Source organism: Enteroscipio rubneri (assembly GCF_963929405.1).
Lineage (GTDB): Bacteria > Actinomycetota > Coriobacteriia > Coriobacteriales > Eggerthellaceae > Enteroscipio > Enteroscipio rubneri.
Map to the genome: position 1 here is coordinate 673,876 of NZ_CAWVIN010000003.1, position 115,343 is coordinate 789,218.

General features: G+C 60.7%; 98 protein-coding genes and 3 tRNA genes (2 of these 101 only partly in view). 29 read left to right on the forward strand and 72 right to left on the reverse strand.

Annotated elements, in window-relative coordinates; all coding sequences use genetic code 11:
* The 12 genes from ABGT83_RS09935 to ABGT83_RS09990 all read right to left on the reverse strand — a co-directional run.
* Positions 1-655: the 5' portion of a TM2 domain-containing protein gene (locus tag ABGT83_RS09935; RefSeq protein ID WP_103265211.1), read on the reverse strand. Its footprint begins 338 nt before the window's first position; only the first 655 of its 993 coding nucleotides appear in the window; its start codon is at positions 653-655; its stop codon lies off the left edge, out of view.
* A gap of 254 nt (positions 656-909) precedes the next feature.
* Positions 910-1,851 carry a TVP38/TMEM64 family protein gene (locus ABGT83_RS09940; protein WP_346687352.1) on the reverse strand — a complete coding sequence of 314 codons (942 nt, stop codon included), beginning with the start codon at positions 1,849-1,851 and terminating at the stop codon, positions 910-912.
* Positions 1,844-2,806, reverse strand: coding sequence for a PRC-barrel domain-containing protein (locus ABGT83_RS09945; RefSeq protein ID WP_346687353.1), 963 nt, complete (start codon positions 2,804-2,806; stop codon positions 1,844-1,846). Before ABGT83_RS09945 ends, ABGT83_RS09940 begins: the two co-directional genes overlap by 8 nt.
* 159 nt (positions 2,807-2,965) lie before the next feature.
* Positions 2,966-3,511, reverse strand: a complete 546-nt coding sequence (locus tag ABGT83_RS09950) for a YtxH domain-containing protein (RefSeq protein WP_103265212.1) — start codon at positions 3,509-3,511, stop codon at positions 2,966-2,968.
* 185 nt (positions 3,512-3,696) lie between these two features.
* The gene (locus ABGT83_RS09955) at positions 3,697-4,377 is read right to left on the reverse strand and encodes a PspA/IM30 family protein (protein WP_346687354.1); all 681 of its coding nucleotides are present in this window, start codon (positions 4,375-4,377) and stop codon (positions 3,697-3,699) included.
* A gap of 33 nt (positions 4,378-4,410) precedes the next feature.
* On the reverse strand, positions 4,411-5,715 hold the full coding sequence (locus ABGT83_RS09960) for a hypothetical protein (protein ID WP_346687356.1): 1,305 nt from the start codon (positions 5,713-5,715) through the stop codon (positions 4,411-4,413).
* Positions 5,716-6,011: 296 nt separating this feature from the next.
* Entirely contained in the window at positions 6,012-7,001 is a 990-nt protein-coding gene (locus tag ABGT83_RS09965) for a D-alanine--D-alanine ligase family protein (RefSeq protein ID WP_103265215.1), read from the reverse strand.
* A 109-nt stretch (positions 7,002-7,110) separates the two neighbouring features.
* On the reverse strand, positions 7,111-8,376 hold the full coding sequence (locus ABGT83_RS09970; RefSeq protein ID WP_346687358.1) for a PLP-dependent aminotransferase family protein: 1,266 nt from the start codon (positions 8,374-8,376) through the stop codon (positions 7,111-7,113).
* The gene (locus ABGT83_RS09975) at positions 8,373-8,810 is read right to left on the reverse strand and encodes a cyanophycin synthetase family protein (protein ID WP_346687359.1); all 438 of its coding nucleotides are present in this window, start codon (positions 8,808-8,810) and stop codon (positions 8,373-8,375) included. The genes ABGT83_RS09970 and ABGT83_RS09975 overlap by 4 nt, the downstream gene beginning before the upstream one ends.
* Positions 8,797-9,531, reverse strand: a complete 735-nt coding sequence (locus tag ABGT83_RS09980; protein ID WP_103265217.1) for a hypothetical protein — start codon at positions 9,529-9,531, stop codon at positions 8,797-8,799. Before ABGT83_RS09980 ends, ABGT83_RS09975 begins: the two co-directional genes overlap by 14 nt.
* Before the next feature lie 30 nt (positions 9,532-9,561).
* Entirely contained in the window at positions 9,562-10,851 is a 1,290-nt protein-coding gene (gene serS / locus ABGT83_RS09985) for a serine--tRNA ligase (protein ID WP_346687361.1), read from the reverse strand.
* A gap of 202 nt (positions 10,852-11,053) precedes the next feature.
* The gene (locus ABGT83_RS09990) at positions 11,054-13,948 is read right to left on the reverse strand and encodes a hybrid sensor histidine kinase/response regulator (RefSeq protein WP_346687362.1); all 2,895 of its coding nucleotides are present in this window, start codon (positions 13,946-13,948) and stop codon (positions 11,054-11,056) included.
* 140 nt (positions 13,949-14,088) lie between these two features.
* Between ABGT83_RS09990 and ABGT83_RS09995 the strand changes: the two genes are divergently transcribed.
* A complete protein-coding gene (locus ABGT83_RS09995; protein WP_103265219.1) occupies positions 14,089-14,283 on the forward strand; it encodes a DUF6724 family protein in 195 nt (64 codons plus the stop codon).
* Between the two features lie 308 nt (positions 14,284-14,591).
* A complete protein-coding gene (locus tag ABGT83_RS10000) occupies positions 14,592-15,473 on the forward strand; it encodes a PfkB family carbohydrate kinase (RefSeq protein WP_103265220.1) in 882 nt (293 codons plus the stop codon).
* A gap of 166 nt (positions 15,474-15,639) precedes the next feature.
* On the opposite strand, the gene ABGT83_RS10005 is transcribed toward ABGT83_RS10000, so the two are convergent.
* Complete coding sequence (locus ABGT83_RS10005) at positions 15,640-17,172, reverse strand: helix-turn-helix domain-containing protein (protein ID WP_103265221.1); 1,533 nt, start codon at positions 17,170-17,172, stop codon at positions 15,640-15,642.
* A 330-nt stretch (positions 17,173-17,502) separates the two neighbouring features.
* On the opposite strand from ABGT83_RS10005, the gene ABGT83_RS10010 reads away from it, so the two are divergent.
* Positions 17,503-19,356 carry an FAD-binding protein gene (locus ABGT83_RS10010; RefSeq protein ID WP_346687364.1) on the forward strand — a complete coding sequence of 618 codons (1,854 nt, stop codon included), beginning with the start codon at positions 17,503-17,505 and terminating at the stop codon, positions 19,354-19,356.
* Positions 19,357-19,405: 49 nt separating this feature from the next.
* On the opposite strand, the gene ABGT83_RS10015 is transcribed toward ABGT83_RS10010, so the two are convergent.
* The 3 genes from ABGT83_RS10015 to ABGT83_RS10025 all read right to left on the reverse strand — a co-directional run bounded on the left by ABGT83_RS10015 (position 19,406) and on the right by ABGT83_RS10025 (position 22,453).
* A complete protein-coding gene (locus ABGT83_RS10015; protein WP_103265223.1) occupies positions 19,406-21,331 on the reverse strand; it encodes a serine/threonine-protein kinase in 1,926 nt (641 codons plus the stop codon).
* A 171-nt stretch (positions 21,332-21,502) separates the two neighbouring features.
* Positions 21,503-21,589 (reverse strand) — tRNA-Leu (locus ABGT83_RS10020).
* A gap of 111 nt (positions 21,590-21,700) precedes the next feature.
* On the reverse strand, positions 21,701-22,453 hold the full coding sequence (locus ABGT83_RS10025) for an HXXEE domain-containing protein (RefSeq protein WP_346687367.1): 753 nt from the start codon (positions 22,451-22,453) through the stop codon (positions 21,701-21,703).
* A gap of 108 nt (positions 22,454-22,561) precedes the next feature.
* Here ABGT83_RS10025 and ABGT83_RS10030 point away from each other — a divergent pair, with 108 nt between their 5' ends.
* The gene (locus tag ABGT83_RS10030; RefSeq protein ID WP_346687368.1) at positions 22,562-23,143 is read left to right on the forward strand and encodes a TetR/AcrR family transcriptional regulator; all 582 of its coding nucleotides are present in this window, start codon (positions 22,562-22,564) and stop codon (positions 23,141-23,143) included.
* 36 nt (positions 23,144-23,179) lie between these two features.
* On the opposite strand, the gene ABGT83_RS10035 is transcribed toward ABGT83_RS10030, so the two are convergent.
* Together ABGT83_RS10035 and ABGT83_RS10040 are read right to left on the reverse strand one after the other, a co-directional pair.
* Entirely contained in the window at positions 23,180-23,536 is a 357-nt protein-coding gene (locus ABGT83_RS10035) for a hypothetical protein (protein WP_346687370.1), read from the reverse strand.
* 233 nt (positions 23,537-23,769) lie between these two features.
* Positions 23,770-25,044 carry an ABC transporter permease gene (locus ABGT83_RS10040; RefSeq protein ID WP_346687372.1) on the reverse strand — a complete coding sequence of 425 codons (1,275 nt, stop codon included), beginning with the start codon at positions 25,042-25,044 and terminating at the stop codon, positions 23,770-23,772.
* Between the two features lie 214 nt (positions 25,045-25,258).
* On the opposite strand from ABGT83_RS10040, the gene ABGT83_RS10045 reads away from it, so the two are divergent.
* Positions 25,259-25,972 carry a TetR/AcrR family transcriptional regulator gene (locus ABGT83_RS10045; protein WP_346687373.1) on the forward strand — a complete coding sequence of 238 codons (714 nt, stop codon included), beginning with the start codon at positions 25,259-25,261 and terminating at the stop codon, positions 25,970-25,972.
* A gap of 164 nt (positions 25,973-26,136) precedes the next feature.
* Here the strand turns inward: ABGT83_RS10045 and ABGT83_RS10050 are convergent, their stop codons facing one another.
* Positions 26,137-27,204 carry a CPBP family intramembrane glutamic endopeptidase gene (locus ABGT83_RS10050; protein ID WP_346687374.1) on the reverse strand — a complete coding sequence of 356 codons (1,068 nt, stop codon included), beginning with the start codon at positions 27,202-27,204 and terminating at the stop codon, positions 26,137-26,139.
* A 129-nt stretch (positions 27,205-27,333) separates the two neighbouring features.
* Here ABGT83_RS10050 and ABGT83_RS10055 point away from each other — a divergent pair, with 129 nt between their 5' ends.
* Positions 27,334-28,110 (forward strand): TraX family protein, encoded by a 777-nt coding sequence (locus ABGT83_RS10055; protein WP_346687375.1) that lies wholly within the window; start codon positions 27,334-27,336, stop codon positions 28,108-28,110.
* A gap of 81 nt (positions 28,111-28,191) precedes the next feature.
* Here ABGT83_RS10055 and ABGT83_RS10060 read toward each other — a convergent pair whose 3' ends face one another.
* Together ABGT83_RS10060 and ABGT83_RS10065 are read right to left on the reverse strand one after the other, a co-directional pair.
* Positions 28,192-29,742 (reverse strand): LCP family protein, encoded by a 1,551-nt coding sequence (locus ABGT83_RS10060; protein ID WP_346687377.1) that lies wholly within the window; start codon positions 29,740-29,742, stop codon positions 28,192-28,194.
* Between the two features lie 175 nt (positions 29,743-29,917).
* A complete protein-coding gene (locus ABGT83_RS10065) occupies positions 29,918-32,251 on the reverse strand; it encodes a MurT ligase domain-containing protein (RefSeq protein ID WP_346687378.1) in 2,334 nt (777 codons plus the stop codon).
* Between the two features lie 228 nt (positions 32,252-32,479).
* On the opposite strand from ABGT83_RS10065, the gene ABGT83_RS10070 reads away from it, so the two are divergent.
* The 4 genes from ABGT83_RS10070 (at position 32,480) to ABGT83_RS10085 (ending at position 37,195) form a co-directional block, all read left to right on the forward strand.
* The gene (locus ABGT83_RS10070) at positions 32,480-33,988 is read left to right on the forward strand and encodes a polysaccharide deacetylase family protein (RefSeq protein ID WP_103265765.1); all 1,509 of its coding nucleotides are present in this window, start codon (positions 32,480-32,482) and stop codon (positions 33,986-33,988) included.
* A gap of 246 nt (positions 33,989-34,234) precedes the next feature.
* Positions 34,235-35,509: an SLC13 family permease gene (locus ABGT83_RS10075; RefSeq protein ID WP_103265766.1), complete on the forward strand. Its 1,275-nt coding sequence runs from the start codon at positions 34,235-34,237 to the stop codon at positions 35,507-35,509.
* A 187-nt stretch (positions 35,510-35,696) separates the two neighbouring features.
* Positions 35,697-35,772: transfer RNA gene (locus tag ABGT83_RS10080), tRNA-Thr, on the forward strand.
* Positions 35,773-36,610: 838 nt separating this feature from the next.
* Entirely contained in the window at positions 36,611-37,195 is a 585-nt protein-coding gene (locus ABGT83_RS10085) for a hypothetical protein (RefSeq protein WP_346687381.1), read from the forward strand.
* Between the two features lie 452 nt (positions 37,196-37,647).
* Here the strand turns inward: ABGT83_RS10085 and ABGT83_RS10090 are convergent, their stop codons facing one another.
* The 18 genes from ABGT83_RS10090 to ABGT83_RS10175 form a co-directional block, all read right to left on the reverse strand.
* Positions 37,648-38,973, reverse strand: coding sequence for a histidine kinase (locus ABGT83_RS10090; protein WP_346687383.1), 1,326 nt, complete (start codon positions 38,971-38,973; stop codon positions 37,648-37,650).
* A gap of 113 nt (positions 38,974-39,086) precedes the next feature.
* Positions 39,087-39,992, reverse strand: coding sequence for a sulfite exporter TauE/SafE family protein (locus tag ABGT83_RS10095; protein WP_346687385.1), 906 nt, complete (start codon positions 39,990-39,992; stop codon positions 39,087-39,089).
* 177 nt (positions 39,993-40,169) lie between these two features.
* Positions 40,170-41,468, reverse strand: coding sequence for a glycosyltransferase family 2 protein (locus ABGT83_RS10100; protein ID WP_103265770.1), 1,299 nt, complete (start codon positions 41,466-41,468; stop codon positions 40,170-40,172).
* A 219-nt stretch (positions 41,469-41,687) separates the two neighbouring features.
* Positions 41,688-42,266: a QueT transporter family protein gene (locus ABGT83_RS10105; RefSeq protein WP_103265771.1), complete on the reverse strand. Its 579-nt coding sequence runs from the start codon at positions 42,264-42,266 to the stop codon at positions 41,688-41,690.
* A gap of 271 nt (positions 42,267-42,537) precedes the next feature.
* Positions 42,538-43,542: a ribosome small subunit-dependent GTPase A gene (gene rsgA / locus ABGT83_RS10110; RefSeq protein ID WP_346687387.1), complete on the reverse strand. Its 1,005-nt coding sequence runs from the start codon at positions 43,540-43,542 to the stop codon at positions 42,538-42,540.
* A gap of 79 nt (positions 43,543-43,621) precedes the next feature.
* A complete protein-coding gene (locus ABGT83_RS10115; protein WP_103265773.1) occupies positions 43,622-44,242 on the reverse strand; it encodes a hydrolase in 621 nt (206 codons plus the stop codon).
* Positions 44,239-45,756: a TrkH family potassium uptake protein gene (locus ABGT83_RS10120; RefSeq protein ID WP_346687389.1), complete on the reverse strand. Its 1,518-nt coding sequence runs from the start codon at positions 45,754-45,756 to the stop codon at positions 44,239-44,241. The genes ABGT83_RS10115 and ABGT83_RS10120 overlap by 4 nt, the downstream gene beginning before the upstream one ends.
* Positions 45,757-45,809: 53 nt before the next feature.
* The gene (locus ABGT83_RS10125) at positions 45,810-45,947 is read right to left on the reverse strand and encodes a hypothetical protein (protein ID WP_170042496.1); all 138 of its coding nucleotides are present in this window, start codon (positions 45,945-45,947) and stop codon (positions 45,810-45,812) included.
* A gap of 186 nt (positions 45,948-46,133) precedes the next feature.
* On the reverse strand, positions 46,134-47,072 hold the full coding sequence (locus ABGT83_RS10130) for a nitronate monooxygenase (protein WP_103265775.1): 939 nt from the start codon (positions 47,070-47,072) through the stop codon (positions 46,134-46,136).
* 265 nt (positions 47,073-47,337) lie between these two features.
* A complete protein-coding gene (gene clpB, locus ABGT83_RS10135; RefSeq protein ID WP_103265776.1) occupies positions 47,338-49,998 on the reverse strand; it encodes an ATP-dependent chaperone ClpB in 2,661 nt (886 codons plus the stop codon).
* Positions 49,999-50,189: 191 nt separating this feature from the next.
* Positions 50,190-50,582 carry a heat shock protein transcriptional repressor HspR gene (locus ABGT83_RS10140; RefSeq protein ID WP_103265777.1) on the reverse strand — a complete coding sequence of 131 codons (393 nt, stop codon included), beginning with the start codon at positions 50,580-50,582 and terminating at the stop codon, positions 50,190-50,192.
* Positions 50,582-51,541, reverse strand: coding sequence for a DnaJ C-terminal domain-containing protein (locus tag ABGT83_RS10145; RefSeq protein WP_103265778.1), 960 nt, complete (start codon positions 51,539-51,541; stop codon positions 50,582-50,584). Before ABGT83_RS10145 ends, ABGT83_RS10140 begins: the two co-directional genes overlap by 1 nt.
* 70 nt (positions 51,542-51,611) lie before the next feature.
* Complete coding sequence (locus ABGT83_RS10150; protein WP_346687393.1) at positions 51,612-52,382, reverse strand: nucleotide exchange factor GrpE; 771 nt, start codon at positions 52,380-52,382, stop codon at positions 51,612-51,614.
* Positions 52,383-52,387: 5 nt separating this feature from the next.
* On the reverse strand, positions 52,388-54,304 hold the full coding sequence (gene dnaK, locus ABGT83_RS10155) for a molecular chaperone DnaK (protein ID WP_103265780.1): 1,917 nt from the start codon (positions 54,302-54,304) through the stop codon (positions 52,388-52,390).
* A 419-nt stretch (positions 54,305-54,723) separates the two neighbouring features.
* Positions 54,724-54,912, reverse strand: a complete 189-nt coding sequence (locus tag ABGT83_RS10160) for a 4Fe-4S binding protein (protein WP_103265781.1) — start codon at positions 54,910-54,912, stop codon at positions 54,724-54,726.
* 157 nt (positions 54,913-55,069) lie between these two features.
* Complete coding sequence (hypE, locus tag ABGT83_RS10165) at positions 55,070-56,092, reverse strand: hydrogenase expression/formation protein HypE (protein ID WP_346687395.1); 1,023 nt, start codon at positions 56,090-56,092, stop codon at positions 55,070-55,072.
* A 114-nt stretch (positions 56,093-56,206) separates the two neighbouring features.
* Positions 56,207-56,629 carry a nickel-responsive transcriptional regulator NikR gene (gene nikR / locus ABGT83_RS10170; protein ID WP_103265783.1) on the reverse strand — a complete coding sequence of 141 codons (423 nt, stop codon included), beginning with the start codon at positions 56,627-56,629 and terminating at the stop codon, positions 56,207-56,209.
* Positions 56,630-56,641: 12 nt separating this feature from the next.
* On the reverse strand, positions 56,642-56,896 hold the full coding sequence (locus ABGT83_RS10175) for a dynein gamma chain protein (RefSeq protein WP_103265784.1): 255 nt from the start codon (positions 56,894-56,896) through the stop codon (positions 56,642-56,644).
* Positions 56,897-57,015: 119 nt separating this feature from the next.
* On the opposite strand from ABGT83_RS10175, the gene ABGT83_RS10180 reads away from it, so the two are divergent.
* Complete coding sequence (locus ABGT83_RS10180; RefSeq protein WP_239926646.1) at positions 57,016-57,480, forward strand: hypothetical protein; 465 nt, start codon at positions 57,016-57,018, stop codon at positions 57,478-57,480.
* A 350-nt stretch (positions 57,481-57,830) separates the two neighbouring features.
* Here ABGT83_RS10180 and ABGT83_RS10185 read toward each other — a convergent pair whose 3' ends face one another.
* A complete protein-coding gene (locus tag ABGT83_RS10185; protein WP_103265786.1) occupies positions 57,831-59,246 on the reverse strand; it encodes a phosphoglucosamine mutase in 1,416 nt (471 codons plus the stop codon).
* Between the two features lie 254 nt (positions 59,247-59,500).
* Between ABGT83_RS10185 and ABGT83_RS10190 the strand changes: the two genes are divergently transcribed.
* Positions 59,501-60,958: a response regulator transcription factor gene (locus tag ABGT83_RS10190; RefSeq protein ID WP_346687398.1), complete on the forward strand. Its 1,458-nt coding sequence runs from the start codon at positions 59,501-59,503 to the stop codon at positions 60,956-60,958.
* A gap of 237 nt (positions 60,959-61,195) precedes the next feature.
* Here the strand turns inward: ABGT83_RS10190 and ABGT83_RS10195 are convergent, their stop codons facing one another.
* A complete protein-coding gene (locus ABGT83_RS10195; RefSeq protein ID WP_103265788.1) occupies positions 61,196-62,938 on the reverse strand; it encodes an FAD-dependent oxidoreductase in 1,743 nt (580 codons plus the stop codon).
* Positions 62,939-63,431: 493 nt separating this feature from the next.
* Between ABGT83_RS10195 and galE the strand changes: the two genes are divergently transcribed.
* Positions 63,432-64,568 (forward strand): UDP-glucose 4-epimerase GalE, encoded by a 1,137-nt coding sequence (galE, locus tag ABGT83_RS10200; protein WP_346687400.1) that lies wholly within the window; start codon positions 63,432-63,434, stop codon positions 64,566-64,568.
* A gap of 84 nt (positions 64,569-64,652) precedes the next feature.
* Here galE and ABGT83_RS10205 read toward each other — a convergent pair whose 3' ends face one another.
* On the reverse strand, positions 64,653-66,149 hold the full coding sequence (locus ABGT83_RS10205; RefSeq protein ID WP_346687402.1) for an LCP family protein: 1,497 nt from the start codon (positions 66,147-66,149) through the stop codon (positions 64,653-64,655).
* A gap of 312 nt (positions 66,150-66,461) precedes the next feature.
* Here ABGT83_RS10205 and ABGT83_RS10210 point away from each other — a divergent pair, with 312 nt between their 5' ends.
* Positions 66,462-66,782: a helix-turn-helix domain-containing protein gene (locus ABGT83_RS10210; RefSeq protein ID WP_275664971.1), complete on the forward strand. Its 321-nt coding sequence runs from the start codon at positions 66,462-66,464 to the stop codon at positions 66,780-66,782.
* 338 nt (positions 66,783-67,120) lie between these two features.
* On the opposite strand, the gene ABGT83_RS10215 is transcribed toward ABGT83_RS10210, so the two are convergent.
* The 30 genes from ABGT83_RS10215 to ABGT83_RS10360 form a co-directional block, all read right to left on the reverse strand.
* Entirely contained in the window at positions 67,121-68,404 is a 1,284-nt protein-coding gene (locus ABGT83_RS10215; protein WP_346687404.1) for an oligosaccharide flippase family protein, read from the reverse strand.
* A 12-nt stretch (positions 68,405-68,416) separates the two neighbouring features.
* Positions 68,417-69,544 carry a DegT/DnrJ/EryC1/StrS family aminotransferase gene (locus tag ABGT83_RS10220; protein WP_346687406.1) on the reverse strand — a complete coding sequence of 376 codons (1,128 nt, stop codon included), beginning with the start codon at positions 69,542-69,544 and terminating at the stop codon, positions 68,417-68,419.
* Complete coding sequence (locus tag ABGT83_RS10225; protein ID WP_346687408.1) at positions 69,526-70,215, reverse strand: formyltransferase family protein; 690 nt, start codon at positions 70,213-70,215, stop codon at positions 69,526-69,528. Before ABGT83_RS10225 ends, ABGT83_RS10220 begins: the two co-directional genes overlap by 19 nt.
* A complete protein-coding gene (locus ABGT83_RS10230; protein ID WP_346687410.1) occupies positions 70,212-70,778 on the reverse strand; it encodes an acyltransferase in 567 nt (188 codons plus the stop codon). Before ABGT83_RS10230 ends, ABGT83_RS10225 begins: the two co-directional genes overlap by 4 nt.
* Positions 70,775-71,497 carry a WbqC family protein gene (locus ABGT83_RS10235; protein WP_103265421.1) on the reverse strand — a complete coding sequence of 241 codons (723 nt, stop codon included), beginning with the start codon at positions 71,495-71,497 and terminating at the stop codon, positions 70,775-70,777. The genes ABGT83_RS10230 and ABGT83_RS10235 overlap by 4 nt, the downstream gene beginning before the upstream one ends.
* Entirely contained in the window at positions 71,494-72,783 is a 1,290-nt protein-coding gene (locus ABGT83_RS10240) for a GNAT family N-acetyltransferase (protein WP_346687412.1), read from the reverse strand. Before ABGT83_RS10240 ends, ABGT83_RS10235 begins: the two co-directional genes overlap by 4 nt.
* 1 nt (position 72,784) lies before the next feature.
* Complete coding sequence (locus ABGT83_RS10245; RefSeq protein WP_103265423.1) at positions 72,785-73,858, reverse strand: Gfo/Idh/MocA family protein; 1,074 nt, start codon at positions 73,856-73,858, stop codon at positions 72,785-72,787.
* A gap of 1 nt (position 73,859) precedes the next feature.
* Entirely contained in the window at positions 73,860-74,957 is a 1,098-nt protein-coding gene (gene wecB / locus ABGT83_RS10250) for a non-hydrolyzing UDP-N-acetylglucosamine 2-epimerase (protein WP_346687414.1), read from the reverse strand.
* A 1-nt stretch (position 74,958) separates the two neighbouring features.
* Positions 74,959-76,275 (reverse strand): nucleotide sugar dehydrogenase, encoded by a 1,317-nt coding sequence (locus ABGT83_RS10255; RefSeq protein ID WP_103265425.1) that lies wholly within the window; start codon positions 76,273-76,275, stop codon positions 74,959-74,961.
* A 55-nt stretch (positions 76,276-76,330) separates the two neighbouring features.
* Complete coding sequence (locus ABGT83_RS10260; protein ID WP_346687416.1) at positions 76,331-77,578, reverse strand: glycosyltransferase family 4 protein; 1,248 nt, start codon at positions 77,576-77,578, stop codon at positions 76,331-76,333.
* Between the two features lie 9 nt (positions 77,579-77,587).
* The gene (locus ABGT83_RS10265) at positions 77,588-78,127 is read right to left on the reverse strand and encodes a serine acetyltransferase (RefSeq protein WP_346687418.1); all 540 of its coding nucleotides are present in this window, start codon (positions 78,125-78,127) and stop codon (positions 77,588-77,590) included.
* A gap of 22 nt (positions 78,128-78,149) precedes the next feature.
* The gene (locus tag ABGT83_RS10270) at positions 78,150-79,661 is read right to left on the reverse strand and encodes a hypothetical protein (protein WP_129588495.1); all 1,512 of its coding nucleotides are present in this window, start codon (positions 79,659-79,661) and stop codon (positions 78,150-78,152) included.
* The gene (locus tag ABGT83_RS10275) at positions 79,658-80,794 is read right to left on the reverse strand and encodes a glycosyltransferase (protein ID WP_103265429.1); all 1,137 of its coding nucleotides are present in this window, start codon (positions 80,792-80,794) and stop codon (positions 79,658-79,660) included. The genes ABGT83_RS10270 and ABGT83_RS10275 overlap by 4 nt, the downstream gene beginning before the upstream one ends.
* Positions 80,791-82,158: a DUF362 domain-containing protein gene (locus ABGT83_RS10280; protein WP_103265430.1), complete on the reverse strand. Its 1,368-nt coding sequence runs from the start codon at positions 82,156-82,158 to the stop codon at positions 80,791-80,793. The genes ABGT83_RS10275 and ABGT83_RS10280 overlap by 4 nt, the downstream gene beginning before the upstream one ends.
* Positions 82,158-83,498 (reverse strand): phenylacetate--CoA ligase family protein, encoded by a 1,341-nt coding sequence (locus tag ABGT83_RS10285; protein ID WP_346687420.1) that lies wholly within the window; start codon positions 83,496-83,498, stop codon positions 82,158-82,160. The genes ABGT83_RS10280 and ABGT83_RS10285 overlap by 1 nt, the downstream gene beginning before the upstream one ends.
* Positions 83,491-85,602, reverse strand: a complete 2,112-nt coding sequence (locus ABGT83_RS10290; protein ID WP_157938958.1) for a bi-domain-containing oxidoreductase — start codon at positions 85,600-85,602, stop codon at positions 83,491-83,493. The genes ABGT83_RS10285 and ABGT83_RS10290 overlap by 8 nt, the downstream gene beginning before the upstream one ends.
* Positions 85,599-87,251, reverse strand: coding sequence for a heparinase II/III family protein (locus ABGT83_RS10295; protein ID WP_103265433.1), 1,653 nt, complete (start codon positions 87,249-87,251; stop codon positions 85,599-85,601). Before ABGT83_RS10295 ends, ABGT83_RS10290 begins: the two co-directional genes overlap by 4 nt.
* Positions 87,239-88,375, reverse strand: a complete 1,137-nt coding sequence (gene wecB, locus ABGT83_RS10300; protein ID WP_187143318.1) for a non-hydrolyzing UDP-N-acetylglucosamine 2-epimerase — start codon at positions 88,373-88,375, stop codon at positions 87,239-87,241. Before wecB (ABGT83_RS10300) ends, ABGT83_RS10295 begins: the two co-directional genes overlap by 13 nt.
* 1 nt (position 88,376) lies before the next feature.
* Positions 88,377-89,603 carry a nucleotide sugar dehydrogenase gene (locus ABGT83_RS10305; protein ID WP_239926558.1) on the reverse strand — a complete coding sequence of 409 codons (1,227 nt, stop codon included), beginning with the start codon at positions 89,601-89,603 and terminating at the stop codon, positions 88,377-88,379.
* Positions 89,593-90,831, reverse strand: coding sequence for a glycosyltransferase family 4 protein (locus tag ABGT83_RS10310; RefSeq protein ID WP_346687423.1), 1,239 nt, complete (start codon positions 90,829-90,831; stop codon positions 89,593-89,595). The genes ABGT83_RS10305 and ABGT83_RS10310 overlap by 11 nt, the downstream gene beginning before the upstream one ends.
* A gap of 36 nt (positions 90,832-90,867) precedes the next feature.
* Entirely contained in the window at positions 90,868-91,728 is an 861-nt protein-coding gene (locus ABGT83_RS10315; RefSeq protein ID WP_346687424.1) for a sugar transferase, read from the reverse strand.
* A gap of 13 nt (positions 91,729-91,741) precedes the next feature.
* Positions 91,742-92,254 carry an antiterminator LoaP gene (loaP, locus tag ABGT83_RS10320; protein WP_103265435.1) on the reverse strand — a complete coding sequence of 171 codons (513 nt, stop codon included), beginning with the start codon at positions 92,252-92,254 and terminating at the stop codon, positions 91,742-91,744.
* A gap of 290 nt (positions 92,255-92,544) precedes the next feature.
* Positions 92,545-93,198 (reverse strand): tyrosine-protein phosphatase, encoded by a 654-nt coding sequence (locus tag ABGT83_RS10325; RefSeq protein ID WP_346687425.1) that lies wholly within the window; start codon positions 93,196-93,198, stop codon positions 92,545-92,547.
* 3 nt (positions 93,199-93,201) lie between these two features.
* Positions 93,202-94,014: a CpsD/CapB family tyrosine-protein kinase gene (locus ABGT83_RS10330; protein ID WP_103265437.1), complete on the reverse strand. Its 813-nt coding sequence runs from the start codon at positions 94,012-94,014 to the stop codon at positions 93,202-93,204.
* Between the two features lie 9 nt (positions 94,015-94,023).
* Complete coding sequence (locus tag ABGT83_RS10335) at positions 94,024-94,677, reverse strand: YveK family protein (protein WP_346687426.1); 654 nt, start codon at positions 94,675-94,677, stop codon at positions 94,024-94,026.
* 49 nt (positions 94,678-94,726) lie between these two features.
* Positions 94,727-95,824 carry an LCP family protein gene (locus tag ABGT83_RS10340; protein ID WP_346687428.1) on the reverse strand — a complete coding sequence of 366 codons (1,098 nt, stop codon included), beginning with the start codon at positions 95,822-95,824 and terminating at the stop codon, positions 94,727-94,729.
* Positions 95,825-96,351: 527 nt separating this feature from the next.
* Positions 96,352-97,035, reverse strand: a complete 684-nt coding sequence (locus ABGT83_RS10345; RefSeq protein ID WP_239926562.1) for an HAD family hydrolase — start codon at positions 97,033-97,035, stop codon at positions 96,352-96,354.
* A 546-nt stretch (positions 97,036-97,581) separates the two neighbouring features.
* A tRNA-Gly gene (locus ABGT83_RS10350) sits at positions 97,582-97,655 on the reverse strand.
* A gap of 61 nt (positions 97,656-97,716) precedes the next feature.
* Positions 97,717-99,105 (reverse strand): tyrosine-type recombinase/integrase, encoded by a 1,389-nt coding sequence (locus tag ABGT83_RS10355; protein ID WP_346687430.1) that lies wholly within the window; start codon positions 99,103-99,105, stop codon positions 97,717-97,719.
* Positions 99,106-99,116: 11 nt separating this feature from the next.
* Complete coding sequence (locus ABGT83_RS10360; RefSeq protein WP_346687431.1) at positions 99,117-99,386, reverse strand: helix-turn-helix domain-containing protein; 270 nt, start codon at positions 99,384-99,386, stop codon at positions 99,117-99,119.
* Between the two features lie 472 nt (positions 99,387-99,858).
* On the opposite strand from ABGT83_RS10360, the gene ABGT83_RS10365 reads away from it, so the two are divergent.
* From ABGT83_RS10365 to ABGT83_RS10435, 15 genes are all read left to right on the forward strand, one after another.
* Positions 99,859-100,557, forward strand: coding sequence for a response regulator transcription factor (locus ABGT83_RS10365; RefSeq protein WP_346687433.1), 699 nt, complete (start codon positions 99,859-99,861; stop codon positions 100,555-100,557).
* Positions 100,558-100,654: 97 nt separating this feature from the next.
* Positions 100,655-101,749, forward strand: coding sequence for a sensor histidine kinase (locus ABGT83_RS10370; protein WP_346687435.1), 1,095 nt, complete (start codon positions 100,655-100,657; stop codon positions 101,747-101,749).
* Between the two features lie 123 nt (positions 101,750-101,872).
* Positions 101,873-102,934: a D-alanine--D-alanine ligase family protein gene (locus ABGT83_RS10375; RefSeq protein WP_346687437.1), complete on the forward strand. Its 1,062-nt coding sequence runs from the start codon at positions 101,873-101,875 to the stop codon at positions 102,932-102,934.
* Positions 102,931-103,659, forward strand: coding sequence for a D-alanyl-D-alanine carboxypeptidase family protein (locus ABGT83_RS10380; RefSeq protein WP_346687438.1), 729 nt, complete (start codon positions 102,931-102,933; stop codon positions 103,657-103,659). The genes ABGT83_RS10375 and ABGT83_RS10380 overlap by 4 nt, the downstream gene beginning before the upstream one ends.
* Positions 103,649-104,713, forward strand: coding sequence for an acyltransferase family protein (locus ABGT83_RS10385; RefSeq protein ID WP_346687440.1), 1,065 nt, complete (start codon positions 103,649-103,651; stop codon positions 104,711-104,713). Before ABGT83_RS10380 ends, ABGT83_RS10385 begins: the two co-directional genes overlap by 11 nt.
* Positions 104,700-105,890: an alanine racemase gene (alr, locus tag ABGT83_RS10390; protein WP_346687442.1), complete on the forward strand. Its 1,191-nt coding sequence runs from the start codon at positions 104,700-104,702 to the stop codon at positions 105,888-105,890. Before ABGT83_RS10385 ends, alr begins: the two co-directional genes overlap by 14 nt.
* Before the next feature lie 314 nt (positions 105,891-106,204).
* A complete protein-coding gene (locus ABGT83_RS10395; protein ID WP_346687443.1) occupies positions 106,205-106,498 on the forward strand; it encodes a helix-turn-helix transcriptional regulator in 294 nt (97 codons plus the stop codon).
* A 221-nt stretch (positions 106,499-106,719) separates the two neighbouring features.
* The gene (locus tag ABGT83_RS10400; RefSeq protein WP_346687445.1) at positions 106,720-107,334 is read left to right on the forward strand and encodes a hypothetical protein; all 615 of its coding nucleotides are present in this window, start codon (positions 106,720-106,722) and stop codon (positions 107,332-107,334) included.
* Positions 107,331-109,178 (forward strand): VirD4-like conjugal transfer protein, CD1115 family, encoded by a 1,848-nt coding sequence (locus ABGT83_RS10405; RefSeq protein WP_346687447.1) that lies wholly within the window; start codon positions 107,331-107,333, stop codon positions 109,176-109,178. The genes ABGT83_RS10400 and ABGT83_RS10405 overlap by 4 nt, the downstream gene beginning before the upstream one ends.
* Positions 109,172-109,387 (forward strand): hypothetical protein, encoded by a 216-nt coding sequence (locus ABGT83_RS10410; RefSeq protein WP_015539328.1) that lies wholly within the window; start codon positions 109,172-109,174, stop codon positions 109,385-109,387. The genes ABGT83_RS10405 and ABGT83_RS10410 overlap by 7 nt, the downstream gene beginning before the upstream one ends.
* Before the next feature lie 9 nt (positions 109,388-109,396).
* Complete coding sequence (locus ABGT83_RS10415) at positions 109,397-109,804, forward strand: PrgI family protein (RefSeq protein ID WP_346687448.1); 408 nt, start codon at positions 109,397-109,399, stop codon at positions 109,802-109,804.
* On the forward strand, positions 109,788-112,283 hold the full coding sequence (locus tag ABGT83_RS10420; RefSeq protein ID WP_346687450.1) for a VirB4-like conjugal transfer ATPase, CD1110 family: 2,496 nt from the start codon (positions 109,788-109,790) through the stop codon (positions 112,281-112,283). Before ABGT83_RS10415 ends, ABGT83_RS10420 begins: the two co-directional genes overlap by 17 nt.
* Positions 112,284-113,023: 740 nt before the next feature.
* Entirely contained in the window at positions 113,024-113,950 is a 927-nt protein-coding gene (locus ABGT83_RS10425; protein WP_346687452.1) for an NlpC/P60 family protein, read from the forward strand.
* Positions 113,951-113,968: 18 nt separating this feature from the next.
* Entirely contained in the window at positions 113,969-114,730 is a 762-nt protein-coding gene (locus tag ABGT83_RS10430; RefSeq protein WP_346687454.1) for a hypothetical protein, read from the forward strand.
* Positions 114,731-114,739: 9 nt separating this feature from the next.
* Positions 114,740-115,343 carry the 5' portion of a conjugal transfer protein TrbL gene (locus ABGT83_RS10435; RefSeq protein WP_346687456.1) on the forward strand. The gene runs 398 nt beyond the window's last position, so 604 of the gene's 1,002 nt are visible here — the first part of the coding sequence; it begins with the start codon at positions 114,740-114,742; its stop codon lies beyond the right edge, outside the window.

The following is a 115,343-nucleotide window of genomic DNA, read 5'->3' on the forward strand; positions in this document are numbered from 1 at the left end:
CCACATGGGGCGGTTGCCCATATCCGGGTGCCACATACCCAACTGGAGGCTGGTACGGCGAGCCGGAAGCCGCACCGAAAGGCGTTGCTGGAGGCTGCTGGGGCATGGAGCGGGTTGCAGGATCGTAACCCGGTTGCTGGGCATCTCCGTACACCGGCGAAGAAGTCGGAGTCTGGGGCGTCGAATAGGGAATCCAGTCGGGCGCACGGTTCGCGCCAGATTCCGAAGCGGGTTTGTCGGCCCTGTCGGGAGCGGCGTCGGCGACGCCTATCCCCGAGGTATCTGCATCGGGAACGTTTCCGTCGGAAGCATCTGCATCAGAGGCTTCATGCGCCTCGGCCCCGTCGCAGGCGCCTGCCCCTTCGACCGCCTCAACCACTTCCACGATCTCGACGACTTCGAAAGCCTCTGCGGCCTCAGCCGCAACGGAAGGCTCGGCATCGCATGTATCTTCGGCTTCGGAAAGCCCGCGTGCGCCTGCATTGCCAGCCTCGGCATCGACGAGCGCGTTCTCGGGTGCATCGGCTTCGGAAACCGAGGCTTCTACGGCAGCAAGCTTGGCTTTCGCAGCATCCAACCGCTCCTGCGCCGCCTTCAATTCAGCTTCGGCTGCAGCAACTTCGTCCGTTGCGTTCAAAGGTTTGTTGGTGTCCATACGCGCCTCTCTCTACTGCATCTATGGCGTTTGTACCGTCATAGTACGTGCACGCCGACCACCGGGGCGGATTCGTCACAATACCGTTAACGTGTCGATGGATTCTTAAGAAGCCCGACGCACCGGCAACACGCATGCTCACGCGCCCCGCCCGCACGAGGCGCGCATGCCGCGAACCTCTGCCCGTCGCCTTCCGTCGACTCCCCGTCATCCGCGAGATACGAGTCGATCCTACCGACCGGCCAAACGCAGTCTTATTTGTCCTTGTTGTGCGATTTGCCGAGCAATCCCATGATACGCTCGCGGAATATGACCCCCAAAAGCGCAATGACGGCCGCTACGGCGAAGATGGCAACGCTCTCGATGATGCGGCCTTCCACCAAACCGTCGGCGGCATACGTCGAAACAACGATGCCCGGAATGCGTCCGATATTCGACAGCACCAGAAACGTCCGCATCCGCATATCCGTGAGCGGCACGAGGTAGGTGAACACATCCTTCGGCAGACCGGGAATGAGGAACAGGACGAACACGATGACGTTGAGCTTACCCGATTGCTCGAAGCGCCGGAACTTCTCCAGATGCTGCGTTGGCACCATGCTCTGAACAAACGGCGCACCCAGCTTGTGCACAAGCGCGAAAATGAACGCACTCGAGAAAACGCAGCCGATAAAGATGATGAGCGCGCCGAGCCACGGGCCGTACAGCATGCCGGCCGCCACCTGCACCACCTCGCCCGGGATGAACGCTACGACGATCTGCAGGAACTGCAACCCCAACAAGATGAGGAAGCCGACCGGACCCGCACCGCGCACGTCGTCGATGATGCGGTCAATGCCGCCAGGCTCAAACAGATCGTGGAAATACGGCCACAAGAGCACACAGATAAGAACCATCAATCCGAAAAAGGCGATGAGGCCAACGAATTTGAAGATATCGGCCTTCTCGATCTTGCGACCGCGAACGACTACGTGCTCTCCATCCCCTTCATGCAGGACCCCGTCGCGATTATCGCGCGGGGTTTTCTCGCGCGGTTCCTGATCGCATTCGCGCGAAGCTTCTTTGCGCTGGGCCTCGTGGCGCCCGAGCGGCATCCCATCGCACTCGCCGGCAGCTTTCTCGCCGGCGGTTTTTTCGTCGATGGCTTGCTCGTCGGCAGCCTGCTTCTTCTTTCCCGCGTGGAACGTATCAGTCATCTTTGCGAGCCTTATCGAATTCGTCTTTGAACGCCGAGAACATATTCTTCTTTCGAGCAGGTTTTTCGGCCGGTTTCTTCTTGGCGGCCGGCTTGGGCGCATCTGGCGTCGCCGCATCCTCCGCCTTCTCGATCGCCTGCTCGTCTTTGGAGGGCTTAGGACCACGAGCCTTGTCGTACTCCTCCTTGAAGTCCGAGAACATGGTCTTGGACTTCGCGATCTGTCGACCGGTCGCGTAGGCCCCCTTGTTCACTGCTTCGCCGGTCTTCTTGGCGGCCTCGCTTACGACGGGCTTCGCCTTGTCGACCGTGGTCTTGGCCTTGTCGACGACAACCGCCGTGGCCGCGCCTGCCTTTTCCGCCACGCCGCCTTCAGCCGCGAGCTGCTTCACCTCATTGTCCACGAGGATGGCGCCGAGCACGGGCTCGTCGTCCTGCTGGGCCTCGTCGCCCGTCTGCGCGAGGGCTGCCCCCATTCCGCGCCGGAAACCCCGTATCATATCGGATGAGATGATACGCTTGCCCAAAAGCGCGTTAGCGGTCATGCCCCCGTCGGTTTCAATAGTGTCGACCGCACCCGTGGCGCGGTTGAACGTGACATTGCCCACGATGCCGAACGCCTCGCCGTCTTCGGTCATCACAGGCAGGCCCACCCACAGCACGCAGCGATCCCAATCAACGCCAAGTTCCTTGCATGCCGCTCGACCGGTCGCCTCGGGCACGGGACGTACGATAATGCGCCCGTCCACGATGTCGTAGCCATTGATGGAAACGAACTGGTCCTTGCGACGGAACATCCACAGAAGGTCGGGGCGCTTCACGATGAAGCCGATGCAGCGCTTTTCCTGAGGATGGAAGACGAAGCGGCGCACTTTGCCGATGCGCTTCCTGCCATTTTTGCCGCCGAGGACGCGCACCCCCGTGAGCTCCTGCGTGGTAATGAGTTTGCTAGCCATATCCTTCTTCTCCACGGCTACGCGGCGCGTTGTCCGACGGCTTTGCCGCGGCAACCCCCCAACGCTGCACTGCCGTCGCATACTCGAGAAGCGGCACGCGGCGCGGCTGAGAACATGCCGCCCGCGTTGCCGCTTCGATTCGTCGCCTGCTTGCTCGCTCTAGGCTTGGGGCTTGTCGTCACCCGCCACCGCGTCGGCGACGTCGTCGGCCTTGTCCTTCGCCTTGTCGGCAGCATGCTGCACCGCGTCAGCCGCAACCGGAATGGTGTCGCTCACGGAATCATGGGCAGCTTCGGCGTTCTGCGCAACTTGCGAGGCGATGCGCTGTCGCGCGGCCTCGATCTTGTCGCGCAGCTCGTCGTTTTTCTGCGAGAACGCCGGCTTGATGGTGTCGGCAGCCTCCTGGACGCGCGAAGCGGCCTGTCCGTACAGCTCCTGGCCCTTGGCCTGGGCCTCCTGAGCCACCTGCTGGCCCTTGGAAGCCACATCGTGCATGACTTCCTGGCCCTTGCTCGTGGCCTCCTGGTAGGCCTGCTGCACGTTAGCGGACGCCTGGGAACCCAGCTCCTGCGCCTCGCCCCATGCGTCGCTCATCTTTTCGGTAACCATGGCCCGCGTCTCGTTGCCCGAGCGGGGAGCGTACAGCAGCGCGACGGCGGCGCCAACCAAACCGCCGATGAGGAAAGATCCGAGTTTGTTGCCCATGTCTGCCTCCTAATTGGAATCCTGGACGTTTGTGGTGACCTCATTATAGGGGCACCTATCTAACGCCGGCATGGAAAACACGAGCGTTCTATGATTAAGTTGCTATTTCGTTGCTGAACAAAGAACGCGGCACCGCGAACGCCGGAGCATTCTCGCTCTGACCGCGACCGACCAAAGCTGCCGAGCTAAAGGCCCATTTCCTTCTTCAGTTTAGCCAGCTCGTCATCTACGGCGGCGTCAGTACCGGCGGCGGCGTACTTCGCTTCGAGCGCAGCGGCCTCGTCGACCGGCTGCTGGCTGAGCTCGTGCATGGCGTTCGCTCGGTCGAGCATCTGGTCGGCTTTCGCCTCCATGCGGTCGAAGGCGCTCACGGCGCCGGCAGCCTTGTTGGCGCCGGCCGAGAACTCGTTGACTTTATCCTGCGTCTGAGCGACGGCGACTTTCGCCTTGATGGCTTCGCGGCGACCGTTCAGCAGTTCGATGTCGCCCACCAGCTTGTCGTGCATCTGGCGCATTTTCGCGGCGTTCTCGTGCGCGGCGTCGAACGTGGTCTTGAGGCTGGCCGCTTTCGCCTCCAGCTCCTGCTTCTTGGACAAGAACGTGCGAGCATCGTCCTCATTGCCGGCAGACAGCGCTTTGCGCGCCAGGCCATCGTATTTCGCGATGTCGGAAGCGTTCTCGTCGACCAGACGCTTTGTGCGCGCCTCCTCGGCCATGACGCCCGCAGTTTCGCGCTTGACCTCTGCCAGGTTCTCGGTAAGATCGCGCAGGTACTGGTCGATCATCTTGCTTGGATCTTCTGCCTTATCGAGCAGATCGTTGATGTTTGCCTTGATGATGTCAGCGAAGCGGTCAAGCATTCCCATGTCGTTCACTCCTGTCGTTCGGTCCGGTACTGTCTATTCGTGCGCGTCGGGGGAGGTATCCCCGCGTGCGGGCATGGCTGGGCTGGTCGCGGCCCCTTGGTCGAATTCGTCGGCAACGGATGCCGCGGCGGGTGCGGCCGCCGAAACGGGCACGGGCGCAACCGGAACGGCGGCAGGAGTCGCGGCGGGCGTGGCGGCTTGCGGGGCGTCGGAGGCATACTTTTTCGCAAGCTCCTCGACTTCCTCATCGCCGAACTTCTCAAGCGGGGTCCTGAGAATCTCCTCCTGGAGCTTGCGGTCGCGCTCTTCTTGTTCGCGCCGAGCGCGGAAGACGCGCACACCCACGTACACGAGCGCCGGCACGAGCACGATGGCAATGCACATAAGCGAGCCTGCGAAGTAGGTATCCTTCGCCATGATGGTCTCGCCGGTATCCGCAAACGCCTTCGAGAATATCTCCTCTTCCGAAATGGAAGGGTTCCGATAATATTTGTCGAGGTTTCCGGCTAGCACATCGATCGCCGCGTCGTCCATGATGGGCGTCACCTTATCGCCCATGGCGAAACCGCAATCGAAACCGCCCTCGCCATCGTCGCAGAACACGAGTAGGAAATGCCCTTCGTCTGAAAACAGCTTGTCGTAGTTGCTTTCGGCGAACGCCACAAGATCGGCCGATGAGCCATTCGGCAGGATGTACACGTAGGGTTGTACGCCCGTTTTCTGATAAAACGTGCGCAGGCCGCTCTCCATTTTCGATGCGTCGTGGATCCAGTCGCCATCCTCATCGGTGTAGTAGCCGGTCTCGGAAACGGAACCGGCCGACAGTGCCGTGCGCTCGATGATAGGAGTGCCGTCGATATGGAAGCCCGCACATGAGCTGACCAGCCCGGAGAACCCGGACAGCAGCAGCAGGGCGGCGATGGCGATGAGTATCCAGCGTCGTTTGCGCCGCCGCGCGGCCGGATCAATCGGCTCCGGGGCTTCAGCGGGACCCGTTGCATACGCGCCCTGGTCGTACCGTCTGCCAGATGTTTCGATAACTACGGGAACGATCTGGGGGTCGCGCCGCCGGCGATGATGGAAGCCGCCTCGAGGAGGACGTCTTTCGGGCGGCGGACCGCTCGGAGCGCTGTTCGGGCGGCGCGACGGTTGCGCTTGCGAACCGCTGGGCTGGCTCGGCGACGAGCTGCCGGTTGCGCTGCCGTACGACCGTCCGCCAGAGGATCGGCCACCGGAGAAGCCGCCTGACGATCGACCGCCTCCCGAAAAGCCGCCTGACGATCGACCGCCGGACGAGCGTCCGCCGTCGTTGCTGCCCCCGTCGCCCGACCTGCCCATGATTAAGCCCCTCTCGCCCTTCACGATCCACGCTCGGCGCAGATAGATTCTCCACTTTCATTGTAGCATGGGCGTCGCGCGCGCCGCATGAGCGCGCAGCTTGGAAGCCGAAGATAATGAAGTGCGGGTCCGGCGAGGTCGAACCACATGGGGAAACCTTGGCGGTGCGCGCCACGCTGGCTCGCGCTTCGGGCACCGCGTGGCGGGAAGCGCACAGGCCCCATGGCGTATCGGGACGCTCGCACGGCAATGCTGCGCTGCCGCGCTTCAATCAAAGAGCAAGCTACTTCGCCACGTTATGCGTATTGGCTGACCAGCTCGTTAAGAACGTTGGGGAGCGACAAACCTGCGGCGGCGCAGGCGGCGGGGAACAGCGAGCGCTCGGCCATGCCGGGCGACACGTTTACCTCGAAAACGCGCGCTTGGGCGCCATCCCATATAAGGTCGATGCGAGCGAGGTCGCGCACGTTATAGGCACGATACACTTCCAGCGCAGCGCGCTCGATCTCGGCGCGGATAGCCTGCGCGTCGGCTTCGTCGGGCGCGAGCGAGGCGTTGCGCACAGGCGCGAAATACTCCACGGCGCCGGGCGTCATCCGGGCCTCGGTATCGTACATGCCGCCCTTCGGCACGATCTCCACCGGCGGCAGCGCATGCGCGTCCCACCCGGTGCCGAGCACCGACACGGCCATCTCCACGCCATCGATCCACTGCTCGATTACCACGGCCTCGTCGAACGAGAGCGCATCGAGGATGGCTTCGCCCAGATCGTCGACCGAGTCCACCTTGTGCACGCCCATGGCGCTTCCGCCGTGAGCGGGCTTCACAGCAACGGGGTAACCGCCGATCACGCGCTCTTCGACCAGATCGAGCGCCGTAGCCGCACCCATGTCCTTGAACGCGTCGCGTGCCAGGTAGAGGCCCTGCGGCCACGAAGCGACCGGCGCGTCACCGGTGATGGCGCGGTAGGCGGCCATCTCGGAGTGCATGGAGTCCTTGTTCCATGCCCGTTGGCACACGCTGGATGGCGAGCCGACAAACGGTATGTCCAGGAACTCGAGCAGGCTCTGGATGGTACCGTCCTCACCGTGCTTGCCGTGCAGGGCGCTGTAGCACACGTCGGGCCGCTCGCTGCGCAGCGTGGGCACCAGGTCGCTTGTGGTGTCGAGCGGCACCACCTTGTGGCCAGCTTCTTCGAGCGCCGCGCACACGTTCCTGCCGCTGGCCAGAGAGAACTCGCGCTCGAACGACGCACCGCCCATCAACACTGCAACTTTGAGGCCCATTGTGGCTTCCTTTCGGTCCGTTCTCCCTGCTCAATCGGCAAGCCCTGAGACTGGCGCCGCGGGGATTCTTCGGCTTCGACGACTTCGTCGCTTCCGCTGAGGATGACATTCATTCGGCTTCGATGGCGCCGGCTTCCAGGAATGCGCGATACAGCTCCAACCGGTCGTTGATGACGCCGGCAAGGCGGCGAACGGCTTCGGTTATGTTCTCGGGGCTCTCATAGCAGAACGCTATGCGCATGCAGTTCTTCCCGGTCTTCCCATCGGGGAAGAAGCCGTCACCCGGCGTGTATGTCACGCCGTTCTCCAGCGCCACCGACAGCATGGAGCCCGTGTCCACGTACGATGGCAGCGCGACCCATACGAAGAAGCCGCCTTCGGGACGCGTCCACGAGGCCTCTGCCGGGAAGTGCTCGTCGAGCGCGGCCAACATGGCATCGCGCCGGACGCGGTAGGTGTCCACGAACTTCTGCAGCGTCTTCTGCCACGGCGTATCGGTGAAGTAGTGCTCCACTACCACCTGGTTGAACGCGCTACCGCAGAGGTCGGTTCCCTGCTTGACCAGATTGATCTTGGCCAGCACGCTCTTCGGAGCGGCTATCCAGCCGGTGCGCAGACCCGGTGCGAACACCTTCGACACGGTGCCCAGGTACACGACGTCATCCGAGAGCGCCTTCAGCGGCAGCACGTGTCCACCGTCGTAGCGCAGGCGGCCGTAGGGGTCGTCCTCCACCACCATGAAGCCGTACTCCTCCGACAGCTCCAGCAGGCGCTTGCGGCGGGCGGGCACCATGGTCACGCCGCCGGGGTTCTGGAAGTTCGGGATGGTGTAGAGGAACTTCAGGCGCGGGTTGCCCTTGCCGATGCGTGCGAGCTCTTCCTCCAGCAGGTCCATGCGCATGCCCTCGTCGTCGAAGGGGATGCAGCGGATGTCGGGCTCGTAGGCGGAAAACGCCTGCAGCGCGCCCAGGTAGGTGGGGCCCTCGGCCAGCACGATGTCGCCCGGGTTCAGGAACGTCTTGGCAATAAGGTCAAGCGCCTCTTGAGCGCCCGTGGTTATCATGACGTTCTCGGGCTTGGCGCGCACGCCGATGTCGCGCATGAGATCGCAGAACACCTGCTTCGTCTCCACGCGGCCGTCGGTGGAGCCGTATTGCAGCGCCACGGCGCGCTCGTCGTCGCACGCGGCGCGCGCGGCCGTGCGGATGGCGGCGTGCGGCAGCAGCGACACGTCGGGCATGCCGCCGGAGAGCGAGATGATGTTGGGGTTCGACGCAGCGGCGAACAGGTCGCGCACGGCGGAAGAGCGCATCTTCACGACGCGTTCGGCAATCTTGTCGCCCGTCTGGTCAAATGTGAGGTGAGCCGTAGTCATGGCGAACAGGTTAGCACCGCGTCGTTCAAAAAATGCGTCGCGTCGCGAAAAGCCCGCAAAGCAACCAAATCGTCGGTGAAGCTCACTTCCACGCGTGCTCGGCCAGCGAACTCGTCCGTCCACTCGGTGGTACCGACGAACACCACCCCATCACCCGCACCGGGCGCAGAGGCCGCTTCCGCACGCGCTTGAAGGCTGATAACGAGGTGCTCCAGCACGTGGGGCAGCGATGTGCGCTCCAGAACCGCGCCGAACGTATCGCCATCGTCGTTGACGCACGCGTGGCTGGGAACGTCGGGGAAGGCTGCGCGAATATGATCGGCCAGCAGCAGAGACGAGCATCGCGGTGCGCCGGGCGCGACAACCACGTCGCACACCACGCGATCGGGACGCACCGTCAGCCGCTCGACCTCGATGACGCTACGCGTCTGCACCGTCGCCCGCCTCGCGCGGCACAGCCGCAGCATCATGGGACACGCGATCGAGCACCGTCACGCCTTCTCCGGATGGCGGCTCAGCGGTCGCACGTCCTTGCACGGCATCCGCCGCCTGCCCCGCCATCCAGCCGATGTCGTCGAGCAAGGTCGACCACCAGGAGTAGCCCGTGCCGTCCATGATGACAAGCTGGGAGCGGTCGAGCGAGAAGCGATAACGGCCCGACCCTGCTGCGTTTCCGAACGCGTATTCGATGGTCTTCGCTCCTGTGTCGAGCGCGTAGGGGTAGGCGACGTCCTCGGTCAGGTGGATGGACTCGCCGTCGATGACCATGGTGGCGTCCGATCCGTGCACCTGCCACTCCCCTTGCAACTCGGCCACGTCATCGTAGCGCAGCCACCGATCCCACGAAAACACGGCGCCAGCAACAAGCAGCACGCTCACGAGCGCGCCTGCAACAACAAAGGGCCAGCGACGTCGACGAGCGTTCTTCACCTTCCGAGCCGAACGTACCCGATCAGCTGTTTCTTCACGAGAGTAACCAGCGACGTCGCGCCCGGCAACGCGCGCATTCGCCGTTGAGCCGCCCGCCGGCACGCGACCGCCCTTCGCTGTCCGCTTCGCCGGCTGCGGACTCGGGCGCTTCGAAGCCGTGCCGCCCGCCACTACGGACGCAGGCCCCGAATTCGACTTCCCCGTACGCTTTCGCTTCTGTACCACCCGCGTTTCGACTCCTCGACCGCGACGCGCCTATTCGGGCGCGATAACGTCGACGCCGCCCATGTAGGGCACCAGCACGTTGGGCACCTTGATGGAGCCGTCGGGCTGCTGGTAGTTCTCGATGACGGCGGCCATCGTGCGGCCCACCGCCAGGCCGGAGCCGTTCAGCGTATGGACGTAGCGCGAGCCCTTGAAGTTCTCAGGGTCGCGATACTTGATGTTCGCGCGGCGCGCCTGGAAGTCCGTGCAGTTCGAGCACGACGAGATCTCCTTGTAGCCGTTGTACGACGGCAGCCACACCTCGAGGTCGTACGTTTTTGCGGCCGAGAACCCGATGTCGCCCGTGCACAGGCTGATCACGCGGTACGGCAGTCCCAGCAGCTGCAGGATGTTCTCGGCGTCGGCCACCATGGCCTCCAGATCGTCGAAGCTCTCCTCGGGCTTGGCGTACTTCACCATCTCCACCTTGTCGAACTGGTGCACGCGGATGAGTCCGCGCGTGTCGCGGCCGGCGCTGCCCGCCTCCTCGCGGAAGCACGGCGTGAACGCGCAGTACTTGAGCGGCAGCTGGCTGGCGTCCAGCATCTCGCCCGCATGGATGTTCGTGAGCTGCACCTCGGCCGTGGGGATGAGGTACAGGCCCTCGGTGGTATGGAACAGGTCTTCCTCGAACTTCGGCAGCTGGCCCGTGCCGGTGAGCGTCTCGGCGTTGGCCATGGCCGGGCACCACCATTCCTTGTAGCCGCGCGACGCGTGCGTGTCGGCCATGAAGTTGATGAGGGCGCGCTCCAGGCGGGCGCCCAGACCGCCCAGCAGGATGAAGCGGCTCGCGGCCAGCTTCACCGCGCGCTCGAAGTCGATGATGCCCAGCTCGGGGCCCAGGTCCCAGTGCGGCTTCATCTCGAATCCCTCGGCGGCGAAATCGCGCGGCGTGCCCCAGCGGCGCACCTCGGGGTTGTCGTCCTCGTCGTCGCCCACGGGCGTGGAGTCGGCGGGCATGTTCGGCGTGCCCAGCAAGAGCTCGCGCAGGGCCTCGTCGGCCGCTTCGCGATCCTTGCCGATAACGACCAGCTCGTCGTTGATGGCGCGCACGCGCTCCTTGGCGGATTCGGCCTCGTCCTTCCGGCCGGCGGCCATCATCTGGCCGATCGACTTCGACGTGGCGTTGCGCTCGGCCTGCAGCGCCTCCTCCTTCGCGATGGCGGCGCGACGGGTCTCATCGAGCTCGGAGAAGCGCGACGCGTCCCACGAAGCATGGCGGTTCTTCATCGCCTCGGCGACGGCTTCTTGGTTGTCGCGGACAAATTTAATGTCGAGCATGGTGGCGCTCCCTCTCGGTCGGATTCACTGTTCGGCCCAGTATACCGCACGCCCGACAAGCTCCGAGACACCTTCACGCCGACGGCATGTTCGCGCACGCTTTTCATAAGCACGAATAGCACCGCTCGGCATGAACGATCTGCCGGCTTTTTATCTTGCCGGGTCGGCACAGCCCCCGTATCGGTTCAAAATCCATCGGCGCTCATGCCCTGCCCTCGTCCGCGCGGCGCTTGCGGACGAGACGCACAATAGCGGACAGAACCTGCCTCATATCGATGGGCTTTGACAAGTGCATGTTCATGCCGCTCGCCAATGAGGCCCGCACGTCATCGGAAAACGCGTTCGCCGACATGGCTATGATAGGAACGCTTGCCGCGTCGGGACGATCAAGTGCGCGGATGCACCGCGTAGCCTCGTAGCCATCGCGGCGTGGCATCTGCACATCCATAAGCACGGCATCGTAGGTCCCTACGGGAGACGCTTCGAACAGGCCGCATGCCTTCTCGCCATCAACCGCGCGGTCCACCACCAACCCCGACTCCGAAAGCAACTCGCACGCTATTTCTGCATTGAGGTCGTTATCCTCGGCTAGGAGAACGCGCAGGCCTCTGAGCTCTCCACGGTCGATCGCCGGCGGCGGACCGACACGTTCCGAAGTAAGCGATACGTCAGAGGGCGCGCCGCCGCTCTTCGGCAGCACGCCAAAGTCGGGTCCTGCGCCTCTCGAGCTGCCGGGCGCATCGCCGCCAGCGAAAGCGCCGCATGCGCCGCCGCTTCCGCACTTCGCTCCATGCGTTCCGCGCGCGGAGCCGTCAGGCCCATCGGGCGACACCGCACTGGAGACGTCCCGGCGCTTCTCGCCTGAGTCGCCCTGGCTCCTCGCATTCCCCTCGCCCTGCATCGTCCCACCTGCGTCGAAGAATCCTTCGGCCTCTTCAAACGCTTTGCGCTCCGCCTCCAATGCGATGCGCAGATTGAGCGTGACAGTGAACGTGGAACCATGGTCGAGCTCGGATTCCACGTTCAGACTGCCGCCCATCATCGTAACGATGTTGCGCACAATGGACATGCCCAGGCCCGTTCCCTGCTCGCGCGAGCGGCCTTCCATGGTGAACGGTTCGAACACGTGCTCCAGGAATTCTTTCGACATGCCGATCCCATTGTCGGATACGACGAACGTGAGCTGCCGGTACCCCATAACGGCACCGGGCGCGATATTCGTGTCGAACTCGATGCGCCCGCCTTCGGGCGTATACTTCACGGCATTCGTGAGCAGGTTGATAAGCAGTTGCTTCATGCGCACCGGATCGCCCACGAACACGCAAGACGCGTGATCGGGCACGGACACGGTAAGCTTCTGGCCCTTCTGCTCGCTCTGGACGCGCGCCACTGTGATCGCATGGGCAAGGACGCTGGCAAGCCGAAAGGGTTCGCTGGAGAAGGTCATCTTCCCGTTCTCGATTTTCGAAATGTCCAGCACATCGTTGATGAGGCCGAGCAAGTGGTCGGATGCCGCACCAATCTTGACAAGGCACGCCCTCATCTTCTCAACGTCGTCGAGCGATCCGTGCGCAATCTGCAGCATGCCGATGATAACGTTCATGGGCGTGCGAATTTCGTGGCTCATGCGAGAAAGAAATTCGGATTTCGCTTCGTTCGCAGCTTCGGCTGCATGCATGGCGTCTTTCATAGAAAGCTGAATCGCCTTCTCGGCGGTCTTGTCCTGCAGCACGACAAGCAGCTGGTGTTTACCGTCGAATATAAGCGGGCTGACCGAATACCCCACCCATTGCTCGCGGCCGTTCCGAGCACAGAAGAAGGGGATCTCGCCGCGCTCGGCCGACTCGATCCGCCCTGTGCGGATGCGATCGAACAAGGCCGCGTCGGCATCCGAAAGTCCGATGGCGGCAGACAGTCGCTCGTCGTGCAGAAAGTCGGTCAGCCGGTAGCCGATGATATCGGCCGCCTTTTCCACAATGGGCGTCACTTTCCCGTCCGCTGGAGAGTACAGGTTGACGGCCAAGTCGATGCTCTCCGAAAGCGCATCGTAGAGTTGGGACATCATGGCTACGTGGCGCTCGCGCAAGCGCTTGCGATACGCCGAGATAACCAGGAGACCCACCGCCGCCAAACAGGCGAGCATGATCAATATCACGACCAGAAACGATGTCGTCACGAAGGACGCTTCGGCTCGCACGTTCTCCATGGGCACGATTCCGCATGCATACCACCATCCCGTGCCCACCGGCGCAACGCATACATAGCTGGCCTTGCCATCGACCGCGGCTGTGGTCAGACCCGAATGCTTTTGCGCCACAGCATCTTCCAGTCCGCGCAGGTCGCTTCCCATGTTCGCCGTCATGACGAGCAGCGCTTCGCTCGCTTCTTCCGACGAGTCGAACATTTCCGGCGCTTCATAGCGCGCTGCCTCGTCCAGAAAATCGAACAGCGACATGCGCTCACCGATGGGCGTTTTGGTAGGCTCGTCCGGCGAAACGAGAATCTCTCCCGTCCGAGCCTCGAACAACATAAAGTACCCGCGTCCGTCGAACATATTCAGTTTCGCCGGCATCGTGAACAGATCGAGCGGGATCTCCACATACAGCGCGCCCGATTGCTGCCCGTCCAAGAACAACGGTCGCTGGGCCAAACGCACGCGCACGCCTTCGTTGTTCACGAACGTGTCCGAATAAGCTTGCGTGCCCTGCGAAAGCGCAGTCTCTTCTTGCCCGAGCACCTCGGAGGAGAACGGCGTGCCGTCTTCGAGAAAGCCCTGACCGGTCAAGTCGACGGCAGCAACGTGAGCGAACCCGTTGCGCTGCTTCAGCGCGTTGAGTGCTGGGACGAGCTCGGCCGGATCAGACGACTGCACAGCAAACGCACCAAGGGCGTTTTGCTTCATCGCCATGCGGTCGGCCACGTTCGACGCCGCTTGCTCCGTGAAGGCGAGCACCTGGTTCTCGGCGCTTTGGTTGAGCTTATGGTCGATGAACTGCATAAGGGCCAGCACAACGCTGGCCCCCAGTATGATGCACACGATAGCGGCGACCGCATTCGATGTCCTCCGACCTCGACCGCCCCTGCTCACAGCGCACATGAGCGACTCCTCCGATACGTAGAATAAGGGAATTGCCGAACCGCCCTGGCGGATTCGGCCGGGCATAGTATACTCTAGCGCAGCAAGAAGACCGCCCGCGCTCGTTACGTCGGGCCGGAGCATGAGATAACGAGGTAGCTATGGATTTCGGCGCACTGTACCATTTCTTGTTTGAGACATACGCAGGGCTCGGATGCCTCGTGGGTATCGGAATCGTGGCGAGCCTGATAGCATGCGTCATCATGGAACGAAGAACGCGTAAAACCTTCATCGATCGCGAAGCCGATGAAGACGATTGGTCGTTCTTCGACGATGACGACGAAGAAGGCAAGTAAGCCCGTCGTTCGATCGAAGATCAAGGCTCTCTGGCAGACGAAAGCGGCTTAAATCGTCGTTTTGCCCGGCAATCCGTTTTCAATTCGTCAACCGAACTCGCATGTCTCCCATTCCTGCACGATCATACAATGCAGCGCTCACAGGAAGGTTCCGCGGATCCGCCGGCCTCAACGAGCTACGAATGCGCGAGCCGTAGGTTGGGCTGCAGCAGCATACAAGAGGCAAGCGAAACGAATTTGGATGCAAGGCGCAAGCGCGACGAATTTGGACTTTCAATCTGATGCAACACGGGAAAGGAATGCAGCTTATGAACGAGAACGGTGCCACCCTGTACGCCCGCGAAGGCGCCTACATCCCCCGCGTGGCCGCCGTGCACGACCTGTGCGGCTACGGCAAGTGCTCGCTGGGCGTGGCCATCCCCGTGCTGTCGGCCGCGGGTTGCGACGTGTGCCCCGTCCCCACCGGCCTGTTCTCGTCGCACACGGCGTTCCCCGGCTGGTACATGCACGACACCACCGACATGCTGGCCGACTACCTGGCGGCGTGGAAGAACATCGGCGTGAAGATAGACGCCGTGTACTCGGGCTTCCTGGGCGCGCCGGAGCAGGTGGAGCGCATCCGCGACCTGTACGCCCTGTACCCCGCCGCGCTGCGCGTGGTTGACCCGGTGATGGCAGACCACGGCAAGGTGTACCCCACCTACACGCCGGAGCTCTGCGATGCCATGGCCGAGTTGGCCTGCGGCGCCGACATCCTCACGCCGAATTTGACGGAGGCTGCCATCATCTTGGGCGAGCCCATCGGCGACGAGTGGGCCGGCACGGACATCTCGGATGCGGAGGCGCACCGCCTGGTGGACGCCCTGGTGGCAAAGGGCGCGAAGCACGTAGTGCTGAAGGGCATCCAGCGCGAGGGCGAGACGTGCATCCGCAACTTCGTGGGCGGCGCCGACATGGAAACCGTAGAGGTGCACAACGAGTACCTGCCCTACATGCTGCACGGCACGGGAGACCTGTACGCGTCGTGCCTGCTGGCAGCCGTCATGGCGGGCCGCCCGCTGGAAGAGGCCGTGCGCTTCGCCGGCGACTTCGTGCACGACGCCATGATTGTGAGCGCCCAGCAGCCCGAGTTCCGCGACCGCGGCGTGAGCTTCGAGCCCCTGCTGGGGAAGGTGTGCGAGCTGCTATAGCTGGGTGAATGCGCATTCGGGAATTCTGACCTGGTAAAAGGCAGGTTTCGAGCAGCTTCATCTGCAGCGGGAACGACAAGAAGGCTGCACAGCAGCGCAGAACTCAAGGATATTGCAAAACGCTCGGAAGGCAGCGCCCGCGAGGGGGACCCCGACACGCTCAAGCTCACTCAGGACGAGAGGGTGCTCGGACCATGTTCGCTGCCGCTGCGTCAAGCTCCACGTCGAACAGCTCCATAAGCTCCGTGCGCGAATGGACGCCGAACTTCTGATAGATGTTGCGAATGTGGAAACGCACGGTGTTCTCCGACACAAACAGGAGCTTGGCGATGGTCTTTGGCGCGCGGCCTTGGCGCAGGTGGTCGAGCACCTCGCGCTCCCGCACCGAAAGGTTGGCCTGTTCTATCAACACCTGCGCGCGCTCAGACGCCCGAACGCCGTCCGCCTCGGACGCGCCGCTCTCGTTTGCGCCGCCCGTAACCACAGGGGCATCCAGCGTATCGGCGGCTCTCGCCTTGGGCGCACCCCGTCTGCCACCCCCTTCTTTCACGAGGTTCTTATCCTTGAACAATACCAGCGTGGCAATGAGGATAAGGTAGACCGCCACGAGCGCCAGGATGGTGAGCGCAATATCGCCGGGTTCAAGGTAGCCGATGTAGAAAAACGCGAAGAAGAGTCCCGCGAAGTTCGCGCCCATCACGACAAGCTGCATGATGCAGAACACCTTGAGTGGGCTCGCTTCCTCAGAGCGGTACTCTTCGGCGATGAGGCAGTAGAAGATAATGTTCGTGAACGTGAAACCCACCTGCACGAACGAATTCACCATACCGCGCCCGATGGCGTCCCAGGCAAGCGGGAGAAGCAAGAAGCCCAGAGCCGACAAGGGCAGGATGAACTTATAGAGCCGCGGCACCTGGAACGCTTGGGGCGCCAGCAGGGCGGGCAGCAGCAGGATGCCGTTCAGCGAGAACATGATGACGAAGGCGGTCCGCTGGTAGGTTTCGAGCGAAATATTCTCCTGACCCGTCACGTTCATCATGAGACCGGCCATGAAGGCCATGAGCGCCACGCCGACAAGTGGGCGACCGAGATGCCGGAACGCTCGACGGTCAGCCGATGGATCGACAAGCCGCTCAGCGCGCGCGGAATGCTCGCCAGAGCGCAGGGCGCGCACGCAACAGGCGAGCGCCGCAAAGTACGACGCCACAGCCACAACCCACGGTACAGGCGCAGGAAGAAACGTTGTCGCGATGTACAGTACGGCGGCCACCACCGTTGCTCCGACCAGAAACACGTAGCTCGACCGGATGGGAAGCGCGCTGACGAACGTGAACCACAGCACGATAGCGAACGCATCCCCCGCGCCGATCCACACGCCGCTGGCAAAAAACCAGGGCAGCAGCACCTCGATGTGCGCCACCGCAGTGAGCTGAAAGACGATGGCCATGATGGCGAATCCGACTAGCGCGCAAGCCGCCGAGGCCGCCACCGATGCCGCCAGCGGAAGCTGGCGCTTGCGACGTACAAGGAGCACGGTCACCGCAGCAAGCCCCACCATGCGGCCCAGAATGATGAAGAACAGGTAGAGCGCTTTGGGCAGATAGCCGATCTCTACAACCGAGGAGATGGTGGTGGGCGAGACGAACGTCGTGCAGACGTACACAGAGTACAGCACAAATCCGGCGAAGGCCACCGCCATGCCGGAAGACCGTTTCCTCACGTCAGTTCGCACCGACTCCCCTCCCCACAAGCCCTTATGTCAAACGATACTACCACACCGCCCCGACAGCAACCTATCAGGTTTTGATAGGCTGCGCGCGACCCGCAGCCAAAACCATACCGGATGGATAGCGACATCACGCGCAACCTGCGCAATCATACGGGCGACGGCGCTGCCGCAGGGGATCATGACCACAGGGAAGCGGCTGCGTGCTCTACCCGATGCACTCGCGACATCATGCCGCAGGATGCACGGTACTGGGCCGATAGCCACAAGGCTCGCGCCGAAATCACAAGGAAAGGATGCACCATGGAACATGCAATCGATCGACGGAACTTCCTCAAAGGCGCTCTAGCCACCGGAGCACTCGCCGCAGGCGGCGCCGCGCTGGCTGGCTGCAGCCCCGCGAAGCCCGAAGAAGGCGGAAGCGCCAGCAACACGACGGACGCCGGAGCCCTTCCCAAGGGGTATGAGTGTGCAGAGGACTGGTTGGGCGAGAAGCCGGTCGTAGACGAGGGCGACATTGCCGAGACGAAGGATTACGATGTGGTGGTGTGCGGCGGCGGCAACGCCGGCGTGCAGGCTGCGCTTGCCGCGGCTCAGGAAGGCGCGAAGGTGGCCGTGCTGGAAATCCAGCCGGAAGCTTCCTGGGTGCAGCTGGGCAACGATATCTGCGCGTTCAACGCGCAGTGGCTCGTAGAAAAAGGCTATGGTCCCTACAAGGTGGGCGATATCGTGGCCGAGTTTATCCGCCGCGGAGGCGGGCGCGTCAGCGCCGAGATCATCCGCAAGTTCGTGGCGAACTCCGGCGACATGCTGGACAACATCATCGCGCAGATCCCGGAGACCTCCAACCTGTTCGACCTTGAGACCGGCCAGGCCCAAATCCAGGTGGCTTACAACATGCCTGACGGCAGCTACTATCCCTTCGAGCGCGGCGGTTTCAAGTCCTGGGCCACGACCATCCAAAACCTCAGCACCAAGAATCCAACGCCGGTCTGCGGGCGCGAGGACGTATCGCGCATGACCGAAATAGCGCTGTACTGCAAAGACGCCGCCGAAAAGCTAGGTGCCGAGTACTTCTTCGAGACCGACGTCACGGTGCTCGAGCAGAATGACGCAGGCGACGTGACGGGCGTCATCGCGAAAGGACCGGACGGATACGTGCGCTACAACGCCGCGAAGGGCGTCATCCTGGCCACCGGCGACTTCGGCGCAAATCCCGACATGGTGGTAAACCTGTGCACCGACATCAACGAGCAGTCGCTGCGCTGCGACATCCCTCGCGAGGAGATGACCGGCGAGAGCAACAACAAGGGCACCGGACACAAGCTGGGCTGCTGGGCAGGCGGCTTCATCGAGCAGGCGCCGCGCCCCTGCATGAACACCAACGGCGGCAACGCGGGTCCGTGGGGCACCACGCCGTTCCTGTGGCTCAATGACTACGGCAAGCGCTTCATGAACGAAGCTATGACGCCCTACATCAAGCCCACCACGCTCAAGCAGCCGCGCGGCATTCTGGCCACCATCTGCGACTCCAAGTACATGGACGTTATGAAGCAGTGCTCGACCGACCACTTCTCCCCCAACTGGGGCGCAGCGGGCGTCGACATCATCAAGATCATGGATCGTATGGAAGAGCAGATGCAGTCTGCCGTCGGGAAAGGAGCGGAAGGCGTCAGCGTCGACGGCGTGTACGTCATCGAATACAACAACACGATGCCCGACCAGGTGTACGCTGCCGATACCATCGACGAGCTGCTGGATTACCTGGGCTACGAGGGCGATGCCAAGAAGGAAGCGCTCGCCACTATCGAGCACTACAACGAGATGTGCCATGCTGGCGAAGACTCCGACTTCGGCAAGGACAGCGTGTTCATGAGCGCTATCGAGAACCCGCCGTTCTTCGGATCGGCGCAGCCGAATACCGGACGCGGCTACGTCGGCCTCGTCAGCCTATGCGGCATGGTGACCGACGACGATCTTAACGTGCTCTCCTCCGACCTGAAGACTCCCATCAAAGGCCTGTATGCAGTGGGCAACTGCCTGGGCCAGCGTTTCGGCAACGCCTATTCCACGCCAGCCGCCGGCAGCTCCGTCGGCATGGCGCTCACGCACGGCTACGTTGCAGGCAAGATCGTTGCCGGAGGAACGGTGAAGTAAAGCCATCTCCCGCGGGAAGCTGCCCTCCCTCCCTGGCAGCTTCCCGCTTCTACCCCTCGTCACCTGCAAGCGCAACGTCATCGTACGCATATTCATCCGGACAGGTTTCGACGAATACGCACGCGACCAGCACCAAGACCGACGATCCAAGCGTAACGAGCAGATCGGGCAGAGCGGGAGCCTGGGCCGTCGCGCCGGTCACGTACCCGGCGGCAAAAAGCCCGCCCAGCAGAAGCGCCCCGGCGGCAATCGTGCCCAGCGCCGCAAACGCGCGCGTCTTCCGCAGCCGAAACACGCTGAGCACAAGCACCGCCACGAACCAGCTGGCGACCATGCACCAGTAGGCAGGCTGCACGAGGAGGGCGTACATGCCTGCCTGAATGTCGACTCCGGCGAAATCCATGTGCGCGAACGCTTCCCACCCCAAGAGTGTCTGAGAACCGCATGCCGCCAGCAGCGTAGCGACAAGCACGCAAAACGCCGTCGTCGCAATCGCACGAGCCGGACGAAGGCAGAAACCGGCTGCAAGCGGCGCAATCGGACCTAGTCCCACAGCTCCGGCAAGCGCAGGCGCGAAGGCGACATTCGCGGCGGCATCGCCTTTGCGGCCCGCACCGTACCACCAGGCTGCGGTCGCCGCCAGCAGGACGCATCCCGCAGCGGGCGCATCGCGCACGATAAAAGCGGCCGCAAGCGCGACGTACGCAAGCAAAGCGCCCAGGTGAGGCTTGAGCGCGCCGGCGAGCGCGATGAGGGCAAGCAGCCCCCAGAACACCGGCCCTTGCATCTCGTTCGGCACGGGAACGTTCGACAGCGCCAAGAGCGCGACGAGCGCGCTCCCGGCCGCACCCAGCACATGAGCTGCGATCATGCGCTGGCGCCACGTGACGCGCTCGTTCAAGGGAACACGGTCGACCGGCGCTTCCTCAAGTGCGCGCCCGTCCTCTTCGTTGTCCATCCGGGCCTGTCCCACCAGGGCGGCCAGCTCCCGCACGCCGCGCTTCGGATCCCCCAAAAAAGGTTCCAACTCTTCAGCGAAATCCGTCACGTTGTCGTAGCGTTCTTCGCGGTCAGGGTCGAGCGCGTAGAAGATAACGTCGTCGGCCGCCGCATCGAGCTCGTCCCAGCACAACGACGGCAGCACGAGTTCGGCATCTTCGATGCTCGCTTCCGCACGCGCCAGGTCGGGCGCCAAGAAGGGATTCTCTCCCGCCAGCATTTCGTAGACAACCGAGGCAAGCGCCCATTCGTCGCAGCGAGCGTCCAGGCTCTCCTGCCGCATCTGCTCGAGCGGCATGTAGCCGATGGTTCCCCCGCCCGCAACGCCGAAGCCGGACGCATCCGCCAGCGTAGCCAGGCCGAAGTCGGTTACCTTCACCTGTCCCTGTCGGTTGATGAGCACGTTGTCCGGCTTAATGTCCAGGTGAAGAACCTGGTTGTCGTGCGCCACCTCGAGCGCATGGGATACAGCCGCGAACACGGCCGCCACGATATCGAGCGTGAGATGCTCGTCGTAGCGCCGCAAAAGCTGCGTGAGCGTCATGCCCTCCACGTACTCCATGATGAGGTAGGCCGTTGATCCCTGCACCTCGAAGTCGTAGACAGCCACGATGCTCGCGTCGCTCAACATGGCAGCGGTCCGAGCCTCGTCGAGACCCGGCACATGCGCGAGCGAGCGCACGAACGGCTCCGCGTTTTCTTTATCGAAGGCCCCAGACCCCTCGCATCCGTCGTCTTCGAACCCTTCCTCCGCGAATCCGGCGCCTTCGTCCCACGAGGCTTGGGGCGCGCGCATTGCATCGGCACCAGGAAGGGCTGCACGCGCCGCATCCGCTTCGTCGAGCTCGATGATCTTGATGGCGACTTTTCGCTGGATGCGCGTATCCCAGGCAACCTGTACCGTGCCGAATCCACCTGAGCCCGCCTCGACGATGGGCCGGTATCGTTGTAATATGAGCTGCCTGTTGCCTACCATGCGCCTATTATAGGGCAATGCCCCGAATCGCGACGTTGCGGCTGCTCGCCAACATGCGCAGGATGCGCACTCGCAATGCAACCTATGCGCCCCAGGAGGGGTGCAAAGGCGTTCTTCAAGGTATGAAAAAGAAACCCCACGTTTTTGACGTGGGGTTTCTTTAAAAACCAGTGGTGCGGGTGAAAGGACTTGAACCTTCATGAGATTGCTCTCATACGGACCTGAACCGTACGCGTCTGCCAATTCCGCCACACCCGCATTCGCTTTCCGACCTCGGTCGAAAGCAAAAACAGATGATACAGGACTTCACCCGGCAGTGCAATACCAAAATCCCTATCCTCGAAAAAGGTTCTGCCCGCCTGTGCTCGGTCATGCTTCACGCAAGGGCTCCACCTTCTCGGCGACATCGCCACCCGAAACAAATCGAGCCGATTCGGATGTTCGCCTAGCCAGCCACATCCAAAGCCCAAAGGTGATCGCGGCGACAAACACCATTTCCAGCCCCATGACATTTCCGTCGTATATCCCATTGACGAAGAAGGGCATATTGGCGAAAAGCCCGATATGATAGAAAAGGCCGACACCGATGAAACAAAGCAGCGTGCGGTAGCTGAATCTACCCTCGCCTTTGCCGCATAAGCCTACAAACGCCCAAACCGTCAGAGGCAAGAAGACAGCCGCCGCTGTCACGAAGCCGCCACTTATGGAACCCAGCGCGATGGCTCCTGGAATATGGGTTAGGCAGTTTACCGCCTCAATGCCAACCATCGCGAAAGCGAGTTTCGGATACTTCCTGCTGAAAAATGCGGCAAGCGGGCCGAGAACCCAAACAAGTCCGATGTTCACACTCAAAAAGAAGGTCCATTCGGGCATAGAGCCCATCATCCCTTCCATCATATGAGGGAAAGCCAGAACGCTGCCGGTCGCATCGAACCCGTACTCCTCAACGTTGTGGATCATATACGCCACCGAACACAACCAGGCAAACCAGCTCGGATCGCGCCAGCGGGATCTGCCTTTGTTAACCTGAAGCCACTTAGTCCCGAATAGCAGGAAGAGGAGAGCGATTGCCGCTCCGAGCCCCATCCACGGCCATACGGTCATAATCCATTCGAGCCCCATGATCTCTCCTAACGTATGCTACACTGACTCCTTGTTTAGATATTATGCCTAGACACTATGTCTAATTGAATAGTCAATTTGCTCCGATGTGCCTAACAAGGAAGTGCGATGACAAGATCAACGAACAGAAAAGCAAGCGGAACTGCACGGGGGAAAATGATTGAAGCCTTCTGGCGGTGCCTCGGCAAAACCTCTTACGACAAGCTCACCGTTGCGCAGATCGTCAGAGAGGCCGGGCTTAATCGCAACAGCTTCTATTATCATTTTGAAGATATAGACTCCATGTCGAGAAGCGTCGTAGCGGAAGTGCTCGATAGGGATTTTTTGCGCAAGGCTTTTGCTCTTTTGCACGACCGGAGCGCCCCTTTGGATTTTTCTCCAGGAGGCGACATTGATCTGCGTATCGAGAGAATGTGCCTTATCGCGAGCGACCGCAGTTCTGTTGCCTTACAGAAAATGCTACGCGATGCCATGACTGAAATATGGTGCGACACCTTGGGAATCGATATAGAAAAGCTGTCAAACGACGATAGGCTCATATTCGAATTCAACCTTGGAGGCATATTGTCTTTACTCGCCTATAGGGCAAACACCTCTAGGGACTTCGCTCTTAATGACGTCATGCTTTCCGACTTCGGCAAGAGCATTATGGCAAGCCTGGAAAGCATCGCAAAAAGTCCCGTCGATTAACTGCTTGCGCAGAGATCGGAAATAGTCGGCGACAATCTACCAGACGGTTCCACCGTGATAATCGCAGTAGCGCTGTCGAGGCCTGAAGCAAAACCACGCTTCAGCCAGGCTCTCGCATTCCGTTTCAAGCTGCCCCCCATTTGCAGAAACGAACGAAATGACATACGTCCTACTTTCAAGCGACTCGATAATGCAATCGCCCGGCTCCGCAAACTCAGAAGATTTGGCTCGGAGCAAGGCAAGGGCAGGGAACCGCAACCCGGCGTTACGCGCTTTGCCGACAGAGAAGCCATGTTCCACGAGCAGGTCGTCGGCTAGCAGGAATTCAGCAAGCGACTTGTCGCCCTCGAACAACGCCTGCCACGCTTCTGAACGCATGGCCAGCCGGCACACGGCGCACCTGTCTCGGGACGGTTCGTCAAGGCTCCCACACCTAAATGGGTTGGAGATGCGAGCCAGGACGCATGGATGATGCGGGAACAACGGTTCCATAGCCCCCTACTTGCGATTCGGCTAATTCTGGCATGTATTCCAGAATTAGCCGAGTGTACCCTCGCTTATTATAGGTGAGCCTTAATCAAACGGGGAGACCCGAGCGCGCTCGCAGTCTCCCCTTTGGCAACAGATTACGACGCCGCCTTGGCTCCGCGTTGCTTCGCGGGCACGAGTCCGGCGAATGTCGCCGCCGCTACGCCAACGCCCCCCGTAATAAGCAAGGGCAGGCTCCCTGCGTTCCACACGCCAGCATCCAGATACATGACGGCCCGCAGCCCTTCGGCCGTGAAGCGCTGGGGTGCCCACAGGTACACCCAGTCCTGCCAAAACGTCGGCAGGCCCTCGTAGGGAAGCACGCCGCACATCATGCCGCCGAGCACCACGCACGCTGCCACCAAAATGCCCACCGGGAACGACAGATTGAACGCGCCTATGAACAGCAGCATCACGCAGAAGCTCGCGAACCACATGAACAGCACGAAGTTCGCCATCGGGGTTTCGATGCCGGCGACCCACAGCAGCATGCAGTACACGCACAGGCTCGCGATGAGGGATACAACCACGGCGTAGGCCACCTGCACGCCGAGCGACTTCCAGCGCTCAGCCTTGGAAACTCCTGCCTTCGTTTTGAACACGCGGCTCAAAACTATCGCGCCCACCAGCGACATGATGATGAGGGGAGAAATAGTGAGTTGTTGCGACAGCATTCCCGCCATGGGATTTGCTGCGGCAGCGCCGTCTTCCGACGAACCGTCATCGCCCGTGTGGATAGTCTGCACGTCAACCTCTACCCCGAGTTGCTGGAACATCGAGGCGATGTTTGCCTTCATCTGACTTGCCACGAGCGGACTCTTGGCATTGTCGATGACCACCTTGATCGCAGGCGCTTGGACGTCGGCGACCGGGCTCGCGGCTCCCGCACCCTGCGCGCCCGCTCCGGCTCCCGCCGCAACCGAAGCATCCGGCAAGCCCCCTTGCGAGGCCGCGGCGGCAGCTTGCGCCGCCGCAAGGGCCTGCGCCTGCGCGAGCGCCGCCTGCGCTTCGGCCTGCTTGGCGGCTGCCTGGTCGGCGCTGAAGCTCTCGGGCACGATAATCGCGCCGTAGAACTCTCCGTTCTCGAGCGCCGCGTCCAACTCTTCTTGGCTGCCCACCTGCTTCCAGGTGATGGGCGACTCCGTGCCGTCTTCGTCATCGGCGGCCGTCGTCATGCTCTCGACGATCGCCTCGCCGGCGTTCACCGTCCCCTGAGGCGTATCCACGCCCTCGTCCAACGACAGCGCGGCGAAGGGCAGCCCCTGGATGTCCATGTTGGCCATCGGATAGAACATGAGCGACATAACGCACCCAATGACCACCGCAACCAGCAGCGGCACCACGTACTTCCTACTTCCCAGCTTGTCAAACATTGGTATATCCTTTCGACGTAGCCAACGAGCACCTAACCATTCGCTAGCCTTGCTTTACCCTTTCTTTACATTTTGCTAGTCATGCTGGCTAATTAAAATGGCTATATTTGTTCATTATGTCTAATAATCTGCCACGGAGGGTTTGGAGGTAATGCAAGCAATGTACCGTATTGCTTGCAAACCACGAACTTTGACGAGATGCTCGATTTAGTCTATGCTGTCTCAATTATTGGGTGCCATGACCAATTTATTGGCGACAAATGACCGTTTTGACCAGTTACGAGGTGCCACCTTGCCGAGACCGCGCAAAGATCAGGAGGGGCCGACCGCTATCGAACGGATGGAGGCGGCGTTCTGGGACGCCCTCGTCGAAAAGCCGTACAGCAAAATTACGGTCGGCGAGATCGCTCAACGCGCGCACGTCAACAAGAACGCGTTCTACTACCACTACAGCGGACTTGAGGAGCTTGCCACCCAGGCCATCGACAACACCCTTCCGCTCGAAATCGCCAGGCTGTTGCTGCTTGGCGGCCAATTGGACAGCGGCCTCCTCGAATCGCTGACGAACAACCCCGATATTCTAAAGCGCTCAAACCGGGTTAGGCTCATCGCCGGGAAGCACGGCTCCCGCGAACTCTCGTCGCTGTTGAAAAGCAGGATCCTTTGCGCATGGTTCGACATTTTCGGCATCGACGAGTCGTGCCTCGATCGCGAAACCATGATGTCGGTGAAATTCGCCCTTGGAGGCCTTTTGGAGCTTCTGGGCGACGAAGAGCTTTTTCGAGACGACGAGAGCCTGCCGCACGTTATACTCGGGTCGAAGACCATGGAGGTCGCCGCGACGACCATTGTCACCTCGCTGCGGCGCATTGCCAAATCTCGTGCAAGCCCGCCATGGGATGCACGAGGCGCAGCGCACGAAGCCTAACGAACGATGGATGAAAAAGCCCCGCAACACCGATGTGCCGGCGCAAGAGCCGTTGTGCTCCGTCAGCATGGACTTCCATGAGTTGACCAGCCGATGCAAGGCCGAAAATACTTCTCTGACGCAAAAGATCGGATTGGTCGCGCTGCAGGAGGCGGGTTCACGAATCAGGGGGGTCCGCACGATCCCTCGCGAGGATTTCCGAAGGTGTGCGCGGCGGCGAGAGCCGGCGGGATGAGCAGAAGCACCGTCGTTGCGAGCAGCGCAAGATCGGCGGGACTTCCTGTAACGTAGGTGGACGAAAGGCCGCCCGTCACAAGCACGGGACCGGTATACATCAGGTTGAACAAGCCATGCACGCCCGCCACCGTCCAAAGGCTGCCCGTGCGCATGAAGAGCGCCGCCATGAAGAATCCGAACAAGCCCGCCTGCACGGGCTTGAGCGCAAACTGCGCCCAAGCGACGGCGCTTCCCGCCGCGGCTGCGTCCGCCGCCGACACATGCAGGATGCCGAACAATGCCGACGAAGCAATCGCCGCTTTGAGCATACCCCGCGGCCATGGGCCCGCGGATTTGAAAGCGATCGATCCGGAAACGGTCGCGTCGAAACCGTTTCGCCGACCTGCGCCGAAAGCGAGCGCGAAAGCATCGAGTGCGAGTACGCGGAACACCCCTTCCTCGAACACCCCGGTAAACAGGCACAGCAGAGCAACTGCCGCAACGCGAAAAGTAAGGCCAGGCGCGACACCCGCACCTCCCGACACCGCATCGCCCACCGCCCCAGCGCCCCCGGCCGCCCACCATGACGTCGCACCCGCAAGCGCTCCGATCGCCAGCACCGCGACCGTCCACCGACCGAGCCCTCCCCAACGCGCGCGGTCTCTGCCTCCGCGCGCGTTGGGCGCGCTTCGACAGGTGTTCTCGCTCCACTCGCCAACCGCATTCGAGCCCGCGTCCGTGCCGCACCCGTGCGACGCGGCGCCCACCACCGGCAAGCAGAGCGCCGTTCGATGCCCGAGCGCAACCGCGATCATGGCCACGGCGGCCAGCACAACCGACTGCGCGACCGACGATGCGAGCGTGTTGCCGGGAATCATCTGGAAGCAAAGCGCGCAGAGGACAAGCGTCGTCGCGAACAGCGCAAGTCGATGCGCACGAACGGCACGGACGAAGCGTGCCGTTCCGGCGCGCAGGCTCGCGCCGGAACCGGGTTCGCTAGGATGCCGCAAGCCCACGCGCCACCCCCTGCCTTTCGCTCCGAAGCCGTCCTTTTCAGCAGTATACTGGACACCGCCCAGCAATCGCCCGACGACCCGAACGAGCCCGGCAATCGGCCGACACGCCCGAACCCGACAGGAACACCGATGCCCACCAGCCCCGCATCTCATCACAATCTCCCCGACCCCGCCGGCGACTGCGGTGCCGACCACATCGGCCTGTCATCGTTCGCGCTCAAGATCGTCGCAATCGTGGGCATGACCCTGAACCACGCAGCCTATATCTTCTATCCCTATCTGCCGTTCGAAGCTCAATGCGTCATGCTTGCCGTGGGCGGCGTCACGTTTCCCGTCATGGCGTTTCTGCTGGTGGAAGGATATCGATACACATCGAATATGCGAAAATACGCAGGAAGGCTACTCGTGTTCGCACTCGTGTCCGAGGTGCCGTACTGGCTGTTCCTCTCGCACGAAGGCAACGTGCTGTTCACGCTGCTGCTGGGGCTGGCAGCGCTTTACTTGTACGACCATGTGGAGCAGCGCGCAGCGTTTTGGTTGATCTTCACCATCATCGTCGCGGCGAGCTCACTGTGCGACTGGGGAATTCTCGGCGTGGTCATGATCCTGATGATTCGCATCATGCCCGACCGACGGCAGCGCGTTGTCTACCCTGTCCTCGTGCCCATCGCGTCTCTCGGCCTTCCGCGCTTGTCGGCGCTCATGTCCTCGCTCGATCTCGTGCATCTGCCGTTCATGCTCTATGCTTTCGTCGGCTGCACCGGGGCGATTCCGCTTTTGCTGTCCTACAACGGGCGGCGCGGACGCCCCCTCAAATACTTCTTTTACGCGTATTACCCTGCGCACATCTTTGTGCTCGGTCTTGCCAAAGGACTGATGTTCAGCGACTGGATGCTCGGATTTTAGCATCGTGCCCGGAAACCGCACGATCGCAGGTTCCGGGCACGCCTTTCTCCTTGCCTCTACTCGCCACGCGAACGCGCGACGCTACTTCCAATCGGCTCCGAGCACCACCAAAAAGCCCGTGTCGAACACGTACGTGCCGTCATTGTGCTTGACAACGCTTGCACCCAGCGCGTCGGCGATTTCCTGCGCCTCGTCAGCCTGCCCTTCTTCACGGTACACCACGACGGTCTTCGCGTAATTGAAGTTCTCGGCGTTGCCCGCATCCACGTTGTGGTAGCCCAGAGCCTCGAGGCGTTCGGCCGCCTCGGCGCCGGCGCCGGCAATGCCGTTGCCGTTGCGCACGGCCACCGAGCCCGACTTTTTCGTCGACGAACTCCCCGACCCTGCGCTCGAACTCGGGCCCTTCGGGCCGCTGCCGGTGGAGGCAAGCACCGTTCCCGAAGCCTCGTCGACAACATCTTCCTCAGTGGGGGGCAGACCCTGGTCCACGCGGTTCATCATCTCTTTCCAAGCTTCGACATCGGTAATTTCGTACCATACGTCGCCGATGTACTCCGACGTTGTGGGCTCCATGGCGGAGTAGATATCGTTGTCGGGATCGAGGCCCTGCATGGTCTGGGCGATGCCGATGATGTCCGTGATCCCCAGATCCGTGGTCACGTACCCGCTGAGCGACGTGATGGTGTTCGCCATGGTGGCCACGTCGGAGGACAGCAGCTTCTTCGCGATAGCCGCCAGCACAAGACGCTGATTGGCGGCGCGATAGGAGTCACCATCGCCGTAATCGTCGTATGCGTGGCGCGAACGGCACAAAACGAGCGCTTGGTCGCCGTCGAGCGTCTGGAGACCCGCGTCAAGGTGGCCGCCCGCCATGTCGTCGTCGATCTCCATGGGGACATTCACCTCCACGCCGCCAAGCGCATCGACGATCTCCTTGAACCCGTCAAAGTTGATCTCGGCGTAATGGGATATGTCAACGCCGGCGAAATCGGAAATAGTCTCGACCGCAAAGGACGGCCCGCCGATGGCATGGGCTGCGTTGATCTTGTTCTGGCCGTACTCGCCCATGTCAACGAGCGTGTCACGGTGGATGGAAACGAGCGTGACTTGCTTTTTCTGCGGATCGATGCGCGTAAGCATAATACTGTCGCTGCGGAACTGGTCTCCTGCGTACTCGCTGGACGCCTCGCGCTCGCTCGACCCGTCCACGCCCATGAGCAGTACGTAGAACGGCTCGCCCGCCATATCGGTAGCAACAAGCGCGTCGCGCAGAGCCGGATCGACGCCTGCATGCAGCTTGTCGCTGATGTTCTGGTAGAAGGCGAACGCGGCTCCGGCGCCACCGAGGCATAGCACGACAACCGCCCCAATCGCGATCATGGCGATCTTTTTGCGCTTGCGGCGCTTGCGCTCGCGCGTATAATCGCGCTGCGTCATGCGCGCGGCGGTCGAACGCTGACGGTCGGCCTGATCCGAGCCGTACGCGCTGTTGCGGGAGTATGCGGATACATCAAAGGAGTCGTGACGTTGATACCTTCGGGAATCGCGGCTTACCTCCGAAGCACGCACGGTGCGGTTCGAGTCGACGGACGCGCGACGAGCGCGCCAAGAGTTGCTGCGTTGGCTAGTCATACCGTCATTGTGGCTGGGTCGATGCGGCAATGCAAGCGCGGCGCAACCTTCTCTCCGAAAACGTCACAGGCACGCGAAGACTCATGCGCACGATCCAAGCATCGCAACAGCTATCCCGAAGATGTTGAAGGATGCACAAGACCCGCTGCAAGCGCGGCGAACGGGCAGTCAGGCCCTACGCGACGCCGAAGCGCTTGCACAGCTCCTCATTGGCAGCCAGCTCAACGGCATCGTCGAGCGGCACGAGAGCCGCACGTCCGGCGCCCTTCCCCGTGCGCTTTACATGACGATCGAGAGCGCGCGCCAGCAGATCGTCGGCCACGTGGGGATTCTTTGCCAGCAGAGGACCGTGCAGGTACGTGCCGATCACATTCTTATAGCGCACGCCGTCGCGGCGGTCGTCATCGTTGTTGCCGTGCCCACCTGCAGACACCACGTCGCCGAACGCCTCGACGCCCGTGCCGAGATGCGTGCGACCTGCATGGTTCTCGTAGCCCACAATAGGCTGCGCAAGCAAAGGGGAGCGCAGGACGATGTTGTCGATAAGGCGATCGGCCGAAGTGCCCGGTCGCTCGGTGGTCATGTCGACAATGCCGAGGCCTTTCACCACCTCGTCGCCGAGCAGCCATTCATAACCAAGTATCTGGTACCCGCCGCATACGGCCAACAGAACGCCATCATCCTCGACGTAGGCTTTCAGATCGTCGCGCATGCGCATAAGCTCGACGGAAGCTAGACGCTGCTCACGATCGGGGCCGCCGCCGAGCACGACGAGATCGACGCTCGACAAGTCCACCGACTGGCCGTGGCGCACACGCTCGACCTGGACAGGAATACCGCGCCATGCCAGTCTCTGTTCGAGAATGCGCACGTTACCGCCATCCCCATACAGGTTGAGCAGGTCGGGGAACAGGTGCGCTATCACAAGCGAAGAACCTGCGGAAACACCCTCCATCTGCAGAGGATCAGCGGCCGCATCTGCCCCCTGCGGCGATGCGTTTGCGGCAGACGCCGTGCTGTGCGCTTTGCCGACCGGCGCGGGCGCAGTCGACGCTCGCAGCCGCTCAGCCGCAGCCGAAGCGGCCGCGGCTGAGCTCACCGGTTCAGAATCTCCAGCGCTAGGAGAACTCGAAGCTGCCGCGGCCACGTGCGCGGCACGCCCCGCCTCCACGCGCCGGTTGAGCGCATCCTGCACGATCGGGAGCGCCGTATAATTGGCGATAAGGTAGGCATTCGCATCCTTCGGCAGCTGATAGACACGTTCGAGCGCGTCATCGGCGTTCTCGACAACATCGGCGTTTATGCCGGCGTACTTCAGTCGTACCTGCATGTCCCGGCCGCGCGCGCCCCCCGCAAGAACCACGAGTCCGTCATGGGCGCCCAATTCCTCGAAGTCGATATCCCACAGCCATGAGACGTCGCGGCCGTCGCCTTCTTTGTCATTGACGAAGAAGGCGACGGCCTTGCGAGCCGGATCCTGAACGACGATCTTAAGGTTCTGATTAAAGCCCGTCGGATTCTTCGCGAGGTTGAGCAGCACCCGACGCCCTTCAAGGTCGAACGCCTGCAAGCGTCCGTTTTGAGGGTCGAACGCGTCGATAGCGCGCTGAATGGCCTCATTCGTACAGCCAAGCGTGTCGGCCACTGCCGCAACCGCTGCGAGGTTGTACACCATGTATGCACCATTGAAAGGAGCGCGAACCGAGAGCTTGTCAGAAGTACCGTCCTGTCGCGGCGGAGCCTCAAGCGAGAACGACAGCCCAGCTGCGCTCAGTTCTACATTCCGCGCGGCATACGCAAGCGCTGGGCGCGAGAAACCGCAGGTCGGGCAACTGTAGTCACCTAGCTGGCCATACTGACGGTAGGCATACTCGAACATACCCGAGCACTTCTGGCACATCAGCGCGTCGGCCACCGAGTTCTGCGGGAGCCCCAAATCCTCCCCGATACCGAACCCGATCGTGGGGTTGGCAATGCGATCGGCAATGGCGGCGCATAACGGATCGTCCGCGTTGTATATAAGCGTCGTCGCGGGCGAGCTGGTCAGTGCGCCGACGATGCTGTCCTGGATGCGGCTGATCTCGCCCATCCGATCGAGCTGATCACGAAACAGGTTGAGCAGTACGACATACGTCGCTTGCAGCTGGGGCAGCGTCTTAGCCAACCACAGCTCGTCGATTTCGAAAACCCCCCAGTCTGCAGACTTCGCATGAAGCAGCGCAGCCGCCACGCCGGATCCCAGATTCGCACCCGTCCGATTGCAGGCAACGAGAGCGCCTTCGCCTTCAAGCACGTCGGCCAACAGATTCGTCACCGTCGTCTTACCGTTCGTGCCGACCACCATGACCGAGCCCTTCGTCAGCCTGCTCGATGCGTGCGCGATGACCTGCGGGTCGACGCGCAGGGCCGCCTTACCGGGGAAGTATGCAGCGGGTCGATGGAATACGTTTTTCAAACCCCAGGTGGAAACGCTGCTGATCGCGCGTGCAGCGGCGAACTGCAAACTCATGAGGACATCCTTTCGGCTCGTTTCGTCCAGTATAAACCGTTCGACTTCCCGCTTCGGGCCCCACTGCCCTACGCCAGAGCGAGCCTCCATACAAATTTCAGTGGAAGTGCATCGTTCGCCCACCCCCTGCCGATAAGATGCCCGTATAGTGATACTATATTCGAGTCATCTCACGAAACACACCACGATCGCGCGCAACGCGATGTACGACGCAGCAATGGGGAGAACATGACAGATACCAGACTGGGCGGCATTCCCTCGCCGCTGGAAGGTGGCGACCCGAGATCCGGCCGAACCGAAGGATCCGATCCGGTGCCGCAGGCAAGTCCAAATGCAAACCGCAACCACGTAGGATCTTCTGCGCAGCCGCATCCTGGAACTATTCCTGGACGAAACGTACCTGCTCATCCGGCTGCGCGTCCGGCCACAGGGTCAACGCCGCGCGTCGCCCATGTTCAGAATGCTGCCTATCAGCAGCAAATCGCGAACGAGCGGTACCGCCAAACCCATCAACGCAGTGCGACGAATCCCGGGCAGCGGTCGCCTTACCAGGATCACGAGCGCTACAAGCGCATCGCCCAGAAACCGAAGGTCCCGGTGGGTCGTCGCATCGCAGGGATCGCGCTCGCGCTGGGCGTAGTCGCGGTCATCGCGGTCGGAGGCTTCCTGTACGTGCAGAACCTGCCCATCGCCATCACGCTTAACGGCAACGAATTCGAAGTCGATGGCGACAAGACCATCGCCGACGTTCTACGCAAGAGCGGCATACGGCCCCTCGCCGGCGATTTGGTGGCTGTTGACGGCAGCGTGTTGGAGGCCGGCCAGGGCGAACCGTTCCATGCGACCATCAACGGCGAAGCGACCACCGACTCCGCAGCCAAACTCTCCGCCGGCGACGTTGTCGAGATCGGCAACGGCAACCCGATCGAAGAGCCCTCGGACGCCGTCGAGGAGGCCGTGCCCTTTGAAGTGCGCGAAGAGGGGACGGGCGCCATCCACATCATCGAAGGCGACGGGACCGATGGCGTAAAGGCGACAAAAACCGGGAAACTATCGGGCCTCGTAGCCGAGCAGATCACCAAGGAGCCTTCGGACATCGTCTGCCGCAAGGTGGAACCCGATGTCGGCGACGACAAGGTCATTGCGCTCACATTCGACGACGGTCCCTGGGAGGAGTATACCGAGCAGATTCTCGACATTCTCAAAGAGAATGGGGCCAAGGCGACGTTCTTCACCGTTGGCGACCGCATCGCCGGCGCCGGCGTAGACCACGTCAAACGCGCCGTGGCCGAAGGGCACCAGGTGTGCACGCACAGCTTCGACCACGCAGACGGAAGCGGCCAGGGCGTCAACCTTGGATTCATGACGCCCGAAGAGCAGGTGGCCGAGATCGAGAAAGGCTACGCCGCCATCGAAGAGGCGACGGGCGCAAAAGCGAGCACCGTCATCCGCACGCCCGGCGGGAACTTCGGCACCGAGGTCATTCGCAATTTGAAACCTTACATCAGCGCCGAAATAGGGTGGAACATCGATACTACCGACTGGAAACGACCCGGAGCGGATGCCATCGCCGAGCAAATGAAGAGCGCCCGGCCCGGAGCCATCCTTCTGATGCACGACGGAGGCGGCAACCGCTCCCAGACCGTGGAAGCGCTACGGCAGGCCCTGCCCTATCTCAAGGAGAAGGGGTACCGGTTCATTACCATCGACGAGCTTATGGAGTATCCGCTGGCCTAGCCGCGTCTGCCGCCGTGGCCGCTCTTACCTGATACCGCGACGACCCGCAGAACGATCGATTCTGCGGGTCGTTCTATTTTCTGAATCTATCGATCCATAGAAACTAACGATGGAAGATCGAATGATTCCTCCGGCACGTAGTTGATCAGAAACCTACAATAAGGTCACCGAGAAACCATTTGAGAAACCGAGGCAGGGGGACTGCAACAATGAGCATGCAATCGGGCTCGCAGAAGGTGATCAGCAGTGGATGCTAGCCAAATCATTTCAATAGGCATATTCGTTATCACCTTCGCGGCCATTATGACGGAGAAGCTCCATCGCGCACTCGCCGCGATCGTCGGAGCCTTCCTTTTGCTGGCGCTTCATATCCTGTCGTTCGATCAGGCCATGGAGCATATCGACTTCAATACGCTCGGTGTGCTGTTCGGCATGATGCTGTTCGTCTCCGTCGTGAAGTTGTCGGGCGTCTTCGAGTTTCTCGCCGTCAAGTGCGCTCGACTTGCAAAGGGCGACCCGTGGAAGATCATGATGCTGTTCGTTCTGCTCACGGCAGTCCTATCGGCGTTTCTCGACAACGTGACCACCGTGCTGCTCATCGGGCCAATGACGATCACCGTCTGCAAGATGCTCGACATCAATCCCATCCCGTTCTTCATGACCGAGATCTTGGCATCGAACATCGGCGGCACGGCGACGCTCATCGGCGATCCGCCGAACATCATGATCGGCTCGGCTGCCGGATTCACGTTCCTCGACTTCATCATGTACGACGCACCAGCAGTCGTCATCATCCTCGCCGCGATCCTCGTCGTGTTCTACTTCTTGTATGGGCGCAAATTGAACGTGAACGACGAGCACAAGAAACGCGTCATGGAGCTGGACGAACATGCGCAGATCAAGAATCATCGTCTGCTCAAACAGAGCGTTGTTATGGTGGGGCTTGTCGTGATTGGCTTTATGGCGCATGGAGCACTCGGACTCGAGTCGAGCGTTATCGCCCTGGGCGCTGCGGGCATTCTCCTGCTCATCTCGGGCGAGAAGATCGAACATGCACTTTCGCAGGTCGAGTGGACCACGCTCGCCTTCTTCGCCGGCCTGTTCATCATCGTGGGCGCGCTCTCTGAAACCGGTGTGATCGAGATGCTGGCCTATGCGCTCATCGACGTGACCGGCGGCAACGTGTTCATCACGATGCTCGTACTTCTGGTGGGCTCGGCCGTGATATCGAGCTTCCTGGACAACATCCCCTTCGTGGCCACGATGATTCCCATCCTGCTGGCCATGGAGTCCACCGGCATGGACGTCACGCCTCTGTGGTGGGCTGTTTCGCTTGGCGCATGCTTGGGTGGCAACGGCACGATCATCGGTGCGAGCGCGAACGTGGTGCTGAGCGACATCAGCAAGAAAAACGGCCACGAGATCACATTTATCAGCTTCCTCAAAGTCGGCTTCCCCATCATGATGCTGACCGTGGTCATCGCCGGGCTGTACCTGATTCTCAGGTTCCCGCCGATGTAGCGAAACCGAGCTTCTCAATCGGACCGCAGACCGCACGCAGGCCTGGCCAAACGCCCGGCCTGCGTGCGGTCGACCATCGACCAATCGACCTCAATCCGATGCGTTTCGTTCGTTTCGTTCAAAACCCCTTGCAGGCAAAACATGGTTTAGGTATACTTCATTCTCGCGCTTCGCATTGAAGCCGTATGCCAACGTGGCTCAGCTGGTAGAGCAACGCACTCGTAATGCGTAGGTCAGCGGTTCGAATCCGCTCGTTGGCTCCAGAAAAAGTGCAGGTCAGCTAGGGAAACTTGGCTGGCCTGTTTCTTTATATGCGCGCCAAAACCACCTCTAGGACACAACCGGGGCACAACGGACAAAGACTAGGCTGTTTTCACCTCTATGATACGTGGCGGTGGCCGCATCGATGAACACGGTGCGCTTCTTACAACGGCCCTTCGGCGGCTTTATCTCGCCGTAAGTGCTGCGCTGCTGAACGGCGTGGATACACGGCTGGTTCAGGTCAACACTCCTCCAACATAGCCCCACCACTTCGCCTAAGCGCATGCCCGTGGCAAGCCCGACCCTCACCGCGAGGATGAGGGATTTCTATCGCGCCTGTTGGGTTTTGTTGAGCTTGGGAATCCCGTGGAATGTCGCAGCGGGCGCAAGGATGCCCAGCACCACTGATGCGGATGTGCTACAATCAAGCCAATCGGTGGTGCCCCGCCTAGTCGGGCGGCATCGGTTACTCAGCTAGGCCGGGGACTTGTTCAGGGTAACCCGGCCTTCTTCATGCCCAACACCGTTCGCCCTACTCCTTCCTCGCCAGGTCGGCGATGGCAACCATCAAAGCCAGCAATGCGCACACAGCGATCACGGTTTGACTGTCCATGGCAAACACCCCCTCTCGGAGATGCCGTCCGGCAGGATGCGGCGAAGCACCGCGCCCATTGTAGCGCACGGTGAGGGGTCTATCCCACAGTGAGCGGATAGTGTGCTGTTTGCGGAAGGATCGCGCCCAATCGTCCGAGCATGGGGAATGAAAATCAAAAATTGCTAACTTCAAAGCAAAAAGTAACAAGCGTTGATAAAACATGTTGAAGAAAGTAGGTTTCAAAGATGGGCATGCAGGAATGGGCAGGAATAGTCGTACCTTCGCTCGTCAGCATAGTCGGTTTTTTAGTGACCTATTTTATGTCGAGAAAGAACCTCAAAGACGGACTAGCTCTAACTGAAAAGGAATTTCAAAACGAGCTATTAAAGCAGCGCAGCGACAAGCGGCTAGAACTAATGGCTAGCGCTCCTTACGATGCACTGGTACTGATGCAGGATATGATTGACTCTGGGAAGAATAAGAAGCACAGCTTTCCCGATACGAAGCTCCTTGAAAAACAGAATAACCTTTATTTCAAGGTCTACGCATATGGCTCACCCTCTTCACTTCATATCCTGTCTTCCATGCAAAGCGAAAACTATCAAGCCAATATGAATAGCATCGTGTCAGTAAATGCACACAGGCTGATCTGCTATTACGTGTTGTTAGCCTCGCAGCTTCGAATGGATGTCACGGGCGAAACAGTAAACCCAGAGGAATGGTTTAAGATGAAATTCAGCGACTACCATAAAACCAAATCCTTATTTGCGGACGCAAATAATCAACTTGTCACTGAGCTCAATCCATCCAAGGACTTTTTTATTCGATAGCGTCGGCACCTCTGCTCGGGGCGAGCGGCGCACCGATCCTCCACCAGCATCGCCCTTCTGACAGCTTCGTCGGCATCGACACGGCGAAATGGTTGCAACCTCTTGCCACTCGGTTATTCAATCGACCCTCGCAGACTCTCATCCGTCTACGCTCAAGTTCTCTACGGCAGTCCAACCTCAGCAGCATTTGCTGCATCTTGCCTGATCATATTAATTATTTCACCTACTCACAGGAGATCGTACACCCGGAAAGCTCTTCCTTGACATCGTTCCATGTCGTAGGGCACCGTCGGACATTGCAGGCCGTCGGTTGGTTTCGCAGCCGGCGACCTGTTCTGCCTGTACATCCCTGCACCTTCGGAACGCAGGGCGCGCGCTCGATATGGCACAGAAACCGGTAAGCCTTGCGATGCGGAAAGCGCCCAGTGTGCAACGTGCGCGCTGGCAGCCGATCAATGGTTCGCAGGCTCCTCGGTCGGATTCACAGCGCCGCCTGTGAGCACGAGTCTGACGCAGGTTCCTCGTCCCAACTCGCTTTCGACGTCCATATGAGCGCTCGATCCGAAGTAGCCGTGGATGCGGTCGTGCACGTTCTTGACCGCGATGCCCAGGCCGGTGGAGGACTCGGGGTGCAGGATGTTCTGCCGAGCTTCCTCCGTCATCCCCACGCCGTCGTCAGCCACGCTCACCACCACATCGTTCCCTTCGATGCGCCCTGTCACGGTAACGGTGAGTCGCCCTTCGGAAGGCATGGCATGCCGCACAGCATTCTCGACAAGCGGCTGGATAAGAAACGGCGGCACGAGCATATCCTCTACTTCTGCGTCGATATCCACCTGCATGGCGACCCGTTCCGCCCCGAAACGCGCGACTTCGAACGTGAAGTAGCGCTGCGTCTGCTCGATTTCACGCGCAAAGACGATAAGGTCGGCCGAATCCTCGAGAGTCCGTCGGTAGAACACGGCAAATTCTCGCAGCAACGTGCGCGCTGTTTCGGGATCGGTGCGGATCAGCGAGGCTATGGTGTTGATGGTGTTGAACAGGAAATGCGGATTGATCTGACTCTGAAGCATCTTGAGTTCCATACTGGTGGCCAGCTTCGTCTGCTCTTCGAGCGCCGCGGCGGCCATCTGGGTGGACAACAGCTTGCCGAAGCCCTCGGCGATGGACTTCTGCGTTTCGCTGATATGCTTTGCGCGGCGGTAGTAAAACTTGAGCGTGCCTTCGACGTTCTTCCCAATTTTGAGCGGCACAATGATGGCCGCCCGAATGTTGGTCGTATCGTCGGAAAACCCGATTTCCTCAGGCGTGAACAGGATGCGCATCATCCCGTCATTCAGCGTCGCATGGGTGGCGAGCGTTCGGATCATGCTGCCGGAGGGATTCGCCGCCGCCTCGTATCCAGAATATGCGAGTATCTGCTCCTTATCGGTGATGGCCACAGCAATGGCGGCCGTTGAGGGGAGCAGCAAGCCGCAAATCTTCTGGGCGGCTTCACGATCCAAACCGTCGCTCATGTACGCAAGGGTTTGACTGGCAAGCTTGAGCATCGCATCGGACTGACGAGCTCGCACGGAGTCGGGATCCATGAGCAGACGAATGACCATGACGATGGACAGCGTGAACGACAACCCAGCTGCAAACAGTACGAAGATGTTGATCTCCCGCGTGACAAGGCTGTATAGCAGCACCATGCCCGAGATCACTGCGATGGTGAACATGAGCATCTCGAGCGTGAACAGACGCGAGGGATGCTCCTTTTCGTTCTCCTCCTCCATGCTTCCTCCTGCGATACACCGCCGCCCCGCGCACGACGCAGGCGACGCGATTCATCTGGGCACGCGCAGAACATCCCCACGCAACCGTAAAGGGCCGCGTGATGTATGCGCGTCTAGCCCAGTATACCGAATTCGTTGAGTACGAGGAGGGCGGCGGCCACAATCAGGAAGCCTCCGAAAATGAAGCGCAGCGTGCGCTCGGGTACGCGATGCACAAGGCGCGCGCCGATAATTGCGCCGGGGATCGATCCGATGGAGATCGCGATGCCGGCCAGGTAATTGATATTGCCCAGCAGGGCCTGCTCGATGACGCCTGGAATAGCGAGGATCATCACGGCGATGAGCGACGTGCCGGAAGCCTGCCGCATCGATATGCCCACAAGCGACAGCATGAGCGGCACCATGATGAACCCGCCGCCCACGCCGACGTAGCCCGATGCCACGCCCGCGCCCAGCCCGATAGCGACGCCGATGAGCAGCTGGTTCCGCGTGAGTTTCCCTGAGGGGAGCTCCATGTTCGAAGCCGATGCAGCGCCTGATGTCCGGCTGGTCTCATGCAATCGCGAATCAGCAGAGGGGGCCCCTCCTGACGTCACGCCCGCAGCCTGCGCGAAGGAAGTCGCCGGCTCTGGTTGCGCCGGTTTCATCTTGATAGCCTTGCTGAGCATCTTCACGGCAGACCATCCGATGATGAGCGCAGCAACCACCATGATTAGCCACGCTGGCGAAAGCGTTGCCAGCCACACACCCACCGGGGACGTAAGCGCGCCGCCGATGCCGGCGGCAATGCCAAGCGACGGTATGCACGTCTTGTGCCTTACGTGCGATAGCGCACCTGAAATGGAGGTGGGAATGATGGCGAACAGAGACGTGGCTGTGGACATGATAGCGCTCATATCGAACAGGAGGCGAAACACCGGAACCATGACCGTACCTCCGCCGATGCCGAGCAGCCCGGACAACACACCGATGAAAAGGCCAACGAGTGCCGGTATGACGAACTGCACGATAGGTTCCATGTCGAAGTCTGCTCCTCCCGAGGCGAACCGTGGGCGCTGTTCTCAGCGGACCCAGTGTAGCGAAAACCGAAGCCGTCAGCCGCATGACGCTGGTTCAACCCGGAAGCGTCACGCACGCGTTATCATGCGGCAGCACGACGCAGGGAGGTGCCCAGCGGCCACGTCCTCATACTCGCATTACTCGGCGATATTCAGGCGGATTTCGCTTGTCACGCCGGGATCGATACCCGCCGGCCTCGCCGGTTGCGGCGGGACCGCACGGCCCGGATCGATGTTAACCTGCCGCTGTGCAGCAGACTGGATGAGCGCCGTGCGCAGAATCTGGTCGTTCTCCATGCGCGCCATAAGTTCAGGCCACACGAACTGGAACTCGAAGTACTTCGAGCAGTTTCGCTGCGCATATGTGGTCGCCTCGCCGGTCGCGGCCTTCGCCGCTTTGCGGTACGCCCGCTTGTCGGGGCGCGCGAGGCTGCGCAAAAACGCCGTCAGCCTGATACGCCTTGTGATACCCGGCTCCAAAAACGGCCCCGGATACGGCTCGAGCGAGGACGGCTTCACCTGCATAAGATCTATCTGCGTGCGACTGTACTCCATCTTGCGAAACTCGTAGAGCCAACGGAAAATGTCTTGACGGAACCGCGTGCCCTCGCTTTCCGTTTCCGGAGGCAGATGCCGCAAGCTCCATTGGTTGTCCAGCCAGATATCCGAGCCGTACATGCGTAAGTCAAGCATGTAGTCGAGATCCTCGCCGCGCGCGATCCACGGGTCGAACGATAGGCGCTTGAACGCCTCCTTATGCAGTGCCAGGCAACCTCCGCACACGTGGTTCGAGCGGGACAGGCGAGGACCGTGCATGGCCCTCGCCATCATCTTGTTGAATGCCTTGCCCTGCTGCCAGAAATGGTTGTACCACTTGTCCTGGCTTTTCGAAAGGTACGTGCCATCGGAGTTGAAGTAGAAGCCCGTCTTGGCCAGAATGGGGATACCCTTCTTCGTGAGCTTGCCCAGACCGTACATGGCCTTCTGTAGGAAGTCGGCGTCATCGACCACCTCGTCGTCGTCCAGAAACACCACGGAGTCGAAGCCGAGCACGTCGGCCATGACGAGGCCGAGATTGCGCACGGCACCATAGCCGGACAGACCGATTTCCTTCGACAGCTTGCCAAGCCCCAGCTGCTCCATGCGCTGCTGGACGAGCGCGAACTCCGGCGCGCCGATGACGGCGATATTGAGCGACGGGTAACCCGAAGCGATGGACTGGATCTTCTCGGCCGCCTGCACCTCGATAGAGGGCTCGCTGACCACGAGCACGATGATCTGTCCGATACCGCGCACCTTCTGCAACGACGTGAATAAGCGGGAAAGCTCCCCGGACTGCGAAATCGGCGTCATGTGGTCGTAGGTGGTGGTCACGCCGCCGCCGTCCTTGCGGCGGCGAGAGGAAACGAACGTCGGAACGACGATAACTGGGTTCATGCCCGTCCTTCGTGTCGGCCAATAGATCCGCGCCCAGTTCAGACGCCCTGCACATTCCCGCAAGGCACTGTTAAGGCTAACTTAAGCATTGTAGCGGTTTGTCAAACGGGGAGCATACGCTTCACCGAAACAGTGAAGTGACGGCAACGCGCGGCATGCATCCTTAACGCCAGGTTGATCCACGCGCTATCGATGGCCCTGCGCCGCACCGACGCGCGGTTATGCGGCTGCTTGCTGGACAACCCCCGAGCGTCTGAGCGCCGAAAGCAAGGGCAGCCCGAGCGCGTACATGACGAGCGCTTCCCCGATGCCCGTGGACACGACGCCAAACAGGTACATGGGCAGGTACAGCCCATCGAGCGCAACAGATGTGAACGGAATGGTGTAGTAGCCAAGGCCTTGCAGAAGGAGGGGAAGGTAGGCGGGCACGATGAGCGCATTGGCGATCACCGGCCCGAGCAGCGCGAGTTTCGGACGGTCGCGCAGCTTCCAGCACCACAGCGCGCCGAGAAACGTCGCCAAGCTGCCAAACGCCACGTCGAGCAAGCCGAGTGCGCCGGTACCGTTGATGGCGAGCGCGATCAGGTTCGCAATGGCGCACCCGATGGTGAGACCGGGAACGGCAGCCGGCGTGAGTACGGCCAGAACGCACACGGCCTCGGATAAGCGGAACTGCACAGGGCCCCAGGCCAGCCCTTGCAGCAACAGCAACGTCACGAGGGTCGCAGCCGCATACACCGCGGCGATCATGCCCGCTTGGGCGACATAAGCCGTCTTCTTGTTCGTGTGCGCGTTCATACAGAGCTCCTTGTCTCCACGCAGCCGAAGGGCGGAGACGGAGGGCGATTAGCGGCGCGGCTTTCCGTAGCCACGCAAACCCGAACGCCAGGTGCGCCGGATTTTTGCGATACCGCCGTGCGTCCACGCGGCTTCACCGCGGGCTATGGGCAACGATTATGTCGCGTATGCAGGGCCCAACGGTGCAAACGCGAAGCTTCGCTCGTCGGAACATGATCGAAGCCGCTCGCAAGTATAGCAGATACGCGTCCGGAACGACGACGTTTCCGCATCACCGTTTCCGACGGGGCTTGCCCTTGCGGATGGGCTTCTTACGGACGTCGCTCGCCTTCTCGCCGCGCATCCGACGCGCCTCCTCGCGGCGTTCGCGCACTTCCTCCGTCTCTTGTTTAAGAACGCGGTACGAAGCGATCCGCTCGGGCGCAATGCTTCCCGCCTCGACCGCAGCCCGCACGGCGCAGCCCGGCTCGTTCTCGTGCCGACAGTCCCGGAAGCGGCAGCGCTCGGCCAAAGCCTCCACATCGGCGAACGCTGCGCCGATGCCCGCATCGGCCTCCCACATCCCCAGACCGCGCACGCCCGGCATGTCGACAATCCAACCGCCCTGCGGGATAGCGACCATCTCGCGGCTCACGGTGGTATGGCGGCCCTTGCCGTCGCGATTGCGGACAGGCGTGGTATCCTGTATATCTTCGCCCACCAGCATGTTCACCATACTCGACTTGCCCACCCCGCTCTTGCCGATGAGGACCGCCGTCGTGTTCGGCGGCACGAGCGCACGGACGGCCTCCACGCTCGACAAGTCGTTTTCGGAGACGACGAGGGTCTGCACGTCGGACCCCACGAGAGCGCTCACGCGCTCGCGCACTTCGGCCACATGCTCCTCGCTTTCGGCGAGGTCGGCTTTCGTGAGCACCACGGTAACCGTCGCCCCCGTCTCGTATGCCAGCACGAGTTCGCGCTCAAGCCGCCTGACGTTCACGTCGGCCAACGGCTGAGCCACGATCACACGATCGAAGTTCGCAGCCAGCACCTGGGGAACCGCCCGCTCGGTAGGATCCTTGCGCACGAACGCGCGCGAACGAGGTGCGATGGATTCGATGATGCCCTTGTCGTGTCCATCGGGCACGGTGGCCTCGACAACATCCCCGACGACAGCGCGTACCTGCGAACCCTTCAACAGAGCGGCCGCCTGCTCGCATCGGACGAGTCTCCCATCCTCCATGCGCACGAGCGGATACCCGCGATCCAGCTTCACAACCTGACCCTTCTGCAAGCGTCCTCCTTCTGCTTCTCCGCCGATTCGGCTGCGGGCCCAAGGGCACGGGCACCGCTTCGGCCGGTTTCCACGGACGTCAGCGCCTCCGCTCCCGTATCCAATAGAAGACTGCCATCATGGCCAATCCGATGACAACCGTGACGGCACCCGGAATGAACCGGTCGAACTCGAACTCGTCCTCATGGTGCGATCCCGGCTCTACGACGGAAACCACCTCGGCGTGAAGATCGCTCACTCCGTCGTGATCGGGACACACGAGATGAAACGTCCCGCGCACCTGAAGGGTTGTGCCCGTGGTGCCGTACTTTCCGTACGTGTCGATCTTCGCGGCTGATTCGCTCGACATGTACACCGACAGCGTCGCGGCTCCTGCGGGCGCCGCAAGCGTGATCCAGCGATGGCCGCCGCTCAAACCGGCGCGAATGCTATCCCCCACAACCTCGCCCACAACCTGTACGGTCTGATTGTCGTAATAGGTATCTGCCGTACCCAGATCGACGATGGACGTATCGTAGATGAACGAGCTGTCGGGAAGCTGCTGGGTGTTGACCGTGTTGCCGTCGTCGCCCTCCGCGCTGGGACCCTCGTCCGCAAAAGCGAGCGCGGGCGCACACGCCCACAGCGCCGCGGCGAGCGCCACCAACGCGCATGCGATGCGACGCGATGTGCGCAGCTTTGTCGAATACGCCGCCCTCATGAGCGCTGCATCAGCCTTCGCGGGTTGAGCGAGACGACGATCTCCACGACGAGCGCCAAAAGCGTGACGAACTCAAGGCGGCCCGCCCACATCTGCAGAATATAGAAGAGCTCCAGCGTGGGGGGCATACCCGGCGAGATGAGGCCCGACGACAAACCGCCGTTGCTCGCCATGGCCACCGATTCGAAGATGGCCTGCGTCGCTTCGTAACCGTGCGCGATACCCACGAGCGCACCGATGGCGTACGTCACCACGTATAGGATGAACACCATCATCGCTTCTTTCACAACGTCGGGCGCGAGCACGCGACGACCGACATGGTTGTACGACACCACGACGCGCGCCGAATCGGGCGCGAGAGCCTCTTTGATGGCAGCGACGACCGACTTCATGATAATGCCGATACGCCTGAACTTGATACCGCCCGTGGTGGACCCTCCGCTGCCGCCCACCGCCATGAGCACGGCAATGACCAGAAACGCCCCGGACGACAAAACGGTTGTCATCTGATTTGAGGTGATGTTTTGAAAGCCCGTGGTCGAAAACGCCGAAACCACCATGAACAAGCCGCGCCTCAGCATGGCCGGCAGATCCGAAAACTCGGCGCTCGCGCTCAACGACGCGGCAATCACGCAGGCCATAACGCCCAGCCATAGCACCATCGTGCGCGTCTCAAGATCGCGAAAGAACACGGCGACGCGTCCCTTCCACACCTCGGAATGCAGCACGAAGTTGATGGAGCCCAGCAGCATGAGCAGCATGAGCAAAAGCTCGATGGGAAACGAATGATAGTACATAATGCTCTGGCTCATCGGAGCGAAGCCGCCCGTCATAAATCCCGAGATCGCTATCCAGAGCGCATGCAAAAACGCACGCAGCGGCTCCATGCCCATGAAGACGCAAAGGCCGGTGAGTACGATCGTGGCGATGAACGTGATGACCATGGCGATCTTGGCGATGAGCCGCGTGGTCTGCACCACGTTGGGCACTACGTGCTCACTGCGGCCCTCCGACGCATACAGCGCGCTCGCGCCCCTGCCAAACAGCCCGAATGAAAGCGCCACGACGATGAGCCCCAGACCTCCGAGCAGGTGCATCATGAAACGCCACATGTTATCGGCATTGGAGAGGTGGTCGAGATCCTGCACGAGGCTAGCCCCGGTCGTGGTCAAGCCCGACACGCCATCGAACAACGCGTCGAGATAGCTTGCATAGTGGCCCGACAGATGCAGCGGCACGGTGGCGATAAATGCCAGGGCGATCCATGCGAAGCCGGTAACGGCGAGCGCCTGCTGGCGGTTGAGGCGGCCCGGATCGATGCGCAGAAACCGCAGACCCGAGCCCACGATGACCGCAATGCCGATCGTCAACAGATAGCGGCTCGCCGGCTCCCATTCACCGCATGCGAGCGCCGTCACGAACGGGACCAGCAGAGCGAGCGAGGAAAAAAGCGCGAGCACTCCCAGATAATGCCCGATGACGCGAACGTCGTACAAAGAGAATCGTTGCCACATGCGAGCGCCCTACCAGCATCCCGCATGAAACGATATTTCGATGATACGCGCCATCAGCTAACCACAACCCTCGTCAGGATGATGAGCGCGGCAAGCAGCAGCAAAAAGCATGTGAGCGCCAGCACCAGGACGCTGTAGCCCAGCAGTGGCGTCTCGACGACCTGGCGGATATCCTGCTTTCTTTTACGCATGCGGGTATTCTAGTACAAACGGACGCCGCGCAACACAACCGTTATGCGGCAACACAAAGCACGCGCAGGAAACGGGGCGCCCGACCTGCGCCGGACGCCCCGTTCTTTGGGCGGCGCACCCGCCGCCGTGCCGCTCGGCACGGCGCTCCATCGGCTCCATGCCGGGCGCTGTCGCCCTATCGGCCATTATCCGTACAGACGTTTCAGTTCCTCCATCGTGGCATCGGCCTGCGCCATGACGTCGCGGACGATGGCGGCCACGGGCTTCTTCTCTTTGATCAGGCCCGAAATCATGCCGGCCGAGAACGCTCCACGCTCTATATCGCCCGCCTTCGCGCGGCCGATCGATCCCGTGCAGTACGCATCGAGCTCTTCGCTGGAGGCGCCCCGATCGTACAGCTCCCAGTACCCGCGCGTAAACGGATTCTGCAGACAACGCACCTGCTTCTTGCCAGGTTCGCCGGTCAGCGTTGTGGACGCGTCGTCAGCATCGATGATCAGCTGCTTGTAGGCTTCGTCCACCGGGCACTCCTCGGCCACGAGAAACGCGGTGCCCATCTGCACGCCTACCGCGCCCAGTGCAAGTGCCGCCACGAAGCCCCGTCCGTCGGCGATGCCCCCGGCGGCGATAACGGGAATGTCCACTGCTTCGGCAATCTGGCGCACCATGGGCATCGTCGTCTGCTTGCCGATATGGCCGCCGCCCTCGATGCCTTCGGCGACGATGGCAGACGCGCCCAAATCCTGCATCTTCTTGGCGGCGCGTGCGTGCGGCACAAGACACATCGTCGTAATCCCGGCCTCCACGAGCATCGGAACGATCTTCGCCGGGTTGCCGGCGCTCACGGTGACGGCGGGAACTCGCTCGTCGATAACGGCGCGCGCCACGTCCTCCACGCACTTCGACTCCATGATGAGGTTCACCGCGAAAGGCTTGTCTGTCTTGCTCCGCGCTATCGCAATCTGCCCGCGCACGACCTCGGGCGTATCAAAGCCCGACTGGATCACCCCGAGCGCACCCGCTTCGCTCACGGTGCCAGCAAACGCGCCGTCGCTGATATGGGCCATGGCTCCTTGAATAAGGGGGTACTCGATTCCGAGCACATCGCATAGAGCGGTTTTCATAGCAGAAGCTCCTCTCGCACGCTGATTCATGCTCCGTTGGCAGTGCCTGAACTTCACATGATAGCGCATCGCGCCTATGCCGAATCGCACCATCCCATTGCGATTTCCCCCGCATCCATTGACCGCATCCATCGGCCATCGAGAGGAGCAGCCGCAAGAAGCGATGGGGGCAGAGACTGCACAAGGAGCAACGCCCGCACGCCTGGGAAAGGAAGCGCCGGGGGCCGCTTTCGCGGCCCCCGGCGCTTCGCGATATGAGCTTCGCCTACTTCTCCACGGGTTCAGCGTCGAGCGTCAGCCCTTCAAAATCGAGCGGCTCTTCCACTCTGCAGCTGTAATTGCCGTCCTGATCGATGTCGATGAGCACGTGGCTGCGGTCGCGCAGCTGGCCCTCCACCACCTTCTGGGCAATGCGGTCCACAATCTCGCGCTGGATGAGACGCTTGAGCGGGCGAGCGCCGAAGATGGGGTCGTAACCGTCAATGGACAGGTGCTCCATAGCCGCAGGCGTCACGTCGAGCGTGATGCGGCGGTCAGCCAGGCGGTCACGCACCTCTTCGAGCTGCAGATCGACAATAGGCTCGATGTTCGTCATATTGAGCGCGTTGAACACCACCACGTCGTCGATGCGGTTGATGAACTCGGGGCGGAACGTCGCGCGCAGGGCCCCGTCGATGGCCTGCTTCATGGCCTTCTCGTCGCCATGCTCGGCGAACTCGCGAATGAACTGCGAGCCCACGTTCGACGTCATGATGATGATAGCGTTCTTGAACGACACCACGCGGCCCTGGCCGTCGGTCAGGCGGCCGTCATCGAGCACCTGCAGCAGGATGTTGAACACGTCCGGGTGCGCCTTCTCGATCTCGTCGAGCAGGATCACCGAGTAGGGCTTGCGACGCACGGCCTCGGTCAGCTGGCCGCCCTCGTCGTAGCCCACGTATCCCGGGGGTGCGCCGATAAGGCGCTGCACGCTGAACTTCTCCATGTACTCGGACATGTCGATGCGCACCATGGCCTTCTCGCTGTCGAACAGGTATTCGGCGAGCGCCTTCGCAAGCTCCGTCTTGCCCACGCCGGTGGGACCCAGGAACAGGAACGAGCCGATAGGGCGGTCGGGATCGGACAGCCCCGCGCGGTTGCGACGAATGGCGCCGGCAACGGCCGACACGGCCTCGTCTTGGCCTACCACGCGTTCGTGCAGCTTGTCCTCAAGGTCGACGAGCTTAGCCATCTCTCCCTGCATCATCTTCTGCACGGGAATGCCCGTCCACGTGGACACGACTTCGGCTATTTCATCGGCGGACACCTCCTCTTTGAGGATAGCGCCGTCCTGCTGCTTCACATTGAGCGCCTCTTCTGCCTCGTGCAGACGCCTCTGCAGTTCGGGGATGCGGGCATAGCGAAGCTCCGAGGCTTTCGAGAGATCGCCTTCGCGCGTGGCACGCTCCTCTTCGAGCTGTGCTCCCTCCAGAATGGATTTGAGGTTTTGCACGCTCTCGATAGCGTCCTTCTCGTTCTGCCATTCGGCCTTGCGCTTGTCCAGATCCTCCTGGGCGGCGGCGATGTCGCGGCGCAGCGTTTCGAGGCGTTCCTGCGAGGCTTCATCGTTCTCCTTCATAAGCGCCTGCTCCTCGATCTGCATCTGCGTGAGCTTGCGCTCGGCGGCATCCACCTCCTCTGGCATGGAATCGATCTCTATGCGCAACCGGCTGGCGGCCTCGTCCATAAGGTCGATGGCCTTGTCGGGCAGGAAGCGATCGGAAATGTAGCGGTTCGAAAGCTCGGCTGCGGCTACGATTGCGGCATCGGTGACGCGGACGCCGTGATGGATCTCGTACTTTTCCTTGAGGCCGCGCAGAATGGCGATGGTGTCCTCCACCGTGGGCTCGCTTACCAGCACCGGCTGGAAGCGGCGCTCGAGCGCGGCGTCCTTTTCGACGTACTTGCGGTATTCGTCGAGCGTTGTTGCGCCGATGGCGTGCAGCTCGCCACGGGCAAGCGCGGGCTTGAGCATGTTGCCTGCGTCGAGCGAGCTGTCGCCGGTGGAGCCAGCGCCCACGATGGTGTGCAGCTCGTCGATGAACAGGATGATGCGGCCATCGCTCTGCTTGACCTCGCGCAGCACCGCCTTCAAGCGATCTTCGAACTCGCCACGGTACTTCGCTCCGGCCATCATGGCACCCAGGTCAAGCGAGATGATGTCGCGATCCTTCAGACTGGACGGCACGTCGCCCGCCACGATACGCTGGGCCAAGCCTTCGACGATAGCCGTCTTTCCGGTGCCGGGCTCGCCGATAAGCACGGGGTTGTTTTTCGTGCGACGGGAGAGCACCTGGATGGTGCGGCGGATCTCCTCGGCGCGGCCGATGACTGGGTCGAGCTTGCCTTCGCGTGCCTGCTGGGTGAGGTTCTGCCCGTACTGCTCGAGCGCCTCAAACTGCACCTTGTTCTGCGGATCGGTCACGCGGGTATCGCCGCGCAGCTCGTCGTAAGCCGCTTCGATGGTCTTGCGTGTGACGCCGGCGGCGTTGAGGATCTTGCCGGCGGAATCCTTCTCCTCAGACAAAGCGATGAGCAGATGCTCGCTCGTGGCATAGCTGTCGCCCAGCTTTTCTGCGATTTTCACAGCGCTGTCGATAAGGTTCATAAGTGCCGGGCCCGGCACGCCGCTCATCATCATGCCGCCACTCGCGCTCACCTTGGGCATGCGGAGGATCTCCGCATCCACGTTGGCCAACAGCTGGAAGGGCTCTGCTCCGATGCGTTTGATAATGGCAGATAGGTTGTTCTCTTTCGACTCAAGCAAGGCCTTCAGCATATGGATGGGCTCGGCTTGGGACGCTTCAGATTCGGAGGCAATGGTGATGGTCTGCTGGAGAGCCTCCTGCGCGCTCAGAGCCAGTTTGTTCAAGTTGCCCATGTTCATAAACGTTCCTCCTTTATGATCGAATCGATCATTCTATGTTTCACGTGAAACACCGCGCCGCCTGTACGGGACCGCCGCTCGACGAAGCGCCGCCGATACTTCTCGATCGCCACGGTCGAAGACCCCGCGAGCGTCGGTTCAAACGCAGCGAAAGCCTGGTCGTGCCGAATTCTTCCGCGCCACTTGCGAGGCTAGGGGAGCCGCCGCAGGACGGAGGGGGCATCGGACACCCGCACGAGTGCGTTCACGCTTTCGCGCGTCTCCAGCTCGTGCACGCGATCGGCCAGACGGCGTACGCGCTTGTGCAGATCGTCGAGCTCGGTGTCGCGCTCGTCCAGCCTTCCCTGCAAATCGAGAATGCGGATGACGCCCGCCAGATTGATGCCTTCGCTCGTAAGCTCGTTGATGAGCTCGAGCCGTTCGATGTCGGCCTGCGAGTACATACGCGTGTTGCCGCTCGTGCGTTGCGGCGTCACGAGTCCTTTCTGTTCGTAGGCGCGCAGCGTCTGCGGATGCACGCCCGCCAACTGTGCGGCCACGCTGATCATGTAGAGCGGACGGTTGCGGTCGTTGCGGTCGGTCATCACCAGCTCCTCACGTCCTGGGTCGTGGCTGACAGGAAATCCTCCATGGCCTTTTTCTGGCCCTCGTTCATAGCCGTGGGCACGACCACCTTGACGGTGATCTTCAGATCGCCCGTGCCCTGGCCCTTCACCTGTGGAGCACCCTTGCCCTTGATCGAAAGAACCGTATCATCCTGCGTGCCCTTCGGAATCTTGACGCGCACCTTCGTGCCGTCGGGCGCCGGCACAACAATGCTTGCGCCCAGCGCGGCCTCGGCCACGCTCACCGGCACGTCCATGAGAACGTCGGCGGACTTGCGGCGATAGTAGGGATGCTCGTCGATCTTCGTCGTGATGAGCAGATCTCCCGCTGCACCGCCGTTCTCGCCGGGGCCGCCCTTGCCCTTGAAGCGCAGACGACCGCCGTCCACGGCGCCGGCCGGTATCTTCACGGTCAGAGTCTCGGACTCATTGCGCCCGGGCACGCGCACGGTCACGCGCTTCTCGGCGCCTTTAAAGGCCTCTTCGAACGTTACGTTGAGCGTCACGTTCATATCCTGGCCTTTGCGAGGCCGTGGCTGCCGAGCGCCGCCGCCGAAGCCGCCGCTTCCACCGCCGCCAAAATCCCATTCGGTACCGAACGCGCCTTCGCCGTGCCGGATGCTTTCGAGGATGTCGGCCCAGCTGCCGAAGCCAGCGCCTCCGCCGCCTCCGAAAATATCCTCGACATGCACCGCTCCGCCGCCCCAGCCCTGCGGAACCTGGTTCTCGTTCGCGGTGCCGTACTGATCGTAGAGCTTGCGCTTCTTGTCGTCGGAAAGCACCTCGTAGGCTTCGTTGAGCTCCTTGAACTTCGCCTCGTCGCCGCCCGTGTCAGGATGATGCGTGCGCGCGAGCTTGCGGAACGCCTTCTTTATCTCGTCGGCCGTTGCGGTGCGTGGAACGCCGAGCGTCTTGTAGTAATCGGGAGTCGCCGCCATGCGCCCCACCTCCTTACTCTATCTGATAGCAGAAGCGGGCCGTCCTCATAGTCTTGCCCGCTTCTGGTAACTACTTCTGGTTTTCCGATTCTTCCTGCGGTTTCTCCCGCTTTGGCCCGCCTGTCGTGACGGTTACCATGGCAGGTCGCAAGACTTTTGTTCCCATCTTGTACCCTCGCTGGTAGACCTCGGCCACCGTCTCGTCGGGCACGCTTGGGTCATCGACGGTAGCGACGGCCTGAGCTTCCAGCGCGTCGAACGCCTCGCCGGCCGGGTTGATGACCTCGACGCCGTCCTTCGTCAGCACGTCGATGAGCTTCGAGTGTACAGCCTGCACACCGTCGAATAGACCGGTTTCACCATTGGACGTGGCATAGTCGATCGTTCGCTCGAAATCGTCGATCACGGGCAGGAGGCTCGTGACCAGCTTCTCGGCCGCACGGGCTTTCTCGGCTTCGCGCTGCTCGGCCGTACGCCGGCGATACGTGTCCCACTCGGCATGCAGGCGCATGAACTTATCCTGCCACTCCCGCGCCTCGGCCTGGGCCTGGACGACTTGTTCATCGGTCGACCGCGCCGCATCCTCAACGGGCTCGCCTTCCAGCGGCGCCGCGCCGTCAGCACCGGCCTCGGTACCGGCCGGGCCGCCCGGGGCCGGCTCGGAGGAGCCGGCCGAAGGGGCGTCGGCGGCGTCGGGGGAGGGGGTGTGTCCGCCGCCCTGATCGGTTTGCCGGTTGGAGGGCTGAGCAGCCTCGGCCTCTCCGTGCACGTCTTCGATGGGAATCTTCTTACCTTCGCCTTGCGCCGCGCGCTCCGGCGAGGATGTGCTCGGCTTGGCCATGGCGATTACTTCCCTTCCTTCTTGTTATCGTCGTCGTCCTCGACGACCTCGTAGTCAGCTTCGATGGTGTCGTCGGCCGGAGTGGACTCCGCGGCGGCAGCCTGTGAGGCGGCATCCGCGCCCTGCGTGGAGTACACGACCTCTGCCAGCTTGTAGCCCGCCTGCTGCATCTTCTCGGTCGCAGCCTTGATGGCATCCAGATCGGAACCCTCGAGCGCGCTCTTGGCCTCGGCAATGGCTTCCTCGGCCTGGGTCTTCACATCGGACGGCGCCTTGTCGCCCACTTCAGCGAGCGTCTGCTCGGTGGCGTTCACCAGCGCGTCGGCGTTGTTGCGGACCTCAACCTCTTCCTTGCGCTTCTTGTCCTCTTCGGCATGCAGCTCGGCGTCCTTCACCATGCGCTCGACTTCGTCGTCGTTCAGCGCGGTGGAGCCGGAAATGGTGATCTGCTGCTGCTTGCCGGTGCCCAGGTCCTTCGCCGACACGTTCACGATGCCGTTCGCGTCGATGTCGAACGTGACCTCGATTTGCGGCACACCGCGGCGCGCGGCCGGGATGCCAGTCAGCTGGAACTTGCCCAGCGTCTTGTTGTCGTGGGCCATCTGGCGCTCGCCCTGCAGCACGTGCACCTCGACGGACGTCTGGTTGTCGGCCGCGGTGGAGTAGATCTCCGTCTTGCGGGTGGGGATGGTGGTGTTGCGGTCGATCATCTTCGTCATGACGCCACCCATCGTCTCGACGCCTAACGACAGCGGAGTCACGTCGAGCAGCAGGATGCCCTCCACGTCGCCGGCCAGCACGCCGCCCTGGACGGCCGCGCCCATGGCCACGACCTCGTCAGGGTTCACGGACATGTTCGGCTCTTTGCCGGTAAGTTTCTTGACCAGATCCTGCACGGCGGGCATGCGGGTGGAACCGCCTACGAGGATGACCTCGTCGATGTCGCCGGCTTTGAGGCCCGCATCCTTGAGTGCCTGCTCGACCGGCTTCTTGCAACGGTCGAGGAGATCCTTCGTGATGCGCTCGAACTCGGCGCGCGTCAGCGTGTAGTCGAGGTGCTTCGGGCCGGAGGCGTCGGCCGTGATGAACGGCAGGTTGATGTTGGCCTGCGTCGTGGAGGACAGCTCCATCTTCGCCTTCTCGGCAGCTTCCTTCAAGCGCTGCAGAGCCATTTTATCCTGGCGCAGATCGATGCCGTTGTCGGCCTTGAACTTGTCGGCCAGCCAATCGATGATGCGCTGATCCCAATCGTCGCCGCCCAGATGGTTGTCGCCGGCGGTGGCCGCAACCTCGAACACGCCGTCGCCCAGCTCCAGGATGGACACGTCGAACGTGCCGCCGCCCAGGTCGAATACGAGGATCTTCTCGTCCTTATTCGTCTTGTCCAGGCCGTAGGCAAGCGCAGCCGCCGTTGGCTCGTTGATGATGCGGAGCACTTCGAGGCCCGCGATCTTGCCGGCATCCTTCGTGGCCTGGCGCTGCGCGTCGTTGAAGTACGCGGGCACCGTGATGACGGCCTGCGTGACAGGGGCGCCCAACTGCTTTTCGGCGTCGTTCTTCAGCTTCTGGAGCACCATGGCGGAGATCTCCTCCGGGGTGTAGTCCTTGCCGTCGATGTCGACGACGGCGCGGCCGTCCTTGCCCTTCTGTAGCTTGTAGCTGACGGTCTTGCGCTCTTCCGGCGTCTCGTCGAACGAACGGCCGATGAAGCGCTTCACGGAGGACACGGTATTCTCCGGGTTCGTGACCGCCTGGTTCTTCGCGGCTTTGCCGACGACGCGCTCGCCGTCCTTACGGAAGCCCTCGACGGACGGCGTGGTGCGGTCGCCTTCCGCGTTCACGAGGATTTCGGGCTCGGAGCCCTCCATGACGGCCATGGCGGAGTTCGTCGTGCCCAAGTCGATGCCAAGTATCTTGCTCATTATGCTGCTTCCTCTCTGTTGGAGTCTGTTGCCTTGTTCGGGTTCGTCAGCCTGTTCGGTGTGCTCGCTTCGCCTACGGCGACGTGCGGTCGAAGGGAAATCCCTCGAATCAGCACGGTGCGATTCAAGGACTTAGCCTGCTTTCGACGTTTTGGAATATATAATCTAAGTCAATCATTGTCAAGTTTTTTACCAATTTGTAAAGTAAGTTTTGTCAACGAACAAAACTATAGACCGCAGTGCCCGCAGCAAGGGCGCACCGGGCGATCGTTACGCGATGCGCACCCGCTCGTTTTCCGTTCGAAGCGTGCGCGACCGTCTTGGCGCTCGCCGGGGGATATACCATGCCCCAGATGAGAAGAGCCCCGCCTCCTGCGCTGAGGAGACGGGGCTCTGAAACCGCGAGCAGATTCGCGAAGCTAGTCTTCGATGACCTCGGGGATAGCGCCCATGGGGCACTCTTCCACGCAGTCGCCGCACGCGATGCAGGCGTCTTCGTTCACAACGTCCGCGACGCCGCCGACAACTTCGAGCACTTCTTGCGGGCACGCGTCGACGCAGATACCACAGCCGATGCACTCATCGGCCTCAATAACCGGGTGAGCCATGTCAAACTCCTTCTCGTCTGAAAGCATCCCCGGCAACGCGGGAAAACTTCCCCTAAAATGTTCTGCCCGCAAGATACCATGCTTCGTTGCAATTGCAAGAAAAAATGGCGAATTTCTCAGGCGGCGGCAGAAATTGGCAATGACCCGCAGTCCGCCGTCAGCAGATGCGCGGGAGCTGCTCCCCTACGAGCATATCGAGGATACGGGTTCCGCCGAACGCTGTGCGCAAAAACACCTTCGGACCGCGCTCGGGCTGTGCCTTGGACACTGAGCCGATCACAGCGGCGTCCGTGCCGTATCGATTCGCGTGCATAGCGGCAAGCGCCGCGTCGGCTTCGTCGGCGGAAACGACGCACACCATCTTGCCCTCGTTTGCAACCTGCAGCGGGTCATAGCCCAACATCTCGCAGGCGCCGAGCACAGCCGGCTTCACCGGTACGGCATCCTCCTCAACGGTGATGTCGGTGCCCGACTGGGCGGCCAGCTCGTTGAGCGTGGAGGCCAGGCCGCCGCGCGTGGGATCACGGAAACAGCGCGTATGCGGTGCCGCCGCCAGCACCTCTGCGATAAGGTGGTTGAGCGGAGCTGCATCGCTTTCGAGGTCGGCTGAGAACGACAACGACTCGCGGCAGCTCATGATCGTGATACCGTGGTCCCCGAGCGTACCGGTGACCAGCACCTTGTCGCCGGGGCGGCACTGCGCGCCACCCAGCTCGACGCCGGGAGCCAAGACGCCGATGCCGCTCGTGTTGATGAAGACGCCGTCGCCGTGACCGCGATTCACTACCTTCGTATCGCCAGTCACCAGGCGCACGCCCGCTTCTTGCGCGCAAGCGGCCATGGAAGCGCAGATGCGCTCGAGGTCTTCGATGGGATATCCCTCTTCGAGGACGAATCCGCAACTCAGATAGCGGGGAACGGCGCCGCTTGTGGCCACGTCGTTCACGGTGCCGCATACAGCCAGCCGACCGATGTCGCCTCCGGGAAAGAAATGGGGCGTCACGACAAAACTGTCAGTGGAGAACGCCAGCCGCTCGCACTCGGCCGGCGCAGGCAGCACCGCCGCATCATCGCCCCGCAGCAGCTCATCGCTGGCATACGCCTCGAAAAACACTTCATCAATGATTCTTTTCATCATGGTTCCGCCGCTACCGTGGCCGAGCATGACTGTGGTATCCATAAAGCTCCTTGCCTTTTAACCGTCCGAAACGAACGAATGTTTCACGTGAAACATTCGTGTTCTGCGAAGCGGCAACCTCGCCCTGACGGCTATCAGGTCGTCAGGGCTTTCTCCCTAAGCGTACTGTCCGGTCGTGGTGACGACCAGGCGGCCGTTCTTCACGCCCTTGGTTCCCAGAATAATGTTGGCGATATCCTGCACCAGGCCGGTCTCCCCGCGCAGCACGATGACCTCGAGGCAATGGTGGGCATCAAGGTGCACGTGCATGGACGAAACGATGGATTCGAAGTATTCATGCTGGATGGCATGCAGCTTTTCCTGCAGATCGTTGGCGTGATGGTCGAACACGATGGTGAGCGTGCCGACCACCTCCGTGCCCGGCGTTGCGCACTCGTCTTCCACCAGAGCGTCGCGCACGAGGTCGCGCACCACTTCGCTGCGGTTCTTCGCGAGCCCGCGGCGGGCCACCAGCCTATCGAACCTCATGAGCAGATCCTCGGGCATGGCAACCGAAAAGCGCATGAGATCGTTGCTCATGTGCCGCTGCCCTTACACCAAGCTGACAGTGACGTTGCTCGAGGCCTGCGCATCGTCTTCGAGCGCATCCTTAGCCTCGTCGAGCAGCGCCCGCACATCGTCGAGCAGCGCCTGAGCCGCGTGCATCTTCTCGGACACCGTGGGGAACCCGGCATCGCCCGCCATGTGGCCGAGCGTGTGCGCCCACCGTCGCTCCAGCTTGATATGATCGTCTATTTGGTCGACCATTTGCTCAAACTGACCAGTATTGATACCGTTTGTACACATCGGTTCTCCTATCGTCTAACTGCGCCCGACGCTTCCGTTCCGCAGTCGTGGGCGCTCGTTTCTTGCTAGTATGATCGTTATACGGCGAACGTGAGGCAACTGCAAGGGGTCGTGTGAAAATGTCCGTGAATGGTAACATGTACGAGGTCACGCTGAATGAGACGTGGGATCTGTTCGGAGCCCACTTGGACGGTGCGCACGCGGCGCTCGTATGCGTGCTGAGCGCAAAGCCCCTCGAAGAGCGCGGGTGCACGGCACTGCGCAGCTCGGCCGATGCGCTCGGTTACGGCCGAGATGCCTGCACGTTCATCGCGCTTGATGCGGGCGACGGCAGCCTGCTCGACGAGCAGGCGCTGTTCCTGCTTATGGAAGGTTTGGATCCTGTATGCCTTGTTGCCGCAGACAACGACGCGGCAGAGGCGCTCGGCCGCGCATACCGCTGCTCGGTGGAAACCGGGAAGGCGAACCACGTGTTCGGCCGCACCTGCATCGCGTTTCGGGACTTCGACGCGATGCTTGACGACGGGCAGGACAAACAAATCGCCTGGGCTCTGCTCAAGAAGCTGCCGAAGTTCGGAGACTAGAGAACGCCGAGACCGGAAACGCCTCGGGATCGGCGATGTATCCCGAGGCGTTCTGCGTACGTATGTTTCACGTGAAACAATCTTGCGGCGGCGCGAAACGAAACCGAGAGTGCGAGCCTGAATGCCGGCGGCGCGAGGCGCGTGTCGAGAGGCGCGGACACGAAGCGCAAGCCGAGGGCGAGGACGCGAGGTGCGAGCCGAGAGGCGCATGTCCGAACCGAAGCCGAGGGCGCATGTCCGAAGACGACAGCTCGCGCTCACATACCGGCGTGCACGGCAGTGCGAACTTCGGCGCCGATCCGCGTCAACGCGAGGCGCGAGTCAGCCGCGAACACCTTCGTACGTCGACACTATGCCATGACGGCGCTCTCGGCGGCCTTCAACAGGTCGCGCACCTCGTCCATCGTCTCGGCCTCGGCGTAGATGCGCACGAGCGGCTCGGTGCCGGAGGGGCGCATCATGACCCACGCATCGCCTTCGAGGTAGAACTTCACGCCGTCGCGACGATCCACGTCCACCACCTTCTTGCCGCACATCTCGTCGGGCGCGTAGCTCGGCACGATGTTCGCGCGGAAGTTCGCCATCTGCTCGTCGGTAATCTTCAGGCCCTGGCGCTCGAACTCCAGCTTGCCCACCTTCTCGAACATATCGTCCACCAGCTGGCCCAGGCTCATGCCGCGCTGCGCCATCGTCTCGCACAGCAGCAGCGCCATCAGCAGGCCATCGCGCTCCATGACATGGCTGGGGATGCCGATGCCGCCGGACTCCTCGCCGCCCAGCATGACGTCGCCCTTCTCCATCTCGGCGTAGATCCACTTGAAGCCCACCGGCGTGCTGGTCAGCTCAAGGCCGAGGCGCTTGCACTGGCGCGCGAGCATGGCCGACGCGGTGATGGTGGACACGACGCGGCCGGTGAGGCCCTTGTCCTCGGCGAGGTGCGAGGTAAGCAGCGTGATGATGCGGTGCGGGTTCACGAAGTTGCCGTGCTCGTCCACCGCGCCGATGCGATCGGCGTCGCCGTCGTTGATGAAGCCCGCGTCGTAGCCCAGCTCGGGAACCTTTGCGATGCAGCGGTCCACCCAAGGCGGAATAGGCTCGGGATGCAAACCGTCGAACGTCGGATCCTCGGCGTTGTTGATCTCGCACACCTCCACGCCCAGATCGCGCAGCAGCGTTGCCAGGTAGATGCGGCCCGCGCCGTACAGCGGATCCACCACCACGCGCAGGTTGGCGTTGCGAATAGCCTCGGCGTCGACGCGCTCCTTGAGCGTAGCGAGGTACGGAGTCATGAGGTCGACCGTCTCGCACGTGCCACGCGCCTCGGTGGGCTCGTCGGCGAAGGCGGCTTCCACGCGGTCAGTAAACTCCTTGCCCGCCGCGCCGCCGTCGGACATGCGCAGCTTCACGCCCAGGTACTCAGCCGGGTTGTGGCTGCTAGTCAGCATGATGCCGCCCACCGCGTCGGCGTCCTGGGCGACCGACCAGCACAGCGTGGGCGTGGGGCAGTAGTCCTGCGTGAGCTTGACGGCGAAGCCCTGCGCCGCTGCGACTTCGGCCGCGAGCTGCGCGTAGGCGTGCGCGTCCTGGCGGCAGTCGTGGCCCACGATGAGGGTGCCGGGCGCATCCTGGGCGCGGCCAGCCGCAAGAGCGTCTTCCTTGAAAACGCGCGCCGCCGCGTCGATGACGCGCACAAGGTTGTCGTTGGTGAAATCCTCGCCGATGACGGCTCGCCAGCCATCGGTTCCGAAGTGAATGCCATCTGCCACGGAGCGTCCTTTCCGTCGATCTGCCGCCGCGCTCGTTGCGCGGTCGACCGTTCGTGAGGTTCGTGCTCCGTATTATAGTCAAACCGGAACGCGCCGGGCCGATCCGTCGCAAAAGGGGCAGAGAGCCGACGGCGAACCGGATGGTCGTCGAATGCCCCCCCCTTCGGAGGCAGCCTTCCGAAACGCACGACCGAGCGATGACATGCTATTCTATTCCTGCGCTGCAAGCAGCGCAAATAAGGGAGAGGGAGACCGTGGTAAACGCCTTCAATCGTCTTGATGAACAACGTCGCAATCTTCAGCAGTTCAAGAACGGGATCGCCGCCCACCCGTTCCTTTCCATAGGGTTCGGCCTCTATTGGATGCAGACGGTGTTGTTGTTTCAGAGTCCGTATTTGTTTCTGGACCCTTCGCCGCTAGCAGGGCTGTCCTCACTGCCGAAGGGCACCATCGTGTTGGTGGCGAGCGTGTTCACCTATGTGCTGTGGAGCATGCGCTATCGTCATGTCAACCGCATCAGCGAAGCTCGGTGGTTCCCCATTGCGCTCTGCGGTGCGCTCGTGCTGGGCGCGCTGCTCTACTGTCTGTATCCATCGCTGCTGAGCGGCAACCGCGATCTTGCCGTTTTGACGTACCTGACGGGTTCAATCCTCATCGGCTGCGGAACCGCGAATATCTGCCTGGAAACGGGGCGTGTGTTTGGCTTCTTGGGCCCGCTTCAAGTGCTGTTTCACGGTAGCGCAGCGCTGCTCATCGGAACGTTCGGCGCGCTCGCGCTGTCGGCTTTTCCCGGAGAGGTGGGGCGTGTCGCGCTCGTGCTCATGCCCGTTCCGATGGTGGCATGCCTCTGGAAGAGCATCCGGGGGCTGCCGGCCCGCGAGCTGTACGGCCAAGGCATGCAGATCGAGGTGCGCGTGCCCACGAAGTTCCTCGTCACCTCGTTTTTTCAGGGTTTGGGCCTGGGCGTGATGCACAGCTTTCTGATCAGCAGCTTCGGAAGCTCCACCATTGTGGTGAGCATGGGATACCTGGCCGCCGTCGTGCTGCTGTTCTTCTGCGCGGTCGCCGTGAAGAACAACTTCGATGCACTCATTTACCGCATCGGTTTTCCCCTTATGGGAAGCGGGTTCTTCATCGTCAGCATGCTCGAGCCAGCGCTGTTCGTCGGGGTGCTCGGCCTTGATGCCGGCTACTGCTTTCTGTACCTCATGCAGTGTTCGCTATGCGCTTACCTGGCAAAAGGACTGGGCCAGCCACCTATCTGGATCATCGGCACGGGAACGGCATGTCTGCTGGCCGGCCAATTCGTTGGCAGCGTGGTTGACGTGCTCGTGCCCGATTGGCATGCGCTGGCCATCTTCACCGCATTCGTCCTTCTACTTGCCGCGCTGTTCATGACAAGCAGCCGGAACATCAGGCTGGGCTGGGGCGCGGTCAGCCCCGGCGCAAGCGCTCCGAGCACCGGCTCTGAAAACGGCCTGGCCGTCGCCTGTCAGATGCTCGCCACCGAACATCGGCTGTCGAAACGCGAGACCGAGGTGTTCGATCTCGTCGTGAAGGGATACAGCCGCAAAGCCATTGCGCGCGAGCTCAACATAGCCGAGGAGACGGTGAAAACGCACTCGGGCCGCATCTACCAGAAATTCCTCGTGCATTCAAAGCAGGAGCTCATCGAGCTTGTGGCACAGCGAGCCACGGCGATGGACAACTAGCCCCGATGCCTGCACTCGAGCAGGCACGTCAGCATGCTGAGGAGGGCCTCTTCATGCCGCGAGGGGTACGCGGTGGCATACAGCGGAACCGACGGGGCGGCAATCGGATGGAAAACGGATCGGGCCCCGCTCAGCGGGGCCCGATCCTGGGAGGGAATGGCCAATGTGGCCGGATTGGCATCGTGCGCGTTCAGACGGGTACCGGCGAACGGTTAGAACCGCAGGACGCGCTCGGGGTTATTCGTTCTCGGCAATGTACTTGCCGGTGAGGTAGCCGAATGTCACGCAGTTCATACCGTAGTTTGCTCCCTCGATCATGAACGTGTAGGTGCCGGAGAACATATCGCCCACCATGGTGCCCACGTTGTACAGGCCCGGGATGGGATTATCCTCGGCATCGCACACCTGCATGTGCACATTGGTGTTCAGGCCGCCCATGACAGTGAGGAAGCCGAACGTGTCGGTCCATTCGCCGTAGAACGGGCCTTCCGCGATGGGATGCAGATGCTTCGGATCCTTGTGGAAGTCCTCGTCGACGCCTTTCGTCGCCAGCTCGTTGTAACGCTTCACCGTTTCGATGGTCTCGGCGGGCAGGCCCAGCTTCTCGATAACCTCCTCAACGGTTGCACCGGTGACGTAGTTCGGGTTCTTGCCCGACGCTGCCTCCGCCCACGATGCCTTGACGGCAGCCACGGCTTCATCGCCGGTCATCATGGAATCATTCGTCCAGTCGCCGGAAACGGCCTCGTAGTTCGCGTAGCCGGCATCCCAGATGGCAAACGCCTTCTTCTCGGGCAGCATCATGATGTTCTGGCTGGCCAGGGGGCCGATGCAATTCTCGTTCATGAAACGCTGGCCGTCGCGGTCGACGAGCAGGCCGAGGTGGTTCGTGTACAGGTTGCGCGGACCAGGCCCCCAATACGCGCCCATCGTGCAGTTCGGGAAGCTCTTCTGCCAGGCGGCGCCTACCCACAGTCCCATCTTCTGGCCCTGCCCCTTGAAGATACCGCCGTAGCGGAATCCCTGATCGTAGTCAGGCTTGCCATCGTACACGTCGTCGGTGACGTAGTCGGCGGTCTCGGGGCAGAAGCGGTGCATCATATCGCGGTCGCCGGAGAAGTCGCCCGTGGCTAAAACGATTGCCTTCTTGCCCACGTACTTGGCATAGGTATCGTCCTCGCGCTTGCAGATGACAGCGGTCACGCGGCCGGTGTTGTCATCCTCGCGGATGAGCTGCTCGGCAACGTTCTTGTAGTAGATCTTGCCGCCTAAATCCTCTTCGAGGTGACGGGCGAGCTCCCACACAAACAGCGGCTGCATTTTGCCGGTGACGACCTCAAGGCCCTCTTCCGGCGGCGTCTGGCCGTTAAGATCCCAGCCGACGGCCGCAGTGCGCTGCAGGTACAGGCTGTCCTCGTCGTCAGGCGTGCCAATCTCAATGGTGATACCGTAGCCCGCCTTCTCCATAAGATCGCAGGCCCAGTTCATGGCTTCTTCGGAGTTGTTGTAATGTTGGTACCACTTGCGCTGATCGACCTTGTGCGTCTGGCAGAAGATCTCCTTCTCATACTGCTCGACCGGAACGCGGGGGTAACCCTCTTTCTCGAACGCCTTGCAGTACACGGCGTTGTTCGAACCACCGCGCGACGTGGGCTTGGTGGATGCGGACGCGATGACCACATCAAGGCCGGCTTCAGCCGCGCTATTGGCCGTCATGAGGCCCGACGTGCCCGCACCGACCACGATGACATCGGCTTCGATGGTTTCGGCAATGTCAGAATCAGCAATAGGCTCGGGGGGGATTTCGAACGACCACTTGCGCTGCATGGTTTCCGCGGTGTTGTACGCTTCGCCGTCAGCGGTCGCGGTACCCTGGTCGGACGCGTTCGAAGGTGCGCAACCTGCAAGCGCGGTGGCGCCGACGGCGCCGACGGCCGTCATGGCAGCACCCTTGAGGAAACTCCTGCGATTCAGTTCCATAGTGCACTCCTTTTCGTGCGGAGACCGCGCCTCCCTCCGGCGCTCCCCTCTCCGCTCGTCGTACAACCTACGCGGCGGCGCACCGGTTCGCATCCCCCACAAAGGGGGCACCTGCGAAAACGCTCGATTGCCCCCTTTCGGGGGACACGATGCGCCATCTCGCGTCCCTGACACCAGGACGGCGCCTTTCTGAAGACAGCCGAACCTCTCCCACGATGCATGGCGAACGAGGAAGCAGGCGTTTTCACGCGTACAGGCGGAAGGAGGTGCACTCCGCGTCGGAAAGGGCCCGGCATTGAGCAGCGTGCGAGAAGTGGCGCAGGGGGAAGGCCCACCGACACTCCGACGCGAGAAACCCCGCATGTGGCTTTGGCGGGTTTGCCCCCGAAACGCTTCGATGCTGCTACTATGATCGAGCGGCACCGCGCACCGAGGCGCGCGAGCCGATCGACGGTTTCGAACAGGTGCGCGCCTGCGCGAGAGGAGAGCTTCGATGTCGAACAAGAGCCTTGCCAAGAACCACGCCAATACCTGCGTGCTCGTCACGGGCGGCGCCGGATTCATCGGCAGCCATACATGCGTCGAGCTTTTGAACGAGGGGTATCGCGTTGTGGTCGTGGATGATCTGAGCAACTCGAGCGAGGTCGCACTCGACCGCGTCCGGCAGATCACGGGACTTGCGCCGGATGACGACCGACTCGTTTTCTACGAGGCTAACATCTTGGATCGGCTTGCACTCCAGCGCATCTTCCAAAAGCACGACATCGACGCCATCATCCACTTCGCCGGCTTCAAGGCCGTGGGCGAAAGCGTGCAGAAGCCGCTCGAATACTACTGGAACAACGTTGCCGGCACGCTTGTTCTGTGCGACGTGGCGCGCGACAATGGGGTGAAGAACCTCGTGTTTTCATCGAGCGCAACCGTGTACGGCGAACCTGAATTCATCCCCATCACCGAGGACTGCCCGAAGCACGATGCCACGAATCCCTACGGGCAGACGAAGAGCATGCTGGAGCAGGTGCTCACCGACCTGTACGGGGGCGACGAAGAATGGAACGTCGTGCTGCTGCGCTATTTCAACCCCATCGGCGCGCACGAGAGCGGTCTCATCGGCGAGGACCCGAAGGGCATCCCGAACAACCTGCTGCCTTACGTGGCGCAAGTAGCCGTGGGCAAGCTGGAGCGCGTGGGCGTGTTCGGCGACGACTATCCCACTCCGGACGGTACGGGCGTGCGCGACTACATCCACGTGGTGGACCTCGCCCGCGGGCATGTGGCGGCGCTCGACTGGATGGGCGGTAAAACGGGTACGGGCGCGGCCCACACCCTTGGCGAGATTGCCGGCGAACCTGCCCCCGACGGCACGCGACGCGGTGTGGGCATCTTCAACTTAGGAACAGGCACGGGATCGAGCGTGCTCGACGTAGTGCATGCGTTCGAGCGCGCCTGCGGCAAGGAACTCCCGTACGAGATCAAGCCGCGGCGCGCAGGCGATATCGCCGAGAATTACGCCGCCTGCGACAAGGCGCGAGCCGAGCTGGGATGGACGGCGCAGTACGACCTTGACCGTATGTGCGCGGACGGTTGGCGCTGGCAATCCACGAACCCCGACGGGTACGCCACGGCTTAACGTCGTGCTGCTGTAACGAAAGGGCTGTCCGAAAACCAAGGCTCGCATGAAGGCGAACGCAGTTCGTCCTCATGCGCATCACCGTTATTCGCTCGCGCCTGATTCGGCCTCTGTCTCGGTGCTAGAAGCGCCGCCGTTCTCTTCAGAGCCTCCTGATTCCCCGGGTCCTTCATCCCCGCCGCCTTCATTGGACGATCCCTGATCGGAGGGGCTTTTGTTGCCTGAAGAGTCATCATTCGACCCACCGCTATCCGAATCGTCGTCGTATGACCTGTTCCGCGAACTTGAACCGGAGCTGCTCGACGATCCGTTGGAGCTGTTCGCATCATTTTCGGAGGTCCCTTCGTAGGCGCTGGCTGATGCCGTTATACCGCTCGGGTCGCCGCCTTCTTCCACGATCCTCATCATTTCGGCCAGGGCGGTCTTGTCGGTAAACACGTACGAGACCTCATCGATCATGCCCGTCGTCGAAGGCACCATGGCGGAGTAAATGGTGATGTCACCTTCGTCTTTGAACTGCTCGGCCAAGGCAACGATGTCGCTCACCGACAGATCCGTCGTCACGCACTGCGCCGCGCTTTGGATAACGCCCGGCAGATCCGTGATCGGCAGGGTGACCACTTTGTCGATGAGTGCGCCGATAAGTTTCCGCTGGTTCGCCGTACGCGTGAAATCGCCGTCGACGTATTGGCGGCTGCGGGCGAACGTAAGCGCCGCCTCGCCGTCGAGATGCTGCAGCCCCGGCTCTATGACCGCGTCTCCGGCCTTGGGATCATTGACGCGCGACTCCACTTCCACGTCGACGCCGCCAACGGAATCGACGAGCGCCACCAACTCCTCGAAGTTGACCTCGGCATAGTGGGATATCTCGATACCGAGAAGCTGGTTCGCCTCGCGGATGGTGGAAGCCGCACCGCCGTAGTTATAGGCTGCGTTGAACTTGTTGGTGCCGTACCCGTCGATATCGATCTTCGTATCGCGGGGGATGGACACCATGGTGAGCTGGTTGCTAGTCGGATCGACGCGGACGACAACGTTCGTGTCGGAGCGGGCACCCATCGACTCGTCGTTCGCTCGACGATCCGACCCGATGAGCATGACGTAGAAGGGCTCGGTGAACGTTTTCGTCGGGGCGAGCACGTCCTGGAGTGCGGTGAGCTCCTCTTCGGTTTTCGTGCCCGTTTTAAGCTGGTCGTTCACGGAGTTGACCCAAAGCGCGAAGGCCGAGCCACCCCCGACAACGGCAACAAGAAAAGCGGCGAGCACCCCGACAGCGATCTTCTTGCCGCGGCTCATCTTCTTCGCCGCCTGCGAGTACGCTGGATTGCTGCGTGAGTACTGGCTGGCACCCGCCTGGCGCGCGTACGCTCTGTTGGCTGCCGAGCCTTGGCTGCCGGACGTGTATGCAGGCCGATAGCCGTCCGCTGACGCGCCGTTTGCATGCGGGAACGAAGCGGCATCGCGGCGCGATGCGATGCGCCCCGACTGGGCGGCGCGAGCGGAACGGACGGCACGAGCCGACAGAGGACTGCGGGACGAGCGTGCCGCAGGTCGGTTCGTTCGGGCGTTTCTCGGTGTCATATGGATCTCCTCGACAGCATCGCATGCAATACCGCACGGTGCTCGCATCAGCCCGTTGCTGCCTTCGATAAGGATGTTTGTTCTACGGTTTCGATGGCTGAGCGCGAGCTTCCCCGATTCGACTGAGGCGGACGGTTTCGTCGCATGGCGCCTTCCCCATGAGGATGCAAGATCACACGTTTGATTTATTGTATCACCGATCCATTGAGTCCGCGTAAACGGCAAAACTGCATCTGCCAAAATGCTTAAAAACGTATTTGTGCGGTTACACGTTTACACTCGCGAGACGCTACTCTGTAACGTATGGATTTCATGCCTGAACATAGTTCGCTTGACGAAGACGATGCCATTCACACACGGTATGCTCCGATCTTAGCGGAGAACGTAAAACGTCTTCGCAAACAGGCGAATATCAACAAGAAAAGATTCGCGCTCATGGTGGAAATCGGACGCCCGTTTCTCAACAAGATCGAGAACGGCACCGCCAACCCGCGTCTATCGGTCATTGTGAAAATGGCGGACGCCCTAGAAACGACACCGGGCGATCTCTTGAAAGACTCGAGAGAGCGGTGTGGCAAGAGCGATAGGCGCGAGCCGCTTGACGGAGAGACACGTCACGCACAGTTGCGATAGGACGGAAGCCTTATTGACTCGCTTTCATCTTTCTGACATTCTGCACTGTGCATTTCGCGAGCATACGGAGCCGATGACCTGCAAGGTGAAAGCCGCGGCTTATGCGGTCGTACTTGCTGGGCTTGAATGTTCCAGTTTCAAGCACCTCTCTCCCTTCTATCGTGCAGAGCGGCAAACCCCATTTCTCCAGCCCTTAGTGACTGCATCGATAGAGCTTTCCGAAATGCGCTGAAATCATGTACTCAGTACCGCCGATTTCCTCGATCGACTGAAACGCGCAGTTCGTTTTGCGGATGGGCGCGAAGCGATAGCAATCGATGAATTGAGCTGCACCTTGGCTAATGCGCCCTATACATCATGACAAACGGAACGAAAACAGCGATAGCCATGAACGAATACACCATGATGGAAGTATAGGCCGCACCGTAAACGCCGAAGAGGGGAATAAGAATGAAGTTCAATACTATCTGGCAAACCATGCCGCTGAACGAAACAAACATATTCACGCGTATCTTACCCATCGCAGCCAGCAAATTCGCTGTCGTATAGCGCAGTCCATTGGTAACGAACGCAGTCACGAGAAGCAAATTCATCAGGGGGACGATGTTCAGGTACTGCTCGCCGTAGAAAAACCCTACCAGCGGCTCGGCAACCAAGCCCACAAGAATCGCGGCCCCGCCAACAAGTACGGCAGTGCCAATAAATGTCTTCTTATAGTTAGACCACACCCATGCCTTGTCGTTTTCTTGTTTGATGAAGTAGGGAGCTACAAAGATACCGACAGATGAGCTAAGTATCGCGATTACGGAGGGAATAGCGAAAGCGACCTTGTAGTCGGCAACCGCCGATGCATCACCGGTAAGCAAGCTTATCATCAACAGATCGTTCTGCAAAAACAAGGCCCACAGACTATTGGTAACCATGTACTGGAGCGAGTACGATCGAATTCCTCGCCGCTCTTCTTTTTCGGGAGCGATTGCGGGAACGCTGGAGAAAATGTTGTTTCGAAAGTACAGAAGAAGAACGAACGCGACGACGCAATATGCAATCGGCCACGAAGCCGCGGCGCCCTCCAAACCGGACAACGTTGCCCCTGCCGCTTTCGCACCCCAAACTAACACAACGGTCAGAACAGCCGTAAAAGCAAAAGCCCGATTCCGGAACAAACCTCTGAGAGAAAAAGAGCATGTGTCTGACAAGAACTGAAGTGGAAGAGCAAGCAACATGAGGGGAAGGAGCAGATGGGCCGTCGAAAACTCTTCCGAATGGGGAAACAGAAAAGCCAGCAAGGAAAGAACGGCAACATAGACTATGTTGAACTTCGTCCCTTGCGAAACAACGTAGTCGAAAATTCCCTTTTTTTCTGCTTCGGTTTCTTTCAGAACAAGGTATCTATATACGGCGTTGTTGAGGCCGTAGCCTGCGAAAAGACAAGCGTAAGTGTAGAGGTTTTCCATGTAACCAAGCACGCCGAACTCAGATTTCGACATGATCCGAACCAAGATCAACGATCCAAGAAACGCCGCGACTTTCGTTAGGAAAGCGCCGGAGAGAATAGCGAAGGCCCCTTTGGCTTTAAGAGAAGCGAAAACGTGTTTAATGTCCTCGATTGCCAGCAGCACAGCGGCGCAATCTTACAGTAAGCCCATCAAAGTTCGCGCGGAAAACTCCAAGTCTTCCCGTATCAGATACGGCCCCATCGGCAGACTGAGCACGGTATCGCACAAGCGCTTCACCACGGGGCAGCCGTCAGGACATAGATGTACGCCCTCGAAAGCCTTCTGCTCGTGCATGGGCTTGGGGTAGTAAACCATGGTGGGAACCCCCTTCTCTTTGAGCGCACCCTGGAGCGCATCACGATCGGAGTCTTCCGGCAGCTGCACGGTGTACTGGGCCCATGAACTGCAAAAGCCCTCGGGGATCTTCGGTAGGACGAGGCCGCTTCCCGCGAGAGTCTCGTTGTAGAGTGACGCCGCCCTGTTCACAGCGCTGAATTCGTATTGCTCGAACGCGTCGAGCTTAGCGAGCAGTACAGCCGCCTGGATCGTGTCGAGGCGGCTATTGACGCCAACGCGCACGTTGTCGTACTTCATCGACCCTTTGCCGTGAGCGGCAAAGCTTCGGACGAGCGCCGCCCATTCGTCGGAGTTGGTAAAAACCGCGCCCCCATCGCCGTAGCAGCCGAGCGGCTTGGCCGGAAAGAAACTTGTGGTGGAGACGTCCCCGAACGAGCACGCCCGCCTATCACTTGTGGAACCGCCAAAACCTTGCGCGCCGTCTTCCAAGAGCAGCATACCGTGGCGCTCGCAGACCTCGCGAATCGCCAGATAGTCAGCCGGCAACCCGAACAGGTCGACAGCCACAACCGCCTTGGGGTTCAGGTCGGTCCGCTCCTCGATGAATCGCACAGCTTCCTCGAGCTTAACGGAATCGAGATTAAACGTGCGCCCGTCCACGTCCACGAACACGGGCATAGCTCCGAGCAGCGCTGGAGCCTCTCCACTCGCGAAGAACGTAAAGTCGGGCACGAACACAGCATCGCCCGGCCCGATTCCCCACGCCATGAATGCGAGTTGCAAGGCATCGGTCCCGTTGCCGCACGTAATGCAATGCTTGACGCCGACGTACGAGGCGAGGCGTTCTTCGAGCTTTGAGACCTCCGGGCCGCTGATATAGCGCCCATGATCCAGAACGCGCGCGATTCTCTCGCCAATGTCGTCCTTCAGCATGGCGTACTGCGCGTTTAGATCCCTGAACTGCATCGATCCTCCCTCAGACTCGAAATGGCGACCTCGTATTCTCTCAACATTTCAAACTCCAGTTCTCCCGGCATTCGACGGTGCAGTACGGAGTCCCCTGCGGGAACGTACTCATGTGGCTCGTTGAGCCTCTCCAGCGCCCCCACAAGCATGCTCACCTCGGTCCTATAGACTCTCATCGCCAGCTCGAAGAACGATTCCTCGGCGCGTAATTCTAGTTCCCTGCGCTCGATCACCTCGCCTGCATCGACCTCCGAACCGAGAAAATGGGTGGTCACCCCCACAGGCGCGCCTTCGAGGATAGCCCATTTGAGGGCGTCGAGCCCGCGCGCGAAGGGGATAAAGCCTGGATGCGCATTCACGATTCGATGAGTATCTACGAACTCTTGGGGAATGATCCCCGCACCGCATACGAGATAGACGTCGGCTCCGTTGGCTTCACGAACATCCAACACTTCGCTATAGCCATAGTCGAACATACGGCAGGTCTCTTCCGTCGTCGGCACGAGGTACCCCATGTCGGGACGATGCGCCACCAGCGGACGCACCTTCTTTTTATACGTCATGGGAGAAGAGAACACCTCAACGTTTTCATATCCTTTAGTCTTCAGAAGACAAAGGGCGTCGTAAGTTTTCTTGTGCGGGATGGTGTACGTTAAAATCGCCGCCCTCATGAGCTAATGCCAGCCCTTCGTGACTTCGACGATATACACTCCCGCATGCCGGACAGAGTAGGTCGTCGCGAAGTTTCGCTCCGCATTGACAAACCCACCCCCCCCCCGCTAGCCGGAATCCCCATGACGAGCGCATGGGCAGGAACATCGCGAGTCACCACGGCACCGGCAGCAACCATCGCCCATGCCCCTATTTCGACACCGCATACAATAGTGGCGTTTGCCCCGATCGACGCTCCTTCGTGCACGATGGTATGCCTGTATCCAGCAGGGCCTTTGGGGTACTTCGCCCGAGGAGTCAGGTCGTTCGTGAACACACATGACGGCCCGCAGAACACAAAGTCCCGAAGTTCTACGCCCTCGTATATCGAAACGTTGTTCTGCACCTTTACTCCGTTGCCGATGCTCACATTCGATCCCACGTTGACGTTTTGACCGAGCGTGCACCCCTCCCCGATGACGGCCCCAGTTTGAACGTGGCAGAAATGCCAGATGCGGGTCCCATCGCCTATCAAGGCGCTCTCGTCGACGTACGAACTTTCATGCACGAACGGAACGCTCATCTGATCTCCTCCTTCTTCATATTGCTATAGAAGATATCACGGGCGCCATCGATACCGCACTGGAAGAGCAGGTCGAGCGCCGTGAGATTCGAGACAAACTTGTCCTGGCGGTACTGCGGGTATTCCGGATAGGAGAATACCTGGTACTGCACCGAGATACCCTTCTCAAAAAACGACCGGTCGTCCATGTACGCCCGCGCGCCCCGACCCGAAAGGTACACACTGGCTTCGCAGGCTTCGCAAAGTCCCAGCACCAGTTCGTTGTTTCTGGCTTCGAGATCATAGGAAAGCGAGCTTTGCATCACCAAAGAAGTTTCGATGCCGTATGCCGATCGAAGCATCCCGACGCTCGCCATGTCGAGATCAAGAAGAGTGTCATAATCCACTTCGAGCACTTCTGACACAAGCGGCATCACCTCGTCAAAATATGGAGTCTTTCCGTAGTTGCATTCGATAAAGCCACGGTGCTTCTTCCTGATTTTCGGCCAGTTGGAAAGCCTTACGTCTTTAGTCGACTTCTCGAGATAGCCTTTCTTCTGGACACTCACGGACAGCAGCTTTGCATCTCCGTTGATCTGCAGAAACCTATTCCTGTGCATGGGAGAGCCGTCAGTGAACTGCACCTCGTCAAGCACGACGAACTCGTCCGTCTTCACCATCTTGTCAAGGTATCCGAGCCAGGGGAAATAGTGCGGCTGGTGCATGGCGACAACCTTCATTGCAGCCTCCTTTTAAGGGAATAGGTATGCTGGAGGCGCTCTTCACCTTTGATCGAGGTGAAGAAGTCTCCGCCGGATACCCTCTCCATGCCCAGGCGGCACGCCACATGCACCGAAGCAGCGTTTTCGCAGTCGATACAAGCAACGACCCTCTTTACGCCCACTGCTTCGAAGCAGGTGTCCACCAGGCACCGCAGCGCCTCTCCCATATAGCCGCATCCCTGGTAGAGAGGGTTGAGCGCGTAGGATATCTCGCAAGAACTCGTAACGGCATCGAAGTGGTATGCGCGAACGGTGCCGATGAGCTTGGAGGATTCGCGCAGCTCCATCCCCAGCAGCAAGTCATCGACTTCCGCGCGGGCGAGCTTGGAGGCTATCCACGACTTCGCCTCCTCCGTCTCGCGGTGGGGATGCCAATTCAGAAACTGACTGACCTCTGGCTCCGAAGTGTACTCAAACATATCGGGAGCGTCATCCAGCCTCAGAGAACGCAGGACGAGCCTGTCGGTTCGAAGCCGCACACCTTGGAGTAAGGTGACGCGGGATGCCATGACGCACGCGGGATCGAGCGCCTCATCGAGATTGGTGAAGTTGCTATCAAGGAAGGTGACGCGCTCGGCTCGCGCGCGCTTTGAGAATCGATCGAGCGATTCTTTAAGAGAGGCTTCTATCTCGCCGTACCAGAAGGGATGCGTGAGGATGTGCAGGTGCGAACACTCGTTCGATCGGATAAGATCAAGGACGGGCTTGCGCCAGTGCCTGTGGCTGTCGGAAACGTACTCAAAACTATGGAATAGCTCTTTCGAGTAGCTGTTGACGATGCCGGGAACATCCCAATCCGCCTCGAGAGCGACGTTGCTCGGACGGTGCATGGAGACGCATCGCACGGGGACCTCGAGGATCCCGCTCAAAGCAGCCGCCTCACGTTCGATCGCCGCAGGCATGTTTTCTCCCTCGTCGTATTGGGTCTCATCAAAATGCAAGCCAACATCGTGACCAAGGCCTACAATCCTCCGCAGATGCTCCGTGCAGTTCCTCTCGAAAGGGTTGTAGAAGCCCGTTCGCAGCAGAGCGAAGTAGGTCGACTTGACCCCTTCCCGTACTTCAAGCTCGGCCATCTCGAGCGCAGCAGCCGTGTCGAAGTCGATGTCGTGTCGCAATATGACGGACTTTTCGACATCCCTCCAATCCTCGTACCCACAGAACGCATATCCCTGCGTCTTCAAGGCTCTAAGCATATCCCGGTAGGCGCCGTAAGTGAAGGGCATCTGCATGCACGGCGCCATATTAAAACTCACCTTTCATGTCGGAGCTCGCGAAATTCTCGAGCGGAAGCTCAACAGGCAGGCTCGTCTTCTGGCTCTTGTAGATGGCGAGTACTATTTCGAGCGCGTCACGTCCAGCGCGCGCGTCCACGTAAGGCGCGCGGCTCTCGCGGATCGACTCGACCACATCAGCATAAAGCGATGAGTGACCGTTGCCATAAACATTGGAAGTGGGCTCCTCAAGTCCCACAATCGCCTGGTCCTCCTCGCGCTCATCGGCGAATTCCCACACGTCGATATTGTTCGTCGAGGCGCCGCCAATCTTCACGGTGCCGTTTTCGCCGAAAAGGCAAAGCGTCTCCTCCAAGTTCTTGGGGAACACGTTTGCCGTCCCCTCGACGATAGCCACCGATCCGTCGGCGAACGAAAGTACGGCGACACCCACGTCCTCAGCCTCCAGGTACCTGTGGAAACGCTGGCGCGTCTGTGCGTAGACCGAGACGACCTCTCCGCCCATCATCCAGCGCAACAAGTCTACGCCGTGGATGCACTGGTTCATGAGACAGCCGCCGTCCTGAGCCCAGGTGCCTCGCCAGGGCGCCTGATCGTAGTAATCTTTACCGCGGTTCCACCGCACATGGATCGAGCCGTGTGACATACGCCCGAATCGACCTTCCTCCATGGCACGTCGCGTATGCTGCACGGCAACATTAAAGCGGTTTTGATGACAAGCAGACACCTTCACTCCCCGCTCGTCGGCACGATGGATGATCTCGTTGGCATCGGTTATCGAAAGCGCGATGGGCTTCTCGACGATAAGGTTTTTGCCTGCATCGATGCAGTCGAGCGCAATGCGGGCGTGTTCGCCGCTCTCAGTCGCGATCGCTACGAGATCGATGTCCGGGTTTTCGACCAGCATTTCGCGATAGTCTGCGTACATTTTCGGTGCCGGCCTTTTCCGACCCGCCCGCTCAAGCAAACCCTCGGCTTTGCCAGGAACGATATCGCAGAGCGCCGCAAGCTCAAGCCCGTTAGTCTCGACAGCCTTGATGTGGTTGAGCGCTATACGACCGCATCCGATAATCGCACACTTCATGCTACAGCACCTCTTCCGAGCAGCCCGAAAGGACATCTACGATCCTCCCTGCCGCCCTGCCGTCGCCGAATGGTAGGTAATCGTCATCTATCCTCTGCGTCCTGTTCAGTACGCTTTCGATTTTCCCCCTTTCAGGGGGCACAAGAACGCAACGCCCGTCAACCATGATCTCGGGCCATACAAAAATCGTCATAGGCACCGTGCAAGGCACTTTTGCAAAGAAGGCTTCCCTCTGAACTCCACCTGAGTCGGTGATCACGTGAGCGGCGTGCTTGGTGAGAAAGATGCTTTCAAGGTAACCGACCGGCTCGGCAAGCACAATCGAATCCAGCTTACAGCAGGAGACGACATCGCGGGCGAGGTCGAGAGCGCGAGGATGCACGGGATAAATTACGGGATAGGGAAGAGCCGACGCGGCGAGCAAAATCTCGGACAGTGCGTTCAAGTTCTCCGTGTTCTCGGATCGGTGGCACGTCAGATAGCAGTAACGAGGCGGGATCTCGATCGGATTTCCGTCAATCGAAACCAATACGGGTTGAAAGGTTTCGGAATCGACGACATCACTGTAATGTAGAAAGGCATCGTACATCAGGTCGCCCACGAGAAAGGCCCGCTCACCAAGCCCCTCCTCCGCAAGGTTCCGAAGCCCCGATTCCGTCGCAGCAAACAGCACCGAACCGAGATGATCCGTGCATACGCGGTTCGCCTCTTCTGCATTTTTCAGCGATCGCGAACGAGGGCCTGCCTCGACGTGCGCTATCGGGATCCGCATTTTCACGGCAGTGAGCGCTGCAGCAAGGGTGGAGTTAGTGTCTCCGAAAAGAAGTACTAAGTCGGGGCTTTCCTCTTGGATAACCGTCTCGAGGCCGAGCATCATCCTGGCAGTCATGACCGTATGGCTTCCACCCGAAACGCCCAGGTTGTATCTAGGTCGAGGGATGGTCATCTGCTCGAAAAAAAGCTCTGACATATTGCGATCGAAATGCTGGCCGGTGTGAACCAGAATCTCTTCTATGTCGTCTCGTTGCTGGAATTCATGGGAAACCATGGCCGCCTTTATAAACTGCGGCCTCGCTCCGACCACGGTAAGCACCTTCATGCTACAGCACCTCCACATTCTCGCGATTAGCCACACCTTTCATGGCGTTCTTCGTGTCAAGCACGGCCTTCGCATGCTTCTGCACAAAGGCGTAGTTGACATTCGTGTGCGCGCAGGCAACCAGAATCAAGTCGGCCGAGGCGATCGCCTCGGCCGACAGTTCCGGGATGGACTCTTTTTCCGTACCTTTGTACCAGCAGCGCCGCACCCAGGGATCATAATACGATACCTCCGCTCCCCGCTCCTCCAGCCGTTCGATCACGCGCAATGCGGGCGATTCGCGGTAGTCGTCGATATCTTGCTTGTATGCCACGCCGAGCACAAGCACCTTGGCTCCCATCATCGCTTTACCCGCTCGGTTAAGGATACGCGCAGCGCGCGAGGCCACCCATTCCGGCATGCCATCGTTCACGGTCATCGATGCTTCAATCATGGACGTATGAAAGCCGTACTCACGCGCCTTCCACGATAAGTAGTAGGGGTCGAGCGGAATGCAGTGACCGCCGAGGCCAGGACCGGGGTAGAAGGGCGTAAAGCCATAAGGCTTGGTTTTCGCGGCGTCAATGACCTCCCATACGTCGATGCCCATGCGGTCGCATAGCATCGCCAACTCGTTGACAAGGCCAATGTTGACGTTGCGATAGGTGTTCTCGAGTATCTTCTCCATCTCGGCGACAGCCGGACTCGACACCCGCGTGACACCGCCCTCTAGCACGGCCTCGTAGAGTGCTGAGATACACTCGAGCGCATCGGCTCCGACAGCGCCGACAACCTTCGGGGTATTTTTTGTCTTGTAAATGAGATTGCCCGGGTCGACCCGCTCAGGCGAGAACCCGAGATAGAAACCTTCACCGCACTTCAAGCCCGAGCCTTCCTCCAGGATAGGCAGGATGAGCTCCTCAGTGGTGCCGGGGTAAGTGGTGGACTCGAGCACCACCATGACGCCAGTCTTGAGATGCGGAGCTATTTCGCGCGTGGAAGCCTCCATGTAAGAGGTGTCGGGCATCTGATGAACATCGAGCGGTGTCGGCACACAAATGGCAACAAAGTCGCACTCGGACACACGAGAAAAGTCGGTCGTCGCTTCGAGCATGCCGGCTTCCACAAGCGCGGCCAGATCCTCCTGGACCACATCGCCAATGTAGTTCTCACCACGGTTGACCATGTCCGCCCTTTCCACTTGCACGTCGAAGCCGACAGTCTTGAAGCCCGCCTTTGCCTTCTCAACTGCAAGCGGCAACCCCACGTACCCAAGACCAACCGTGCCACAGACAAGGTTGTGATCAGCAATTCGTTCTTTGAGCCTATTGCTATTCATACGTTAGAGATCCTTCCCGCCATTACTGGATGCAAGATACGTTTGAGAGCGTCCATCAGCTACCGTCAGAGCGCCTTAGTATTGGAAGAGAAGAGCGCAACGACTCCATGTCGGGGTAGACATACGAATCAATAAGATCGAGTTCCATTTGGACCCGCTCCTCCCACGTTCGAACGACATTTCTGGTATTTTTTCGAGCGTTTTCTCGGATCGTGTCCGAATGAGCTTCGTCAGCCAACAGCCACTCGATCCTGTCAGCCGCCTCGAAAACCCCTTCAACACGAAAACCTGTTATTTCATCAATGATCAAATCGTCTATCCACTTATCCGCCCGGGGCGCAATCATGACCGCACCAGACGCGAGAGCTTCGATGGTTGCATTACCGCGGTTTGAATAGGGATTGAAAGTCAACGAAGCTAAGGAATTGACAGCCCAACGCCCGACTAGTTCTTGTGGCACGGAACCAAGAAAATGAACTCTTTCATCCAAACTGTAATTGATTGCGTCTTTCCGAAGTTCATCGTCGAAACCCGGTTCGCTAACTCGCCCCGCAAAAACAAGATGAATATCTCGATACCCACGCAAGTCCAATTCGTGCAGCACTTCGATGCAGGTTTTCTGCCCCTTCATCCGTTCCAGGCGCGAACCGCAAAACAAATAGGTATCAGGAGCGCCAAGAATCGGCTCCGCGGACGCTTCTGACGGAAAGTCAACTCCATTTGTCCATTGGTAAGCATCAAAATGTGTCCTTTTTATATCGAGCAGAGCGAGTGTCTTCTCCATATCCGAACCGTCTTCGGTCATAAGAAGAAACTTTTTTGGCGCATAGAAAGGGATCATTCGTGGGTAGTGTCGAATAAAACACCATGATTTGCTATGACGCTCGAGCATCCACGTTGCATAGCTGCCAAATAACCGTTGGCCACATGGAACCCCTTCAAGTCGTGCATATCGCGCGCCCAGAGCACAGGCATCTCCCACTAGATACACAAAATCATAGTTTCCTTCTGAAAGATACCGTTTGACAATTGCGTTCATTCTATTAATAAATGAAAGCTTTCCCATCAACCCTTGCTTCCGAAATACCGTTTTGATGGTTTTGATTCCTTTGAGCCAATCGCATACAATGTTTAGTTGTCGAACTTCCCCATCGCTATGGATAATCATGTCGATCTCGTCTCCACGTTCGACGAGAGCCTTTAATACTTTTGTTTGCGGAGGCAATCCGTCAATTTTGGTAGCACCGTTGAACAGCAATGAATCCAGTCCTGCATATGCCGTTGCCACGTAAAGAATCTTCACAGAGTGCTCCTATTTCGCATTGAAGCCATGCGCTTGCCCTTCAAGCAGTTCTTTGTTGCTGTGATTAACGACAATACGATTTGCACCGACAACCGTAACATCTGAAGCGATGTTCTTTGTAACCACTGCGTTGGCACCGATAACCACATTATTTCCTACAGAAATGGGTCCTATGACCTTCGCTCCTGCGTAAACCACCACGTTGTCACCCAAGCATGGCGCTCCGAACGTCTCGTCCTTTTCGCCTGCACCAATTGTTACCTGATGATAGATAGCGCATCCGGATCCTAACCTTGCACTTGGATTGATGAATATTCCATTCAGATGGGGTATGAGCACTCCTCCCCCACGAAACGCGGACGCAGGCAGTTCGCAACCACTACCGAAGAGCAATATTTTCTTGCATGCAGCGAACAGGCGGCGGGGTATTACGTGCACACAACTCTGTTCGCTGCGCAAGCAGAATAGGATCCACCACTTTTTCTTCAAGGGAGAACACTTGTTACGTTTTATGTCGTACTTAAATTTCTTGCGTTCAACTGCGCGCATAGAGTCTGTCCTTCATCTATCCTTATCGCCGCGGTGCAGCGGATGCCGTATGCACCAACTCGACATCGAAGCTGCATTTCTCTCTTTTCGGGCTTTTCGGTCGAAGTCGCTTTGATGTGCCTCGTTTTTCGAGTTCGTTACGATTGATGCAAGCCGACCGTAAGCAATAAGAACTCAAGGGCGCAATTAGCAACAGCGCGAAAGAATACATCGATCCCTCTTGTCCCAAAAAAAGCATCGTACCTGCCACAACAAACACAAGCATCAAATAGGAGAAACGAGCTGGCGCACGGCCTTGCAACGAGCGTAGATATACCAACCATGCAGCAAATCCAACTATCCCGGTATTTGCAAGTTGTGCGAACACGCCGCTAAATGGGTTGATAGAGCCTACGCCTATACCGAGTAGAGGCGCTCCAGCCCAAGTACGAATGGATTCGACCACGCTGATTAGACGAGGAGAACCCATAGTTGCGCGCAAAGCGAAATAATCACCACGAAAAGCGCTCTCGATAGAAACGAAAACACCATGGGCTTTCTCAAAATATGGTAGAGATTGACCGAGCTCTGTACCAGCGAAAACATACACGCCTGCTGCAAGCACAACAAGAACGATGCAGATAGGCAGCCAACGAACGAAACCTCTACGTTTTATCTGGAACAAGGCAAGAGCAAAAAGAGCAAGTATAGGCAATAACACGACTGTCGAAGATGCAGCGGAAACGCACATGAGCCCAACTGCAAGTGCCGGCCAAACCATCTTCTCGCTTGGCGCTCGACCAGAAACTTTAAGAAGCAGAAACACGATGACGAAGAAACCAAGCGCCAAAACAAAATGAGAAGGCTCGCGCGTGAGACCCCAGAGTGCGACCAAAGAGTCTCTCATAATGTAAGTAGTATATACATGGCTATCAGCAAAAAGAAGCGAAGTTAACTGCGAGGCGATGTTCGAACCGAAGAAGGCCTTAGTGAAAAGTTCGAACAGCGCATAGCAAATGTGCAGCTTGCCTACCGTAACCGCCCATCGACCAACCCTTATAAAATCATCCCCCTTAAACAGGGAGACTGCAAGAACTCCAGAAAAAGCAAACAGTGTGTAGCGAGCAAGCACCAGTAGGTTGCGCTCGCCAATAACCTGTGCAGATTGTGTAGCCCATCCAAGCACGAACATGTCCCACGAGGTTCCGGAGGCGATGATGGCTTTACCGTAGGGGAAGAAGAAATTGAATAACAACGAACCTATAAACACGATTACTAAAACGAGGGCCGTTAAGAGGGCCAGCTTATTGAGCGCAACTCGATCCCTTGCGGCTGCACTGAGCGCAAACAGCACGAAAAGTACAAGGACGATGTCAGAACAAGATATTTCCTGACCGCTTATGGTAACTAGCGGCGCAGAAATCATATTCATATCCATGATGCACACGATGGCAAACAGAGCAAGCGCGAAATCTGTATGCTTACGGGAACGCGCAAAAATCAGCGCGAGAATCACTAAGAATACGATAGCGAACGGAGATACGAAATCCATCACGATGATTTGCCACCGTTCATGCAACGGTCTGTCAAATACGATGCGACAAGCTCTGCGTCTGCCGGTAAAGCAATGCCAGTTTCGGCGCTAATGATTTCCTCTCCAGGTGTTCGCGTGCATACAATGGCGAACGCTCCACACGAAATGGCCTCCAATGTGGTCATTCCGAAAGTCTCCTCAATACTGGCATTCCAAAAAAAATCTGCAGCCGTGTAAATCTTCGCTAGTTTAATACCGTCGGCAATAACCGGCAGGGGGATGAGGGTTGCATCTGTAACGGCCATCTTCTTAATTGCCGCTCGTTGCTTGCCATCCAGGCCAACCAACACCAAAGCAAATCTATCATCCAGCAGTTGAGCGAGATTCAAAAAAAGGCTGAGTCCTTTTTGTTCGTTCCATGGGGAGGCAACACCCAGCACCATAATCTTGTCCTCGATACCATGATTCTTTTTAAAATTATTGCACGTCGGCTTGAACACATTCTCGTCCACTTTATTGGGAACAACGGAGATCGGATATTTTGCCAGATAAGATTGGCTCACCAAATCGGCAAGCCACTGGGAAGGAACGATGAGATTCACATCCTGCAACGAAGAGAAAAGCTGCTTCTTATCGGCAAAGTTTCGCTCACTTGAATCGAATAGCGACCAGGGAACAACCTTTTGCATAGGGCAGCGCATGGAACGTCCGCAATGCTTCTTCCACTGCGAACAGCCTACTGCAGTAAAATGCCCGCAATGGCCTGTAAATGACCAGCAATCATGCAAGGTCCATTCTATCCGCGCAGAAGTCTCTTCAAGATAGCCAAATAAAGTTGGCAGGTGAAACGAGTATCCATGCAAATTGTGCAAATGAATGGAGTCGGGTTCAATGTGCCGTAGCTGCTGTACCATTTTCTCAGTTGCGCGTTTCGAACCGCAAAATCCAACTCGCCCTGTAACATGCGCGCACGCTGCATGAACGTATACATCAAATATCGTTCCGACTCTAATTGCATTTGCATAGTGCGGTTCATCGCCTCGAGCCCAAAACACATACGAATCATCGCCACGAGACAGCGCATCCATATGCTCTTTTTGCATCAATTTTCCTGTTGACCCAGCCGAGTAAGCGTTGATCTGGGCTAACTTCATTCCCGATTCTCCATTTCGATGTGGCCCAGCCAGCCAAAATGCGGTTTAAACGATAAAGTACTATCGAGTGCAATGTTGCCAAGAGCTCCATTCCAGTTCGCTTTATTGCTTTTGATCCTTATGTCATCTGGAGTATCTCGAGTCAAAGGCCAGCGCATCATGGCAAAGCTTTGAATTACTGTGGGAATTTTGCGGTAATCAAAACCTATGAGCGTCGAGGCCACTGCATCAATGGCGACGGGATCGCTCCCCGCAATGAGAATGCCAGCTTCTTTTGCATCGACGTCCATCGGACCGTCTCCTTCACCGGCAACCACACCATCTACTATCGCATAGTACTTTCGCTGAGGTGTATTTTTCATAGTCCCTTGTTTGTCTGCGTAAAATAGGATTCTATTTAGATCAAGTATCGTTCGCCAGATAGTGTCGTTGCCATACCATGATCCATTTCGAACTGTCGCTGATGTCTGTTCACCAAGTATGTTTCCCGTAGCTTTTTTCGCCAATCCTATTGGATAGCTAATAAGAGGATTCTTGTATTTAAGTAAACTTGCGGCTATCTTCTTCAAGGTACCCTCAGCCTGAGTTCTTCCAGACATGAGAGGAAATTGATCCCCGAATGCTTCGGGCGAACCTGTCGTATGATGCGGAAGTGAGTTTTTAACAACGCACGTTCCGACAATGTTCTTTAAACAACAGGTAATCCCTCCAAGTTTATGGGGTTTGAGCTTGGGAAGATTGATAAAAGTGTCGCAAGACAGAACGGTGTTAGACATAACATAAATGTTATCCGCGTCATTATGATATCGAGACGTCTCTTTCTGATCGTAATCAGCACCGTAGTAATGCTTATTCTTTTTTGAGGCGAAAACGCTTTCCGTCCCAAGGTTCACTTCTCTGTACCCCAATGGGTCACCTCTAAGCTTTTTTTTGCCGACGGTAACCCCTTCTCGCGTTATCCATTGCTCCTCCCGCAAGTCGTAGTGCTCGATTTCAACCGTGGTACCACGCGAACATCTTTCAACGATTCCGTCAAGATCAATACGTTTGGCAATTTTTTCGTAATCAGAATCTGTTTGAGGCGCATCGACGATGAGCACCTTACCCTTGCCCTGTAATCCGAGAACGGCCTCCTGAACCGCGCGTTCGATAATCGCCCCATTCGTAATTACTTGCACCCATTCGTCAGAAGAGCCTATGCGCGAGTCGGCAACAAGATTCGGTTTTATCACTACTGTTTCACCTGGTTTGACTAAATGCCGAATGGGAGAAAAAACATCGGCTAGACCCACAGCTATCTCTTGCGAAGGACGGAGGATGCAACCATACTGCGCGATGCCGTTGAGCGCGGTCACTTCAGTCATTAGCAACCCCTCCGGGCCTCTGAGACAACAAAGCGTAGCTTGCCCGAATTCGCTCGCGGTATCTCGGCAACATACTTGAAGTTGATAGGAACAGCGCACGTAAAGCTCGCTTCAAATTGCTGGAGAGCTTTTCGTTCGTCTGCGGAAACGTCCTCTTGGGTTTTAACTGCGTACACCGTGATACTGAGGTCGGAATTTTGATGGATCTGAGCTTCTGCTATATGAACGGTATCTTTGAACACGTGATCTAGCTTTCCCACTGTCGTGCCGTCTGGAAGCAGCACGCTGTCTTCGGTCCGCCCATCCAGCGAAACGATTTCACGTTTGCCATCGGGAAGTGTTTTCACTTCGGCTACGTCTCCAGTATCCCACCGAAGCAGGGGCATGGCCATGTTCGTTAAAGTTGTTCCGACAACTCTTCTTTCGTCGATGAATTCAACAGCCGCGTAGTCTTCGTCAACGAACATCCGGTATTTGTCGTCTTGAGAGAAATTCGCAACACCTTCGCACATTCCATAGTGCTGATGCGGACGAATTCCAAAAGCGCGCTCGATAAGCTCAGCTTGATGCTCGTAGAGGTTTTCCGCCCCGGTGGTTACGAAACGGATATCGGGGAAGAGCATGCCGTTTTTTTCAGCAAAAGAAGCCAACGGTGTAAGTAATGATGGATAGCCATGAATCCAGGGAATGTGCCTTCTTTGGATTTCCCTACAGTATTCTGCGAGGTTTTCTTCACGTTCATGAAAAGCGCTGAAGTACACCTGACTGCTCGGCTTGTTCTCTCGCCAGTACGGCGGTGTCGTTTGCGTAGTTGGCACAACTTTCTGGGTACCAAACATTGCCTGAGGAGTACCGAATTCGATACCCAATGATCTTCTAAATCTCCACCAACAAGCCCATTGTTCGCTAATTGCTTCAGGGCTAGTGTAAAAGACAAAACCCGAGCCCGTTGTTCCGCTTGTGTGGTGTTTTATCCTCTTGCCGACGTAAGCAGAAGATAGAAATTGATCCGGGGCTCTGTTTACTTCTTTTTTTGTGAGCAATGGGAGCTTAGGTAAATCTTCAAGACCTTTAATGCAGACGGGGTTAATCCCTCCTTCATCGAACACGTTTTTGTAATAAGGAACAGTCTCGTAGCAATGTTTAACCATAATGCGAAGTCGCTCATCGCGGTATGCCGCAATCTGTTCGGGACTCCACCGGACTCTCATCTCATAATCCTGTAATAACCTGCGAAATGAGGATCCGAATCTCGTCGTGACAATATGCGCGCCCTCTAAAGAGCATGCCCAATTCTGCATGAAAATCGGCAGCCGGTTGTAGATGGCCATTTTATCCATGCAATGCCTCAAGCAGCATCCGGTGACCCTCGAAAGCATCTTCAATGGCTTTGTTTTCGACTTCTCCTCGCAGCACTTTCAACATGAAGTCATACTCGTTAGCGAAGCCCTTGTCCTGTTTGATCTTCGGGGAGCTTTTCTTCGCGTTGCTGTAGCGCGTCAGTCCAACATAGTTGTTCATCTCGTAGACGTTGCCCGCGCTGAACACGCGCAACTGTTCTTTGGGATACTTCTTCGAACCTGCAGACGTATATACGATATTTGCGATCGCCCCCGAACGCATCCTCATAGTGATGAGGGCATTGTCTCCGCATGGATGGACGGGGACGTTCGCAAAGGTCACGTCAAGCGATTCGATCCCGCTCTCGTCGAGGCTTTGCACTACGTCTACCATATGGCAGGCTTCCCCGATTATGCGCCCGCCGCCGATAGCGGGGTCTTGAGTCCAATGGTCCGCAGGTATATCGCCAGCGTTAACAATGTAGTCGTACACCGCAGGAAGCTTATCGGTATGCAGGTCTTCTCGAATCTGGACGATGCACGGGGCGTGCCGGCGGTTCATCCCGCAGAACAACTGCCCCTCGCTCTCGCGGTAAGCACGCTCGACGGCTTCAAGTTCATCGAGCGTGAGGCACAACGGCTTCTCGCAATACACGCTCTTCCCCACCTCTAGGGCCTCAACGACGATGCGGGCATGAGAGCTGTGGCTGGTGGAAACAATCACGAGATCGATCTCAGAATCTTCAATGATCTCGTGGTAATCACTTGTAATGTAGGAGAACTCGGCTTCTGCGGCGGTCTGCCCCGTGCTCACGCCTCCTGTTGTGGCCAAGGCTTTGATGGCGTATCGGCCATCGCTTTTCATGCCCGGTATGATTGTGCTGCGCGCAAAACTCCCTCCACCGATGAGCCCCACATTCACCGTTCCATCTACAGGCTTCTTCCCTGCAAGGCAGGCGCGAGCAGTAGCGTCGAGCTTCCCTTCCCGCTCGGCATACCCGAGGAGTATCCCAATGTAGCGCTCGTTTGTCTTGTTGGTCGTGATCATCTCGTAAGCGATCCGGGCATCCTCGAACGGAACCTCGTGCGTAACGAGATCGGAAAGATTGAGTCTCCCGGCATGCAAGAGCCGTATGAATTCCTCGATATTGCGCCCTTCAGTGAAGCGAACGTAGCCTATTGGATAGTCCACACCCTGTTCTTCGTACGTCGAATCGTAGCGACCGGCGCCGTAGGACCGGGCTATCGTGAACGTAAGCTCCTTTTGATAGTAGAGGCGCCTGTCGATATCCATCTTTGTGACGCCTATCATGCAGATGGTCGCCCTGTCGCGAGCTATGGCAGCGGCGAGGTCCATGGGGGCGTTCGAATCAGTCGCGGCAGTGATGATAACCTTGTCGGCTCCTCGACCCTGCGTCTGCCCCAGGGTCAGTTCGGCAGCGTTGTCATCAAGTGAGTTGATGAACGCCTTGAGCCGGGTGCCCTCTATCGATTTGTCGACCACGTCGTAACCGAGGACGTCACATCCATACGCATCGAGGATCCGAGCGCAGATGTGTCCAATGAGCCCCAAGCCGATGACAGCCACTGTCTCACCCGGTCGCACGTCCGCCTGATGTATGCCTTGGAGCGCAATGCCGCCGAGCGCGCAAAACGCCGCCTGACGCGGGTCGGCGAAGCCTTCCGGCAGTTTCGCCACAAGATTCCGGTTAACGCGGTTTACTTCAGCATGGTACGCCTGCCCGGCCATTGCGACTAAGTCGCCGGGAAGTAGGTCCGAGACCCCTTTGCCACACGACAGCACGCGGCCTACCGCGGAATACCCCATGGGCATAGGCTCTCCAAGCTTGTTGAAGGCGGCTTCCATCGTGGCGACAAGACCGTCCGTCGACAATTTTTCGAGTACTTTCTTAACTTGATCAGGTCTTTCAAGTGCCTTCGATAGCAGATTCTTGCTCCCGAACGAGGCGAGCGTACGCTCAGTGCCGGCACTTACCACCGACCAGAGTGTCTCGACGATCACGTAACCGTGCTTGGGGGTTGGCGCGGGCACGTCCACCAATCTCACGCTGCCGTCGTCGACCATTAAGAACAGTTGTTTCACGATTCCTCCTTTGAAAACACTTTCGGAGTTGGCACCAACCATTGGGAGGTCAACGTTCCCGATCCTCGATATGAACAACTTTCGATCTCGGCCAAGCATCCGAAATCTGGGGAATAATTCGACAAAGAGGACCTTGCCTTCGCTTGGGCCCCATCGCCAATGCTCGGAGGCTCGCCGAATGCGAAATGCCAGAAGCAGTCCAAATCTTTTCCGCTTGCAACCTTGTCGACTACGCAGAGAATCTCGCCGTCGAGTGAAACGGATCGCGAGACGGTCCATCCTCGTGCATCGACTATCGAACCGGAAAGGATACCATCCTCTCGGGCTGCGAAGACCGAAGAAGAACGTCTGCCCACCCTGAACGATGCCCAGCATTCCGACTGCTCGCATCCGTCGACCATGACAGTATTGTGCGAAGCCGTACGCTTGAGTTCGAGCCTAAGTGGATCTTGATACGCATAGGTTCCGCAGTTAACTATCCACGGTTCGCCATCGATGAACACTTCAAAGGAAAGCGCATCGCAATGCGCATGCCCCATCGCATACTCAGGCCCAGGGTTCCCGGCATCGAACACCATCTTGACAACACGGCCTCCGCAATCGCGCTCCATAAGATAATAGCCGGCATCCGGAAAGTCCTCACGATACCGGGGGATCGTTCCGAAGCGCTCTTTCGCACAGGCGAGGAGAGCATCCTTGTGCTTTGCGACATTGTCGCCTGAATCGTTGAACAGGGGGGTACGATTCGTATTACGTTCGAGCGAGTAAAGGCAGTCGCACATCCGCTGGACGCAGATCCCCAGCTCTCCCAAGTCGTTTCCATTCTTCTCGAGCGACGCGACAACCCGCAGCACGTCTTCGAGAATGATCTTGTGGTACATCGGACTTAACTCGAAATGCATACCATCAGGGAGCACTTGTTCACATACTTGACTCTCGAGGAGCGGGAAAGCTATTGCAAGGGTGTCCTCATCGCCGAAGTATAGCGCGCCCAAGACAAGGGCCTTAAGGTTTTCGAAGTAGTGGTTCGCGAGAAGGTCCTTCTCAAGATGACGTGCCAGATAAGAGTACTGACTTGCCAAAGACGCATTCATGCCCTCCACAAATGCGCGATCCTCACCCAAAACATCCTCGAGCTCTCCGTAGAACGCGAGCCAGTTCACAAGTCTCATGGAGATAGTGTAGGGATCCCAACCTATCCCGTCTCCCGGCTTCGCATTGGCGCACATCCACGATTCCATAATGGCCATCGCCTTGCGTAGGTAGCGATCGCCGTCACCGTCAAGGTAGCGCTTCGCAAGAGGAAGAAGGTATTCATGATAATGCAGGTTGAAGCGCCAGAGTGGGGTCGACAGATCGGCACTCCAGCATGTCTTCCAATCAATTGATTCTGTGTGATGAAGTAGCGTCAGCTCGTCACACAAGATTGCCTCGCAGTCAAAACGGGCTAGGAACACCGGGTCGAAATCGAGTTCCGGGAGAAGGGCTATCCGAGAGATATCGGCATCTCCCGCCTTGGTACGTGGAATATATCCAAGTTTCAAAGGGGTGACGCCGCCAGCTTTCCTCCACATTCTGTAGAGCATCTGGCTCAGCTTGAGGTGCCGAGCTGTGTCGAGATAGAGCCGTGCTTTCGTCAAAGCAGGCACGCCGGCTCCTTCCCTCCCAGCACGTCGGCTATGCGCTCGCTTGCATGCCCGTCCCCATACGGATTCGAGGCTCGTGACATCGATCGGTAGGCCTTGTCCGAGTCAAGTAGCTCGCTGAAACTCGAATAGACCGCCTGCTCCTCGGTCCCGACGAGCTTTAGAGTGCCACAGACCACTCCTTCAGGCCTTTCAGTGGTATCGCGCATGACAAGCACAGGCTTGCCGAGACTCGGAGCCTCTTCCTGTATCCCGCCCGAGTCCGTAAGCACGAGATAGCTCGCCGCGATGAAATTATGAAAATCTACGACCTCCAGTGGATCGATGATTCTAATGCGATCCTCGCCCGATAGCTCCCTTTCGGCGACTTCCCGCACTTGAGGATTCATGTGGATAGGGTAGATGGCCTTCACGTCAGGGTGCTCGTCCATGACGCGCCTGATGGCCCGGAACATCCGCGCCATCGGCTCGCCCAGGTTCTCGCGTCGATGCGCGGTGATCAGAATGAGGCGGGAGCCGTGCGCCCAGTCGAGGTGTTCGTTTCGATATCCGTCTCGCACCGTTGTTCGAAGCGCGTCTATCCCAGTGTTCCCTGTCACAAAGATCTTTTCTGAAGGCTTTCCTTCATCGATCAAGTTCTGCTTAGACCGGTAGGTCGGAGCGAAATAATATTCGGCCAGAACATCGACCGCCTGACGGTTGAATTCCTCGGGCCAGGGGGACAGCAGATTACGTGTGCGAAGTCCCGCCTCGACGTGGCCGACGGGAATGCGGAGATAGAAGCATGCGAGCGCTGCCGCAAACGAGGTCGTCGTATCGCCATGGACGAGCACTACATCGGGACGCTCCTTCTCGAGCACCGCCCTTATGTCGAGCAGTACGTCGCACGTAATATCGAAAAGTGTTTGCCCTGGTCTCATGATGGCGAGGTCGTGATCCGGCTCGACCGAGAATGCGCGAAGGACCTGGTCGAGCATCTCACGATGCTGGCCCGTGACGCACACGACAGCTTCGAACTCGTCAGGCCGGCTTTTCAACTCATTTGCGAGTGGACACATCTTGATCGCCTCCGGACGCGTACCGAAGACGAGCATAACCTTCTTTTTGAATTCGTTCGAGACGGTCATGCTATAGCTTGTGCACATTCTCTCCGTCTCCGCACACGTTGCGCGTATCGAGCACTATAAGTCCATCGAAGACAGAGAGGTCGCGTTTCAGCTGTGAGTGCCCAACCATGACGATCACCATCCTGAGGTTCTCAAGGAAGACGTCCATTGAATGCACCTGATTGGGCACGATGTCGTTCTCGACCCACGGATCGTAGACCTTGCAGGGTTCGCTGGAAAGGTGGCGCTTCATGCTGTCGACCATCTGCAGAGTGGGCGACTCCCTCACGTCGTTGACATCCTCTTTGTAAGTGAGACCGTAGACTCCAACCTCGGAGGGTTCTATGTCGTTTTCCTTCATAATCTCGCTTGCGCGCGCGAGTACGAACTCGGGCATCGAGTCGTTAGTCTCGCGCGCGTTGCGAATGAGACGCGCGAGCTCCGGATAGTCCCCGACAAGAAACCAGGGGTCGACGCTGATGCAGTGCCCGCCCACGCCTGGCCCTGGCGATAAGATGTTCACCCGGGGGTGTTTGTTGGCTATTCGGATGATCTCATGGACGTCCATGCCGTCCGAATGGCAAATCTTGGCGAGTTCGTTCGCGAATGCAATGTTGATGTCACGGAACGTATTTTCAACCACTTTGGTCATCTCGGCCGTCCGTATGTCGGTAATCGCGATTTCCCCCACACAGAAAGACGAATACAGCTCCTTCACCCGTTCACCTATCTGCGGATCGTCTGCCCCGATCGTACGGTTGTTGCTCGTGAGTTCGTGGATCATGTTGCCCGGTATGATGCGCTCGGGGGCATGGGCGAGATGGACGTCCTTGCCAATAGCAAACCCTTTGCCAACTATCGCCGGGCGCACGTACTTGTCGATTGTGCCCGGAGAGACGGTTGATTCGACAACGATGATCGATCCTTGTCGACATACGTCGAGAGCCGATTCGACTGCAGCAACTACATAAGCCGGATCGATCTTTTTTGAGCATTTGTCATAAGGGGTGGGTACCGACACAATGTAGGTATCGCAGGTTTGGTACTCGGTCGTGAATGAGACTCCAGCCTTCATCGCATTGGAGAACAGATCGTCTAGACCCTCCTCCTTAAACGTCGTTTTTCCTTTATTAAGCGTAGTCACAAGGTTTTTGTCGTAATCGGTTCCAACGACCTCAACCCCATGAGCCGCAAACATGAGTGCGGTTGGAAGGCCAATATAGCCGAGTCCTATAACGTTAATCATCATGCCGATTTCCCCTGTCCGCAGCGCTTTTTAAAATGTCGAGCATTTGGCTGGCCAGCTTCTTTCGCGAGAAACGACACTCTATGGTTCTGACAGCCCGATCTCCCATTGCACGCAATTCGTCGCGATAATCAGGATTGGAGAAGAATATTCTTAGAGTAGCGATATTTTCTTCATCGCTTCCTGTAAGGGCTATACCCGCGCCACTCTCCCTCACAAGCTCCGCCGCTTCTCCTTCGGGCCCGATGAAGAGTACAGGAATCCCGCGAGCGAACGATTCGAGAATCTTCGAAGGTAGCGTCGCATTGAACGAAGCGCTCGGCTGGAGCGATACGACGCATACGTCGGTCACCTGGTAATAATGTTCGAGCTCTTTTTTTGGCATGCCTCTCAGCAGCCGAGCGAAGGGATATTCATTCGTGGCTATAGCCTTCTCGACATCGGAGCGCGTAGCACCTTCGCCGACGATAACGTATCGCAGGGGTATGCCCAGTCGTTTGACCGTTTCGGCGTATTTTAGCGTTCTCGGCACATCTTGAGATATTCCCATGGTGCCGTAGTAGCCTAAAACCAGTTCATCTGAAACGTCGCTGCTGGCACAAACAGCCGCATCGGCACCGTTCGGCACCACAGAAACAGAGTTGCCATCGACCCCACTCTCGCAGAGAAGCCTCTTGAACCCCTTCGTGAGCACGACGACGTGCGCGGAGGATCTCGCAAGATAAAGCTCGATAGTCCGCATTATCTTGACCTTCCAGCTATCTTCCGACGTCCCCGTAGCTACCATCTGCTCGAACGTGATGTCTCTGAATTCGATGACGAAGGGTAAGTCGTGAGTTTTGGCGTAAAGCAGCCCGAGACATCCGGCGAATACGGTGCCAGATGAAGCTAAAACGATATCATAGTTTTTGCCGATCCTCTTTCCGTTGAGCACGATGTTGATCGCACCGCACACAAGGAAGCTCATGCCGTTCATAATACGTCGCGCGATGTTCGTGTTAGGCTTTGCGACGAGCTTGCTGCGAAGGACGCGAACGCCGTAGCGACGTTCCTCTGCGAGCATTTCGACCTTATAGCCAGGAAACACCGAGCCGGTAGGATAATTGGGCCATCCGGTGAACACCGTCACATCAGATCCATCCTCGACCCATGCTCTCGAGTGCTCGTCAGCCCTGAACGCACTGGCGATGTTTTCTGGAGGATAGAATTGAGAGAAATAGAGAATGCTCAAGCTACCCCTATCTCGTACTTTAGGGGACTGCATTCGCTAACAAGCTCCTTTGCCGGACATCATCACACTTGTTGTCTCCACGATCACCCGCAGGTCAGTGGCGAACGAGCGCTCTTCGATATAAGCGAGGTCCATGGCTACCATGTCGTCGAACCCGGTGTCGCTGCGACCCCACACCTGCCAGTAACCGGTGAGGCCAGGTTTGACGGATAGCCTCTGCATGGCGCGCTCATCATACTGGGCGACCTCGGAAGGAAGCGGTGGACGCGGACCTACGCACGAAAGCTGACCCGCGAGGCAATTCAGGAACTGCGGGAGCTCGTCGATCGAGTGTTTACGGATGAAGCGGCCGATGCGCGTGACGCGCGGATCATCCTTGATCTTGAAAAGCGGGCCATCGGCTTCGTTAAGTTCTTGAAGTTCGGCCAGACGCTCATCGGCATCTTTATGCATGGAACGAAACTTGTACATGTCGAAAGTGCACACCTCGCCATTACGTCCGATCCGACCCACTCGTTTTTGGGAATACAGGGGGTTTCCTGGACTCTCGATACGAATTGCAATGCACAAAAAGATCGATGGAACCAGCAGTATCGTGATCGCGCACAGCGAGAATACGATATCGAAAATTCTTTTAACAAAACGATAAACGACTCGATCATTAAGCCGCACAGGAACAGGCACGGGGCCCTCGACTTCGGAAACAAGTTCGGGAACCAAGAACGCCACATCGGACGCGAGCATGGCTGCCGTCTCGCAGCCCTCCTCGAGCGTTTTCTCAAACCCATCCTTGCCAAGCATCGGATGTGCAAAAGTCTCAGCGCCGTCCGCCGAAACGCTTTCCCCTGCTCCCGCAAAATCGTCGTCAATCAGCGCGCCAGCACCTGTAGCGGTCATGTCTATTGTGTTGTCAGGGTCTTTTCCGAACAATCTCTAATCCGATTTTGACGGTTTTCTTACGGCCAAGAATCTCCATCTCCAGATACGCAAGGCGCTTGTGGCGATCGAGCTTCTTGATGAGGCCCGTCTGATTCATAAGCGGGCCGTTGAGGATCACGATCTCGTCCCCTTCCATCACACCGTTCGAAAACTCGACCACGCGATGGCCGGGTTTTGTGAACGCGTTGACGAAGGCGGCTTCTTGATCGTCAAGAGGGATGAACACATCGTTGTTGCCCAAAAGTCTGGTGAACTTCGGGACGCTTCGCAGCGCCTCTTGCAGCCTCCCAGGATGTTCGGTGATCACGAATATATAACCGGGCAGCAGCACCTCGGTGCATATGGTCCACACGCCCCGGATACGTTTTTTTACCTCGTATTGGGGGATGAAGCACTCTTGGATCAGTTCTTCGTCGACAAGCTTATAGATCAGATCAAGCACGTGCTTTTCCTGACCGCCGACTGTTTGCACGACGTACCACATGCCATCACCTCCCTAGTAAGGCCAATGGGAATATGGCTTCGCTTGAGCCATTCGGCCAAAACGCAACAACGATATAGTCCTCTTGATCGATCCGGAACGCGCACCCAGCGACGATCCCGCTTTCCTCAAGATATGCGTACGCTTCGACGGCCTACTGCAAGAGAGTCAGCCGCATTTGCGCAACAGGTGCAGTTTCCTGCCGCTTGGTCACAGCGCTTCTGCTGCGATCAAGCGGCAAAAAGCTTGCCGTCGCGCGGGCAGCCAGCGTTCAGCCGACCCATCGTTCACTCTCACATACGCGCATGCGCTCCTCGGCATCGGTATGTCCTCCGCGCCTCAGCGAAGCAGTCGTAATGCTCCACTCGATGCGCGTCGCTTGCAATGTAGCTGTACAGGTTCTCCTCGAACAGCTTCTTTGCCGGCTTTCGTTCCTTGCCCATGCGCCCTCCTGCCACGAAATCGGCCGAGGCCTGCAGCTTGCAGCCCATGCGCACTAGCTCGCGCGCCACCTCCACGTCCTCCTGCACCGCAAGGTAGCGCTCGGGATGCGCGATGATCACCGTATAGCCTTTGCCCTGCAGTTCGAAGATCGTTCGCTCGTACACGTCGAAATCGTGCTTATGACAGCGCGTCGACAGCTCCAAAAGGAATTCGTTCGTGCCATCGAAGTGCAACCGATCAGCCCACTCCATTCCGAGCTCCATAAGCTTCGCGTGGTTGACCTCCCAGCCCATCGTCAGAGGAAACCCGTCGGCATGTGCTCGCAACAACTCGAACGCTTCTCGCATCGCTCTATAATCGAAATATGGATCGCGTACGTGCGGCGTGCATACGATAGACGTAATGCCCGCGCCCTTCGCAGCCTCAAGCATCGCAAGCGATGCCGCCAGGTCGGGGGCACCATCGTCGACGCCCGGCACTATATGGCAATGGAGATCGCGCATCGGCTATCTCCTCGAACCCCGTTTCGGCGGTACGACGCTCGCCGTCGTCGGATGCGGATTCGAGCGATACGCCTGCTGTTTCGACATGGACGCATGCGAGGCAGACGTCGCAGGAGCAACGTTCTGAGAAACCTCGGGCTTCACCCGTTCGCCCGAATTGGTGTAGTACGCGTAATAGTATTCGGATCCAGAACCCTCAACGAACGTGGCGCATACGCCGATCACCTTAGCGTTGGCCTTCTGCAGCTGCTCGTAAGCCTCCATTAGCTCAGAACGCTTCGTCAGATTCGGTCGAACGACCATAATCGTCGCATCAACGAGCGTCGAAAGGATGGCAGCATCCACGAACGTGCCAACCGGCGGCATGTCGAAGATCACATAGTCGTAGCCTCTTTCCAGCTGACTCACCAGACGGCTGAAGCGCTTCGATGAGATCAAGTCGGCTGGATTCGGAATATTCGGCTCGGTATCGAGAAACTGCAGGTTAGCTGTCGTCGTGCTTACCACGGCAGCATCCAGCGGCGCAGCATCGGACAGCACCGCGTACAGACCCGACGAAGCACGCACCTTCAGCATCGAAGCTAAGCTGCGCCGTCGCATATCCGCCTCGACGAGCAGCACGCGCTTTCCGGCCGTCGCCATCGCTTGCGCTAGATTGACTGAAACGGTCGACTTCCCCTCGTTTGGCACCGAACTCGTAATGACGATGGATTTGATGGGCTCGTCAACTGACATGAACCGGATGTTCGCGAACAGCGTCTTCGCCGCGTTCTGTATCTCGAGTTGGTTTGAAGACTGCTTTTTCTTCTTGGCCATGATCCCCTCCTAGCCCTTGATGGTTGGAATCCGGCCGATAATCGGCAATCCGAGCAGTTCTTCCGCTTCCTCCGCATTGCGCACGCGCGTATTCACCATATCGATGAGCACAACGATGGCAACAGCCAAGAAAATGCCCGCGAGGAACGCGACGGCGGTGTACATCGCGCGTGGAGGGCCGGAAGGAGCGGCGGGCTCTACCGCCTTGTCGATGGCGTTGACCGCGCGCACGTCCATAGCTTCCTGCGCGACGTTGTCAGTGGTCGCGGCCAGCTGGTTCGCGACGATGGCGACGGACTGCGCCGACTCCCCCGTGACGGTGAGCGTGAGCACGCGCGTCGTGGTCGCGCTCGTGACCTTGATGTCATATCCGGCGAGCGAGTCCATATGCAGCGCCGACGCGGCGTCGCTGAGCACGCGATCGCGCTCGATAAGGGCCGCCACGTCGTTCGTGAGCATCTGGCTGGCCGTCAAGTCAGTGTTCGACACGCCGCTCGACTCGCTGTCCGATTTCGTCAGCACATACATCGAAACGCTGGCCGAATACTGGTTCGGCAAAAACAGCCATGCGAAGGCCGCCATCGCTATTGCGCACGCAATGGGAAGCGCGATAACGAGCTTCAGATGCTTTCGCAGAAGCTTTATCAATTCCAGAAGAGTCATGAACGTCCTTTACGCATGGTTACCTGCCTGAGCTTGATCGCAGAAGCCATCACAATGACTCCGTCGCATTTGAAGCTGGCCCGTCGCCCTCTTGGGGTTCGCCCGACGTGCTTGCTGTATCGGTCGTATCGGAGGACTCGGCGCCTGCAGTGGGTGCGGCGTTCGGATCCTCGCCCGCATCAACCCGCTGCATCATCTCCGTCCAGCCCGGATACTCCGTCACTACGTAGCTTATGCCGTCGATCGTGGTTGTGGACGAGGGCACGAGCCCCGAATAGAACGTCACGGCTCCGGCTGTTTGGAATTTCTGAGCCAGTTCGATAATCTCGTTGAGACCATAGTCAGTGCTCACACATTCAGCAAGCTGCTGGACGGTGCCGGGAAGTTCGAGCGGCGATACATCGAGCACCTTCTTGACGATGGCCTGGGCCAGTATCCGCTGGTTGTCGGCGCGTTGGAAATCGCCGCGCGTGTATCCGTAGCGTTCACGCGCAAACGCGAGCGCCTGTTCGCCGTTGAGCAGCTGCTCTCCGGCTTCGATGCGCTTTCCGGTATTGCTTGAGCCGGTTTCATCGTTGGTGACGGGTACGTTCACCCACACCCCGCCTAGCGTATCGACGAGTGTCTCGAGTTCCTGAAAGTGTATTTCCGCATAGTGGGTGATGGGCACGCCGGCAAATTTCGACACCGCATCCACCGCCCCAGCCGCACCGTCAAAGGCATACGCCGCATTGATCTTCTGTCGGCCGTGACCAGGTAGCTCGACCATCGTGTCGCGCGGAATGGAGACCATGGTGATAGTGCCGTTCTGCGGATCGACGCGCGTGAGGATGATGACATCGGAGCGAGAGGCCTCGTCGCTCTCGCGCGCGTCCGAACCCAGCACGAGCATGTAGAACGGCTTATCCTTCGTCTCGGCAGTCACCGGCTGAAGAGCGGCCTTCAGATTATCGGCCTCCTGCTTGTTGTCGAAGGAAAGCGCCTGATTGATGGAATTGAGGTACAAAGCCGCCGCGCCGCCCACCAGTCCGAACACGCACACGATAGCCGCGAGCGTGATAAGAACGGCTTTGCGCGCCGAATGCTTTTTGCGCTTCTTGCGAACGCGGAGGATCTCTTCGGAACGCGAGAGATCGGGAGCAGCCATAAGGCGTGAATCGGTAGGCGCAGATGCGGCTCGTCGAGCGCTGGAACGTTGATTCGGCGGCGGCACCACAGGACGAAATGCCGCAGGCTGCGATTCAGGCGGTATTACATCATGCTGTTGATGGTGTCTTGCAGGCTCGGGACCGGGAATTCGGGAGTTCTCTCTCATTTAGAGGACCCCCCCCCCGACTGTCCGGTCGTACGGGCGCTATCGCGCGAACCGGAGCGGCCGCAGCAAAACAAACCGATTCCGAGCACAGGCAAACCGCTCGGGCAGCAAAAGCTCGAGCGGTACTTAGATCGTTTATCCGCGTGATGCAGCACATGAGAATAAAAAAGGCTCCGTTTTTCTCTATCGTAACGTCAGCCAATAAGGCACACGCATCAAGCGCGCCAATGGCGGTACGTTATTCACCCGTTTAAATATCATACTGGGTAGACTACGGTTTGACAACGAAAAAGCGCTGAATGGAGTCCCCCCCCCCCCGCACCTCATTCACGTTTTATACATACTTGTCAGTCTTATAATTACCCTGTGTAATCATATTCCGGTGCGAACCGAAGGAGCTCCCGCGGGTCCTCGATCACCGCATCCGCACCGGCCTTCCGCAGGCCCGCAGCACCATGGTAGCCCCATGCAGCTCCGAGTGAAAACACGCCCGCATTGCGCGAAACCGCGACATCGGTACCCGAGTCCCCCACATACACCGTCTGAGCGGGCGTCGAATCCAACTCTGCAATCGTGCGCAGCAGGCCGGTCGGATCAGGCTTGCGCGGAATCTCCTCGCTCTCGCCGTGCATCACATCGAAAATGTCCGGGAGATACAGGTTGATGACATCATGCACGCCCGCGTCGAACTTGTTGGACAGCACGCCGAGGCGGACACCGCGCCCTTTCAGCTCCTGAAGCGTCTCGACCATATGCGGGTAGGCCCGAGTTAGTTTATTGCCGATGATCGGGTACAGCTCCTTCCAGCGGCGCATGGTGGCGTCAGCCTGCTCGGATGTTGCTGTGGCGGGAACAGCCAGGCGAATAAGCGCTTCGGCCCCGGCACCGACGAAGCTGTGGATCTCGTCACGCGTACGGCTGGGGAACCCTTGCTCGCGCAACGCCTCGTTCGTGAGTTCTACGAGGTCGGGTAGTGTGTCGAGCAGCGTGCCGTCCAGATCGAAAACGAACGTATTGTATACGGGTATGGTTTGCTGGCTCATTGTCTACTGCCTTTCATTGGATGTGAAGTGCGCACTCGAGGATGCGTCGGCATATACTACAAAACCCGCCGCAGCGGGTTTCGTGAATGTCGATGGAGCGGGTGACGGGACTCGAACCCGCGAATACAAGCTTGGGAAGCTATTTCCATCCCGAGCTCCATTTCCGAGAAAACCGCTCGTCACCTGCAAAATCGCTTTTAGAGTTTAGCGCATGGCGAGAAGTTCGTCAAAAAGTTCGTCAAATTTCAACTGTTTTCAAAACTGGACATCTGCAAGAGAAAAATCGAAGGGCACCGACAAACGCCGATGCCCTTCGTTGATTGCTGGAGCGGGCGACGGGACTCGAACCCGCGGTACAGGCTTGGGAAGCTTTTGCCCCACAAGCCGTCCTGCGGTTCGAGAGCGCCTTCTGACCTGCCCCTTTCTAAATCGGTGTTCATTAACGATACCATACACTGGAAAGTATACTGGAAAAAACTGGAAGAGTTAACCCCCTCCGAAACGCAAAACGGGCACCATCGAAAAGCGATGATGCCCGGTCAAGGCTGGAGCGGGCGACGGGAATCGAACCCGCGTTGTAAGCTTGGGAAGCTCAAGTTCTACCATTGAACCACGCCCGCGATTAAGCGAGAGACAGTATAGCGCATCGGAGCGGCATCTCATAGGAAATCCTCCTTAAGTTCATTCCTCCCCGCGGCCGCCGCCGGCGCCCGCGAGCCCGGGGGCGAGCCTGCCCACGTAGCGGTTCGCGAGCCCCCGCGTGGTCGCCGGGATGAAGCCGACGTAGAGGTCGAGCGTGTAGGACGCGTCCGCGTGGCCGAGCAGCACCGAGACCGTCTTGATGTTCTCCCCGCGGGCGAGGTTGATGGTGGCGAACGTGTGGCGCAGGGCGTAGGGCCGCGTGCCGGCGAACCCCGCCTTCCGGACGAACGCGTTCCACCTCTTCTTGAACGAGTTGTAGCCCCAGGGGTTGCCCGCCTCGCCCAGAAGCGGCGTGGAGCTCCTGAGGACGAGGCCCATCTCGCCGAGGGCCCGCCTCTTCTCCTCGATCCACGCCTCCACGACCGAGGCCGTGTACCTGTCGACGGGCACCGTGCGCATCGAGCTGTCCGACTTGGTGTAGCCCTCTATCCTGCCCGCGCGCTGGGCCGCCACTATCCTCACCTGCGCGTCGCCGCCGTCCTCGGCGGGGACGAAGGTCCCGACGCGCAGGGCGAGCATCTCCTCGGGGCGCATCCCCGTGGAGAACAGGAGGAGCACGGCGACCTTGGTCATGCCGAGCGGCAGCAGCGACGCCTGCTCCAGGAACCTCCCCGCCTCGTCCTCCATCAGCGGGTCGACGAGGGGGCGGCCCTTCTTGAAGCCCTTGGAGAGGAAGCGCTTCTTGGCGACGTTGCGCCCGACGTGCTCGCGGTCCACCGCGTCGTTGAGGACCTCCCTCACGAACTTGAGCACCTTCGACTGCATGGCGGGCCCGGCGACCCTCGGGGGCTTCAGCGGGTCCCTCCTCTTGAGCCTCCCCTCCCGGCGCAGCCTCTCCCTGTTCTCCTCGAGCCTCCTCGTCCGCTCCTCGGCCCACTCCCGGGAGAGCCGGGGCACGGCGAGCACGCAGCGCTCGACGTCCTCCGCGACGAGCTCCTTCAGGGGGATAGCCCCGATGGTAGCCTTGGCGTACTCCAGGTAGCGCCGCTCGTTCGCGACCGTCGCCGCCGAGATGGCGCCGGCGCGCCTGTCGACGTACCTCTCCGCGTACTCGCCGAAGGGCATCGCCGCCCACGCCGCCGCGTCGAGCCCGCCCTCGCCCTCGCGCTCGAGCGCGAGGGCGAGGGCGGCGTTCTTCTCCTCCTCGAACGCCTTCACCTGTCCGCGCAGGTCCACCTTCTTGTTGAGGGCGAACACAACCCGGGTGAGCTTCTTCTTCCCGCCGAAGTGCCGGCGGTGCTCCTCGGGGATGCGGATGGTGAGCTCGTAGGCGGTGGTGCGGGAGTCCTTGCGCCTGCGCCGTGGCGCGCCGCGCCTCGCGGCGGCCTCGTCGAGGTTGTAGGGCTTGTCGCAGTTGAGCGGCTGCACGGCGCGCCCCGTCAGGCGGACCTGAGGCCCTCGCCGCCGTGCAGGTAGTTCAGAAGGGCGAGCTTCGGCACGAGCCACTTCTTTCCCATGCGGCAGCCCTTGAGCGCCCCGCGCGCGAGCAGGCGGCGCACCTCCTGGCTGGTCGCGTGGGTGAACTCCGCGACTTGGGCGGTGGTCATCATGTAGGGGTACCCCTCGAGCGCGAACAGGTAGAGCCCGTCGGGGTCCGCGGCGCGCAGCCGCTCCTCGTCGATGCCGAGGTCGCCGTGCGGTTCGATCATGCCCGCTCCTTTCCCGGAATGCCTCGCGCCGCCCGCGCGGCGCCCCGCCCATCTTGGACGGCGCGGGCGCTCCCCGCAAGGGTGCGGCCGCGTCACCCGCACCCTTGAACGGAGGGCGGGGGAAGGCGCTGGCGCGGGCGGCCAGCTTGCGTCTCCCGCCGCGCTCGCGGCGGGGTGCCGCCTCCGGGGCGCGAGCGGGCGGACCGCCCGTTTCGCGAAAGCGTCCGTTGGCTGCACGGTTCGCACCGTACCTCCTCGGCGGCGCGGCGCGGGCGTTTGTCGCGTTCCCGGGAACAAATTGCATCCGAAACGGACGACTCCTTGCAAGAATGGAGGCTACGCTTTTCTTCTCCGTTGGCGGGTACGGAGCGGTTGGGGGAATCGGTTCTTTCCCGAATTAAGAAAGGGTTAATCAATCTGCGATGTTTTCTGGGATAAACTCTCCCCGAGCGTTATGTGGGAGAGGTGCACCGTGGATAGCCGCATTCTTGTCGTAGACGATGAACGGGAGATAGTCGAGCTTGTGAGTGCCCTGCTCGAGGGGGAGGGCTACACCGTCATACCGTGCTATGACGGCGACGAGGCCATGCGGAAAATCAGGCAGACCTCTTTCGACCTCGCTGTCCTTGACATAATGTTGCCCGGTCATGACGGCTACGAGCTCTGCCGTGCTCTGCGCAAGGAATCCGCATGCCCCATCATCATGCTTACCGCTCGCGACGCCGAGGTCGACAAGGTGATGGGGCTCTCCCTGGGCGCCGATGACTACATATCCAAGCCTTTCCTCCCGTTGGAGTTTGTCGCCCGGGTCAAGGCGCAGCTGAGGCGCTACCGGAACTACGGCGGAGAGAAGCGGGACGAGAGCAAAGAAGACGTGTGGAGCGTTCGGGGGCTCATGGTCGACGGTAGGCGACGCGTGTGCACCGTGAACGGCCGCGAGGTGTCCCTCACCAAAACAGAGTTCTCGATCCTTTTGGAGCTCTGCCGGGCACGGGGCTCCGTTGTGAGCTCCGACGATCTGTACTATCGGGTTTTCGGCGAGGAGTATTACGCGAGGGGCAGCGGGTCCATCGCCGTGCACATCAGGCATCTGAGAGAGAAGATGGGAGACAGCGGAGATGGCAGGGGATTCGTCAAGACCGTATGGGGATGCGGGTACCGTCTCGACTGACAATCCGGCAATGGGCTCGGCTTCTCATGTGCGCCGAGCCTTTCCACGGTGGGCTGTCAGGACAATCGTTTCTGCCGCCGTCGTCGCAGGGGCGCTTGTGCTGACGCTCTGGATCCTCGACACGTGCTTCAACGGCATGCTCGCCGAGTGGTTCGAGAGCACCTTCGCTCCAGTGGTCGAATACCAGGACTACCCGGATGGGCCTGTGTATCCAAGGACGCTGCTCAATCTGAATCTCATGAAAGTGACGGTGGTACTGTCGATTGTGCTGCTCGCCGCACTTTGGGCGTTCGCCACGGTGCGCGTGGGAAAGCGCATCGACGCAGCAGCGCGCGAGGAAACCGCACTTCGAGCCGCCGCGTACGCCGAGGCCGCCTTCTCGGCCGGAAGCTTCCAGAACGGGGATGTGCCTGAGCGTTTCGAGCGGCTCATGCGCGTTCTCGAGCAGGAGCGGGCCGATCGCGAGCGGGCATGGCGCGCCGCCCGCGATGAGATGTCGCGCAAGGATGATCTGGTAGCCTATCTCGCACACGACCTCAAGACGCCGCTCACGTCCGTCATCGGCTATGCCGACATGCTCGTTGAAGATCCCGACATGGCTCGCGAGCGCCGAGTTCGCTACGCCACGGCTATCAGATCAAAAGGGCTTCGCCTCGAGGGGCTCATCAACGAGTTCTTCGAGATAGCTCGCTACAACCTTCAGCACATCGAGCTCGCTGTCGGCCAGGTCGACCTTGGCCTGCTCGCCGAGCAGATGCGCGAGGAGATGTACCCGGCAGCCAGCCAGCACGGCAACGACCTGGTCTTCGACGTCCCGCGAGGAACCTTTGTGGAAGGGGATGCGGGCAAGCTCGCCCGCGCCATCGACAACGTCCTGCGCAACGCCGTAGCCTACAGCTACGAGGGCACGCCCATCAGGGTGACCTGCAGCGCAGATTCGTCTACGGTTGTTCTTTCCGTCGAGAACGAGGGGCCAACCATACCGCCTCGGAAGCTCTCGTCCATCTTCGACCGGTTCTACCGCGTCGATTCGGAGCGGTCGTCCGAGAAAGGCGGCTCGGGCCTCGGCCTCGCCATCGCCCGCGAGATCGTCGAGCGCCACGGCGGGACGATCGGTGCGTCGAGCGAGGGCGAAAGAACCGTCTTCTCGCTCTGCCTCCCTCGCGAAGCGGAGCGCGACCCCGAGCGTTAACGATTCCTTAAACAAACGTTCCAGCTTTCTTCGGTCTCTTCATCCTGTGTGTTAAGGACGCGGCTCCCTTCGTCTCGTAGGCTTGTGATCAGGCAAAAGACGAGAGATGAGGAGAAGCCCATCATGGAGCGAAAGCGTATCGCCGTGCTGTTCGGCGGCAGGTCGAGCGAGCACGACGTCTCGCTCGAGACCGCCGCGGCGTTCATGGAGCGCGTAGACCGGACGGTCTACGAAGTCGTACCTGTTTGGATCGAGCGCGAGTCCGGCGCGTGGAACATCATGGAGGACGGCGTGCCAGCGGAGCGGACCGTGCAGCGGCTTGAAGGCGCGCCCCGTGTCCGGGCGGCTCTTTCCCCGGACTGCTTCGTGCGCGGACTTGTGCTGCTCGAGGGGGCAAACGCCTTGCGGGTCGTGCGGCTGGACGCGGCGCTGCCGCTGCTGCACGGAAAGAACGGCGAGGACGGCACGGTGCAGGGCGCCTTCGAGCTCTCCGGCATCCCGGTAATCGGCTGTGGTGCGGAGTGCTCCGCCCTCTGCATGGACAAGCGGCTCGCGCATGTCGTCGCCGGCGCCGCCGGGGTGCCCTCTCCGCACTCCGTCCTTGTGATCAGGCAGGACTTCGAGCGGGCGGGCGTGCCGAGCGACGCCGCCTCGGTCGGGTTCCCCTGCTTCGTGAAGCCGGTGCGGGCGGGGTCGTCGATAGGCATTTCACTTGTCGAGCGCGCCTCCGAGCTCGAGACGGCGCTTCGCCTCGCCTTCGAGCATGATGACGAGGCGATTGTCGAGGAGCACGTCAAGGGATCCGAAGTCGGAGTCGCCGTCGTCGAGCGCCGCGGCGAGCTTTTGTGCGGAGAGCCGGACGAAATCGAGCTTGCCGGGGGATTCTTCGACTTCCACGAGAAGTACTCCCTCGAGACGTCGAGCATACACGTTCCGGCACGCATCTCGAAAGAGGAAAGGGACGAGGTCAGTATGCTCGCCCGGCGCGTGTTCCGCGCCCTCGGCTGTCGCGGTTTCGCGCGCGTCGACTTCTTTCGTGATGCGGACGGCCGCCTCCTCTTCAACGAGGTGAACACGGTTCCCGGGCTTACGGCCCATAGCAGGTTCCCCATGATGATGGGCGCCGCAGGGTGGACGTTCGAGCGCACCGTGAGCGAGATCCTTGCCGAGGGGGTTGGCCGATGAGCGAGCGGATCGTGCCTCTCGGATACTCTCTGTTTCTGGTAAACGCCGCGCATCCGATGCCGGCTCAGCCGCTTTCCGCGCAGCTGGAGCAGGTGCCGGGCACGAACGGCGCAGTCCTGCTGGAGCGAACCGCCGCCCGTGCGCTGCGCGGGCTGGTCTCGTCCGCCGGCGGAGACGGGCTTGTCCTGGCGGTTAGCGGGTTCAGAAGCCGCGAGGAGCAGGCAGCTATCTGGGACGAGGCCGTCGCCGAGAACGGCGTCGCCTTCGCGCGGTCGTACGTCGCGCGGCCAGGGTGCAGCGAGCACGAGACGGGCCTCGCGGTTGACGTGACGCTCGCGACGGAGCCGTACGATTTCATCCGACCGAGCTTTCCGGCCGAGGGCGTCGGGCGCGAGTTCAGGAGGCACGCCGCCCGCTTCGGATTCATCGAGCGCTACCGTGCAGGGGAGGAGCCCGTGACGGGTATCGCCGCCGAGCCCTGGCACTTCCGCTTCATCGGGGTGCACGCGCCGGTGGTCGAGCGGCTTGGCTTTTCCCTCGAGACGTATGTTGAACATCTCAGGAGAGAAACTTCGGCGAAGCGCCCGCTGCGTGCGCGCGGGCTGCGCATATGGTGGCAACCGGAGGGAGAGCCTGTGCAGCTGACTGCGTTACCGCTGGTCGAGGCATCCGTCACCAACGAGGGCGGCGTCGTTGTAGTCGAGAGCGACGGTCATGGGGCGTGACGTATGGGTCGACCGTTTCCGACCCGTTGCGGCGGCCATGGTCGTCGCCATCCACACGGCGCCGCTCGCAGAGGTTTCACCGGTGCTGGGCGAGGCGGTGGTCTACGGCGTCTTCCGCGTCGCCGTACCGTTCTTTCTCATGGTCGCGGGGCGCTACGTCCTCGCTCCTTTCATAACGCGCCATCCCGGATCGCGAGAGCGGGTGCGCCGCTACGTGCGGCGCTCGATCGCGACCTACCTTCTGGCCACGGCAGCGTACCTTCCCCTGATGGCCTATGCGGGGAACCTCCCCGGGAGCGTACCCGCGTTCCTGCTCTGGCTCCTCGTCGACGGTACCGTCTACCACCTGTGGTATTTCCCTGCACTCGTCCTCGGACTCGCGGTCTGCTGTGCTCTTTCCCGCCTTGGTGTAAGAGTGGCGCTCGTAGCGGCGGCAACGCTCTACCTCGTGGGCGTCGGCGGAGACAGCTACTTCGGGGCGGTCGGGGCGGCTGGTCCTCTCGAACCGTTGTACGGGGCCCTGTTCTCCTGCGTGGAATACACCCGCAACGGGCTGTTCTATGCTCCCCTGTTCCTAATGCTTGGCGCCGCGGCCTCGCCGGCTTCGAAGGGGTTCGTGCGGCGCGACGGCGCACTGCTCGCTGCCTCCCTTATTGGCGTTGCGGCAGAGGCTTGCGTCACGTCGGCGCTGGGATGGCAGAGGCACGACAGCATGTACCTCTCTCTTCCGTTGGCGTCATGGGCCCTGTTCCGCATCCTGTTGTCCGCGCGCCCCCGGACTCGGTGTCCCCTCGATGCCGTCGCGCCGGCGTCAGAGGCCGTCTACCTCGTCCATCCCTACGTGATCGTGGCGGTGCGCGGCGCCGCGCGTCTCGTTCCGGGCGTCGCGTCTCCCGCTCCGCTATTCGCTGCGACGCTCGCGCTCTCATTTGCAGTCGCCATGGTCACATTGCGCGCCGAATCAGCTATCCGTGCGGCAGCTGCTGGAGCGCGCGGCAAAGGAGCGGTGACTAAACGGCGCGAACACGAAAGGAAAGAGCGTGGGACTGAATGAACTCGAGGGCGCTGCGCCCGAGCCAGCGGAGGTTCCGGCGGATGCTCGAGCCTGGGTCGAGGTCGACCTTTCCGCTCTCGTGGCAAACTACGGTCGCATCGCGCGGCAGTTACCTCGCGGTTGCGAAGCGATGGCCGTGCTCAAGGCGGACGCCTACGGGCACGGCGCCGCAATGGTTGTGCGGGCGCTCGAGTGTGCGGGGTGCGCATCGGCGTGCGTGGCAACTCTCCAAGAGGCCGTCGAGCTGAGGGATGCGGGGTTCTCCGGCTCCGTTCTCGTGCTCGGGTGGACGCCGCCGGAGCTCGTCTGCGTCGCCGCACATCACGGTATAGCGCTCACCGCGGCGGATTCGGAGCACGCTCGGGCGCTGGCTGCGTTCGCCGATCTGCAGGGCCTCGAGGTGAACCTCCATCTTGCCGTCGACACGGGTATGCACCGCCTCGGGACCGCCTGGAACGATGTTGGGGCCGTTGCCGACTCGTTCGGCCTTCGCGGGGCGCGGGTGCGCGGCGTCTTCTCGCATCTTGCAGCAGCCGACGGCTCGTCGGAACGCGAGCGGCGGGTTACGGCTGCTCAGATTCGGAGGTTCGAACAGCTTGTGGCTGAGCTCAGGCGCCGCGGGCTTTCTTTCTGCGCGCATATGGCGAGCAGCTACGGCGCCTTGCGCTATTCGGAGGCGTGCTTCGACGCCGTTCGCATTGGCATCGCGCTCTACGGGGTCGCGAGCGATGCGGGTGAGCCGATGCCCCGAGAGATCGGGCTTGCCCCCGCACTTTCCCTGCGTGCTCGCGTCGCCAGCGTTCGCCACGTCCCGCCGGGCGAGGGAGTGGGATATGGGCTGCTGGGGGCTGCACCGACCGAACGGAGCATTGCGGTCGTAGCCATCGGCTATGCCGATGGCATATCGCGCGCCATTTCCGGCAGCGCGGTGGTTCTCATTGCCGGGAAGCGCTGCCCGGTAGTTGGCCGCGTGTGTATGGATCAGCTGATGGTTGATGCGACCGACGTCGAGCGGGTGTTGCCCGGAGACGTCGCGACCTTGATCGGCCGCGATGGCAAGGATGAGATTCGCGTCGAGGAGGTCGCCAAGGCGGCGGGCACCATCAGCAACGAGGTGCTCTCTAGGCTAGGGAGGAGACTTCCGAGGATCGTCGTTTGCTCGACCGCTTCTTGTTAAGGCTTCGGCTTGAAATGCGGCATGTAGCTCCTATCCACATTGCCCTGTCAGGCTACCCCATGGGGAACCTGACATTTTAACCGAACGTGCGCACTTTGCCTTCGAGGGGAATCCGTCGGCTTCCCGGCGGTACAGTACGCCTCGTCGCCTGGCTTTACGGGGTTCGATGTCCCCAATCCGGGGACAGACGTCGCCAGCTTGGGGACAACCGCCCACAAGCCGCGCGCCGGTTGGTACCGTGTCGGCGATTCCGATGGCTTCGAAAGCCCTCCCCGCGGGAAACGCGGGAAGGGCCGCGCAGGACAAGGAGACGGATGAAGCACGCCGACCTCATAGTCGCGAGGATGGAGCGGGCCCGGCAGGACCGCGGCATCAGCGTGGCCGAGCTCGGCAGGCGCATCGGCGTCGACCGCAAGAGGCTCTGGTACGTGCTCAACGGCAAGCGCTCGATGCACGTCGACGAGTTCGTCCGGCTCTGCGCCGTCCTGAACATGGGGCTCGGCTGCTTCCTCACCAAGGAGATGGCGGCCGACCTCGCTGCCGCCCGGAAGCGAATGGTCGACGAGTACGGGCCCGCCGGGCAGGCAGGCCCGTTCCGATTCCAGTGAGAGGGCCGCCCGTGGAGCGCATCACCCAGCATCCCGTCCCCCATACCGCCGAGGCGGACGCCGCGCAGCGCGGCGCGTCGCCTTCCCCTGCGCCCTGCGACGGCCTTCCCGCCGCCTCCCGGCGCCCACGCCCAGCCTTCCCACCGTGCAGGGCGGGAGACGCGCGTTTGGGCTAGAAGGCGGAGGGGCTGCCCCTTCCGCGGAGTGGGAGGGGGTCCGCCATGGCGGGCGACTACGGCGACGAAGCCGGCGAGAAGATGATCGACGACTTCATGCGCTTCGGAGAGCGCATGGGCGAGAGGGCGATGTACGAGCGGGCGCACCGGATCCAGCGGGCGTTCGAGAACGCGACGCAGGCGGCGAAGCGCTCCGCGGGGCAGGAGGCCCCCGAGTGGGCGAAGCTCGACATGGCCGAGTTCCGGAGGATCGAGGGCTATGACGGCATCAAGGCGACCATCGAGACCGAGCTGCGCTCCCGCGGCGTCGAGTCCGCATGGTTCGCCGACCCCGAGACCGGCAAGGAGCACCTGCTCTTCCGCATCGCAGACGCCCGGGAGGTCTGGGATTCCTTCGACAGGCTCGGCAGGGAGGCGGGCGCGGCGGCGGAGAAGGCCGCCGAAAGGCTCAGGGCGAGCGCCCGCGACGACCGCGGCGGCCGCGAAGAGCGGCGGGCGGGCGGCAGGGAGCCTTCGGGCTCGCCGGCGCTCGCCGACTCCCGCCCCCTCGAGGAGCGCGCCGAGCACGCCCGCGGGGCCGCCGCGGCGCTCGAAGCCCAGAGGTCCACCACGCGGGCCGCCGAGCGCGGCGCGCGCCCGCCGAAGGCCAGGGCGAGATGAGCCCGGCGCGCGTCATCGCGTCGGCGGCGCTCTCGATCGCGGCGTTTCTCGCCGCCGACGCCTACACGGCATGCCTGCTGTCCCTTCCGGGCAGCCCCGCCGAAAACCTCACCGAAGCACTTCGTCACCTTCCTTCCTTTCTGCTCGGCCACGGCCCCCTCTCGCTCGACGCTGCCGCGCTCGCGACGGGGCTCGTGGCCGCAAGCGGCGTCTGGTGCGCATGGGCGTGGTCGCTCACCCACGGGCGCGCGCAGCGGCAGGGAGAGGAGCACGGGAGCGCCCGATGGGGCACCGCGCGCGAGGGAAGGCGCTTCATGAACCTCGACGACCCCGACCAGAACATCATCCTCACCGAGCGCTTCGGCATGGCGATGAGCAGGCCCGACCACGACCGGCGCTACGAGCGCTGCCGCAACGTGATAGTCGCCGGCGGCAGCGGGTCGGGCAAGACCCGCGGGTTCTTCGAGCCGAACATCATGCAGATGAACGCGGACTACTTCGTCACCGACCCCAAGGGCGAGACGCTGCCCCGCGTCGGGCACATGCTCGAGGCCGCCGGGTACGAGATCGCCTCGTTCAACACGGTCGACTTCTCGAAGTCGCTCCACTACAACCCGATCGCCTACGTGCGCGACGAGGCCGACATCCTGGAGTTCGTCTCCTGCCTCATCGCCAACACGTCCGGCGACCGCGACCACGCGGGCGACCCCTTCTGGGAGAACGCCGAGCGGCTTCTCTACGTCGCCCTCATCGGCTACCTGGTGTACCGCTGCCCTCCCGAGGACCGATCGCTCTCCGGCGTCGTCACGCTGCTGTCGCTCGCCAAGGCGAAGGAGTCCGACGAGGGCTACAGAAGCCCCCTCGACCTGCTGTTCGAGGAGGTGGAAACGGGCATGAGGTACGTCAGGTCGGACGGCGCCGCCGACGCCCCGTTCGACCCCTCGAGGAGGGGGTCGTTCGAGCCCGAACCCGGGTACCGCCGCGTGCGCGTGGCCGAGCCCGTCCCCGTGGACTCCGACTTCGCCCTCCTCCACTACAAGATGTTCAAGGACGCGGCGGGCAAGACCCTCAAGTCGATCCTCGTCTCCTGCAACACGCGCATGGAGCCCTTCGCCATACCCCAGGTGAGGGAGCTCGTCAGCAAGGACGAGATGGGGCTGGACAAGCTGGGCGGCGGCGGAGGGCGGCGCGCGGTGTTCGCGGTCATGTCCGACACCTCGCCCCTCTACTCGTTCCTCTTCTCGATCATGCTCTGGCAGACGACGAACATCCTGTGCAGGAAGGCGCTCGTCGAGCACGGCGGCTCGCTGCCCGTCCCCGTGACGATGCTCTTGGACGAGTTCGCCAACCTGGGAAAGCTCAACGACGTGGAGAAGATGGTCGCCGTCGTGCGCAGCCGCAACGTCTCGATGGCGTTCGGGCTCCAGTCCCTCTCCCAGCTCAAGGCCGCATACAAGGAGAACGCGGCCACGATCGTCGACTGCTGCGACACGCTGCTTTTCCTCGGCGGCAAGTCCACCGACACGGCGAAGGAGATATCCGAATCCGTCGGCAAGGAGACGGTCGCCACCGTCACGTGGAACGAGAGCCGGGGGCAGTCGGCCTCGTCAACCCGCAACTGGAGCACCGTCGAGCGCGACCTCATCCAGCCCGCCGAGGTGGCGAAGCTGCCCCGCGATGAGGCGATCGTGCTCATCACGGGGGCGAACCCCCTCAAGGACAGGAAGTACGACATCGAGAAGCACCCCAGGTGGGACGAGGTGTACCCGGGGCACCCCGGCGCCTCGCACGCGGAGCCCTTCGACTTCTCGGAGTACGCGGAAAGGAGAAAGCGCCAATGCTAGCAAACATCATCAACCTCGTGTCGGGGTGCGTGACCTTCCTCGGAGGGTTCCTCGTCGTGTGGGGGGCGGTCTCGCTCGGGCTCGCCATCCGCGAGCAGCAGGGCGGCGCCTCCATCGCGAGCGCCATATCCACCATCGCGGGCGGCGCGATCATCATCGCCGCCGCCGTCTACTTCGGCATGCTCGACACGAGCTGGCTGCCGGCGTAGGGGGCCCCGATGCTGAGCGTGGCGGTCCACAAGGACATAGGGGAATACACGGAGAAGGTCGTCGGGAAGCTCTCGGCGCGGACGCTCGCGTGCACCGCGGGCGGCCTGGCGTCGTCGGTTGCTGCGGCGGCCCTGCTCAACCTCGCCCTCGGCGTGCCCGTGGACGCGGCGACGCTGCCCGTCATGGCGGCGTCGATGCCGTTCTGGCTCGCGGGGTTCTGGCGCCCGAAGGGGCTTCCCGCCGAGAAGTACCTGGCGCTGCTGGCGCGGCACTGCCTCTCGGACGGGGTGCTCGTCTACGCGACGGGCAGCAGGCCCGGCGAGGCGGCGGGAAGCGTCGCCTGCGACCGCGTCGACCGGCGCGCCCGCAGGAGGGGCAGGAGGAAGGGGGCGGAGAAGAATGCCTCGAGACCGTAAGGGGGGCTCGGCGAAAGAGCCCGGCCGCAAGAGGGGGAAGTCGCTCGAGAGGCGCGTCGCCGAGCAGGAGCGCGAGCTCACGGGACGCATGGCGGAGAAGAGGCGCCTTCGCCGGGCGGCGAAGGACGTCTACTCGGCGATCGGGTACGACCTTCTGTACGAAGACGGCATAGCGCAGGTCGAGGAGGGCCTGTTCAGCCAGACCCTCGCCTTCGACGACATCAGCTACCAGTCGGCGCGGGAGGAGAGCCAGCGGGCGATCTTCTCCGGATGGTGCCAGCTGTTCGACTACTTCGGCGCGGAGAGCTGCGTCCAGCTCACGGTGGTGAACCGCCCCATCCCCGCCGAGGAGATCGGGACGAAGAGGTTCTTCCCGACGGACGACCCGAGCACCGCGCGCTACGCCGCGGAGTACAACAGGATCCTGAACGACAAGCTGCGCGAGGGGGTCTCCAACCTCGTCCGCGACCGCTACCTCACCTTCGCCGTCGGGGCGCCCTCCCTCGAGGCCGCCGTGCCCAAGCTCGCCCGGATGCGGGGGGACGCCGAGCAGACCCTCGCCAAGATGCGGAGCTCGTCGCGCGCCCTCTCCGGCACCGAGCGCGTCGAGGCGCTGAACGCGCTTCTGCGCCCCGGCATGCCCAGCATGTTCTCGTGGGAGGCGGTCGGCGCCCGCAGCGGGCTCACGACGAAGGACTTCGTCTGCCCGACGTCGCTCGACTTCAAGCCCGAGGGCAGCCCCTCGTGCTTCAAGTCGGGCGACACGTGGTGCCAGGTGCTCGTGCTCGGGAGGTTCGGGAGCGAGCTGTCCGACCGGTGCATCGCCGACATCATCGACCTGCCGGTGCCGCTCGCCATCTCCATCCACGTCCAGGCCCTCGACAAGTCCAAGGCGGTCGCCTTCGTCAAGAAGCGCATCGCGTGGATGGACAAGGAGATCATCGACGAGCAGATGAGCGCGGTGAAGAAGGGCTACGACTTCCAGATACTCCCCTCGGAGCTCAAGTACTCGAAGGAGGAGGCCGAGGACCTGCTCGACCACCTTCAGAACAAGAACCAGCGCCTCTACGTGTACACGGGCCTCGTCTACACCTACGCCGCGACCCGCGACGGGCTCGACGACCAGGTGATGCAGATCGTGTCGACCGCGCGGCGCAACTCCATCGAGGCGGACGCCCTCGACTACCGGCAGCGGGAGGGGCTGAACTCGGTCCTGCCGCTCGGCCACAACCACGTCGAGGTTTCGCGCATGATGACGACGGCGCAGGTGGCCATCCAGATGCCCTTCGCGACGCAGGAGCTCTCGCACGAGGGCGGCGGCTACTACGGCCAGAACAAGCAGTCGTCGAACCTGGTGCTTTGCAACCGCAAGAAGCTGGCGAGCCCCATGGGGTTCGTCGCCGGCAAGCCCGGGTCGGGCAAGTCCTTCTCGGTCAAGCGCGAGATAGAGAACACCGTCCTCGCCTACCCCGACGACGAGATCATCGTCCTCGACCCCGCGGGGGAGTACGCCCCCGTCGTCGAGGCGAACGGCGGCGAGTGCATAAGGTTCGCCCCCGACGCCGACACTCACCTGAACCCCTTCGACCTCGCCGACGTGGCGCACCAGTCCCGCTCCTCGCAGATGGCGTTCAAGATAGACGCCTTCCTCGCCCTCTCGAGCGCGACCATGGCCGAGGGCGACCAGGGCCTGCCCGAGGCGGACAAGTCGATCATCAGCAGATGCGTCGAGGAGGCGTACCGGGAGGCGGCCGGCGAGGGCCGCGTCCCGCTGCTCGGGGACTTCCACCGCATCCTCAAGGCACAGCCCGAGCGCGAGGGGCGCGACATAGCCCTGCGCTACGAGCGGTACGTGACGGGGGCGCTCGCCTTCTTCAACCACCCGTCGAACGTCACGTTCGAGAGGCGGATCACCAACGTCGACTTCAAGGACCTCTCCGAGAACATGCGCGCGTTCGGGATCATCGCCGTCCTCGAGTGCGTGCGCAACCGGATGTACCGGAACTTCGAGCGGGGCGTGACCACCTGGCTCTACATCGACGAGGTGCAGAGCCTGTTCGGGCACCCCTCGATCATCCAGTACTTCAGCCGGTTCTGGGCGGAGGGGAGGAAGTTCAACCTCGTGGCGACGGGCATCACGCAGAACAGCGTGTACATGCTCGACCACGAGGAGGCCCGCAACATGGTGCTGAACTCGGACTTCATCCTGCTGCACAAGCAGTCGCCCCTCGACCGGCGCGCCTGGGCCGACCTCCTCGACATGAGCTCCCAGGAGGCCGACTACATCGACGAGTCCATACAGGTGGGCGAGGGCCTGCTCATCGCCGGGGGCGCCAGGGTCCCGATCAAGGACAGGTTCCCCCGAGGGCCGCTCTACGACCTCTTCAACACGAAGCCCGACGAGATCGCCGCGCGCAAGCGCGAGGAGGAGTTCAGGCGGCGCGCACGCGGCCGCGCCGGGGAGGAGGGCGAGCCGTGAGCCGGGAAGGCGGAAGGATAGAGGGGGCCGAGGCTACGGGGGCTCCCGCGGAGCCCCTTGCCAGGGGAGAGGGCGCGGGCCCCGCGGAGGTCGCCTCGGTGGGGAGGACGGACGCGGTGAGCGCCGGGCTGGTGTCCGGCGAGGACCGCTTCGCCGCAGGCGCCCGCGGAGGAAGGACCTCCCCCGCCCTCGGAGGCCCCTCCGCCGCGCCGGAAGGGCGGGCCGGGGCCGGCGGGAGCGGCGCGCACGCGGGCGCCGCCGACCCGCCCGGGCAGGCCGCCCCGCCGATCGCGCGCCCCGCAAAGGCGCCGGGAGCCGCACGGCTCAAGGCGGCGCTCGCCGACGCCGCGTTCGACGAGGCGGACGAGTCCGACGAGCTCGAGGGGGTCGCCGGCGCCCGCCGCGCGGGCAAAGGCGCCCGTGCCGCGGTCCGCCGCGCCCGGCAGTCGGACCTGTCGCGCGCGCACGCGGGGCCGGCGGGCGAGGGCAAGGCGCCGCGCAAAAGGGCGAGGGGGCCTGCCGGGTCCCCCGCGCAGGAGGCGTCCCGGCTCAGGTCGAGGCGCGCCTGGATCGCCTCCCGCGCCGCTCAGGCGGGTTCCGGGGAGGCCTCCCGGGCGGCGTCGGGCGCGGCCGCGAAGGAAGGGGCGAGGAGGGCGCTCGGGGCCGCCGCGGCGTCCGCGGCGGGACCCCTCGCCGGCGTCCTCGCCGGGGCGCTGTGCTTCGTCCTCGCGGCGCTCGCCGTGTCCCAGCTTGCCAGCGCGGTCTTCGGGTTCTGGGACGACGCGGCGTCGAGGTCGTCCCTCGAGGGGCTCCCCCCGTACGTGACCGTGGAGATGGTGGAGACGGCGCTCGAATGCCAGGAGGAGTACGGCCACCCCGCCGGCTGCACCATCGCCCAGATCATCTGCGAGAGCGGGCAGGGGGACGCTCTCTCGGCGCTCGCCGACCGCGACAAGAACCTCTTCGGCATCAAGTGGGCCTCCTCGTATTTCGGGTGCCCCGAGGTCGCGGGCAAGAGCTCCTGGGCGACGAGCGAGGAGGTCGGCGGCTCCCTCGTCGGCGTCATGGCGGACTTCACCGTGTTCAAGAGCCACCGGGACTGCATCGTCTTCCGCAGCCGCGTGCTCCTGTCCAACCCGCCCTACTCGGGCAACGCGCTCATCGGGGAGGCGATAGCCGAGTGCGACTCGGACAAGATGGCCGAAGGTCTCAAGGACGCCGGGTACGCGACGTCCTCCTCCTACGTGGACATGCTGAAGGCCGCCATGGACGAGTACGGCCTCAGGCGCTTCGACGGCATGACCCTGGACGAGTTCAGGTCGTCCGAGGCGTCGGCCGACAGGATCGTGGCCGCGGCGGTGAGCCAGCTCGGGGTGCCCTACGTCTGGGGAGGCTCGACGCCGGGGGTGGGGCTCGACTGCTCGGGGCTCACCCAGTACTGCTACGCGCAGGCGGGGATCTCCATACCCCGCTACTCGGAGGACCAGGCTGCCGCGGGGAGGCGCGTGCCCCTGTCCGAGGCCGAGCCGGGCGACATCCTCTGGCGCCCGGGGCACGTGGCGATATACGTGGGCGGCGACGAGTACATCCACGAGCCGCAGCCGGGGGACGTGTGCAGGAGGGCGACAGGGATCGCCTACTTCACCTGCGCGGTCAGGTACAGATAGAGAGACCAGGAGGCATCCATGCAGAAGAAGAACAAGCTGATGCTCGCCGCTGCCGTCGGGATGGTGGCCGTGGTGGTCGCGACGACGGCGGTCCGCTGCACGATCGCCCACACCGTCACCGAAGGCGAGGGCGGCCGGCCCGCCGCGGAGGCGGCGCTGGAGGAGCCCGCCGCGGACGGCGGCGAGGGCGCAGCGACCGAAGCGGGGGAAGCCGACGAGGCGGGCGAGGCGCTGGCGCGGCTGCGAGGCGGCTCGTGGGTCGCGGCCGACGGCTCGGGCAAGACCCTCGCCTTCCGCGACGGGGCGTTCGTCGAGTCCGACGGGGCCTCCGCGTCGCTCACCGCGTTCGAGGTCGAAGGCGCGGGCTCGTCCGAAGGCCAGCGCTGGCTCGACGTGAGGATGCTGCGCTCCGGCGACGCCGGGGCGGCCTCGGCGACGCTGATACTGGAGGAGGGCGAAGCGGGCGCCTCGGTCGCCTCGGACGGCTTCCTGCTCTCGGACCGCTACGTGGAGGCGCCCGCGGCGGCCGGCGGCGTTGAGGTGACGGGGCTGGCGGACTCCTACCTGGCGCTCGTAGGCGGCGACGGGGACGGCCTCGAGCGGGCGATAGGCGAGTGGGCGCGCTCCAACGCCCCCTCCGCGGGCGAGGCCTCCTTCGACGGCGAGGTGTTCCTCGACACGGCCGCGGGCCGCGTGAGCGCCACGTTCCACCTCGACGACGCGGCGTCGACGATAATCGCCGTCTCCTACGAGGGCGGCGAATTCAGCGTCGCCGGGTAGGGGGCCGGCATGGCAGGAACCGTCAGGAAGGCCCTCTCGGGCGACGGGTTCGCCGCCGCGTTCTGCGCCACCTCCGTCGCGCTCGCGCTCGCGTTCGCGTTCCCCCAGCCCGCGTTCGCCGGCATCGCGGAGGACATCAACGCGTGGCTGTGCGGGATCCTGCGCGACACGTGCAACTGGATCTTCGCCGGTCAGGCCGACATGCTCCGCTCCATCGGGGCGGACGGGGTGCTCGCGGCGGACTTCGCCCAGATGCTCGGCGGCGCCGGCGACGTGACGATGTACGACCTCGTCCGGGGCGTGTGGCAGGCGGCGATCCTGCCCATCGGATGCGGCATGCTCTCGCTGGTGTTCACCGTCCAGCTCATCAAGGTCTCCCAGCGCATGGACGGCAACGCCAGCATGCCCGGCGTCAAGGAGGTCGTGTTCATGCTCGTGTTCTTCGCGGTCTTCCTGTTCCTGATACAGAACAGCTTCGACCTCATGCAGGCGGTCTACCAGGTGGTCCAGCTCGCCATCGACCGCGTGACCGGGCTTTTCGGGACGGGATCCGAGCTCGACCTGTCGGAGGTGTCCATCACGACGACCGACGACGACGTGGCGGCGCTCCTGG

What these genes read in the sequence shown, in the direction of transcription:
- ABGT83_RS09940 (WP_346687352.1), bottom strand. Translation starts at nt 1,851, where the DNA reads ATGACTGATACGTTCCACGCGGGAAAGAAGAAGCAGGCTGCCGACGAG.
- ABGT83_RS09945 (WP_346687353.1), bottom strand. Translation starts at nt 2,806, where the DNA reads ATGGCTAGCAAACTCATTACCACGCAGGAGCTCACGGGGGTGCGCGTC.
- ABGT83_RS09950 (WP_103265212.1), bottom strand. Translation starts at nt 3,511, where the DNA reads ATGGGCAACAAACTCGGATCTTTCCTCATCGGCGGTTTGGTTGGCGCC.
- ABGT83_RS09955 (WP_346687354.1), bottom strand. Translation starts at nt 4,377, where the DNA reads ATGGGAATGCTTGACCGCTTCGCTGACATCATCAAGGCAAACATCAAC.
- ABGT83_RS09960 (WP_346687356.1), bottom strand. Translation starts at nt 5,715, where the DNA reads ATGGGCAGGTCGGGCGACGGGGGCAGCAACGACGGCGGACGCTCGTCC.
- ABGT83_RS09965 (WP_103265215.1), bottom strand. Translation starts at nt 7,001, where the DNA reads ATGGGCCTCAAAGTTGCAGTGTTGATGGGCGGTGCGTCGTTCGAGCGC.
- ABGT83_RS09970 (WP_346687358.1), bottom strand. Translation starts at nt 8,376, where the DNA reads ATGACTACGGCTCACCTCACATTTGACCAGACGGGCGACAAGATTGCC.
- serS (WP_346687361.1), bottom strand. Translation starts at nt 10,851, where the DNA reads ATGCTCGACATTAAATTTGTCCGCGACAACCAAGAAGCCGTCGCCGAG.
- ABGT83_RS09990 (WP_346687362.1), bottom strand. Translation starts at nt 13,948, where the DNA reads ATGTGCGCTGTGAGCAGGGGCGGTCGAGGTCGGAGGACATCGAATGCG.
- ABGT83_RS09995 (WP_103265219.1), top strand. Translation starts at nt 14,089, where the DNA reads ATGGATTTCGGCGCACTGTACCATTTCTTGTTTGAGACATACGCAGGG.
- ABGT83_RS10000 (WP_103265220.1), top strand. Translation starts at nt 14,592, where the DNA reads ATGAACGAGAACGGTGCCACCCTGTACGCCCGCGAAGGCGCCTACATC.
- ABGT83_RS10005 (WP_103265221.1), bottom strand. Translation starts at nt 17,172, where the DNA reads ATGGCGGTGGCCTTCGCCGGATTTGTGCTGTACTCTGTGTACGTCTGC.
- ABGT83_RS10010 (WP_346687364.1), top strand. Translation starts at nt 17,503, where the DNA reads ATGGAACATGCAATCGATCGACGGAACTTCCTCAAAGGCGCTCTAGCC.
- ABGT83_RS10015 (WP_103265223.1), bottom strand. Translation starts at nt 21,331, where the DNA reads ATGGTAGGCAACAGGCAGCTCATATTACAACGATACCGGCCCATCGTC.
- ABGT83_RS10025 (WP_346687367.1), bottom strand. Translation starts at nt 22,453, where the DNA reads ATGGGGCTCGAATGGATTATGACCGTATGGCCGTGGATGGGGCTCGGA.
- ABGT83_RS10030 (WP_346687368.1), top strand. Translation starts at nt 22,562, where the DNA reads ATGACAAGATCAACGAACAGAAAAGCAAGCGGAACTGCACGGGGGAAA.
- ABGT83_RS10040 (WP_346687372.1), bottom strand. Translation starts at nt 25,044, where the DNA reads ATGTTTGACAAGCTGGGAAGTAGGAAGTACGTGGTGCCGCTGCTGGTT.
- ABGT83_RS10045 (WP_346687373.1), top strand. Translation starts at nt 25,259, where the DNA reads ATGCTGTCTCAATTATTGGGTGCCATGACCAATTTATTGGCGACAAAT.
- ABGT83_RS10055 (WP_346687375.1), top strand. Translation starts at nt 27,334, where the DNA reads ATGCCCACCAGCCCCGCATCTCATCACAATCTCCCCGACCCCGCCGGC.
- ABGT83_RS10060 (WP_346687377.1), bottom strand. Translation starts at nt 29,742, where the DNA reads ATGACTAGCCAACGCAGCAACTCTTGGCGCGCTCGTCGCGCGTCCGTC.
- ABGT83_RS10065 (WP_346687378.1), bottom strand. Translation starts at nt 32,251, where the DNA reads ATGAGTTTGCAGTTCGCCGCTGCACGCGCGATCAGCAGCGTTTCCACC.
- ABGT83_RS10070 (WP_103265765.1), top strand. Translation starts at nt 32,480, where the DNA reads ATGACAGATACCAGACTGGGCGGCATTCCCTCGCCGCTGGAAGGTGGC.
- ABGT83_RS10085 (WP_346687381.1), top strand. Translation starts at nt 36,611, where the DNA reads ATGGGCATGCAGGAATGGGCAGGAATAGTCGTACCTTCGCTCGTCAGC.
- ABGT83_RS10090 (WP_346687383.1), bottom strand. Translation starts at nt 38,973, where the DNA reads ATGGAGGAGGAGAACGAAAAGGAGCATCCCTCGCGTCTGTTCACGCTC.
- ABGT83_RS10095 (WP_346687385.1), bottom strand. Translation starts at nt 39,992, where the DNA reads ATGGAACCTATCGTGCAGTTCGTCATACCGGCACTCGTTGGCCTTTTC.
- ABGT83_RS10100 (WP_103265770.1), bottom strand. Translation starts at nt 41,468, where the DNA reads ATGAACCCAGTTATCGTCGTTCCGACGTTCGTTTCCTCTCGCCGCCGC.
- ABGT83_RS10105 (WP_103265771.1), bottom strand. Translation starts at nt 42,266, where the DNA reads ATGAACGCGCACACGAACAAGAAGACGGCTTATGTCGCCCAAGCGGGC.
- ABGT83_RS10115 (WP_103265773.1), bottom strand. Translation starts at nt 44,242, where the DNA reads ATGAGGGCGGCGTATTCGACAAAGCTGCGCACATCGCGTCGCATCGCA.
- ABGT83_RS10120 (WP_346687389.1), bottom strand. Translation starts at nt 45,756, where the DNA reads ATGTGGCAACGATTCTCTTTGTACGACGTTCGCGTCATCGGGCATTAT.
- ABGT83_RS10125 (WP_170042496.1), bottom strand. Translation starts at nt 45,947, where the DNA reads ATGCGTAAAAGAAAGCAGGATATCCGCCAGGTCGTCGAGACGCCACTG.
- ABGT83_RS10130 (WP_103265775.1), bottom strand. Translation starts at nt 47,072, where the DNA reads ATGAAAACCGCTCTATGCGATGTGCTCGGAATCGAGTACCCCCTTATT.
- clpB (WP_103265776.1), bottom strand. Translation starts at nt 49,998, where the DNA reads ATGAACATGGGCAACTTGAACAAACTGGCTCTGAGCGCGCAGGAGGCT.
- ABGT83_RS10140 (WP_103265777.1), bottom strand. Translation starts at nt 50,582, where the DNA reads ATGACCGACCGCAACGACCGCAACCGTCCGCTCTACATGATCAGCGTG.
- ABGT83_RS10145 (WP_103265778.1), bottom strand. Translation starts at nt 51,541, where the DNA reads ATGGCGGCGACTCCCGATTACTACAAGACGCTCGGCGTTCCACGCACC.
- ABGT83_RS10150 (WP_346687393.1), bottom strand. Translation starts at nt 52,382, where the DNA reads ATGGCCAAGCCGAGCACATCCTCGCCGGAGCGCGCGGCGCAAGGCGAA.
- dnaK (WP_103265780.1), bottom strand. Translation starts at nt 54,304, where the DNA reads ATGAGCAAGATACTTGGCATCGACTTGGGCACGACGAACTCCGCCATG.
- ABGT83_RS10160 (WP_103265781.1), bottom strand. Translation starts at nt 54,912, where the DNA reads ATGGCTCACCCGGTTATTGAGGCCGATGAGTGCATCGGCTGTGGTATC.
- hypE (WP_346687395.1), bottom strand. Translation starts at nt 56,092, where the DNA reads ATGGATACCACAGTCATGCTCGGCCACGGTAGCGGCGGAACCATGATG.
- nikR (WP_103265783.1), bottom strand. Translation starts at nt 56,629, where the DNA reads ATGAGCAACGATCTCATGCGCTTTTCGGTTGCCATGCCCGAGGATCTG.
- ABGT83_RS10175 (WP_103265784.1), bottom strand. Translation starts at nt 56,896, where the DNA reads ATGTGTACAAACGGTATCAATACTGGTCAGTTTGAGCAAATGGTCGAC.
- ABGT83_RS10180 (WP_239926646.1), top strand. Translation starts at nt 57,016, where the DNA reads ATGTCCGTGAATGGTAACATGTACGAGGTCACGCTGAATGAGACGTGG.
- ABGT83_RS10195 (WP_103265788.1), bottom strand. Translation starts at nt 62,938, where the DNA reads ATGGAACTGAATCGCAGGAGTTTCCTCAAGGGTGCTGCCATGACGGCC.
- galE (WP_346687400.1), top strand. Translation starts at nt 63,432, where the DNA reads ATGTCGAACAAGAGCCTTGCCAAGAACCACGCCAATACCTGCGTGCTC.
- ABGT83_RS10205 (WP_346687402.1), bottom strand. Translation starts at nt 66,149, where the DNA reads ATGACACCGAGAAACGCCCGAACGAACCGACCTGCGGCACGCTCGTCC.
- ABGT83_RS10210 (WP_275664971.1), top strand. Translation starts at nt 66,462, where the DNA reads ATGCCTGAACATAGTTCGCTTGACGAAGACGATGCCATTCACACACGG.
- ABGT83_RS10220 (WP_346687406.1), bottom strand. Translation starts at nt 69,544, where the DNA reads ATGCAGTTCAGGGATCTAAACGCGCAGTACGCCATGCTGAAGGACGAC.
- ABGT83_RS10225 (WP_346687408.1), bottom strand. Translation starts at nt 70,215, where the DNA reads ATGAGGGCGGCGATTTTAACGTACACCATCCCGCACAAGAAAACTTAC.
- ABGT83_RS10230 (WP_346687410.1), bottom strand. Translation starts at nt 70,778, where the DNA reads ATGAGCGTTCCGTTCGTGCATGAAAGTTCGTACGTCGACGAGAGCGCC.
- ABGT83_RS10235 (WP_103265421.1), bottom strand. Translation starts at nt 71,497, where the DNA reads ATGAAGGTTGTCGCCATGCACCAGCCGCACTATTTCCCCTGGCTCGGA.
- ABGT83_RS10240 (WP_346687412.1), bottom strand. Translation starts at nt 72,783, where the DNA reads ATGGCGCCGTGCATGCAGATGCCCTTCACTTACGGCGCCTACCGGGAT.
- ABGT83_RS10245 (WP_103265423.1), bottom strand. Translation starts at nt 73,858, where the DNA reads ATGAAGTGTGCGATTATCGGATGCGGTCGTATAGCGCTCAACCACATC.
- wecB (WP_346687414.1), bottom strand. Translation starts at nt 74,957, where the DNA reads ATGAAGGTGCTTACCGTGGTCGGAGCGAGGCCGCAGTTTATAAAGGCG.
- ABGT83_RS10255 (WP_103265425.1), bottom strand. Translation starts at nt 76,275, where the DNA reads ATGAATAGCAATAGGCTCAAAGAACGAATTGCTGATCACAACCTTGTC.
- ABGT83_RS10265 (WP_346687418.1), bottom strand. Translation starts at nt 78,127, where the DNA reads ATGCGCGCAGTTGAACGCAAGAAATTTAAGTACGACATAAAACGTAAC.
- ABGT83_RS10275 (WP_103265429.1), bottom strand. Translation starts at nt 80,794, where the DNA reads ATGAAGTTAGCCCAGATCAACGCTTACTCGGCTGGGTCAACAGGAAAA.
- ABGT83_RS10280 (WP_103265430.1), bottom strand. Translation starts at nt 82,158, where the DNA reads ATGACTGAAGTGACCGCGCTCAACGGCATCGCGCAGTATGGTTGCATC.
- ABGT83_RS10285 (WP_346687420.1), bottom strand. Translation starts at nt 83,498, where the DNA reads ATGGATAAAATGGCCATCTACAACCGGCTGCCGATTTTCATGCAGAAT.
- wecB (WP_187143318.1), bottom strand. Translation starts at nt 88,375, where the DNA reads ATGACCGTCTCGAACGAATTCAAAAAGAAGGTTATGCTCGTCTTCGGT.
- ABGT83_RS10305 (WP_239926558.1), bottom strand. Translation starts at nt 89,603, where the DNA reads ATGATGATTAACGTTATAGGACTCGGCTATATTGGCCTTCCAACCGCA.
- ABGT83_RS10315 (WP_346687424.1), bottom strand. Translation starts at nt 91,728, where the DNA reads ATGACCGCTACAGGTGCTGGCGCGCTGATTGACGACGATTTTGCGGGA.
- loaP (WP_103265435.1), bottom strand. Translation starts at nt 92,254, where the DNA reads ATGTGGTACGTCGTGCAAACAGTCGGCGGTCAGGAAAAGCACGTGCTT.
- ABGT83_RS10325 (WP_346687425.1), bottom strand. Translation starts at nt 93,198, where the DNA reads ATGCGCGATCTCCATTGCCATATAGTGCCGGGCGTCGACGATGGTGCC.
- ABGT83_RS10330 (WP_103265437.1), bottom strand. Translation starts at nt 94,014, where the DNA reads ATGGCCAAGAAGAAAAAGCAGTCTTCAAACCAACTCGAGATACAGAAC.
- ABGT83_RS10335 (WP_346687426.1), bottom strand. Translation starts at nt 94,677, where the DNA reads ATGACTCTTCTGGAATTGATAAAGCTTCTGCGAAAGCATCTGAAGCTC.
- ABGT83_RS10340 (WP_346687428.1), bottom strand. Translation starts at nt 95,824, where the DNA reads ATGGCTGCTCCCGATCTCTCGCGTTCCGAAGAGATCCTCCGCGTTCGC.
- ABGT83_RS10345 (WP_239926562.1), bottom strand. Translation starts at nt 97,035, where the DNA reads ATGAGCCAGCAAACCATACCCGTATACAATACGTTCGTTTTCGATCTG.
- ABGT83_RS10360 (WP_346687431.1), bottom strand. Translation starts at nt 99,386, where the DNA reads ATGATCGAACCGCACGGCGACCTCGGCATCGACGAGGAGCGGCTGCGC.
- ABGT83_RS10375 (WP_346687437.1), top strand. Translation starts at nt 101,873, where the DNA reads ATGGAGCGAAAGCGTATCGCCGTGCTGTTCGGCGGCAGGTCGAGCGAG.
- ABGT83_RS10380 (WP_346687438.1), top strand. Translation starts at nt 102,931, where the DNA reads ATGAGCGAGCGGATCGTGCCTCTCGGATACTCTCTGTTTCTGGTAAAC.
- ABGT83_RS10385 (WP_346687440.1), top strand. Translation starts at nt 103,649, where the DNA reads ATGGGGCGTGACGTATGGGTCGACCGTTTCCGACCCGTTGCGGCGGCC.
- ABGT83_RS10395 (WP_346687443.1), top strand. Translation starts at nt 106,205, where the DNA reads ATGAAGCACGCCGACCTCATAGTCGCGAGGATGGAGCGGGCCCGGCAG.
- ABGT83_RS10400 (WP_346687445.1), top strand. Translation starts at nt 106,720, where the DNA reads ATGGCGGGCGACTACGGCGACGAAGCCGGCGAGAAGATGATCGACGAC.
- ABGT83_RS10405 (WP_346687447.1), top strand. Translation starts at nt 107,331, where the DNA reads ATGAGCCCGGCGCGCGTCATCGCGTCGGCGGCGCTCTCGATCGCGGCG.
- ABGT83_RS10410 (WP_015539328.1), top strand. Translation starts at nt 109,172, where the DNA reads ATGCTAGCAAACATCATCAACCTCGTGTCGGGGTGCGTGACCTTCCTC.
- ABGT83_RS10415 (WP_346687448.1), top strand. Translation starts at nt 109,397, where the DNA reads ATGCTGAGCGTGGCGGTCCACAAGGACATAGGGGAATACACGGAGAAG.
- ABGT83_RS10420 (WP_346687450.1), top strand. Translation starts at nt 109,788, where the DNA reads ATGCCTCGAGACCGTAAGGGGGGCTCGGCGAAAGAGCCCGGCCGCAAG.
- ABGT83_RS10430 (WP_346687454.1), top strand. Translation starts at nt 113,969, where the DNA reads ATGCAGAAGAAGAACAAGCTGATGCTCGCCGCTGCCGTCGGGATGGTG.